Origin of the sequence: Bacillus sp. FJAT-49711 (assembly GCF_018343715.1) — a bacterium.
Taxonomy (GTDB): Bacteria; Bacillota; Bacilli; order Bacillales; family Bacillaceae_C; genus Lederbergia.
The window spans coordinates 81970-197312 of record NZ_JAGYPL010000005.1 but is presented as its reverse complement, the minus strand read 5'-3'; the positions used below and the strand labels follow the sequence as shown (position 1 = coordinate 197312).

The following is a 115343-nucleotide window of genomic DNA, read 5'->3' as shown; positions in this document are numbered from 1 at the left end:
TGAAACAAGCTGTGATGAAACTGCAGCTTCCATTATAAAAAATGGTACGGAAACCTTGTCAAATGTTGTCGCTTCGCAAATTGAAAGTCATAAAAGATTTGGCGGCGTCGTACCGGAGCTTGCATCCAGGCATCACGTAGAGCAAATCACCATCGTATTGGAAGAAGCATTTCAACAAGCAAATCTTACGATAAAAGATATTGATGCTATTGCCGTTACGGAAGGCCCGGGGCTAGTAGGAGCATTACTTGTAGGTGTAAATACAGCAAAGGCACTTGCATTTTCTCATAAAATTCCACTCGTGCCTGTTCATCATATTGCGGGTCATATTTACGCAAATCGTTTAATAACAGATTTGAAATTTCCATTAATATCTCTTGTCGTTTCAGGTGGACATACGGAGATTGTATATATGGAAAAGCATGGTTCATTCCAAGTAATTGGAGAAACTCTTGATGATGCGGCAGGGGAAGCATACGATAAAGTTGCACGAACTTTGCAGCTTCCGTATCCAGGAGGCCCTCATATTGACCGGCTTGCGCATGAGGGGAAGCCTTCTATTGACTTGCCTAGAGCATGGCTTGAAGAAGGGTCTTTTGATTTTAGCTTTAGCGGTCTAAAATCAGCAGTTATTAACACTCTTCACAACGCTGAACAAAGAGGCGAGACGATACATCCTGAAGATTTGGCGGCAAGCTTTCAAGCGAGCGTTGTGGAAGTTTTGACGAAAAAAACTGTTCGAGCAGCAAAAGAATATAATGTACACCAAGTTCTTTTAGCAGGAGGAGTTGCAGCGAATAAAGGACTGCGACATTCATTAACATCCGCATTTGAACAATATCCGGAAATCGACTTAGTCATTCCGCCACTTTCATTATGTACCGATAACGCGGCAATGATCGCAGCGGCGGGAAGTGTATTATTTGAGATGGGAAAAAGGGGGGCGATGGATATGAACGCCCACCCAGGTTTGGATATTGAAAAATAGATGTTTGAACCCAATGGGAGTAAGAGCCATTGGGTTTTGGTTTTGCTTATAAATTTTAGAATTTCTCGGAAATAGTCTACAGCAAACTTTCTGTATTTTCATACATAAATCAACCTCGCTTCTCCTTTAATATCCAGATACAGGACTAACCCTCAAGGCCATAAACTATCAGCAATAAAAGTCAAAGATCGACATTTTTCAATATTTTGCTTGTCAGAGACGCAGGGGATGGACAGGAGTCATAGCAACGATGGCAAAGTGAGGCAGGCTGAGCCGTACTTCCCCTCGACGATCTCTAGCCCTCCCTCGCTCACCGTGTATCTTTTATCTCGTCAGATCACAAAATATTGTACATTGCTGAACACATACTCCGTCTTTGTTATTGTGGATAAGCTGTGAGTAAATGTATAGAAGAAATGAGTATTCCCAACGATTAACCTTTATTTGTGGATAAAGAATTCTTATCCTGTGGATAATGTGGAAAAGTCTTAGGATAACTATTATATCAGCACTGTTTCTGTGAATAAGTTTGTGGAAAATAAAATAGCACCTAAAAAAAGGTGCTATTCCTGAAGAAGCTCTGATACTTCCTCCCACTCTTCTAAAAGTTGATCCATTTCTAATTTAATTTCTTCTATCTGTTTATTTATACTCATTACTTTTTCATGATCTTCGAAAATTTCTGGTTTGCAAAGAAGTTCTTCTAGTTCGCTCATTTTTTCTTCTAAGATTCCGAGGCGTTCCTCTATTTCTTCGACTCGCCGCTTTCTTTGTCTTTCAAGCTTTTTCGCTTCCTTGTCTTGTTGGAAAGTTGTTTTAGACGCACGGTTTTCTATCTGCACTTTTGACTGTGATTTTTCCGCATTGAGTCTAGCGATCTCTAGCATCTCTGCTTTTTTCTCTACATAATAACCATAATCACCAAGATATTCTATCGTCCCGTTAGGAGAAAGCTCGACCACTTTGGAGGCGATTCTGTTAATAAAATATCGATCGTGTGAAACAAAAAGAATCGTGCCTGGATAATCAACAAGCGCATTCTCAAGAACTTCCTTACTATCCAAATCTAAATGGTTCGTTGGTTCATCGAGAATAAGGAAATTAGCTTGTTCCAGCATTAAGATGGCAAGAGCAAGGCGAGCTTTTTCACCGCCACTCAGCGTAGAGACGGTTTTTTGTACATCGTCCCCACTAAACAAGAAATTGCCGAGCATCGTTCGGATTTCCTTTTCATCCTTCAAAGGGTAATGGTCCCAAAGCTCCTGCAAAACGGTTTTATTGGATGATAACTCTGCTTGTTCCTGATCATAATAGCCAATTGTGACATTGGTTCCGTAATCGATATTGCCCGAAAGTAATTTTAACTTTTTAATGATTGTTTTTAAAAGCGTGGACTTACCTACTCCATTTGGTCCTACTAATGCAATACTATCCCTGCGAAAGATGGAAAAACGTATATTTCTCGACAGAGGTGTATTTCCGTAGCCTATTGCAGCATCTCTTATTTTCAACACATCATTACCGCTTTGCTTTTCAATACCAAAGGATATAGAAGCGGATTTATCTCCACCGGCAGGTCTGTCCATCAGCTGCATTTTTTCTAGCTGCTTTCTCCTGCTTTGTGCCCTTTTCGTGGTAGAGGCTCGAGCTAGATTACGCTGAATAAAGTCTTGCAATTTCGACACTTCGTCTTGTTGCTTTTCATATAGCTTCATTTCACGCTCATAATTTTCTGCTTTTTGCACTAAATATTTGCTGTAGTTGCCATAGAATTTCTTTAATTCATGCATGGAAAGCTCATAAACTTGTGTTACTATTTTATCTAGGAAATATCGATCATGTGAGACGATTAAAATGGCTCCTGGATAGCCTACTAAATATTGCTCAAGCCAAGTAAGAGTTTCTATATCTAAATGATTAGTAGGTTCATCAAGAATCAATATATCTGGTTTTGTTAATAATAATTTGGCAAGGGCAAGGCGCGTTTTTTGCCCGCCGCTTAATGTTGCGATGAGAGTAGAGTAATCTTGCTCATAAAACCTAAGACCATGCAAGACAGAACGAATATCGGATTCATATTGATAGCCACCAATTTCTTCAAACTTTATTTGAAGCTGATCGTATTCTTTTAAAAGCTTTTCAGCATGTCCATCATGCGAACTATTCGCAAGTTCCAGCTCGATATTCCGAAGATTTTGTTCCATTTTTTTTATATAATCAAATACGGAAAGCATTTCATCCCAGATGGATAGTGAAGATTCGAGTCCAGTATTTTGCGCTAAGTAACCAATAGACACATCTTTTGGTTTTACAATTTGACCGGAATCATAGGATAAATGCCCCGCAATCATCTTCAGCAATGTCGATTTGCCGGCACCATTGCGTCCGACGAGGGCGATTCGATCTTTCGATTGTATTTCTAATTTTATATTTGACAGTATTAATTCCGCACCGAAGTATTTTGTCAGTTGCTGTATTTGTAGCAGCATCATTGCTTTTCACCTCTAGTTTCATAGTCAGTTTACCGTATAATCAATACTTTCGGCAATATCTCATTCATAAGTCCCTGAGAAAAAAGACAGCTTGAATGAAATAGTGTATGATAATAGAGAGGTGTTGGCATTGAATCAATTAACTCATTTTAATGAGCAGGGACGCGCAAAAATGGTTGATGTGAGTGAAAAACCTGAAACTGTGCGAACTGCAATGGCTCAATCAAGTATAGAAGTTAATGAGACTATATATGAACATATAACGACAAATAAAATAAAAAAGGGTGATGTGCTTGCCGTGGCGCAGGTTGCTGGCATCATGGCTGCAAAAAAAACATGGGAAATCATACCTATGTGCCACCCAATACCATTAAAGGGAATTGATATCTCATTTGGATGGAGTAAAAATACAAATGGGAACTGGCAGCTTGATATACAAGCTTTAGTTAAAACAATTGGAAATACGGGAGTAGAAATGGAAGCTCTCACTGCAGTATCTACAGCGGCATTAACGGTTTATGATATGTGTAAAGCAATTGACAAAGGAATGATCATCGGGCCAACCCTTCTAATAGAGAAAACGGGTGGAACGAAGGGAAAAGATTATAAACGACAATCTCACGATAATGAGTGAAGATCTGGAGGTTTAAGTATGGGCGACGAAACAACAAAAATACCACATGCAACGGCAAAGAGACTGCCTCTTTATTACCGTTTTATTAAAAATCTACATGCATCAGGAAAGCAGCGTGTATCTTCTGCACAGTTAAGTGAAGCGGTAAAAGTGGATTCAGCTACTATTCGCCGTGACTTTTCCTATTTTGGTGCATTAGGAAAAAAAGGATATGGGTATAATGTAAATTATCTCTTATCTTTTTTTAGCAAAACACTTGATCAAGATGAACTGACGAAAGTAGCACTAATAGGCGTTGGTAACCTTGGGACAGCATTTTTAAATTACAATTTCCTGAAAAATAATAATACGAAAATTTCCATGGCTTTTGAGGTCGATCCAAAAAAGATAGGAACGTCCATCAGCGGTGTGCCAATTTATGATATGGCTGAGCTTGAAAAAAGACTAAAAGATGAGCAAATATCGGCCGTCATTTTAACGGTGCCTGCCAATGCTGCACAGCAAATTACTGATCGACTAGAAGATACAGTTGTAAAAGGAATATTGAATTTTACACCGGCAAGACTTGCCGTGCCGCCGTCTGTAAGGGTCCATCATATTGACCTGGCTGTAGAACTTCAATCACTCATTTATTTCTTAAAAAATTATCCGAACGAAGACACGGAAAATTCACAAGAATAACGGTTTAGGAATAGCCAAACGGAATATCATCCTTTACAATAAATGAATAAGGAGGTGGGCGCAAATGGTATTAGGTATGATCGGACCAACTAGTGCAGTCCTAATCGGGCTTGTTGCGATTTTAATATTTGGCCCCAAAAAATTGCCTGAGTTAGGGAAGGCAGCTGGAAAAACACTTCGAGAATTTAAAAATGCTACAGCAGGCTTGGCGGATGATGATGAGAAAGATAAAGAGAAGGATCAGAAAAAAGACGCCGACCAATGATAGGATGAACGTGCAATGAATCAGAATCATATGACGATTTTAGAACATATAGACGAATTAAGAAAACGACTGATGATCATAGTCGTTTTCTTTGTATTGGCCATTATCGGCAGTTTTTTTCTAGTGGAACCATTAATCAACCTTCTCCAAAATGCTGCTTCAGCAAAGGAATTGACGATGAATGCGTTTCGTGTCACAGATCCTTTTAAAGTGTATATGAATATGGTATTTGTTCTGGCGTTAATCTTCACATCTCCCGTGATTTTATATCAAATATGGTCATTTGTGAGCCCAGGACTTCTTGAAAGGGAACGAAGAGTGACATTGGGATACATTCCTGCCTCTGTGTTTTTATTTTTGGCGGGACTAGCTTTTTCATATTTTATTCTTTTTCCCTTTGTTATGAAGTTTATGCTGGGCTTGTCCGGCAATATGGGAATTCAATCGACAATTGGAATCAATGAATACTTTCAATTTTTATTTCAAATTACACTGCCTTTCGGACTGTTATTTCAGTTACCAGTCGTCCTTCTATTTTTAACTAGACTCGGTATTGTAACACCGATGTTTCTGAAAAAGATTAGAAAGTATGCCTACTTTGTACTATTTGTCATCGCAGCTCTTATTACACCGCCAGACATTGTCTCTCATTTAATGGTCACCGTTCCGCTTTTACTACTCTATGAAATTAGTGTATGGATTGCGGGTATAGGTTATAAAAAAGCTCTGGCTGCAGAAGCGGAGCAAAGAGAAAAAGAGGAAGCCTAAGGCATCCTCTTTTTACTGTTTACTTTTTTTCTTTTTAATTTTAAAATGCAGTGCAATCAATCTAAATCCCGCGCCAAAATCAAATGTAGCTAAAATGAGCAATACATAAACGAAGAAATTCCAATCATTCATAATTACTTGCTGGAAAGCAAAAAATGTGAAAATACCTCCAAGAAATAAATATATCACTCCTGAAAAAAACGGAGATCTCATCTGAAAAACCCTCCAATCCAACCGTGAACCCACTCAAAAAGCCCAGCTTGATTATTCATATATTTAAATTGTGCGACCGTTACAATTGTATTCATCATCATATGAGAAATAATCGGAACGATAATCCTCTTTGTTTTCACATACAAAAAGGCAAAGGTAAAACCCATCGTTGCGTATAAAATGATATGCATTGGATCAAAATGGGCAAGTGAGAATACGAGCGAACTTAACAAGGCTGCGACCCAAAAAGGAAAACGATTATATAACATTCCAAAAATAACTTTTCGAAAGACGATTTCTTCTAAAATAGGACCAAAAATAGAACTTGATAATACAACTAGCGGAAATAACTTAATTAAGTTCATAATTTGTTCGGTATTTTCGGAGCCAGGCTTGATTCCAAGGGCGGTTTCAATATAGACACCGATTAATTGAGCGATAAAAGCAATAAAAATTCCTCCAATAGCCCACATGATCGCTTGATTTATCGGCATTGGCTCTCCTTGTTCTACTTTCGTATATGGTTTCACCTTTCTTAAAAGAAGAAGGACAATGATTAATCCAACAAAAAAGCTAAAAACAACCCAAATGCCTGTTGCCAATATTTCCATTTTTGCAGGTTCTATATGGAACAAGAAAATCCCGGCAAAACCTATTAAAGGCATACCGATAAATACGGAAAGCTGCATGGCAATGTAAGTAATCAATATATATAGATATTTTTTTTTCATCAATTAAATTTCCCTTCATCAATTTAAAACGACACAACCTTCATTTTACTAATAAACTTGGATGGCTTCAAATGTGAAAGCTTTTAAAAATAATGTAGAGCTTTGCTGAAAAAGTTTTATTGATAAATAGAGCTTAGGGCTTGCAAATCAATAATGAATTTATTATTATAATAACTGTGTTAGCACTCGTTGAGTAAGAGTGCTAATAAAATTAAAATACATATTCATTTAAGGAGGTTGTTTCACTTGTTAAAACCATTGGGTGATCGCGTCATTATTGAGCTAGTAGAATCGGAAGAAAAAACAGCTAGTGGTATTGTACTCCCGGATACAGCAAAGGAAAAACCGCAGGAAGGCAAAGTAGTTGCTGTAGGGACAGGCCGTGTTCTAGACAACGGTGAACGTGTGGCTCTAGATGTATCTGAAGGAGATACAATCATCTTCTCAAAATACGCTGGCACAGAAGTGAAATACCAAGGGACTGAATATTTGATTCTACGTGAATCAGACATTTTAGCTATTGTTGGAAAGTAAGTCTGATTCTTAATTTTAATTATAAAAACGTATGAGGAGGTCATTATTCAATGGCAAAAGATATTAAATTCTCAGAAGATGCTCGTCGCGCGTTACTACGCGGTGTAGACCAATTAGCAGATGCTGTGAAAGTTACATTGGGACCAAAAGGACGCAACGTAGTTCTTGAGAAAAAATTCGGTTCTCCACTAATTACAAATGACGGCGTTACAATCGCTAAAGAAATTGAATTTGAAGATGCATTTGAAAATATGGGTGCGAAGCTTGTTTCTGAAGTTGCAAGCAAAACAAATGATGTAGCAGGTGACGGAACAACAACTGCAACAGTTCTTGCACAAGCGATGATTCGTGAAGGCTTGAAAAATGTTACAGCTGGAGCAAATCCTGTCGGCGTTAAAAAAGGTATTGAAAAAGCAGTTGTAACAGCAGTAGAAGAACTAAAATCTATTTCTAGACAAATTGAAGATAAAGAGTCAATCGCACAAGTTGCATCTATTTCTTCTGGTGACGAAGAAGTAGGTCAATTGATTGCTGAAGCAATGGAACGAGTTGGTAACGACGGTGTTATTACTATCGAAGAATCTAAAGGTTTTACAACAGACCTTGAAGTTGTAGAAGGTATGCAATTTGACCGTGGATATGCGTCTGCCTACATGGTAACGAATACAGATAAAATGGAAGCTGAGCTAGAAAATCCATATATCTTAATTACAGATAAGAAAATCTCAAACATTCAAGAAATTCTTCCTGTATTGGAACAAGTTGTTCAACAAGGCAAACCACTATTATTGATTGCTGAGGACGTAGAAGGCGAAGCTTTATCTACACTTGTTCTTAATAAACTTCGTGGTACATTCAATGCTGTAGCGGTTAAAGCACCTGGTTTTGGTGATCGCCGTAAAGCAATGCTTGAAGACATCGCTATTTTAACAGGCGGTCAAGTTATCACTGAAGAACTTGGACTTGAATTAAAATCAGCAACAATCGATTCTCTTGGACGCGCAGCAAAAGTAGTTGTTTCTAAAGAGAACACAACAATTGTTGAAGGTGCTGGAAATTCAGCAGATATTAGTGCACGCGTTAACCAAATCCGTGTACAAGCGGAAGAAACTACTTCCGAGTTTGACAAAGAAAAATTACAAGAGCGCTTAGCTAAGCTTGCTGGCGGCGTAGCTGTCATCAAAGTAGGTGCAGCAACTGAAACAGAATTAAAAGAGCGCAAACTTCGCATCGAAGACGCATTAAACGCAACTCGTGCAGCTGTTGAAGAGGGTATTGTTTCCGGTGGTGGAACAGCACTTGTAAATGTATACAACAAAGTAGCTGCTATTGAAGCAGAAGGCGACGTTGCAACTGGAATTCGCATCGTACTTCGTTCACTAGAAGAGCCTGTGCGCCAAATCGCACACAACGCTGGTCTTGAAGGATCTGTTGTTGTTGAGCGTCTGAAAAAAGAAGAAATCGGCGTAGGATTCAACGCTGCTACAAACGATTGGGTTAACATGATCGACGCTGGTATCGTCGACCCAACTAAAGTAACTCGTTCAGCTCTACAAAACGCTGCATCTGTAGCTTCTATGCTATTAACTACAGAAGCTGTTGTAGCTGACAAGCCAGAACCAGCTGCTCCTGCAATGCCTGATATGGGCGGCATGGGTGGTATGGGAGGAATGATGTAACTTTCTGCACCGAAACGTTGGTGTAAGGCGGTTTTTATCACTAAAAAGTGATATATCCGCAAAAATATCACATTATATTTTGATATGCATTTTTATAGGATTGCTTTTCGTAAGATGTCTCCATAAAGTCCTTCGACTTTATCGGAGGCATCTTTTTTCATTGTGGTAAAATGTGTATAAATACCGACTGTAGTCTCTATATCTTCATGCCCCACTCGTTGCATTATTGTAGGGAGATCTACTCCGCTTTTGTCACCATACTGATATGTGTATGTCTAAATATGTGTGGGGTAGCATGCTTTTTATGGATGTACCATTATCATTGTTATGGCGTACAACGGACTAAGAAATATCATATTATAAACGAAGGTACCCCCAACTTGATTCCATTTTCATAAAAAGGTACTGTTTTGCTTTTTCTCCTAATAAGTCAAAACTCCAAGCACATTGAAATTCACTGATTTGCAATCTAGCATAAGCCAAGACCGTGATAATGACGTAATTTTTCTGAGGGCTTTTGCCAATACAAGTTGACGAAAACTTCTGCCGCCATATTATATTCAACACAGTTGTTCTTATATTGAATTATTGTAGAAATCGTAAATTACCCCTTTTCAACCAGGCTTTGCCTTACAGGATTGTGAAAGTTAGATACCTTTTGCTATAAGGCTATCCATGTTAAAATGAAGGAACTATAGTTGAATTTTTTTCTTAGAATATTAATTTCGTTTAATGATAGGTGGTATCAACATGAAGCGACAAAAAAAGGTCATGATACTTGCTTGTATGCTTATTGTGAGCCTCCTTCCTTTTTTGTATTATTCACATTTCACTCAAACGAGGCAAGTGAGTGAGACGGAAAAACGGCAGGATTTTAAGGATCAGACCGAGGAAAATAAGGAAGCTATAGGGAAAGAATTACCTAATGAAACTAGTACTGAACGAGTGGCTGAGATCGTTCCTACAACAGAAGAAGAGATACAGCAATCAGCAGATGGGGAAAGTAATAGTCAAACCATTACGGAAAAATTAACAGAAAAGGTAAGGGAAGCTATTAAAGGAACCATAAGTTTGTTTAAAAAGGATCTCAGGATTGTCTCCATCGGTGATTCATTAACGGAAGGGATAGGGGATCAAACCGAAAGCAGCGGGTATGTCGGTATTCTCAATCATACTTTTGAAGATAATCAATTAAATATAAGTATTGAAAACTATGGTAAAAAAGGAAATCGTACAGATCAGTTACTTAAACGGCTGGACAAAGATGACGTTGCCTCTTCTATTAAGAAGGCGGACATTATGTTAATTACTATTGGCGGCAACGATGTCATGAAGGTAGTAAAGGACAACTTTTTGAACCTTACAACGGAACCTTTCGATAGGGAAAGAGAAGAGTTTAAAGAGAGATTGAGAGCTATTTTTCATAAAACGAAGGAACTAAACCCGGATGTCCATATTTATTTAATTGGGTTTTATAACCCATTTGAACAATATTTTGGTAACATCGGGGAGTTAGGAATGATTATGACAAATTGGAACGAGGCTGGAAAGGCAGTTACAGAAGAATTTGAACATGTCAGCTATATTCCAACAGCAGACCTTTTTGTTTCTTCCGATACCGAACTACTAGCTAATGATCACTTTCATCCTAACACAACCGGTTACAAACGAATGGCCCAGCGTATCCTTGAAGAAATAGATGAAATCGAGATCGACACAGAAATATCGATTGCAAATAATTAGGATCAACAAAATTTGTTTACAAGAAAAACACTTTACTGCGAATGCAGTTTGTTCATAGGCTAAGCTCAGTAACCAAAAATGTGGCTACAGAAGCTTAGTCTTTTTATTTACTAATTTTATTAGAATGGGCAAGAGTAAAAGAGGGGAAGGCTTACGGGAACTTTTTCCTTATTCGGCTGTATTTAACTTATGTTCACCAAATTAAGCAAGCGATGTCACATTAATGAGACTAGGTGAAATATATCTGGATGCATTAAAAAGATTTGCTCAAGAATTATAACTCAAAAAGGGTTAAATAATTGCAACTGGGATAATATGGTCTATCGTTGGGGATAAATCCGAATAGGCTGAATGACAATCATTGTATTTTCAATTTGGATGAAACGGAAATTCTTCAGAATATATTTCGAATAATAATCTTAATACCGGTTGAAAAAATAACTTCACTGAGTGGAAACCGTATTTGGCATGGGAATAGGGAAACATTGAGAAGAAGAGCTAAAGAGGAATTCGTTGAACGAATTGGTATGCAAGAGGTAAAAGCTATAAAAAAATGGGGAAAAGAAGTGTGTGTTCACTCTGTGTCTATTTAATATCAAAGGCTAAATTTATATTTTATTTAACTAATGGGTGCGTAAATCTAGAAGGATTAACGCTTTTTTTATTAAGGTTATTAAGCTAAAAGCTAGGTTGGAAAAAGAAGATTTGCATCAACTGCCATAAAAGTGGATGCCGAGCAAGTAGCGAATACGGGAACGTTATAGTAAATATTAACTGAGGAGGGATACTTTGATTATTTTAATAAGCGGTAACGGTCAGTCTGGTAAAACATTTATGGCTCAAAATTTACTTGATAAATATAAAGTGCCCTATCTTTCCATTGATCATCTGAAAATGGGGATATACAGAAGTGATAAGAATTGTGGATTCACCCCGCTGGATAGCAGTGAATTAATAGGAGATAAATTATGGCCAATAATTAGGGAGATTATTAAAACAAACATTGAGAATAATCAAAACCTAATTATTGAAGGGTGCTATATATTACCTCACTATATAAAAGAGTTTGAGAAATCATACACTGAAAAAATTATATCTGTATTCTTAGTTTTTTCACCTCAATATATTAAAGCAAACTTTGAATCAAAAATCTTAAAACATAGAAATGTAATTGAAGATCGCGGAGAACTAGATGAGTCAGATTATAATATTACAGAAAATATCAAAGAACATATCAAAGAACATAATGAATATAGAAGCAGATGTATTGAAGCTGGTTTTAAGTATTTTGAAATTGATAAAAATTATGAAGAGGAAATTACTAAAGTTTATGACTATATAGAGACTCAAAAACGTATAATTGAATCAAAATCAAAGTAGGAAGATACACTCACTTAACTGTTTTAAAACTTTCAATAGTTAAAGTGATACTATATAAAGTAACTAAATTATTTAATTACTTCGACAGTCGTGCGCTTTACTTAATAAGAAGGCGTCGTATGGGCAATACATTGAAGGGGTTGAGTTTATTGAGGTGTTTTAGCCTTCTTCGGTTCTTTTACTGATGAAGGCAAAGGTATCGGCAACTCTAAGTAGAGTATGAATGGAGAATGCAAGTATAGCCGTTTAAAAGAAAAATTCCCCACCGATGATGTCACTATTTTAATTGTAGCTGAAAAATATCAAACAAAAGTGATAAAAATAATGCTCATAATTTTGCTCATAACATTTTTCATTACTGTTTGATTGTATTTGACCTAAAAGCGGAAAACCCTATAATTTACCATCACCAAAAGCGCTTATGAATGGGCGATATGTTATGGTATTCCCGAAAATCCAGGGTAATAATAGGATTGGAGGGTTATAAAATTAAGAGTTCATAATTTACTCATATTAGTAAGTTATTACAGAGATATTGAAAGTTTTCCATCAGGATAGAAAACTGTTGGAAGACTTTTTCATTTTTTTCAAACCAACGAAAGTTTAAAAATATAAGGTACTAATTTTGATTGTGAAGTTATGCAGCTAACTAAGCGAAAGGAAACGTTGCTACAATAAATGTAAAAGCATTTTTTTTATTATATCAAAGGAATTTAGCTCTTAATAAGGATTAAATGGTACACCCCTAAATTGCGATTTAACATTCAATTAAAGGGAGTTTTATAGGATGGACAATTAATATGAATTCCATTGCTATTTTTTTGTTTTTGAGATTGTAACAAATAGTTCATAAACGGAAAATTGTCTGTGATCTGCATCACACTAAGGTCTTTAGGCCTTATACATCTATAATTTCCTTTTTACAAATTATTCCTTTCGCATTCTGTAACAACTTTTTCCGTTTGTTGGTGTTACTATCATTTACACAGTGTTAAATAAATTTACGCGATCATTTTAGCGTCTTTTTTTCAGATGGCGAAAAAATGAAGCAGCTAAAAAAATTTTTGACAACTTTGTGAAGTTATACACAAGTACTGTGTAACTTTAATAATTGTGGAAAAAGAGCATCCATTCGGAAAGGAGTACATTTATGAAAATCAAATGGTTTTTCTTAATGATGGTTTTCACCATTGCAACTGTGCTGTCAGGATGTGAACCATTGCTTGTTTTTGATCCAAAAGGACCGCAAGCAGAGAGGCAAGCACGTGATATCCTGCTGTCAATTGGAATCATGTCTTTTGTGATTATTATCGTATTCGCCTTATTAGTATATATGCTTGTAAAATTCAGAGCTTCAAAAATGCCAGAGGATTATGAGCCCCCGCATATTGAAGGACATCCATGGGTTGAAGCTATATGTATCGGGATTCCAATCATAATTGTTGCGTATCTTTCATTTGTATCTGTTCAAAGTAACTACATTGTCGAGTCAACACCACAAGGCTATGAGGATCAAGAGCCATTGGTTATCTATGCATCCTCCTCAGATTGGAAATGGCATTTTAGTTACCCAGAAGAAAATATTGAAACAATTAATTATTTATACATTCCAACTGATCGACCACTTGAGTTCAAGCTTTACTCATATGGACCAATTACGAGCTTTTGGATTCCACAGCTTGGTGGCCAAAAGTATGCGATGGCAGATATGATTACAACCCTGCATCTTGCGGCTGAGGAACAAGGAGAATTTATGGGGCGTAATGCAAACTTCAGTGGTAAAGGATTTGCTGAAAATACATTTAGTGTAAAAGCTGTTTCTCAAAAAGACTTTGATGAATGGGTAGATGAGGTTAAGCAGACAGCGAAACCTCTTACTGAAGAAAGCTTTGACGAGCTTTTAGAGCCAGGACATCTTGGTCAAATGACTTTTACGGGAACGCACTTAGGGTTCGCACCTCCACCAGAGCATAATCACGGATCTTCAGATGCGGATACGGACGACCTGGCGCATGATGAGCATTCAGGACACGATGTTCATTCAGGACACGATGTTCATTCAGAGCATGAAGGTCATTCTGAACACGAAGGTCATTAATTCTTAAATAGAACTCGAACGCTGAATTCAAACTTTATGTGTGAGTTTTGAAACGAAGAAATTCGATGTATCCTTTTTACCGGACTTTTTGAACATCATCCTCATTTGAAAGGAGTAACAAACGGATGGAATTCTTTGATCGTTTTGCCATACCACATGCAAGTCCAGCCATTTATGCATCGATGGTGGCAATTGGACTTACCCTAATCGGAATTATCGCCGGGTTAACCTATTTTAAGAAATGGGGTTATCTTTGGCGTGAATGGTTAACAACTGTTGACCACAAACGAATTGGTATCATGTATTTAATTTCTGCTTTACTTATGTTATTCCGCGGTGGTGTCGACGCTATAATGATGCGTGCACAGCTAGCTGCACCAGAAGCAAAATTATTAGACGCACAGCACTATAATGAAATTTTTACAACACATGGTGTTGTTATGATCATGTTCATGGCGATGCCGTTCATCTTCGCATTTATGAACTATGTTGTTCCATTACAAATTGGAGCACGTGACGTTGCATTTCCACGTCTAAATGCGATTAGCTTCTGGCTATTCTTTATGGGAGCAATGTTATTTAATATCTCTTTCGTTATTGGTGGATCACCTGATTCAGGATGGACTTCGTACTTCCCGCTTGCAGGCAATGATTTCAGTACATCAGTTGGAACGAACTATTACATGATAGCCTTGCAAATTTCGGGTCTTGGTACGTTAATGACAGGTATCAATATGATTACAACGATTATAAAAATGAGAGCACCTGGTATGACTCTAATGAAAATGCCGATGTTCACTTGGACTACTTTAGTTGCAAACTTAATCGTTGTTACAGTATTTCCCGTCTTAACCGTTGCATTAGCAATGGGAACAATGGATCGACTTTTTGGAACCCACTTTTTTGCAAGTACAAATGGCGGTATGGATATGCTTTGGGCAAATCTATTCTGGGTTTGGGGACATCCAGAGGTTTATATTTTAATCCTGCCTGCGTTTGGTCTTTACAGTGAGATTATTTCAACCTTCTCAGGAAGAAACTTGTATGGCTATAAATCAATGGTTGCATCAATCGTTATTATCTCGGTTCTTTCATGTCTAGTATGGGCGCACCATTTCTTTACAATGGGGCAAGGGGCTGCATCAAACAGTTTTTTCTCAATCACTACAATGGCTATTGCTGTACCAACGGGTGTGAAAATCTTTAACTGGCTGTTTACTTTATGGAAAGGTAAAATCCGTATGACCGTTCCAATGCTTTATTCAATCGGATTTATTCCATTGTTCACAATTGGCGGGGTAACTGGGGTAATGCTTGCAATGTCAGCAGCAGATTATCAGTATCACAATACGATGTTCCTAGTAGCACACTTCCATAATACTATTATTCCTGGAGTAGTATTTGCGATGCTTGCTGGTCTCACTTACTACTGGCCAAAAATGTTTGGCTTTATGTTAAATGAACGAATCGGAAAATGGACATTCTGGTCACTTGCAGTCGGATTTGTCTTAGCATTCTTCCCAATGTATATCACTGGATTAGATGGTCAAGCTCGTCGTATGTACACATACTCAGAAAGCACTGGTTTCGGTCCATTGAACATGATTTCATTCGTCGGTGCCGGAATTATGGCGATTGGCTTTATTTTAATCGTATATAACGTATACTACAGTATCCGTTATGCTTCAAGAGATATCGGAAGTGACCCATGGGATGCACGTACACTAGAATGGGCAACACATACACCGGTTCCTGAGTACAACTTTGCGCTGACACCAAGTGTGAATTCAACCGAACCATTCTGGGATGACAAAAAGAATAAGCACAAACTGTTCCTAGGTAAAATTGAAAAAATTCACATGCCAAACAATAGTGGACTTCCATTTATTATGTGCAGCATATTCTTTGTATGGGGCTTCTCATTCGTATTTGCGATTTGGCCATTGTTGATTATTTCAACAATTGCAATCTTTGTATGTATGGCATATCGTTCATTTGAAAAAGATCCTGGACATTATATTCCAGCTGAAAAGGTAAAAGAAACAGAAGAAAAATTGGGAGGTGCAAAGTTATGAAACTAGATCACTCGCAACCTCTAGAATATAGCACGCACCAAAACCAATTAAATATTTTTGGTTTCTGGATTTTCCTTGGTGCGGAAATTATGCTTTTCGCAACCTTGTTTACATCCTATTTCACATTAGAAAACCGCGTTGGAGGCGGTCCATCAGGTGCCGAGATTTTTGAAATCACCCCTGTGCTAATTGAAACATTTTTACTTTTAACAAGTAGTTTTACAATTGGTCTTGCAGTTCATGCGATGCGTATAGGCAGACAAAAGGCAATGATAGGCTTCTTTGCCGTGACACTGCTCCTAGGGTTATCTTTCTTAGGTGTTGAAATCTATGAGTTTGTTCACTATGTCCACATCGGAGCGGGTATTCAAACAAGTGCATTTACAGCTATTTTATTAACAACTTTAGGAACACACGGAATTCATGTGACATTTGGATTAATTTGGGGAACGATGATTATCCTCCAAATTAGAAAAAGAGGCTTAACTGCAGAAAACGCAGGTAAATCATTTATCTTTTCCTTGTATTGGCATTTCCTAGATGTAGTCTGGATTTTCATTTTCAGCTTCATCTATTTGAAAGGAATGATGTAAGATGAGAGAACTATTCCCAGCCAAACAAGTCATGGGCTTCGTCTTTTCATTAGTTTTAACAGCTGTCGCACTCGCGGTGTATTTCCTAAACCTTAGCTTTGCAGCTGGTTTAACAATTCTTGTTATTACAGCATTTGTCCAGGCTCTGCTTCAACTAATCGTCTTCATGCATGCAGGTGAAACAAAGGACAAATGGTCAATTTACGGAAATGTAGCGTTCATGATTTTTATCGCATTAGTAACGATCTTCTGTACACTATTCTTATTTCTTTGGGATATGTAATCAATCGAAGAGTGTCTCACGAGGCACTCTTTTTACTGTGCGCCCAGCATGGGCGTAGTCTATAGGGTGCAAGTCCCGAACTGCGAAGGCAGAAGTAGCAGTTAGCTTAACGCAAGGGTGTCCACGGTGACGTGGAATCTGAAGGAAGCGAGCGGCAAACCTCCGGTCTGAGGAACACGAACTTCATATTAGGCTATTTACGATTGGGTGAGTTTGCAGTACAGAACAAAGCCCTTTCTGCCGAAGGTTGTATGTAGTAAATGAAGCAGATAGGTGGAGGGAAAGACTACGTTCTTACCTGGGGAGGTCTGATTGGAACGCCAAGTTCACTTGGTAACCTATCCAGTGATGGATAGCTGAACAATCAGAAGTCAGCAGAGGCCATAGTACCATTCGAACTCGAGAAGAATGGGAAGGGCTGAACAATTAAGAGAGAGCAACATCTTGGCATTCAGTAACCTGCGATGAACACAGATAACCGATAAGGCATGCTTGAAGGAGGATATGGTGAATCCCATGGGGGACTTCAAGATGGTGGAGCAGAACTGGCATAAGTGGAATCGTTGTTCACGGAAAGAGGCGTAACCAATGTTAATGGAACGAATACTGTCACGGGAAAACCTCCTTTCCGCCCTGAAAAGGGTGGAACGAAATAAAGGAAGTCATGGTGTGGATGGGATGTCCGTACAAAACCTACGAGAGCATATCAAGAAACACTGGGAATCCATGAAAATGGAACTTCTTGAGGGTACCTATACACCGCAACCCGTCCGCAGGGTCGAAATCCCGAAACCTGACGGTGGGGTGCGATTATTAGGTATCCCTACCGTAACAGACCGTCTCATTCAACAAGCAATTGCCCAAGTTTTAACGACTATATATGACCCGATGTTCTCAGACCATAGTTATGGATTTCGACCAGGTCGAAGCGCCCATGATGCGGTTAGGAAAGCAAAAGGTTATATACAGGAAGGTTATCGTTGGGTGGTTGATATCGACTTGGAGAAGTTCTTCGACAGAGTAAACCATGACAAATTAATGGGGACACTAGCGAAACGAATCGAAGATAAACGCCTGCTTAAGTTAATCCGTAAATATCTAGAATCGGGAATCATGATAAATGGCATTGTGACAACCAGTGAGGAAGGAACTCCACAAGGAGGACCTCTCAGTCCTTTACTCTCTAACATTGTCCTTGACGAATTTGACAAGAAGTTAGAGGAAAGAGGTCACAAATTTGTACGATACGCCGATGATGCTAATATCTATGTGAAAACAATGAAAGCAGGAAACCGGGTGATGGATTCCATCACCTTGTTTATAGAAGGAAAGCTTAAGCTGAAAGTTAATTTGAAAAAGTCAGCTGTAGACCGTCCTTGGAAGAGGAAATTTCTTGGATTCAGTTTTACCTTTCATAAAGAACCCAAAGTTCGGATTGCCAAAGAAAGCGTGAAACGGATGAAGAATAAAATCCGAGAAATTACCTCAAGAAAGAAACCTTATCCCATGGAATATCGAATAGAGAAACTAAACCAATATCTAATGGGATGGTGCGGATACTTCGCCCTGGCAGATACGCCAAGTGTATTCAGGGAGTTTGATTCATGGATTAGAAGAAGACTTCGGATGTGTATGTGGAAGAATTGGAAGAAACCAAGCACGAAGGTGAGGAACCTCATTAGACTTGGCGTTCCGAAAGGAAAGGCTTATGAATGGGGAAACTCACGTAGAAGTTATTGGAGAATCTCCAAAAGTCCGATACTACACAGAACCCTTGGAAACTCCTACTGGAATTCCCAAGGGCTCAAAAGTCTATTATCTCGTTACGAAACTTTGCGTCACCAATCTTAGTTGAACCGCCGTATACCGAACGGTATGTACGGTGGTGTGAGAGGTCGGGGGTTAATCACTCCCTCCTACTCGATTGCATAAAATAAAAAGCTTAGCCATTTGTTTTCGGCTAAGCTCAATTTATATATGAACTTTTATTAATCCTGACTTAGACCCTTTGCTTTAAGCAACATTTCTTCGGATACAATTAAAAATAATCCCATCAAAAAGACAAAAATGGCTCCCATAATGGTACCGATTCCAATTGGCGTTAATATACTGGAACCATTTGCAAAAAAACCAAGACAGAAAATAATGATACCAGCAATAAGTACTGTTCCTCCAAAATACTTAACAGCCTTAAGCATATTCGTTTTCATTTTTCATCATCCTCCTACTATAAATTATTCACATTGTTCATAAAACTGTCAAATGTTTTTCACTAAATGTTCAAAAAGTATATCTTTGACGGAGAACAGAAAGTGATCTTAATGGAGCTCGGAGAATAAAAATATTCATATGAAATAACCTTCCGTTAGGTTAAAAATCTACTTCAATCCTTCATCTTTAGTCAGTCCATGCTTATAGTCCTTAATCAATTTCTTTCAGTAAAAAGTTTTTTTAAGAAGGTTAAACCCTGCTAAATGTCAAATATAATAAATTTGGTCAACACTAGGAACATTGGGGGAAACAAACTTGGAACATTCAGTAGAAAAACAATTCACTTCTGAAATTATGAACAAAGTCTTGCGTACTTATCATTTAGATACTGAATTTAAAAAGCTCGGCGATTTTGAGAATTATGCTTTTGAAGTTTACCATGAGGGAGAAGCGAAAATATTAAGAGTTACGCATAGTTCGCATCGTACGCAAAAGGAATTAGAATCGGAATTGGATTGGATTCAATACTTGCATAATTGTGGAATCAGTATTCCAGCGGTGTTTCTATCTTCGAACGGGAATACAGTGGAGGAATTTCAGGCAGAGGATTCCGTTTTCTATGCCTCTTTGTTTGAAAAAGCACCGGGAAATCCTGTGAAGCTAGTTGATTTTGATGAGAAGCTTTTCCATATTTGGGGAAAGGCGATTGGAGAAATGCATCATCTTACAAAAAACTATCAACGAGGAGAGAACATTCAACCACGTTATCAATGGAATGAGAATGATTTATTGCGTTTAGAATATTACTATCCTGAATCTGATCAGGAAGCTTTGAAAGCAGCTCGTCATGTTATGGAAGAAATCAAGAAATTAGCAAAAACGAAAGATTCTTTTGGACTTATCCATACAGATATCCATGCTGGAAACTTTTTCTATGATGGGGATTCCATCCATATTTTCGATTTTGATGATGCAAGCTATCACTTTTTTGCTTCTGATATTGCCATTCCGCTTTATTATTCTCTCATTAGTAAGCATTTATATGGAACTAGGGAGGAGCGCAATGAATTTGCACGAGAGTTCATGCAAGCTTTTCTGAAAGGATATAGCGAGGAAAATGAACTTTCGCAACAATGTATCGCAACGATTCCATTGTTTTTGAAGTTAAGGGATGTTGAATTATATTCTGTTTTTAGTAAAAAAGTGCCGGCTGAGGAACGAACAGAACGAACTCAGCATTGGATTGCCGAAATCAAGGAACGTATTGAAAAAAATGAGGCGATTGTGGATCATGATTTGATTAGTAACCTGTTATAGGATCACCAAGTCGACACGGTTGTTCAACCGGCCTTAGAAATATCATTTAATAATAAAACTCTACTTTTCCATGATAAAAAGAAGAGTTTTTTTGCTTTCTTCCAGCTCTCATAATAATAAATATAGATGTGTTAGAGTAAGGTATTATTTATTATATAGTAACTATAAATTTTGAAGTATCTATTATTTACGTAATTATCGCAAGAAAATTTCAGTAATTGAAATAAAATAATGGACGTCATATACTTTCTTTGTAGGAATCTTCACAATGGAAAGCGGATTAAAAATGAAAAATATATGAAGGGATAATTACACAAATTCTTGGAGGTACTATGTCTAAGAAATATAGATGATTAGTTTAGGCAGCTAGTACTTAGCTACATAATGATCATTGTTCAGTCACTCTATGAAATGAAAATACGTTTAAAAAGGAAGGTTTCGTATGATAGATGTTAAGGGGAAATGGGCACTAATTACTGGTGCAAGTAGAGGTGTCGGTTATCAAACAGCTCTTTTTATGGCAAAACAAGGTTGTAACCTCATTTTACATAGCAGAAGTATAGAACATACAAAAAAAGTGTTGGAAGAGGTAAAGGCACTTGGTATTGAAGCTTATACCGTTCAAGCAGAGCTTGCTAATCATGATGAAGTAGTTGCAATGCTTGATGAAATTGAAGCGAAAGGGCTAGCTGTCGATATTGTTTTCAATAATGCGGCTGTACAAATAGCCTACCGAAAAGAGTATTGGAAAACGCCTATTGAAGATTTTGAAATGAGCTTCCGAATTAATTTTATTTCTATTGTGACGATTTGTAATCGATTAATTCCAAAAATGATTGAACGAGGCTTTGGCCGTGTGATCAACACAACAAGTGGAATAAAAAATGAACCGGAGCAATCAGCTTATGCAGCAAGTAAGGCAGCACTTGATAAATTCACAAAAGATTTAGCATCAAGACTTGAAGGAACAAATGTGATGATTAATATTACGGATCCGAATTGGTGTAGAACAGATTTAGGAGGCTCCCAAGCACCTAATTCAGTAGAAAGCGCTGTTCCTGGAGTTGCAGTAGGTGCATTCGTAGATGATAAAAAGAGTGGGAGGTTTTTCCACGCTTCGAATTTTTATGGTTTGTCACTAGAAGAAGCCGTTAAAAAAGCAGAAAAGATAGAAGCAACTCCTTATACAATATAACTTGATAATTAAGATAATATGGGACTATAAATAATTCACTTTTTTATGGTCTCAGACTGTAGATTGGTGAGCCGCTAGCATGATGGTAAACCTATATCACGCTATCTAAAAATAAAAGTAGTTTTTTGAGTAGAGTTTTCTACTCTTTTTTTTATAAATAAAAGCTTTCACTCTCTATGCCATAATTTTTTGTACGTAATTTTTCTCGTATTCTCTATATAATGATGGCTTCTTGCTCGGAGTAGGTTCAGAGAATAATACGATAACGAAGATTGGGGTTATAGTGCTTTTTTACTAGATTTTTATGATATAATTGTAAACAGAATGACATAAAGGAGACATCTTAGAAATGACAAACCAGGAAAAACCAAAAAATTCAAAAAAACCATTTTATAAAAAATGGTGGGTATGGGTGATTGCGATTATTATTATTGCGGCGGCCGTCAATGGCAATGATGATGGTGCAGACGCAAGTAAAAAGGAAAGTAAGCCGGCTGTCACTGAACCAGTGAAGGAGAACCCGAAAGAGAAAAAGGATGAACCTGCAAAAGAGGAGCCTAAAAAGAATGAACCTAAAAAAGAAGAACCTAAAAAAGAAGAACCGAAGGAAGAGGAAGACGTTCCTACTGAATATAAATCTGCTTTGAAAAAAGCTGAATCATATGCAAAAACAATGAACATGTCCAAGAGTGCTATTTTTGAACAATTAACTTCAGAATATGGTGAAAAGTTTTCTGCAGAATCTGCAGAGTATGCAATGAGCAAACTTGAATATGACTGGAAAGCCAATGCTTTGAAAAAAGCTGAATCCTATTCAGAAACTATGTACATGTCAAAACAAGGAATCTATGAACAACTTATTTCTGAGCATGGCGAAAATTTTACTGAAGACGAAGCACAGTATGCAATTGACAATGTGGAAGCCGATTTCAATGAAAATGCCTTGGCCAAAGCAAAAAGTTATCAAGAAACTATGAGCATGTCACCTGAAGCGATAAGAGATCAACTGACTTCTGAACATGGTGAACATTTTACACAAGAAGAAGCCGATTATGCTATTAAGAATTTAGATAAATAAAATCTAAAAAACGCCCTCACCATTTCTTTGGTTGAGGGCTTTATATTAGTCTTTTGTTAGTTTATTTGCAGCATCGCAGATAAAGCTTAATCCTTCATGTACATACGAATAAAGAATAGAGACAAAACTTTTATTTCTTCTAAATTTTTGAGCCTCTATATGGGTAAGTATTCCAAGGAATACTATACAAACATGCCACATTTTCATCCTCTTATGTATAATTCATTTAATTTGAATACTACCTCCACCCCATTATTACAAAGATATAATGTCATCTCAATTGATCTCTATTTTTATTAAATCATCTCTACATTTCTAACAGCAAAATTCCTCTAAAACTTGTAATTGTTAATATAAGTATTGTTCCTTATAGTAGTCTGCTGAATTAACATTCCTTCACTCATTCAATCCCCCCTATAATTGCCATAGTAAAAATCTAGTTGAAAAATATAAAATAAAAAATTACAAATACCCTTGACTTAGAGTTCACTCCAATTGATATGGGACTCCGACCTGGATTTGGTCCGTCGTGGTTGATGAAGCACTCTATGTGCGCGCTTACTACGGACAGAACTCTCGTTGGTACCGGGCTGCAGTAAAACAAAAGGCAGGAAGGATCACTGTCGTGGGCATGACGAAGGAAGTAAATTTCGAGCCGATCAATAGTCCAATCAACGACCTCATTGACAATGCCTACTGTAAGAAGTACAACAGCAATCCATATCTTAGTTCGATGATCAGTGCACGTGCCCGCTCAGCGACAGTAGGTTATCCAGTGTGAAGGCAACACATAATAGAAAAGTTGTTGACTAATTTTCCATAATCGGATACTTCAATGAAGTAATCTCAAAAGCCCAATTTATTTTTTATAAAATAAATTGGACTTTTTAGTATCGTAATTTCTTACATGCCAAATTTGTATATTGTTCATGAATTTAAATGTATATGTTGAATGATTTGTTTATTACAAATTGAAAAAAAATAAAAAAGTTTATAGTTGACTTCGAGTGAACTCTAGGTGTTACAGTAGCGTAAATACAAGAAAAGGAGAGGGAAAATTCGTTCATGATCAATTAATAATAAATAAATCAACACAAGTTGAGTATTCAAAAGGTTAGCTTAAAAATTTTTTAGAGGTGGTATGTATGATAAAAACGATACAACCGAAGATAGAAACTTTTGAGCAATTTGAATCTCAAGTAAGAAGTTATAGTAGGAGTTTTCCAACAGTCTTTGAAAAAGCTAAAGGATATTACCTTTGGGATACAACAGGAAAAGAATATATTGATTTTTTCTCTGGGGCTGGAGCATTAAATTACGGACATAACAATGAAATGATGCAAGATGCCATAATAGATTACATTAAAAAAGATGGCATTATCCATAGTTTAGATATGGGGACAGTTGCTCGTGGGGAATTTCTAGAAAGATTTAATGAGATTATTCTCGAACCTAGGGATTTAACTTATAAAGTGATGTTTCCTGGACCAACTGGAACAAATGCAGTAGAAAGTGCTTTGAAAATTGCACGTAAAGTAACTGGCAGACAGAATATTATTAGTTTCACAAATGCGTTCCATGGTATGACGATTGGTTCTTTATCATTATCCGGGAATGCAATGAAACGAAAAGGTGCAGGAATTCCTTTAAATAATGTCACAACAATGCCTTATGATGATTATGTAAAAGGGCAAGATTCTATTGATTATATATTAAGGTTTTTATCAGATATAGGTAGTGGAGTAGACTTACCTGCTGCAATTATTTTAGAGACGATTCAAGGTGAGGGTGGATTAAATGCAGCGAGTTTTACATGGTTAAAGGAAATTGAAACCATTTGCAGGGAGAAGGATATCCTTCTAATCGTCGACGATATACAGGCGGGATGTGGTCGAGCCGGTACCTTTTTTAGTTTTGAGTCAGCAGGTATTAATCCAGATATCGTTTGTCTATCTAAATCCATTGGAGGAATAGGTCTGCCGATGGCCCTTACATTAATAAAACCTGAATATGACAAGTGGCTTCCAGGAGAGCATAATGGAACGTTTAGAGGGAATAATCTTGCGTTTAAAGCAGCAGCGGTTGCCTTAGATTATTGGAAGGATCCTCAGTTTAGCCAAGAAATTCAGGAGAAATCTAAAATGATCACGCAACAATTATATCGATTAACTCGTACATATCCGTCCATAGAAGGTGAAATAAGAGGTAGAGGATTTATGCAGGGAATTGCCTGCAATATACCTAGTATTGCAAAAAATATCACCAAAATAGCATTTGAAAAAGGGTTAATTATTGAGACGTCAGGACCAAATGATGAGGTTATTAAGTTATTACCTCCGTTAACCATTGATGAAGGCGGAATACAAAAGGGCATATCTATTTTAGAGGAAAGTATTCAAATGGTGTTAGATAATCCAATTAAATAAAGGATATTAACATGAATGAAAAGCATTACTAACAAATACAAATTTCGTTCTTTTAACCATTGATAGGAGACCGGAATTAATTTTAAAAATATAAAGTATTGAACAGTCACTCAATACTTTATTTTTTAAAGGCAACTAGATTTAGGAAGTTGATCAAATTACCGCAAAAATGAGGAATATAATATGGAATTATCATTTAAAGACAAAGTTGTATTAGTTACAGGAGGCGGGACTGGTATTGGTTTAGCAACGGCTAAAGCGTTTGCGGAAAATGGTGCTTCAGTTGTCTTGAATGGCCGGCGTGAAGACATTATTCAGGCAGCGGCTAATGAGATTATTGCAGATGGCGGCGGCACTGCTGTTGCCATACAAGGTGATGTATCTGACGAGCAGCAAGTAGCTAAACTTTTTGAAAAGATAGTCGAGAGGTTTGGTCGACTTGATATAGCATTCAATAACGCTGGTGGTGGACAAAAAGGGGGTAACCTCGCTGACATCTCGATTGATGAATTCGATAGAATCATTAATACTCACCTTCGTGGTGTATTCCTATGTATGAAGCATGAAATTCCTATAATGATGAAAAATGGCGGCGGCGCCATAGTGAACACTTCTTCTGGTGCTGGCATTATTGGCATCCCGGGTGCAGCGTCCTATGTCGCTGCTAAACACGGTATTATTGGGCTGAGTAAGTCAGCGGCACTTGATTATGCTGCTTCAAATATTCGTGTCAATGTTATTGCTCCGGGGTATGTTGAAACGCCTATGTATGATCCTTCGATGGAATGGGATAAAGTTCTTGAACAAATACCGGTTCGTAGAATTGGAAAACCGGAAGAAATTGCTGCCGCAGTCTTATATCTTTGCTCTGATGTTGCGGCATATACGACTGGATCCGTAATGGTTGTCGATGGTGCTCAAACTGTATAATAGTATGGGAGAGTGCAAGTATTTAAGCTAAATCGGATTTTGTCTGCAGATCTTTTTCACATAGAATTTAAAGACAATTTTTTATTCCACCTATATGCATGCTAAGTTAACGTGGATCATCTTTTCAGGAGCAGTTTGTGCTGCTCTTATTTGTTTTACAGAATCTCAAAGACACCTGACAAAATAAATATAGATTTTAATAAAGGAACTATTCAATACATCGAATTTAACAAAAGGCAATTATTGATAAATGTACCGTAAGGAGTTTTATTTAAAAAATATATCTCCTACTTGACCTAGAGTTAGCTATAGGAGCTAACATTGCTTGCAAGGAAGCGAATCATTTTGAAAATATATATTTCGTCGAAGGCTTTATTTATGATAACTACTGAAGAGAGCGCTATTGACAGTCCAGACGAACCATTTCAAAAGCCGTGGTTATCAATATAATAAGATATTGCTTTTTTTTCCATTTGATTAGGTTTAAAAATTATGTCAAGAAACTATATGATACGTTATACTTTTTACTTCTTTTGCATTGTACTAGAGGGAGGATTTCCGGATGGATAAAACGAAAAAGAATTTAACTTTATTTGCTCTTACATGGCCAATTTTTATAGAACTGGCGCTCCATATGTTAATGGGAAATGCAGATACACTGATGTTAAGTCAGTATTCTGACTCGTCCGTTGCCGCTGTAGGTGTATCTAACCAAATTATTTCCTTTGTCATTATGCTGTTTGGTTTTGTAGCAACAGGTGCATCGATTCTAATTGCGCAAAACCTTGGAGCAAATCGCGATCAAGTTGCGGGAACGATCGGTGTTACATCGATTAGTATGAATTTGATTTTTTCAATCGTACTAAGTCTAGCTTTATATTTATCTAGTACATCCATTTTAAGATTAATGGGTCTTCCTGCAGTGCTTATGGATGAAGCATCCAACTATATTGAAATCGTTGGTGGTTTCATCTTTGTACAAGCGGTAATCATGACGATTTCAGCAATACTTCGTAGTTATGGTTTTACAAAAGATACAATGCTTGTCACCATTGGGATGAATATTCTCAATGTCATTGGAAACTATTTTGTTATTTTTGGTCCATTTGGTTTCCCGATCCTTGGCGTGGAGGGTGTCGCCTATTCGACAGTCATTAGTCGTTTTCTTGGTTTTGTAACTTTGTTTATCATTTTAGTAAAGCGCAGTAAACAGTCGTTACCATGGCAGTCATTTATAAAATACAACAAAAAACATGTCAAAAATTTACTTGGTATTGGGATTCCAGCAGCAGGGGAATCGCTATCACACACTGCGAGTCAGATGGTTATCACATTACTTGTTACACAATTAGGTGTTGTCGCTATTACGACCAAAGTTTATGTACAAAACCTTATGATGTTCATCTATTTGTTCTCGATTGCAATTAGTCAAGGATCACAGATATTAATCGGCCATATGATTGGTGCGGGAGAAATTGATAAAGCCTATAAAAGGGCAATTAAAAGTCTGCAAGTATCAGTCGTAATTACATTCATGGCAGGTATTATTATATATTTCTCCAGCGATCTCCTACTGGGCATTTTTACTAATAATATGACAATAATTGAAATGGGTACAATCCTTTTACTGCTTACGATAATTTTAGAACCTGGTCGTGCCTTTAACTTAAATTTAGTTTTTGCCTTGCGTGCTGCCGGTGATGTTCGCTTTCCAGTTTATATCGGTATTGCATCGATGTGGGGGATCAGTGTGGCGTTTTCTTGGTTTTTCGGGATTTACCTAGAGTTTGGCCTGATCGGTGTATGGATTGGATTTATAGCTGATGAGTGGTTGCGAGGGATCTTTATGCTGAGAAGATGGAGATCGCGAGTTTGGGTTCAAAAAACGTTTGTTAAAAAGGAAGAGGCTGTTAGCTAAATCCTTACATGAGGTTGAAAAGGAATGCCAGTGTATGAAAGCCATGAAGATGGTTAATTCGATTAAGGATAATTTGATTTCTACTAACTTCATTTGTATTTGAATTGACCGATACTTATGATAGTTTGCGTTCATAAATTCAGTGTGTAACGGATGGTGAAAATGGGATGAAACTTCCTAATGGAATAACTGGCTTTTATGGTTCAAAAGCCAATACCCCTCCACAAGTAGATGGGAAGCAATTTAAACAATTATGCTTCGACTTTGCCTCTCGTAATCGCGGGAAAGTAATTGATTTCGTTACTCCGCGATATCCATCAAATTTTTATTATGCTTATGTTGATATTTTAGGTAATCGATTTTACATATTGTTGAATGAACATTATCCTTATATCGCATTCGCTTCGATAGTTGAATTCGGAAATATTAAATTCATCGACAGACCTGTTCTTAATGAACAATTTTCTTCTTTCTATCAAATAATGGGCAACGATGAACTAAATGTTCCTTTTAATAAAAATCTTATAAAGAAAACAGAATTAAATGGTGCTGAGTTAGAACAAATTAACTATTGGAAACCTGAAACGGTAGGGCAAGTAGTCTTTAACTATTGGGATTGAACAATAAGAACGCCAAACATTGGAGTTCTAATATTTGTTTAAAAAATCAACATTAACGTATAAAAGAGTCTTTAAAATAAAAATAAAGCCATCTGTCTATCGAATCAACATTTTTGAAAGACAGATGGCTTTTTTGTTAGTTTAAACTTCTATTTTTTCGTTTTTATGAATATCTTCCGTTCCAGCTTCTAGTGCAATCTTGTAATATTCACATTTATAATTTATAAGTTCCATTGTTTTACTTAATTCTTCCAACTGTGCCTCTACAGCAGCTTTTCGTTCCGTAAACATGTCAAATCTTTGATGCAATGTGGAATCCCCTTCAGAGCACCAATCTATAAAGTTTTTTATCTCTTTAATAGGCATCCCAGTCGCCTTTAAACATTCAATTACTTTTAAAGCGTCGATATCCGAATCTGTAAACACTCTTGATCCACTAGATGTACGTTCTAAAAAAGGCATAAGTCCCTCTTTATCGTAGTATCGCAAGGTATATACTGTTAAATTCAATTCCTTTGCAACTTCGCTAATAGAATATGTTTTCAATATTCATCTTCCTTTCTTAATAATGTAGACCTCGAGTTAACTCAATCTTTATGGTGGGATATTATCACGAAATTTAGAGTATGTCAAAGCCTTCTTAAAGAAAAAGGCTAAATATATGAAAAAGAGATTCTACAAAACTATTCATTAATTACTTGACCTCGAGTTAACTATAAGGATTAACATAGATATTGCAAGAGAGTAGAAGGGGAAGGAAATAAATGAAGGGCAAATTATTAGCTAATTCCCCTAATATCTCTTGAAAAGTATTAATATTGGAGGTTTTATTCATGATAACAGCTAAAGCACGAGCAGTAGACGGTCCGGACAAATCGTTTCGAGCTGCCGAAATTAAAAGACGTGATCTTGATTCATATGATGTTCTGATTGAAATTAAATATGCAGGCATTTGTCATTCTGATATCCATACTGCTCATGGCGAATGGGGTCCTGTTAACTATCCACTTGTACCTGGACACGAAATTGCAGGTATTATTACAGATGTCGGACCTAAAGTGACAAAGTACAAAGCTTTATGGATTCGCTATTCTGTAAAAAAGCAGTAAAACGGTAATGGAGAAAACTTTTATTAACAAGTCAGGAATTCCCGTGACTTCAGTCGTGGGATTGAATTGGCTTTTTCTTTTTAATAGCGTGGTGTATTCTTAATGGGGAAACCATTGCTATCCCACAATCTAGTAATACTGATCATGTTATTAATAATATAAAAGCTGCATACATTCAGCTTACAGAAGAGGATCTAGCTAAAATAGATTCTGCCTATCCAGAACCGTATGTTAGTGAGCCACTAGCTTTGTGGTAGGTAAACTTAAATTATGAAAGAAATTGTTCAGATTCGATGTGTAAATAAAAGTAGTAATAAGAATAGATTATTGAGAGTAGGATGCTATTATTAAGGAAAATTAATAGAAGTTTCTCATGAATTATCATACTAATGAGAGGCTTCTTTTTTTTCGTTCTTGAATTGCACCGGAACTCCAGTCCATCTATAAATGATTTCTTGAAAAATATGTTTCAAGTTCTAATATTTATAAAATTCTAATTGATATTAATTATCATTATCATTTATAATAGGAGTGATTAAGAATTATGAAATGTATGTAACGAGGTTGTTAGCTAAGGGGGATAATATGGATTTATTTGATGTGACGATTATTGGCGGCGGGCCTGCTGGCTTATATAGTGCTTTTTATAGTGGCTTGCGAAATTTGAAAACTAAAATTATTGAAGTGCAATCTGTCCTAGGTGGTAAGGTCAATACTTATCCTGAGAAGGTTTTATGGGATGTTGGTGGGCTTCCGCCAATGCGAGCACAACAATTTGCTCAAAATTTAATCAATCAAGCTAATACTTTTTTACCGACTTTATGTTTAAACACTAAAGTGGAACAAATAAAGAAACAGGGCGATATCTTTGTCATATCAACAGATTCGGGAGAAGTACATTACTCTAAAACAATTATCGTTGCTGTAGGTGGAGGAATATTAAATCCAATTAAACTTGAAATAGAAGATGCTGAAAAGTTTGAAAGAACGAACTTACATTATACAATTTTAGAACTGCAACGCTTTTGCAATAAAAAAGTTCTTGTGTCAGGCGGTGGAAATGGAGCAATTGACTGGGCGGTAGAACTTTTATCCGTCGCAAAAGAAGTAGTTGTTATTTATCGCAACGAACAATTAACGGCTCATGAGTCTCAAGTTCAAAAGCTAAAAGAACATGGCGTAAGCATTATGCTTAATGCAGAAATTCAATCCTTCATTTCGGCTGAAAATAAAACAGTTATTGAGCAAGCTATCGTTTCACAAAAAGGAGCGACATATCAGTTGCCGGTTGATGATGTTTTAATTAGTCATGGCTATCACCGAGAAGTGTCATTACAATTCGATGATGATATAAGCCCATTGCGAAAAAATGATTATTATTTAGTTAGTCAAGGCCAATGTAAGACATCTGTTCCAGGGATTTTTGGTGCTGGTGATATTATTGCTTATGATGACAAAGTAGGTTTAATCGTTGGCACTTTCCAAGATGCAGTACTTGCGATTAATAACGCTAAATTGTATCTTGACCCACAGGCCGATGAATATGCAATGGTTTCTTCACATAATGAAAAATTTAGAGATAAAAATAACGAGCTTTTAAAAGAAGTATATTACCAGGCTTAATCTAGTAATCATAAATAATAATTGACAGCTTATGATAAATGATATACATTGATTGATAATGAGAATCATTATCAATCACATATGAAAATTAAAAAATCATTTTTACTAATGTTAACGCTTGTAATGATGGCAGTTTTTGCATTAGCTGGCTGTTCTAGTGAGTCTTCACAAAATAAGGAAGAACCGAAAACGACAGATACCGAAACGGAAACCGATACCGATTCACAATACCCCATTACGATTAAACACGCATTAGGTGAGGATGTTATTAAAAGTAAGCCAAAACGGGTTGTAACCATTCAATGGGCGAACCATGATGTTGCTTTAGCACTTGGTGTAGTACCAGTAGGATTTTCGGCTGCAAACTTTGGGGTTCAAGATGATAGTGGTTTATTACCATGGACAAAAGAAAAGCTAGATGAACTTGGAGAAACGGATCCGAATGTTTTTCAAGATACAGATGGTTTAGATTTTGAAGCCATTGCAGATGCAAATCCAGATGTAATTCTTGCGGCATATTCTGGTATTACTGCTGAAGATTATGAAACATTAACCCAAATTGCCCCAGTAGTGGCCTATCCAACTGCACCATGGGCAACTACATGGCGTGAACAAGTTGAATTCAATGCTAAAGGTATGGGTATGGAAAATGAAGGTAAACAATTAATTAAAGATACAGAGAACTTAATTGCTGAAAAACTAAGTACTTATCCACAGATCCAAGGTAAAAAAGTAGTGTGGGTTAACTTCTCAGCAAAGGATTTATCCCAATTACACATTTATACTCCGATTGATTCACGAGGAGCGTTTTTAGAAGAGCTAGGGATGACTTATCCTGAAAGTGTTAAGGCATTAATTAAAGATCCAAAAAGCTATTCTTTAAGTTTGAGTGCTGAAAATGTGGAAGCTTTATATGATGCAGATTTAATTGTTGGTTATGGTGATGATGCACTATACGAAACTATTAAAGCAGACCCGCTACTAGGGAAAATTCCAGCTATAGAAAGAGGCTCTGTGGCGTTTATAACGAGCGATTCTCCAATAGTAGCAGCTGGAACTCCAAACCCACTTTCAATTGCTTATACAATTGATGAATATTTGAAACTAATCGGTGGAGCGATTGATAAAATTGAAGAATAATCCCCCTCCTTCTAAAAAAGAACAATTGGATATACGAGTACAGAAGCATTTTTTACTGATTCTTGTATTGAGTTTTATTTTATTAATCATCACAATCATTGCTTCGCTTGTATTAGGAGCTAGGGTAGTCAGTTTTCCAGAATTAATAGATGGATTATATTATCATAATGAAGATTCCTATGGAGCCATTGTAGTGCAAAAGCGGGTTTCACGTACGATATTTAGCTTGTGCTGTGGTGTCGCCTTAGGAATCGCGGGTGTGCTTATGCAATCTGTGACACGGAATCCATTAGCTGATCCAAGTATTTTAGGTGTTAATACAGGTGCATCATTGTTTGTAGTATGTGGAATTACTTTTTTCAATATTACTACTGCAGGCCACTATATTTGGTTAGCCTTAATTGGAGCAGCTGTTACGGCCATTTTCGTATTCGGAATCGGTTCTTTAGGCCGTGGAGGTGCAACACCAATCAAATTAGTTCTATCTGGAGCTGCCACAAGTGCAGCTCTTTCTTCACTTGTAACGGCTATTATGATTCCTAGTGCATATGCGATGGATCAATTTAGATTTTGGCAAGTAGGAAGTGTTGGCTCTGGATCATGGAATTCCATTTCCTTTTTTATTCCTTTTTTACTAGTTGGAGCGATCATAGCATTTATATTAGCCCCAGCACTAAATGCGTTAGCGTTAGGTGATGATACTGCTACTGGTCTTGGCGTACGGCCAGGTTTGCTCAGAATTATTGCGGTTTGTTCAGGCGTTATTTTATGTGGAGTAACGACTGCTTTAGCAGGTCCGATCGGTTTTATTGGCCTTTTAGCAACACATGCTATGCGTTTAGTTGTCGGACCAGATTTACGCTTTTTAATTCCTATGTCCGCATTAGCAGGGGCAATTATTTTAACATTTTCCGATGTGGCTGGCAGACTAATAGGAAGTCCTGGAGAGCTTGAGGTCGGGATTGTAACAGCGTTTATTGGTGCACCCATCCTCATCTTAATAGCTAAGAAAACGAAGGTACGGTCATTATGAAAAAGCAATCTGGTGAAATGAGTCTTATTATGGAAGGGATGCGTCAAAGAAGGAGACGCATGTTCCTCGTTACCTCTATATTAATAGTTTTAGCAGTCGTACTTTGTTGTGCCATGTTATTATTAGGAAACACTATTTATCCTGTGGATGTGGTCATTCGTTCCTTATTAGGTGAAGAAATAGCAGGAGCTAATTTTGCTGTTAATACAATTAGACTTCCTCGAATGCTCTCTGGCTTATTTGCAGGATTTTCTTTTGGAGTAGCAGGGTATATTTTTCAAACGATATTACGCAACCCATTAGCCAATCCAAACATTTTAGGTATTACTTCTGGCTCTAGTGTTGCTGCAGTCTTTTGTATTACCGTACTACATTCAAGTAAATCGATAATATCAATTGCAGCTGTCGTTGGGGGATTAATTACAGTTATCATCATGTATATATTATCTCGTGGCAGATTGTTTTCTATTGGCCGTTTAATAATAGTGGGGATTGGTATACAAGCGATGTTAGATGCGGCTATTTCGTATTTGATACTTAAAAGCGGCCAACAAGAAATTGCAGGTGCATTGAGATGGTTAAGTGGTAGTTTAAATGGTGCGAAAATGAGTGAAGTACTTCTATTAATGATGATGGTTATTGTATTTACTCCTATCATGCTCTTACTTAGCAAACATTTAAGCATGCTAGAATTAGGCGATCAAACGGCAACATCACTTGGTGTAGCAACTGATAAAATACGAATTACTTTAATCGTAAGTTCTGTATTTTTGATTGCCATTGCTACAGCAACAACTGGACCCATTGCCTTTATATCTTTTTTAGCTGGGCCAATTGCGAATCGAATAGTTGGTGTAAGTGCTTCAAATATTCTCCCAGCAGGTTTAGTCGGTGCTAATCTAGTATTATTTGCAGATTTAATTGGACAATTTGCATTTGAATATAGGTTTCCAGTCGGGGTGATTACGGGTTTACTCGGTGCACCATATTTAATTTATTTACTAATCCGAATGAACCGAAAAGGAGAATTATAATGGGCAATACACATAATTTTCGTGTCGAACGTCTCGTTTCTGGATATGAACATAAAACGATCATTCACGGAATTGACCTTGAAATTCCAAAAAACAAAATTAGTGTCATTATTGGTGCAAATGGTTGTGGGAAGTCAACATTGTTAAAAACGATGGCCAAACTAATTAAGCCTACGGAAGGGAATGTCACGTTGAATGGCAAAGCAATCCATAAATACCCTCCAAAGCAATTGGCTCGAATTTTGGGGCTCCTCCCGCAGTCTCCTGTCGTTCCTGATGGGATTACGGTTGCGGATTTAGTCGGCAGAGGGAGGTTTCCACATCAATCATTATTCGGTGGATGGTCAAAAAAGGATTATGAAGCTGTTGAAGAAGCGATGGAATTTATGAACATTACTGAGTTTGCGAATCATGATATTGATGAGCTTTCAGGTGGTCAAAGACAGCGTGTATGGATTGCAATGGCACTTGCACAACAAACAGATATTTTATTTCTTGATGAACCTACTACCTTTTTAGATATTACGTATCAGGTAGAGATACTGGACCTACTAACAAATTTAAATCATAAATACGGAACAACGATTGTAATGGTATTGCACGATATTAATTTATCAGCTCGCTATGCAGACCATATTTTTGCGGTGAAAAAAGGAAAGCTTGTTGCAGAAGGAAAACCAACTGAAGTCCTAACAAGTGATCTAGTCAAATCTGTTTTTGATTTAAATTGTGTTGTCATCCCAGATCCAGTTTCTAATACGCCATTAATTATTCCAAAAGGGCGTTATCATGTAAATGAGTAGCATATTTATTTTGATCAAATAAACTATAATAGTAATAAAAATGATTAAAATAGGGATAAATAATCTGAAGCTAGAAAAATTAATATAAAAGGAATTGCCACTATTCATAAGTAGTTCCGATAACGTGAAGAAAACCTATAATCGCGGCCCAGATAACATACGTTTTCGTAGCAAAAATATCAAACGAATTTACAATACAATTAACACACAAAAAATCTTGGGAATATCCCCAAGATTTTTGTATTTAATTTGTTTTTCTTATACAATTAAAGCACCTAGCTAGTTGAAGTTCCTATATTCTTTGCTACTCAAATCGGAACTATCCAACTGTCGCTTCATAGATAGCATTCTAAATCCAATAATGATTTTTATGATACTGTCAATCATTGCAAACAATAGAAAAGGAACACTTGATAAGAATATCCCTATTAGGGAGTTTAGTGTTGTTAAAACGCCTAACAAGGGCATTAGTTTCCCTTGAGAAAAATAAAACCCAAAGAAATGTATACCAATGACGATAAAAATACATAGCCATAGTAATCTTAAATCATCAAAGCCAATAATCAATCCACAAAGTGTGCATAGAATGATAGTAACCACAACAGAAATATTATCCATTCTATCTTGAAACTTAGAATTCTTACCATATGCTAGTTTATTATTTACAAAGGGCAATCCAAGTATTAGCAAATATCCAATAAAAAAACCGAATCCCATAAAAAAAGGCTGGATCAACAAGTCACGACCCAAAATAGCAGAAAGAATAATAATAACGCCAATAAAAACTAACCATACCCCTACTGTTCTTTGGGTATTATATTCTCTTTTAACTTTTTTCATATCCATTTTCTTCTCTCCTTTAAAATTCTTCCTTTTATATACTTTTTTGCTAATAAAATTTTCCGCTAACCTACTTCGTTAGGTGGGGAACTGAATTTCCATAATACTCAAGCATACATTACCACATAATGCCGTAAATCCTTGAGTTTTTTCGCAACAGACTGAGAATTACACATCAATTAACAACATAAATAGCACCCTTTTTCATACGATGACAATAGCCATTGTCAAGATGTTATTCATAGGTGCTATTTGATATGCTATTTTGTTGTTGTTTTCTTATACGACGCTGATATTTAAACAAAAACAGCTCTGTTATTTACTATACTAAAAGGTATCCTATTTCGTATTCTATTTACAATGTTTCTCCACGAAATCTGAACTACTTACACTATTCAGCAATTCCTTTTATATAGTTTACTTCCATCTTACGTGCAAAATATATATTTATCCAAAAACTCGTTGCGAAACTTACCATTCGGATCATATTTCATAAGCAGTTGTTGAAAAGCAGGCATCTTTTCATATAGTGATTGTATTTTTGCAGGAGAGGTAGTAAACAGTTTTCCCCAATGCGGCTTTGCTTGAAAAGGTTCAAGCTGAGCTTCGATGAGTGGCAGCAATTGCTTAACTTCCGTCCATTTATCCTGCCATGTAAAGTGAATGGCTACCGAATCCTGTTTATAGGATGGACTCATCCAAAGCTCGTCTTGTGCAATAGTCCGCACTTCTGATATAAACAAATGAGGTGCGATTTGGTCACGGATTTCACTAAGGGCGCAAAGAGCGTCATAAGCGTGCTCGCGAGCCAAAATATATTCACTTTGCAGCTCTTGACCTTTACTTGGGGTAAAATCCATTCGGAAGTGCGGCAAGCGATCAAGCCAATCTCCTGGCACACCTAGCTGGGCTGTACAATTCTCTGCTCCTACTCCTTTTAAGGGATGGAGATTTTCTTTGGCTGCATCAGCTCCATAAAAGTTCTTTCCTAATGAAAAAGTTTGATCAACCTTCAGTTTGCTCTTTATCCATACTTGATTAAATATTTCGTCCTGCCAATCCGTAAACAAGCTCACACTATAAGCACTGGAAAAAATGGCGTCAAAATCGTGAGCTAGCTGAGCTAACGGAAGATTTTCATAAACATCCTGCCGTATTTGATAACTAGGAAGGATATCTAGTGTTAGTTTTGTGACGACGCCGATTCCTCCTAGCCCAATAACCGCGCCATGTAATTCATCTTCCGATTTTTCTCTTGAAAAAGTTACAATGCTTCCATCGCCGATGACAACTTCTAAAGCACGTACAGCTGCCGCTAAATTTTGAATTCTATTACCTGATCCATGTGTTGCTGTTGCACAAGCTCCAGCAACCGAAATATGCGGAAGGGAGGCAAGGTTATGTAACGCATATCCTTGTTGCTGAAGTGTATGGCAAAGACTGCCATACGTAGTTCCCGCCTGTACCGTTACGGTTTCTTTTTCAGGATCAATGGATGGAGCTGTATTAATTTTTTGCAAGGATACTATATTCTCATTCGAATCTGCAATACTATTAAATGAATGACGCGTACCTATCACACGCAGCTTTCTTAATCTTGAGACTAATTGTTGAACTTCTTCAACAGATTTGGGTTCATGCCAGTTAGTCGTGCTATATTGAAAATTCCCCGCCCAATTTCTTACTTTAACCATGAATTCAGCTCCCTTTTTACTGTTTCTTTATCTTAACTATACATATAAGAAATAAAAATTTTCAATCAATTATATGAGAAAGCACCAAACATATTTAGAAAAGGTCCCTTATCTTCTTCTTTAAATCCATATGTTAGAATGGACATAACATTTTTATTAAAGGGGGCGAAAAAAATGTACATTTTTCTTACATATTTTGTGACCCTATTTGTCATAGTGATATCAGTCTTTATTTCGCTTTTATTTAAATATGAATTAGAGAAAATGTTTCGAGAAAAAAGTGGTGTGCTCCCTTTTCATATATGTAATGTGCTAATTATATTAATGGTTTCTTTTGGAGTACACACGGTCATGAACATTTATATCGCTGGAATAGAATTTAATTTCCTCCTACAATTCATCATTCTCCTGTTCATGTGTTTGCCCATTTATATAGTAGGTCACTTAGCATTTGAAAAATACAAATTAACATACTGGCCATACGAAACTACAGAAAACAAGACGATAATTATCCTTAATGAAAAATACTTAAAAAAGAAAAAACTGCCTACAAGATTGAGAAATTATAATGTTGCTTCCAAGGAAAATAAAGCAAAAAAGAATGAGCTCAAAAAAGGATGACTTGGATGTTTTCTAAGTACTGATCTTTTTAAAAGTCGTATCCGTATTATCAAGAAGGAGAAAATACGTTTTTGTCGAATCTCTAGATAGTAGAAGCGGATAGAAAGGATGAAGAAGTATGTATGAACATATGGTGTTTTTTAAATTTAATGATAATATTACTCCGGAAAAAGAACAGGAGCTATTAAATAAGCTGCAAAATTTTAAAGAGAAAATTCCTGGGATTGTTGAACTTTCCGCGGGATTTAACGTAACGGAAGAGGAAGAACGAAAACAAGGTTATAGCTTAGGTTTGCGTGTGACATTTGAAAATAAAGAATATCTTAATCTATACGGCCCACATCCTGTTCACCAAGATTTTGTAAAATCTTTGGACACTGTAATTGAGAATGTAGTGGTCGTAGATTACCCAATAGAATAAATAGTTTCCAATAGAGTATTATGTCATTTACTTTTATCCTCCGTAGGTCATTCGGAGGATTTATTTTATGATTGAAAGCCTTTAAGCTAAATAGGGTACTATTTTAGGCTTAGGGGGTTTATATTTATGGGTGATTATAGAATAATGTCAAAAATGAAAAGAATGGTTATGCTAACAATTTTCTCTCTAATTTTTGTGATTTTAGGGATTTTTATTTTAGCAGGTGGACTAGTTGAAAGTTCGATTGGCCTGATGATTATTGGTATTCTAACAATAATCGTTTTTGGTCTTTGTATTATATATTATATCATTGTACTTATTAAACGAGAGCCGGCCATTATTATTTCTAATGATGGGATTATCGACAAATCTAGTTATATCGGAGCAGGACTTGTGAGATGGACGGAGATTGAAGCATTTGAGTTCATTAATTTTTCAGGTCAAGTATACCTTGGTATTTTTACAATTGACCGTGATTTAATCATCAACCGGATGAGCGGAATGAAAAAAGTGTTCACACGAATAAATAAAGGCTTATTAGAAACACAAGTTAACATCCCAGTAAAAAATCTAAATTGCTCTATGGATGAACTGGTTGATGTAATTAATGAACGATGGGAACAGGCGCTTGAGAAAAAAGAATCGCAAATTTGAGTGAAAAGCAGAAAAATTGGAGGGAGCGGTTTTGAAAAAAGTTTATGTGATTCCTATTTTTATAGTCATTATTTCTTTATTGGCTGCATCACCAGCTGCTGCCCGCTCCTTTTCTATCGATAAGGTTCATATTAAGGGATGGATTCAATCGAACGGGGATTTACTAGTCAATGAGGTTTTTACCTATACATTTGATGGCGAATACAGCAGGGTGAGAAGATCTATACATTTGGATGGCCATGACGGTATTGGAAAATTCGAGGCATATGAGCTGTTAAATAAGGAAGGGACCCCGGGATTCATTGACATGAATGAGCTTCGTCCACTTGAACTGGAGCAGAAAGGCAATGACTTTTTTGCAAGTCTTCCCGCGAGCGATGAAACAAAAACCGTTTTCTTTTTATATGAATTAAAAAATGCAGTACGTTCATATGATACATACAGTGATTTGACTGTTCCATTTTTCAGTAAAGGTCAAAACCATGATTCCGATTTGCACAATGTAACGATCGATTTCGTTTTTCCTGAACTAGTCCGACTGGAAGATTATCATGGATTCATTCATGAGCCTGACGGTGAACTTGTGGAAAGAAACGAAGAAGTCGTTAGATTTCACACACCAGTTTCTAATAAAGGTGAATTAACTGAAGTAAGACTGTTGTTTCCATCCTCAATTATGAAGGACCAAAGCAAAAGCTCTGCTCCCGTCAGTCTTGAAAAGGTGCTTGAAGAAGAGAATAAGCTCTTACATGCTGAATCAGAAAAAAAGGAATCACAATCAGGATTCGCATCGTTTTTATATGTAGTCGCAATCATTTTTGCTTTGGCGGCATTTGGACTAATGTTTTTGCCACAACGTATTTGGAGAAGAAATGATCATCATATTGACTTGAATACGTACGATCCGCTTTTTCTATATACGATCGACCGTGCAGGGAAAAAGGATGATTTTGCATTTTTTGCCGGTGTTCTATCTCTAGTTGAAAGAGGGCTTGTCACGATCAGCGATACGAATACCTTGACACGTTTTGCACGAGACGAGGAAGCACCGTCCCAAACCTTAAGTTTTACATACCGGACGGGTATTAGCAATTTGTCAGAATGTGAGAATATGTTCCTCGACTGGTTATTTACGCGAAGAGTTAGAGGCGGGACCAGGATTTTTTCTATGAATAATATATTTGGAGCCACAAAAGCAGAAAAACAAGACGGAAAATCAATGCATGGCCACTATTTGCGGCGGTTCCGCTTTATGCAAATGGAAAAGCGCTGGTTTGACTGCTTCATTCAGAACATGAAAGACTCAGGATTATTTTATGATAGATTTGTACGTATCCTAGGTAGAGTTTTAATGATCACCGTTATGGTAATGGTTGTTCTCTCGTACTTTGTAGATTCAGCTCCGGGCTTTGGTATATTTTTATATTTAATAATATCGGGCTACTTGCTGAAAAAGGGATGGGCAGCAGAAGGGCGTTCTCAAACGCTTGGGCTTTTGGGTGTTTCTATGTTCGCCGCAATAATTTTAATAGAATCTATTATGCTACTGCCCTATATACTTTTAATAGTATCAGCGGTGTTGCTTTTTATGGCAATACCGAAATATATTCTTTCAAATGAGGCAGCTCATATCCGAGCGAATATCCGCACATTTAGAAAACAGCTGCAACAAGAAGGCATATCTTCCACTGAAGACGGCACACAGCTTGATCGGTTGATGGGAAGGGCTCTTATTTTACGGGCTAAAAAATTCACGATAGAAATAAACGAATCTGAGGAATTTATGAAGGCTGCTCCGCTTTCCGCCTTTATTCTTTCCGAAGGCAGCCCGATGGACTATTTATTGAAAACATGGAAATTAAGCAAACCGCCGCGTGAATTTTATAAAACAAAAAAGCAGCAGAGCAAAGATGGAGGCACCTATTTTGATAGTGGCGGTGGAGGAGGAAGTTCAGGCGGCGGTGACTCCGGCGGTGGAGCAGGAGCAGATTGATATGAAAAAGTGAGGTTGCAATAGATGCTCCTCACTTTTTAAATTTATTTAGCAACTAATTAGGAAATCAAAATGTAGGCGTATCCCTTATTAACTTACATGTATATTCTTACCTAGCAGGATTCGACCTGTCCAAAGTGAAAAAAGCTATTCTATGAGCAGGGTACATTAAAAGAACCGATAAAGTTCAAGAATAAGACTTTACTAGGTATATAAATGAAAATATATGGAACCTTTTTCAAACTTTAAAGTCTAATGGTGAAAGGGGGGAGATCGATTTGGAGACGGATGTACTTTTAGCGCAAAAAGGAGATAAAAAAGCATTTACTCGTTTGATTGAGGAATGCCAACTCACTTTGTATCGTGTTTCAAAAGGCATCTTAAAAGATGATATAGATTGTGCAGATGCTATACAGGAGACAATACTAAAATGTTATCATTCTATTTCTAATTTAAAACAACCAAAATATTTTAAAACATGGCTTACTAAAATACTTATCAACGAATGTAATGACATATTAAGAAAACGAAAAAAAGTAATTTTGTTAGAATCAGTGGAGGATTTTGGAAATGGCAGGAGAAATACAGAAGAACTTTTCGAACTTAACGAAGCTTTATCAAAGCTTGAATATAAATACAGTTCCGTCCTTATCCTTTTTTATTATGAAGAATTTTCAATTAAAGAAATTTCACAAATACTGAAGATAAAAGAAGGAACAGTCAAATCCAGATGGAGTTGTGCTCGTCATAAACTCTCATCACTACTGAATTTAAATAAGGATGAAAGGGGTGGGGAAAATGAATAGTCATAAAATGGATTATGAGTTGAAAAAGCAATTTGAAAAGGAATCAATTGAAATTCCTGAGTTAATAAAACAAAGAATACATTTTACACTAGAAAACTTACCAGAAAAAAACAAAACAAAATCGTTTATTTCCTCGGCTAGTTTTAAATATGTTTTAGGAAGTATCGCTTGTTTAATACTAGCATTTGTAACGATTTTTCCTTTTATCTCTAATTCATTTCGATCTGGGCATAATTATACAATTCCTGACGATATGACAACTATTCAAAATTCATTAGAAACGTTTACTACTGTTATGCCTAAGAAATGGGAAACAGTTGAACTAGGGGATGACCCGAACCGTATAATTAATATGGGACCAACTGATCAAAGTGTACATCTAACAGTTTCAGAAGGTGTTTACTATATAACAACTGGCGATGAAGTAGCAAGGAACATTTTGATGGAAAAGTATGAAGCAAGTGATTCTTATCAGGATTTTGTTGATAAAATGATTAATCATTATTCTTCTCGTGGAATGTCTATTGTAGAAATTGACAAGGTGGACGATATCCCTATTTTTATGGAGAAAATAGATCACCATATTACGCTAATGGCTTATCCTGTCGTCGATAAAAAACCATTCGTCATTGTATTAGAAAGCAGTGGGCTTAGCACTGTGAAGGAGCTAAAAGAAAAAGGTTACTATCAGCATTTTAAACAGGCAATTCAGCTAACTCATCCTAATTAATTGTTCAAAAACATTCGAACATACAAGTTGTGAGAAAAGCCCCTCAGTTCTGTCCTCTAGCACTATAATGCTATATCGTGCTGGGGGAGAGACCCCGAATATATTAACGCTACCTAGAGCACACTAAGCATACAAGTCGCGATGTTTCTTGCATGTTTATTTGTTTTTTCCTTTTTTTTACCTTTCGAATAAAATCGTTAAAAACGAAAAGGATAGCTCCGATAAAACGTTGTTTCAATTCAATTCTATTATCAAATAAAAAACCCTCCACCATGAGTGGAAGGTCAATTCATGTTATTGTTTTTCAATGACTGTTTTCTTGTCTTTTTCCAATAATACAATTAATCCCGGCAATAGGATTCCTCGTATAAGGAAGGTATCCATCAATATTCCCACGGCTACGATAAAACCGAAAACAAATAGCAGTTCTATGGGCTGTGTTGTTAAGACGGCAAATGTTGCGGCAAGGATAAGGCCTGCTGAAGAAATTACACCGCCCGTATGGGAAACTGCGATTTCGACAGCTTTACGAATGGGACGATGCTTTCTTTCCTCCATAAACCGTGATACAAGCATGATATTATAATCAACACCTAGTGCAACCAAGAATACAAAGGCATACATCGGAACTCTGTTATTGATGGTATCAATTCCAAACAATAATTTGGTTAGGAACATACCAAGACCAAGCGCCGCTACATAAGAAATCAATATTGTCCCCATCATGTAAATAGGCATTTTGATTGATTTAGTTAAGAAAATAAGCAGGGAAAAAATTAATAGTGTTTCAAGTGTAATCACCACTTTTAAGTCGCGATTATTAACAGAGCGGTCGTCTACTGATGTAGCTGTTTCTCCTGTGAAATATAGTTTTCCTTCCACATTTGCATCTCTCAAAATCGTACTAGATTGATTCATCATAACTTCAAGTGCATCCATTGCTTCAACCGAATATGGGCTTGCATCAAATGTCAAACTGTAGGACACAGCTTTTTCGTCATCTGAAATATTTTGAAGCCGGACATTTGCGACATGCTTTTGATTTGCAAGAAGGTTAGATAGCTGCTTTTGCTCGTTCTCACCAATGATACTCTTTGCTTCAACTAAAACCGTGGTCGGTGCAAGATCGCCTGGTTCAAACTTTTCTTCCAGAATTTCATATCCAACACGTGAGGGCATATCCTTAGGAAATGATTTTAATGTATCAAATTCATAATGTGTATTGATGATGTTGCTAGCACTTAACAAAAGAAATACACCAATAACAGTTACGGATATGACTGGTTTTCTTACAATAAAATGACCAACTTTACTCCAAATCGAATTGACTTTCACATGGGAGTCGCCAACCTTCGGAATGAGTGGCCAAAATGCCTTTCTTCCAAAAATCGCAAATAAAGCAGGCACAAGTGTCACGGATGCTATCATGACTACAACCATCGTTGTTGAAAATAACGGAGCGAAATTATGGGAATCGCCGTAGTTAGTAAAGAACAATACGAGCATGGCTGCAAGAACTGTTCCACCTGAAAATAAGACTGGGAGGCCGACTCCGCGCATTGCGTGCTGCATCGCTTCATACTTGCTTTCATATGATTTTAGTTCCTCACGGTACCTAGAAAAAACAAAAAGCGAATAATCAATAAGTGCTGCAAAAAGCAAAATGGACATAATCGACAAAGATTGTGAACCCATAGGGATACCTGCTTTGCCGATCAAACCAAGAATTTGGTTTACAACTTCATAGACAATTCCTGCTGCGAGCAGCGGAATTAATGCAAGTGCAGGTGAACGATAAATCACTACAAGTAATAACAAAATAATCCCAACGGTTGCAAGGATAAGAACGATATCTGCCCTTGAAAATAGATTTTTAGTATCAACTGATATTCCCGCTGGTCCCGTGACTTCCATTTCCAAATCTGTATTGGCTTTAATTACTTTATACATTTGGTCAATAGAGTCCCGTATATCTCCAGTGTCGAGTGAGGCATCAAAATTCATTGGCAACAGTGCAGTCGTCCCATCTTTAGATAAAAATGATTGCAGTGCCTGTGGCGGTAGCTTATCGATTGGGATGACTTGTTCCAGTCCTTGTATATTTTTTTCGGTAATTTCAGTGACTGCACGAGCAAAGTCCTCGATTTGAAGTTTCCCTTCTTTAGCTTGAAAGACAAGAATAGCTGGAATCCCGTCATTATTCTTGAAATAGTGATCTAGTTTTTGCTGGGCAACTACCGATTGAGTGTCGTCGGGAAAAGACTTTAGACGGGAAACCTCATAATCCCTTGCACTTGGCGCCAAGGCTGCAAGAATAATAGTGAAGGCAAGCCAAACCCCAACTGTTATCCACATGCCTTTTTTGCTGCTTACAAAATCGGTTAAGGTATGGATTATGTTCAGCATAATAATGTATCCTTTCATATAAAGTGAAAACAAAAGTGACACATATGTTACTTTATTATTATTTTCCAAAGTAACATATGTGTCAATTATTTTTCTATGACGATTCCATGACAAATGATTTCTTTAATATATTGAATCCATTCAGAATAGGGAATGTTTCGGTGATTAGGTAAATCAATAGTGTTGAAAAGAAATCCTATAATCAAGTCATCAGGCAGCTGCTGTTTTAATTTAGCTTCGTTTTTGCCTTTATTGATGAAATCTTGCATGGATTGGTACATGTTTTGATGTAAAGCTGCTATCCTTTTCTTATTCTCTCCGATTTTTTTATGCTCTATTTTAGGCATCTTTATGGCCATTTCTCTGATTTGATGAATTTCTGTATCCTTTAAAATGGTATGCAGGACAAAATCAAATTGGCCTTCAAAATCCTCGATTGTATTAATCTTTTTAAGCTTTTCGATGAATTGTTCCGTTTCGTATACCATGTAGTCAGTGATCAATACATCCTTATTGTCAAAATACTTGTATAATGCCCCTCTCGAGATGCCTAGCTTTGATGCAAGGATTCCAAATGTAAATCCTTCATACCCATATTGTAAAAGTATATGTTTCGTTTCTCTGAACAAGTCATCCATTGAAAATTTTCGTTCTCGTGCCATGTACTCACCTCTAACCCAATTATAAGGATATCAGCCGAGAAATTGAATCATTATCCTCGAATCGATGCCTAGCACTCTTGTTCTCACCTATGATAAGCTTAGTATAAAGTCAGTGAAAAAATAAAAGGAGAAAACCGTGGAATCAATTTACAACCTTCTTATTGAATATGGAATGAATCCTGAAATAGCCAGCTATCTTTCTGTTTTTATTCAAATTCTTATTATCGCGATTCTCTGTATCGCGGCGAATTTTATTACGAAAAAGGTAGTAATCAGGATCATTACACATTATTTTACGAAAACGAATTTCAAATGGGGCAGTATCATTCTAGAAAGGAAAATATTTCGTAAGCTATCCCATATCGTTCCTGCCATCATTATTTTAAACTTTTCAAAGACCTTTCCAGGTTATGAAGGCTGGATCGAAAAGGGAGCTATTATATATATCATTATTGTAGGACTTTTTATACTGGATAGCTTTTTAAATGCAATTGATGATGTTTATAGAACATATGAAATATCGAAAGTTAGACCCATAAAAGGATATATTCAGGTAGTGAAAATTGTTGTTGCTATTATCGCAGGAATCATTATTATTGCCAACTTAATTGGGAAGAGTCCTACTATTCTTTTAAGTGGTATTGGGGCATTATCAGCTGTAATCATGTTGATTTTTAAGGATTCTTTATTAGGTCTTGTAGCCGGCATCCAGCTGACTTCGAATGATATGGTTCGAGTGGGTGATTGGATTGAGATGCCTAAATATGGGGCAGATGGGGACATAATTGAAATCTCTTTAAACACTGTAAAAGTTCAAAATTGGGATAAAACGATAACGACAGTGCCGAGCTATGCGCTTATATCTGATTCCTTTAAAAACTGGAGAGGCATGCAAACATCTGGTGGACGGCGGATAAAGCGCCCCATTTATATAGATACGAGCAGTATCAGTTTTTGCACCAACGATATGATTGGAAAATTTAAAAGCATTCACTATCTGAAAGATTATATCATTAACAAGGAAAGTGAAATTGAAGAGTATAATTCTAATAATGAAGTAGATGGAATGAATAAAGTGAATGGACGGTCCATGACGAATATCGGTGTCTTTAGGGCTTATATCGCTAATTACTTAAAAAATCATCCTGGAATCAATCAAGAAATGACACAAATGGTAAGACAATTAGAACCAACTGAACATGGTTTGCCATTAGAAATTTATGCCTTTTCGAATGATGTTAGGTGGGCAGTTTATGAATCTGTACAATCTGATATTTTTGACCATCTCTTTGCTGTAGCACCTGAGTTTGGACTAAGGGTGTTCCAGAATCCTACAGGGCATGATTTAAGAAATGTTTTGGATGGGAAAATAAATAGTAAAGATCATGGAACTTCATAAATGATACTATCCCCTGCCGTTCTTTAATTGATTTAATGAATGTTCAAGAAATCATCAGTAAAATAGTGAAAAATAGACATAATCATGAATACGATAATGACTCTAAAAGAAATGAATAAGTAACTGCCCCCACCAACTATGGTGGGGGCAATTTCGATTGTTACTGATTGTATACATCAAAGCTTCTATTTTAGTGATCTAATATTTACGCAACTCCAGTTTTACTGTATTTTCCGTCTTAATTAAATATTTTCATTGAAGCAATTTTATTAAGGTTGGCCGTCGATAGGGTTCTTATGAGCGTGAAAGAAATCATATCCGATTTAAAGAGATGTAATCATGTATTCTAATCATCATAAAATCCCCTCATTCTACAAAAAGTCTGAGGGGATACTCTATTTGTTTTTTTCACGTCCAATAAATAAATAGCCTGCTATCTTTATTATTCTTTCCCAAATTAAATCGCATTTCGGACACGGTCAAATAATACATTATTTTCAAGGTGAACATGATTAAACGTATCCTTTTCAAGCTGTTCTAGCCGAGCATAAACTAAGCTGTATGTTGCGCATGCTCCCTCAGGTAGAGTAAAGTTATTTGTTATATCGCGTAGTTCGAATAGTAATTTACCAGCATTCTCATGCTCTTCCTCAAGTTCAAATACATGTGGCCTAACTGTTTCCTTTATTTCTTCTTGTGGATTTCCTAAGAATTCAAGGATAAGAGGGAATACATTTTTGTCTTCATCTTCTGTATGTTCGAGCAGTTCTTTACTTAATTCATCAAAAATTTCTTGTATTCGATATAGATGTGGCTGCCAATCTCCATGTACGTTTACAATCGTTGAAACATATTGTGATAAAGTTGGCAATTCCTCGCGTAAACATTCATGATATTTTTCTTGGATATAGGCTACGAGGGTTTTATTTCCAAATGTAGCAGGATCGACAGCACTCTGATTTCCTTGATTTATTTCAATTGCTTTAATTTCGTTTAAAACCTCAATTGGATTAAGATCTCTTGCCTCTGCAGCTTCTTTAAGGGCAATCTTACCCCCACAGCAAAAGTCAATTCGTAAATTTCTAAATAGATCTGCACTTTGCGGTAGTGCTGTAACGATATCGGCTACATGTGTATCAATGGTTAGCTGAGTCATGGTTCATGCTCCTCCTTTTTCATATTACTATTCTTATCATAATGAAAAGCTGATCGAGATATTGTGATGAAAGTCACACTTGTAGAAATTAATGATTAATCTTTCTTTTGTCTTTTTCGATTCCAAGAGGAGTGCTATAATCCTAGTAAATGTGAGGTGTTGTGTATGGACAAAAAAGTTAGAATTGCAATGGGGCAAATGCTTGTTGAAGCTGGCCAGTTGGAGGCTAATCTTAAACGAGCATGTAAAATGATACATACAGCAGCTGACAAAGGGTGTGATATTATTGTTCTGCCGGAAAGTATGGATTTAGGGTGGACTCATCCCTGCGCGAAGAACCTTGCTGAACCCATCCCAGGCTATAGCAGTGCAAAGCTTTGCCAAGCCGCAAAAGAATCTAATATTTATGTGGTTGCAGGTTTAACTGAACGTTCTGGTGATCGAATTTTTAACGCAGCAGTTGTAATTTCGAATGTTGGTGAAATTCTTATTACTCATCGGAAAATTAATGAATTATCTTTTGCACTTGATCTTTATACAGTGGGGGACAAATTAAATACAACTGAAACTGAATTTGGCAAGATAGGATTAGCCATTTGTGCCGATCTTAGACCCGAGGGGGATCCAATTGGTAATACATTAGGATTAATGGGAACCCGCCTTCTATTAACTCCTTGTGCGTGGGCAGTGAAACCTGATCATAATAATAACTTGAACCCGTATGGTCAAGAATGGATTGATCCGTACTCAAAAATTGCCAAAACCTATCATATGACGGTGGTAGGTGTAAGCAATGTAGGAATGGTTGAGGGTGGAGAATGGGATGGTTGGAAGTGTATTGGTTGTTCCATAGCAATCGGACCTAATGGAGAACTACTGGCACATGGAACTTATGGTGAATATGCAGAGGAATTAATTGTAATTGAAGTGTAAATACCGTGTGAGTATTCTGATGATTCAATAATTTCAAGTGATAAACAAAAAATTGAAGGGGAGGATGCAATTATATGACTTTAAAAGTAGGTATTCAACTTTATTCAGTACGACAAGCTCTAAAAGCTGAACCATTTAGCACATTAGAAAAAGTAGCCCAGGCAGGTTATAAATATGTAGAAGCTGCAAACCATGATGCAATGACAGACGATGGTGTAGGCTTTGGATTATCTGCGAAAAAAATGAAAGAAGCACTTGATAACTTAGGCTTATCAATAGTTGGCTGCCACGTCAACCCATTGAAATTGGAACGGCTTCCAGCTGTTTTGGATTATCACCAAGAGTTAGGAAACAAACAAATCGGTTGTGACATAGAATTTTATCCGTATGAAGATATGGATTACTTGCTGCGTCGCTGTGAACTATTTAATAAAGTGGGAGAAATGTGTAAATTACGAGGCATGCGCTATTATTATCATAACCATTTTCAAGAGTTTCAAAAATTTGGCGATAAAACAGTGTATGAGATTATTATGGAAAATACTGATCCAAATTTAGTTTTCATCGAAATGGATACATATTGGATCACGCGTGCTGGTCAAGATCCTTTAAGATTAATAGAAAAGTACAAAGACAGACTTGTTCTTCTTCATCAGAAAGACTTTCCAAAAGAAGCTCCACAGCCTATTGTGATGTATGACGGGGTCATAGAACGAAATCTAGAAATCACGTATCCGATGTTTGAAGATACGAAAGACCCAAGATGTTTCACCGAAATTGGTACAGGTGTGTTGCCAATACAAGAAATCATCAATACTGCCTTAAAAGCACCTAATTTAGACTATATCATTTTGGAACAAGATCATACGAATCTTGATGAGATAGATTCAATCAACACGAGCATGAAAGCTTTTCAAAAGTATTCTGGAATAGAATGGATCTGATCACAATGGACGTGGCCACATAAAAGGTGTAGCCACGTCCATTGTGGTGTTATCGTAAATAGAAATGACTATACTATTTGGCAGGCAAAGTCGTATAAAATCTGCATATTTGCATTGTTTATGGGTATTAATATCTTTATATCAATTCACATGGAGGAAAAGATATGAACAACAATGGTAAAGAAATTGAAAACGATATGACGCTGACGAATCGCCAAGGTCATCCTATTTCAGATAACCAAAATATTAGAACAGTTGGAAATAGAGGCCCCTCTACATTAGAAAATTATCATTTCATTGAAAAAATGTCACATTTTGATCGTGAGAAAATTCCTGAACGTATTGTTCACGCACGTGGGGCGGGTGCACATGGATATTTTGAAGCTTATGGTAAGATCGGAGATGAGTCAATTTCCAAATATACAAGGGCAAAGGTATTGCAAGAAACAGGAAAACAAACACCTGTCTTAGTTCGCTTTTCTACTGTGGCAGGGAGTGCTCATTCTCCCGAAACATTGCGTGATCCCCGTGGGTTTGCTGTGAAATTTTACACAGATGAAGGCAATTGGGATTTAGTAGGGAATAATTTAAAAATATTCTTTATTCGTGATGCTATGAAATTCCCTGATATGATCCACGCTTTTAAACATTCACCTGTCAACAATCTACCTAATCCTGAAAGAATGTTTGATTTTGTTTCACAAACACCAGAAGCTACTCATATGATTACCTTTTTATTTTCTCCATGGGGAATACCGGCTAATTATCGTCAAATGCAGGGATCAGGTGTAAATACGTATAAATGGGTAAATAGTGAGGGGGAAGCAGTACTTGTTAAATATCATTGGGAGCCAAAACAAGGGATAAAAAACTTGACTCAAAAGGAAGCAGATGAAATCCAAGGGAAAAACTTTAATCATGCAACGCAAGATTTATATGAAGCCATTGAACGTGGTGATTATCCAGAATGGGAGTTATTTGTTCAAATAATGAGCGATGATGAGCATCCCGAACTAGATTTTGACCCACTAGATGATACGAAGCTATGGCCGAATGATCAATTTCCATGGCATCCTATCGGTAAAATGGTCTTAAATAAGAATCCGGAAGATTATTTTACAGAAATAGAGCAAGCAGCATTTGGCACAGGTGTTCTTGTTGATGGACTTGACTTTTCAGATGACAAAATGCTTCAAGGCCGGACGTTTTCTTATTCAGATACACAGCGTTACCGAGTCGGAACAAATTATTTGCAACTTCCTACTAACGCTCCGAAAAAACGAGTAGCGACGAATCAAGGCGGGGGGCAAATGCAATATAAAGTTGATCGGGCTCCTGATCAAAATCCTCACGTTAATTACGAGCCTTCAGTACTAGGCGGGTTGGAAGAAGCAACCAATAATAGTAAGGAGCATCAACCACATTACGATGCAAGACTAGTACGACAAAAAATTGACCGTACTAATGACTTCAAACAAGCTGGTGAAACCTATCGTGCTTTTGACGATGTAGAAAGAGATGAATTAATTGCGAATTTGGTAGATGCTTTAAAAATTTGTAATCCAATTATTCAAGAAAAAATGATTGAATACTTTACTAATGCTGACCCGGATTATGGAAAACGAGTTGCAGATGGAATTGCAAATGCAAAACAAAATAGCGATGGGCATACAAGCTCTTCTTCGGCAGATAAGGCCATGGAGGACGCTGAAAAGATGGGACATGAGACAGACGGTTATTAGTATTAGGACATATAAGCTATTTTTTTAAAAAAAAGTAGGAAGTCAAGAAAAACAAGATTTTCTATTCGAGACGTTCGTAAATGTAAAAAGGTATAACCACCTCATATAAATTGAGGTAGTTATACCTTTTTTGTTATTACAAAAAGAATTCATATAAGCCTGTTAAGTACATTTTAAGAAACAATATTAAGTGTCTCAGCTGTTAAAGTAACATCAAGGATATTCTCATTTTGTCCAGGTGAGGTTGAACGTACGATATTTCCAAATAAAGTATAGGTAAATGTCCCTGTACCAGGCATATCGATGGCTGTAAAAGTGGTAGTCATCTCATCAAAATCAGTATTTTGTACATCTCTGACCATGAAATTATCAGAAGTTCGGGTAATGTTAAATCTTATAACATTAGCTTGAAGTGGAGTACCTACTACCGTTGATGAAGAAGTATCCGACCATATTGAGACGATCAATCCAACTGCATCCGAAGGCTCATTCACCGTTACGGTTACTGTTGAAATAAGCATACCTGTCCCATCCGATGGCAAAGTGGGTAAGGGACTACTATTATTGCCTAGCGAAATTCCGCAGCACATTGGTCTTAAACCCATAGAATATCTCCCCCTTTCTTATTGAACTAGTAAATCATATGATTAAAATTAAAAGATTGATTGGATATGAGAGAAAATGTGCTATTAAATAGTAGGAGATCTCTTAATATGAACCATTGAAAGGGAGGGAATGAATGGATAGCTAGAATGGAAGGGGTTAATCAGGGCACCAGATTGTCTCGGCTAAAATGATTATCCAATTTCGTGTTCTATAATGATTCTTGCGATTATAAGATTCGTCACTTAACTACTATTACCTTCCAAAAATCAAAAAAGACATCGAGAGAGCTACGCTCGATGCCCTTTGTCGTCAATCTGAAAGGCTGTCAGTGAACAGCCTTTTTTACAATAACATAATTAACGCATATGCATTTCATTAGGATCTGCATTATGACGCTCGCCGCGGTCTATAGCTGCAATCTTGTCCATATCCGCATCACTTAATTCAAAATCAAAAATATCAATATTTTCTTCCATGCGTGAAGGTGTTACTGTTTTTGGAATCACGATGACATCCGTCTGTAGCTGCCAGCGTAGAATGACTTGGGCCGGTGTTTTTCCGTATTGCTCAGCTAATTCTTTAATGACCGGATCTTCTAATACCTTTGTTCCGTTCATTAACGGACTATATGCCTCCAAATAAATGCCGTGTTTTTTACAAAATTCCTTTAATTCTTTTTGTTGTAAATATGGGTGACACTCTACTTGGTTCACTGCCGGTACAACTTCACATTCATTCATGATTCTCTCGAGATGTTCTATCTCAAAGTTGCAAACACCAATAGCTTTTGCACGTCCATCTTTATAGATTTTTTCCAGCGCTTTGTATGTGTCCACATATTGATCAAATTTAGGCGTTGGCCAGTGGATTAAATAGAGGTCCACATAATCAAGTCCAAGTTTTTCAAGACTTTCATCAAAAGCCTTTAATGTATTTTCATAACCTTGGTCCGCATTCCAAACTTTTGTTGTTATGAATAAATCCTCACGCGGCAAGATATTTTTGGCAAGTGTCTCTCCAACCCCAACTTCATTTCGATAAATCATCGCTGTATCAATTAAACGATAGCCAGCATAGATTGCTTGTTCCACTGCATTTGCGGCTTCTTCATTAGGCACCTTCCATACCCCGTAGCCTAATTGCGGAACACGAACCTCATTGTTTAATGTTATGTATTGCATGAAATCGCTTCCCTTCTTTTAGTATAATAAAAGTCTTTCATAGAAATTTTTAAAATTAAAATAATGATACAGGCAGAAACCACCTATGAAAGGTGGAAAGAAATTATTGCATTTCCTTTGTTGGTCCCATTACAGGCGGTACAGTTAATCCTGCTTGGCGAAGCAAAACGGTCATTTGTCCGCGGTGGTGGGTTTGGTGATCAATTAATGCACGTAAAAGTGCTCCACGAAGTGTAGGACTACCGAATCCTGTAACCTCTTCAAGTAAAGATTCATCAGATAGCTTAGATATTTCTTTCTTAAACGCGTCGATGACCTTTTCATAAGCATCCACTATTTCTGATGCATTTGTAGGGATTGGTTGATCTCGGGTAGGACCAGGAATGTTAAGGCCGGCAAAATGGCCGAATGCACCAGCGGCGCCAACTAAGTGCCAAGCTAACCACCCAAGGCTACTATGACCAGGTACGATGGCTTGATCCATCTTATCATTCGTCATCGCTTTAAATACATTTAATGTTCCAGCAGAAGCAACATTCCAATCGTTTACAAAATCCTCGACTTTTCTGTACACTGTGAACAACTCCCCTTTTTCATTCTTTTCAATTTGATTATAGCCAATAAGGGATATGGTGTCCAAAGGGGTGTCTTGTAGTATTTGCTTGCATTAGTGTCATAAATCAAAAAACTAAGCAAAAGGAAGGCAGTATAGTACGGCTGCCCTTCTCACAAAAAACAATGGAATTCGTTACCATCCCATTGTTCCATAAACTTCTAGAATCGACCAGGAAACTGCTTTACAATTGCTTCCGCTATCATATCAGACATTCCGAGTGCTTGCGCTTCAATTTCATCAAATACTGCTACATCAGCTCTATAATCCCTTTGAATCATTTTTACAGCTTCATCTTTCGTTAAATTTAAATGCATATAGAACATGTTTCTTACATCTTCTTCTCCCAAATACGGATTAATATTACTTAAAAAAGCAGCTATATCATCTGCATTCCGGTACCATTGTTTATTTTTTTCAGCAGCTGTTTTAGTATCTCCTCTAACAGATGCTGTTACTAATTCTGCTGCTAGTACTAAGTGTTCCTTTATGAGCATGGCGTATTGATCTGCAATGTGATTACCATAGAAAGGTCTTATACAATTTCCTAAATCAGTTGCATTTCGTAAAAGGCGCTCTTGTACAAATTGTAAATCAGGTAGATTAAACACAATAGAAATGATCGTCATTCTCGTCCAATTAACATGTTCTTCCCAGAGTAGGCGGTTCATACTAAGAAAATCAACTTCATTTTTTCTTATTAATTGTTTGCTCGGTTCTGTGGCTGATTTTGATAACACGTATCTTACGGGTGCTGTATATTGTGAAATTGGACCCCAATAAATGGGCTGAGTATACGTAGGCAACATATTTCGAAAATAGAACATTTTATCTTCTCTCCTTGAATCTAAATAAAGTTTTTTAAGTTAATATACTCCATTCCATCATTTAGGTGATTGTCCCTGAACCGTTATCCAAATATAAAAAACCCGCTCATCTAGAGCGGGTTTACTTGGCCAACATTTTTATGAACTTTTGATTTTCTTCTAGCTAATCCAAAATAAGAAAGAAGAGCCAGTGAACTAGCGATAAAAATAATGATTCCCATTGGCAATGCCGTATTTTCGCCTGCAATTCCAACAAGAGGCGCGGATATGGAGCCCAAAATATAAGGTAGTAAACCTAATAATGCTGCTGCGCTGCCAGCTACATGGCCTTGAGAATCCATTGCAAGTGAAAAAGATGAAGTAGAAATAATGCCAATGGATGAAACAAAGAAGAAAAGCGATATCACTACAGCAACTAGCGGACCTTTTAGTAATAAAACGATTAATAAAGAGATGCTGGCAGCACTTGACATAAATAAGCCTGCTTTTAAAAATTTCTTTTCTGAAATGTAATCTGATAATCTACCAACTACCTGCGTTCCTATCATAATTCCTAAACCGTTCATACCAAACAAAATACTAAATAATTGTGGAGAAACTCCATAAATATTTTGATAAACAAATGGTGTGCCTGATACGTAGGCAAAGATTCCTGCAACAGTAAATCCTTGAGCCAAAGCATAGCCTGCGAATTGTCGATCTAAAATAAGGGATCGGAAATTTTTAAACGTTTGTCCAATATTGCTGGGCACCCGGTTTTTTGCTGGCAATGTTTCTTCTAGTTTCATAGACACTAAACTTACTAGGAGAACACCAATTACACCTAAAACAATGAAAACACCTTTCCACTCTGTGAATTTAAGAATGAGTCCGCCGGCAATAGGAGCTAATATGGGAGCCAGATTATTTATCAGCATCAGCAATGAAAAGAATTTCGTAAGCTCTCTTCCACTATAAAGATCGCGGACAATTGCCCGTGAAATTACGATTCCTGATGCAGCAGCAAATCCTTGTGTAAACCGTGCTGCTAAAAATACATAAATATTGGGAGCGAAGGCACAGGCGACGGAAGCGATAAAATATAATGATAGAAAAGTGATCAATGGTTTTCGTCTACCTCGAATATCGCTCATCGGTCCAATAATGATTTGCCCGGTTCCTAGCCCAAGTAAGCAAGCTGTTAAACTAAACTGAACAAGTGAGGCATTTGTTTCATAAAAAGCTGCGATTGTTGGAAATGAAGGTAAATACATATCGATTGTAAGTGGGCCCATGGCTGCCAATGTGCCGAGCAGCACAACTAAGCCAAATCGTTTATTCTTTTTTATATTCAAATATATACACCGTACCTTAACATGAGTGTTTGTCTATAAAAACATCTGACAGTTCCTTATTTCATCAATGTTTTTAATTATACAATAGTATGAAGTGATTTAACATGAAAGAATACTTCAAGAGTAGTTTATTATGGAGGAAAATGATATGCAATTTAGAAAAATAAAAGAGAGAGACATTGTAGAGCTGGATGATTTATTTCAAAGTTGTTTAAAGGACTTGGTCACAAGAGAAAAGAAGAGCTCTGAACTTATTGAAACTGAAGTTGAGCGACTAAATCGTATAGTACAAGATAATTTGCTTAATGGTAAAACGTTATTTTTCGTGACAGAAATTCATAATCAAATTGTTGGTACAATCGCACTTACAAAACCAAATGAATTCATAACCGATCACGTTGGTATAGTTGAAAATAGATATGAAGTTGGTTGCGTGTATATACTTCCAAGTTTTCAACGGAAAGGAATAGGTAAATTTATGTTCCAGCAAATTAAAAAGGAATTAGTTCGTTTAGGCCAAGAACAATATTATTTAGATGCAGGCTTTTCAAGTTCCCAACAATATTGGAAACATGTATTAGGAGAGCCCTCAATCATTCTTCATGATTATTGGGGAAAGGGAGAGCATCATCTCATATGGGCTCGAACATTTAATTAACCCATTTCATATAAATTCTTTTTCGATGAGTTGATGAATTATATTTGTCATTTTTGGATATGCGGCCTATACAAAATGGCAAACGCCTTCGTAAGATATGAGCAAGAGCCTGTTTTTTCTTTATGGAGGTGACAAATAAAAGATGAATAAAGTTTTAAAAAGAACCAACGATGAAATTGGGAGAGCAGGAACAAAAAACTACTCGAATGATTATATTTTCGAAATCCAAGGTGATTTAAATTGTAGATTGGAGCAAGTAGACGTAGGTCATAGCAAGCTGCATCCCAATATTACAATGGCAATATGTGGGAGCATTGAAATATTTATAAAGAATAATGAAGGATGTTATAAATCTAAAAAACTTAAAATCCATCAGGTAAAAAATACTTCGATTATTGTACCTCCAAATTCGAAGTTAAGGTGTGAGCTTAGCGATTTTAACATCGTACTACTCAAACATCCTTGTAAAAAAACACCGATAAAAATGCTTATCTGCTGTAATATCTTTATTATTAACAATAATAACAGTATTTCGAAATGTTCAGTTTTGGTAACTAATTTTGACATTACTCTAAATAATGTTCAATTAGAAAAAGTTCCTAATATGAATATCGAGACTCATGAATATATGATTGTATCTAATACATTAAAACCAGAACATTGGATCCAATGTGAAATTGATAATCATGAAGAACCGCAAAATGGAGAAAAGAAACGAAAATGTAATTGTAAAACAATTTGCTACTGCAGTCCATTAGGTGAGATTGAGCCAACAAGTGATCACGAACCCACAAGAGATTGTGAGCCGACCCGTGATTGTGAACCAACTGAAGAATGCGAGCCAACCCGCGATCACGAACCCACAAGAGACTGTGAGCCAACTCGCGATTGTGAACCAACTGAAGAATGCGAGCCGACCCGCGATCACGAACCCACAAGAGATTGCGATCCAACTCATGATTGTGAACCCACAAGAGACTGTGAGCCGACCCGTGATTGTGAACCCAAAAGAGACTGTGAGCCGACCCGTGATTGTGAACCCACAAGAGACTGCGAGCCGACCCGTGATTGTGAACCCACAAGAGACTGTGAGCCGACCCGTGATTGTGAACCAACGAGAGATTGCGAGCCAACTCGCGATCACGAACCAACTCGCGATCACGAACCAACAAGAGATTGCGATCCAACCCACGATTGTGAACCAACACGAGACAGTAATCCAACTTATGAAATAGATACAGTAGATGAAGTGGAAGAAGACGCTTTTAATAACCATACGGATTTGCAGCACATAAAGCTAAATCATTTAGTTAGTAAAAACTATCCTCAAATCATCGGGCATCTCGCGAGTGCAGATGCGGTTTTAGTATCAACTGGGGATATTGGCCAGCTAGTAGATGATTTGGACTCGGTCCATTTTGATAAGGTTTGGATTAAAGAAGAAAATCAAAACGATTATTATTATGATTATGCCGGTAAGCTAACTTTGTATGAACCTGGAGACTATCGAATCATCTATTATGTACTATCAGATGAAGTTTCTCATTTTTCAATTAATATGGATGACCGAATTAACTCACCAGCAACTTATTATAAAGGGGCAGATGAAAACTACTATATTGATTCGGCTGAAACGATTATAAGTATAGAGAAAGCCCCAAGTATATTGCAGCTGCAAAACATCACTGGCAATGCCATTATCCTGTCACCGATTGATGAAAGTATCGCTTTTATCGCAATCAAGAAAATTTACTAAGGAAGAAAACTTCTATTATTTATATAGAAGTTTTTTCTTTTAATATGGAGTTGATCAACTTGGTTTCTATCAGTTTATGCATGATCGTGAAGAATGAAGAAAATACGCTAGGGAGATGCCTAGAAACGATAAAGGATCTTGTAGAGGAAATTATTATAGTAGATACTGGTTCAACAGATAAAACAAAAGAAGTAGCCATGCAATTTACTGACAAGATTTTTGATTTTGATTGGATAGACGATTTTGCAGCAGCGAGAAATTATTCATTTCAGTTTGCTTCTCAAGAATATACAATGTGGCTAGATGCTGATGATATTCTTTATGAAAAAGACAGACAGCTTTTTAAGGAATTAAAGGAAACCTTAAATCCTTTCTTTAATACGGTGACAATGGATTATATTGTCGGTCGTGGAACTGGCGGAGAAACTTATCAAATGGTACGAAGAAACCGACTTGTTAAAACGAATAAATATTTTCAATGGAAATCGCCGGTCCATGAATATCTTGAAATTTCCGGGCCGGTATATCATAGCGATATTGCCATAACCCATTTAAGTAAACCAGGGCGGGCAAGCCGGAATTTATTAATATATGAAAAGCGGTTGAAAGAAGGCAAAGATTTTTCCGTTCGAGATCTTTTATACTATGCCAATGAGCTGCGCCGCCATAAAAGCTATGAGGAAGCGATAAACATATATGAACGTTTTCTTGCTGAACCTGAAGGATTGAATGAAGATAAAATTATAGCCTGTGGTAGATTGGCAGATTGTTATTTTAGGTTAGGTGAACATGAAAAAGAACTTGAAACTGCATTTAAATCTTTTAAATATGCAAAACCTCGGGCAGATTTTTGTTGCAGAATTGGTTATAAGTTTCTTAGTGAAGAAAAGATACAAGAGGCCACTTTTTGGTATAATCTTGCAACTGAATTGGAATGGGATAAAGATTGTTTAGGCATCTATAATGTAGCTTGTTGGACGTGGCTTCCGCACTTGCAGCTTTGTTCTTGCTACTATAAGCTAGGCGATTATCAGAAGTCATATGAACATAATCAAATAGCCCTTTCTTATCGACCGAACGATGAAAGAATGATTGGAAATAAAAGATTATTAGAGGGAAAATTGGCGGAATGGCCAACAAAAAAATAAATGGCCATTTTTTATATCATTTTTGCTTTTTTTAAACATTCAATGATGTAGGAAGCCCGGTTTTTGTAAGAGTGAGGCTGTACAGCCAATTGTCCTTGCTTGCGAATTTTTTCTCGCTCTGTTTGATTTTTAAGAAAGTACTTAGTTAATTCTAATGTTTCTTCAGGGGATGAAGATACAATAATCTCCTCACCAGGTTTAAATAATTCCCTGATCGCCGGAGTATCAGACGTAATAAGAAAACCGCCTGATGCTAGGATTTCATATGTCCTTTGAGTTACTTGTGTTTTATAGTTTTGCGGTCCAAGAATAATATTAGAGGAACTATATACTTTATTTGCATCTAAATATCCTATATGCCCTTTTATAGAACGCTTAGGTATAGAATATCCTAAGATTGGCTTCATTTGATCCCAATGTCTGCCCCAAATATTTACTTTTACGTTATTTTTCAAAAGTGGTTTTAATAGTATTCGCAATGATTCATTTCTGAAATGATTTGGTGACTCTTGAAGGACTAAAGGATATCCGTTTGCTACAATTGAAATATCACTTTTAAAATCCGCAATAGGTTCGACCTTTCGATGAATGGCCGGATGGAAGCCAAAATCTAAATGTTCTGATGGAATGCCTCTATTTTTATAAAAATGAACTAAGTCCTTCGCCAATGTAAATACAAAATCTGGCCGCATGCGCTTTATTAATGGAAGTGTGTAAACGGAGGTGAAATGTGGATCTTCTACTGCCCAATAAATTAGTTTTGCTTTTTTTGTGCTTTCCCGAATCCAATTCTGTTTAGTGATGGACTGTTCAGGCCCCCAGCCAACTGTAAAAATAAAATCGGGAGAAAATTGTTCTATGATTCTAGGAGTATTTTCTTTTGTCAGCGGTCCAGATGCCATTACTTCATGTCCGAGATCGTGAAACCCATGCGGGAGTCCGTTTAACCAAATGGGGCTGCTCTCTAAAAATAATATTTTCACACCGCCTCACAACTCCTTCAATCGATATACCACGGTAGGATGTTCCGGTTATATAAAATATCAAGAATATACTTTGCGCGTGCTTGATAAGAATGCTTCTTTACAGCTTTCAAAGCATTTTCCCTAATTTTATTTAGCTCCTCTGGATTGGAAAAATAATAGTCAAGCTGCTGCCTCGTTTCATCCAATGATGAAGAAACGATTAAATCCTTTCCGGGTGTAAAGAGTTTTCTCACTGCTGGTGTATCCGTTGTAAGCAGAAAGCCCCCGGATGCTAAAATTTCATATGTTCTCTGGGTGAGCTGTGTTTGTTTATTTTGAACACCTATATTAATTTTTGCGGAACTGTAAACTTTATTTGCCTCAGTGTAGGGCAAATAACCTTTAATCCAGCTTTGTGGCACATTTTCTTTGAATATTTTTTTCATTTCATTCCAACGACGACCATAAAAGTATGTTGTTTTTCCTAATTCTAAAAAAGGCTCGACTAATACTTTTAACGAAGTAAATCGTTGATGGGTAGGGTCTTCTTGAAAAAGTAGTGGATACCCATTAGCAACTAATGCGGCCTCACTCTCATGATGTGAATCTTTTATTTTAGGGTGGTGGACACTTGAATGGTATCCAAAATCCAAATGGGCGGAATCAATATTATGATTTGCATAAAACTCTATCCTTTCAGGACAAATGGTGAATACGAAATCGGGCTTTGTCCTCTGGATATATGGTAATGAAAAACGTTGTGTATGTCCTGGATCCTCCGTTGCCCAATAAATATGCGGAAGACCCGACGCCTCAGTAACTTCGCCAATTTTTTTCTGAAGTTCGGGAGTGTTGTTGATTGGTGTCCATCCTATTGTAAAAAGTAAATGTGGCTGAAATTCATTTAAGGTTCTTAAAATTTCTTCTACCTCGTGTGGATTTGCAAGTTTCACATGGTGACCTAAATCCTTAAATCCATTCGGAAGTCCATGAATCCACATAGGGTGGGTTTCTAGGAACAAGATTCTCATTATGTTCTTCCTTTTTTACTTTTTTTGTTAGTATATGTTTCTCTTAGGAAATGGATAAAAGTTACCATTTGCAAGCCAGAGTGTTAGGAAGGCTTTCAGTTTAGTAGTTATTATGTTAATATTCAAAATATAATACACATTTTTTCAGACATCACTTGCGAAAAAAATATTTTTTTACAAGGGAGGAAGAGGAATGTTACATGTTACAGAGGTAAGCAAGTTTGCCAATTATCCACAGCAGCCTCATGGCGGTAAATTGGTAAACAAGGTGGTGACTGGTCAGGAGTTGGAGGATGAATTGAGCAAGGCGAGGCAGCTTCCAACAATTATGGTAGATTTAGAAGCGGTTATCACACTTGAAATGATAGCGACAGGTGTTTTATCCCCTAATGAAGGGTTTATGAATAAAGCTGACTATCATTCCGTACTGACGACAGGCCGATTGAAAAATGGCTTAATTTGGCCAGCTCCGTTAAGCTTTGCTCCAATTGGTAATCGAAACAAGGAAGTAATATTATCCCTTTCAATTGGGGATGAAGTCACGCTTGCCGACGAAAATAATGAGCCTGTCGCCATTCTTCAAATAGAGGATATATTCGATTATGATAAAGATTTTCGTGCTTCTCATCTTTTCGGGACGACAGATCGAAATCACCCTGGAGTTGATGCAATATTTAGAAGAATGGGAGATACTGCCTTAGGTGGACCGATTAAGTTATTAAGACGAGTAAATTGGGGGCCATTCGAGAAACTTCGCCTAGAGCCTAAGGATACATGGCGTATATTTTATGAAGAGAAGAAGTTTCGTTCTACAGCAGGTTTTATTACAGGAGCCAATCCTTTACATAGAGGGCATGAATACATTCATAAAAATGCTTTAGAAGAAGTAGACGGTTTGTTTCTTCAGCCTTTAGTTGAAATGGCAAAAAGGGAGTATACACGCCACGAATTTCGTATGTTGTCATATAAAAGTGTTCTAGAAACGTATTATCCAAAAGGTAGATCTATTCTTGCTCCACTGCGGGTAACATACATTTTTGCTGGGCCAAGGGAGACCGTTTTACATGCTTTAATCATGAAAAACTACGGTTGCACTCATGCACTTATAGGTCGAGATCATGCCGGAATTGGCGATTATTATGATAAGTATGCAAGTCATCGAATATTTGATCAGTTTAAGCCGTCTGAGCTCGGGATCGATGTACGTTTGTATTACGAGGTCTTTTATTGTACACGCTGTGATACTCCAGCTACTATCCAGTCATGTCCACATGATGAGCGATATCGGATTAGCATTTCTGGTACAGGAATTCGCGAAATGCTCCGTCATGGAATTATGCCGCCAAAAGAAATTGTACGGCCGGAATCGGCTCGAATCGCTATGCAAGGAGTTCAGCCTAAAGGTCTTGATGAAAATGGAAACGCTATCTCACCTGTAGGAAAGACCATTAAAAGTATGTTCCCATACTACTTAGAAAGAACAAGGATCGGTGGACCGAAACGAACAATCCCTTTAACCATCGAAGATTTGACGAATCACGATTTAGAAATGGCTAATCTTGATGTCCGCTCAAATGCTGATAGAATTTATCGAGATATTTTTGATGAGTATAGTAGTGTAGGAGATACGAATCGTCATTTGCAGCCAGAATGGGTCGCTGATACTAGAGAAGCTCTTAGACACCAACAAGAAATGGTCATTGAGGATTTAGAAGAAAAGGTAAAACGAGCTCCTGTTTCAGCTTCTGACGAATTTATGTATCAAGACAAGGAAGAAGCAGAAAGGGAACTGGAAGTAGCCAAAAAGATTTTGGCAGATATTCCAAAGATCCTACGTGAGGATGATATTAAATATCGATCTTGGAACACATTGCCGTACCAGCGTTATCGTGGTAGTGATGAACTAAGCGAGAATAAAAAATAAGAATACAAATTAGATCCGCTAATGGTTAGATCCTTGTAGCGGATCTTTGTATTTACAACTAATGGGGGATCTGTTGTATAATACTTACGAAGTTTGCTGGAGGTGATATCACATGGCGAATTTACAAGCGTCAGGGGTTGGAACGTCTCATGCAAAGCCTACTATGGAAAGGCGATTCTTTGCATGAGGTAGAAGATGAATAAACATCGCCTAATATCATAATGGCTTTGCCCCTTATTTCAGTAAAAACTATAAAATAAGGAGCTGTCTTAAATGAATAGCCATATGAATATAAAACCTTTTATCAGAAGTGACCAATATAACTTTATTAAATTTCAAGTGAAACACTTAGTACAATCATTTTCAACTATAAAAGATCAAGATGTTCTTAAAGCAATAGCTTACAGTTCTCTAGATAAGGTCATTAATTTGTTCCCAGAATATGATCATTACAGAGAGAGCTTCGAAAAAATTCTAGAAATCAAAAGTGATATTCAAGCAACTCATTTTCTTGATGAGTTAGGGCCTTACAGGATTCCGTTTAGAACAGTATCAGATAAGACGATAGAGAAATTATTTCCTAAAGCAAAGAAATTGAAACTGCCGCCAATGGAATTAGATTTAAAGGAAGTTTCATATTTGGGATGGTATGATATGCGTTCAGAAAGGAAATATCTCGTTTTTGATTATAATGGAAAACTTTTAGGGATAAATGGAACATTTAGGAATACTACTAAAGGAATTTGTTCTTTATGCAATGGTCATGAGGAAGTAGGGTTATTCATGGCTAATGTAAAAAGTGGGAAAGAAACGTATACCAATCGGGGTAATTATATTTGTAATGATAGTCAAAAATGCAACGAGAACATTAAAACACTTGATAAACTCTATCAATTTATTGAAATTGTAAAAAGCTAACATAAAAAATAGCTCCACAACCTATTTAAGGTGTGGGGCTATATATCATGCTGCAATCCGATCAGCCAACCGTTTCCATTTTCCACTATGGTATTGAATCAAGGATGGAACTAATCCAAGCGCCCAGCCAATTGGGCCTGCATACCAAACACCGATATGACCAAACATCATTCCCAAAATAAAGGAAAGTCCTACTTTTGCTATTAACTCGACAATACCTGAAAAGAGTGGTATTGCCACTTCACCCATTCCGCGCAACGTATTGTTGTAAAACCAGATTAGTCCTAAGAATGGGAAAAAGCATGCACTAATATATAAATATTCCTTTGACATTTTAACGATCGCTTCAAGGTGAGTATCTTCATTAGAGATAAACATTCTAACAATCACGTCACCAAAAATAAAAATCAACACCGAGGAGACAAGCGTAATAGCTAATAAAATAAGTACGACTTTTTTAAAGCTATCTTGGATTCTTGTAAATTTCTTCGCCCCTAAATTTTGAGCTGCAAAGGTGGAGTAAGCTTGAGCCATGTTAAAAAAGGCAAGTGTAGCAAACTGTTGAACTCTCATGCCGGTAGTATAAGCGGCTACAGCGTTAGTGCCAAAGGAATTTATCACACCTGTCACTGTCATTTCTCCTACAGAGAGCAGTAAGGTTTGCAATCCCATTGGAATTCCGATTTTAGAAATTAATCCAATATTGCTAAAGTGAGGACTCCAGTCAGTTCGTCTCACCCGGAAAATCGGAAACTTTTTATACGTATAAATGATACAAAGTAAAGCGGATACAACTTGGGATATGACTGTAGCGATAGCCACTCCGGCCACTTCCATACCAAAACTGAGAACAAACAGTAAATCAAGCAAGACGTTAAGTAAAGATGATAAAATTAAAAAATATAAAGGTGTTTTGCTGTCGCCAACTGCCCGTAGGACCGCTGATGCAGCATTATAAAAAAGCAATCCTATACTTCCGCCAAAACAAATTTGAATATAAAGAGTTGCATCATCAATTATATCGGGTGGAGCATTCAATAAAAGCATTAAAGGTCTAGCTCCAAAAATTCCTATAAAGGCTAATATAATGGTGCAAACAATCGTGATATAAATAGAGCTTACTAATGTTTTTCTTACCATTTCTTCATTTTTTGCACCAAAATACTGCGACATTACAATCGAAAAAGCATTTGTCAGCCCGAGAGTTAAGGAAAGTAAGAAAAAAAACGTCGAACCTGTCACACCTACCGATGCAAGGGCACGTGATCCTACAAATTTCCCTACAATTAATGTGTCTGCCACATTATATAACTGCTGAAATAATCCCCCTATAATCATCGGCCCCATAAACGCAAAAATAAGCTTTAGTGGCCGCCCTTCTGTCATATCTTTTATCAATACCCCATTACCCTCTCTAAGATGTTATCTTTTTATTTTTATCTTTCAATATTACATCTAATATAATAGTTATAACATAAGTATGATATATAAAATCAAGAGTAAATTTAGTTATTTGGTAATGGGGTAGAACCTATTAAACGACAAAATTTCCAGAAAAAGTATCGAATCTATTAAATGAATGATAAAATAGTACTGGAATGAATATCCAATTTTATGCAAGCGTATTCTTTGCCAAAGGTCATCTATCTTAAAATAGAGAGAAGTGGGGGGTATCATGAATAAGGAGACCATTCTAATTGTTGATGACGATGATGATATTCGTAAAGTGCTGGAATTATATTTATGTGATGCAGGTTACCGTATAGTCGAAGCGGACCATGGGTATAAGGTTATGGATATCTTCGAACAGGAAAAGCCAGATCTGATCATTTTAGATGTGATGTTGCCGGGATTAGATGGTTTGGAGGTATGTCAAATGATCAGACGGAGAAGTGATGTTCCAATTTTGTTTTTAAGTGCAAAGGAAGATGATGTCGATAAAATTGTTGGACTTGGAGTAGGAGGCGACGATTATATTTCTAAGCCATTTAGTCCGTCGGTTTTAACTGCTAAAGTGAAAGCGCATTTACGCAGAAATCGTCTTTTAGATAAAACTTCTCATTCAAAAGAAAATGATTTTAATAGAATGCCAATCATTTCATATCCAGGACTATCAATCGACCAAGAGTCTTATTCAGTGAAGGCTAATGGTAATGATATACACTTATCTACAAAGGAATATCAAATTTTATGTTTGCTGGCAGCCAATCCTGATCGGGTATATTCATTTGAACAACTTTTCCGAATGGTTTGGGGTGAAAGCAGCTTTGGAGATCATCGGACTGTTATGGTGCATATTAGTAATTTAAGAAAAAAAATTGAAACCGATCCAGCTTCACCTGAGTTTATTACGACGGTAAGGGGAATTGGCTATAAGTTTAATTCGGATTTGTATTGATTGCCGTGATTTTTTTCTTTGAAAAAATCACGTACATGCTCAATGCTTAACCCTTGACCTTTGGCTAATTTGATTAATGAAACCCATTCTTTATCCAATTGAATTTCATGTCCCAGTTTCTTTAAAGAGTGCTGATCAGTAAGCTGCACCATAATATCACCTCTAACATCATTTGAGTCCTATCATACAGATTGTAGTATAAATTTCATTCAAATTATTCTAAAGATTTGTTAAAGTTTTTCGTATTTGTATTGTCTGAGTGGTTAGATGTGGGTAAAGATTATGTTAGAAACAAATATCCCATCACGATTTAATGGAGGATTTTCATGAATGCAGCAGTAGACCTACAAATAAATTTGCCTGGTTATGAAAGAATTGTTGAGCTCGAAACAAATCAAACTTGTACATATTTTAAAGCTGTGGATCGAACATCAAAGCGTCCTGTTCTTATTAAGAAACTGATTATGGAAACATCTGATTCTCAGGAATTAGCTACAGCGATTCATGAATATAATATGACAAAAAGTTTAGAAGTAAACGGGCTGTTAAAACCGATTAAGTTAGAAAACTATTGGAATAAACCATATTTAATTACAGAGCGATTCAATGGAATTACTTTAAGCACATATATAAAGAAATATGTGATTGATATAAAGCTTTTCTTACAGATTGCTGTTAATCTCACATCGATTATCGAAGAACTTCATCTAAGTCATATTATCCATAAAAATATTCAACCAGATAATATTTTAATAAATGATGGGACAAGTGAATTAAAAATTACCGGTTTTCATCATGCTGCCATGCTCAAGCGTGAAAATTATCGAGCCCATATGAATCCTTATATGCTAGGCAAGCAGCTTTATTATATTTCACCTGAGCAGACAGGTCGGATTAATCGTTTTCTTGATTCTCGTACAGATCTGTATTCATTAGGTGTAGTATTTTATGAGCTGCTAACAGGTCGTCTGCCTTTTGAAGTAGAAGACCAAATTGAGCTTGTTCATGCCCATATTGCTAAAAGACCTATTCCTCCGCATAAGATTAATCCAACAATTCCTCATAAACTATCGGAAATCATCATGAAACTACTAGCAAAAATGCCGGAATCGCGATATCAAAGTGCTGCTGGGTTAAAGCATGACTTGAAGAAACTTGAAGTAACAATAGATTTTCCATTAGCTGAGAATGATCCACATCAAATATTTGATATCGAGGATAAGCTTTATGGAAGGGATGAAGAATTACAGATTTTCACAGCAGCCTTCGACCATGTTTGTAAAGGTCATTGCTCATTTGTACTTCTTCCAGGTGCATCAGGAATTGGAAAAACAGCACTTGTAAATGAAGTGCAGAAACCACTCGTTCGAAATAAGGGATATTTTATTTCAGGAAAATTTGATCAATTAAAACGAGATGCTCCATATCATCCACTTATTCATGCCCTTCAAGATTTACTAAAACAAGTAATGGCAGAAGGGGAAAAAAGTATCCAGCACTTGAAGGGTCGTTTAGAAACAGAGCTGGGGCCATATTTATCTGCAATAACAAAAATGATTCCCGCTATTAAGTGGGTTGTTGGTGATATAGATGAACCAGAAGTTTTGCCGGCAATTGAAAGCCATAACCGTTTACGTTTTGCTTTTTTAAGATTAATCAATGTATTTTCAAGTGAACGCCATCCGCTCATATTATTTTTAGATGATTTACAATGGGCAGACCATGCTACTTTAGATTTATTGCAATATATTCTATCTCAGAAAAAAGTGCAATATTTACTTGTAATAGGCGCATATCGTGATAATGAAGTAGATGTGACCCATCCTTTTCACCTTATGGCGAAAGAGCTTAAAGCTATCAAAGGTCTTGTGAAAACAATCCGTCTAAATCCGCTTCGCATTGAAGATATAGAAGAATGGGTGAAGGATGCATTATATAGCAATAAGAATGATTCGGCAGAAATTGCAGCATTTATTGAAAAAATTACAAAAGGGAATGCCTTTTTTATTAAGCAATTATTTCAATCCTTCTATGACCAACAATTAATTACATATGATGAAGAACAAAGAAAATGGACAAGTGATTTACAACAATTAACGAAGCTTGAAATTCAAGACGATATTATTGCGCTCATTGTGGAGAGATTTAATAAGCTCCCTGATGAAACGAAAAAGCTAATGAAACTGGCCTCTTGCATTGGAAATGAGTTTGAGATCAATGTGTTGAGTGCGGTTTATGAAGAAAATACCATTATAACGGTCAATACTCTATGGGAGGCATTGCGGGAAGGGATGCTCTTACCACTTAGTCCTAGTTATAAATGGATATATGAAGGTATGGATAATGATCTTGAGGAAATGCAGCATCTTCCCTATAAATTTTTACATGACCGCATCCAACAAGCAGTATATTCAACAATGACATTAACCGAACAGGAACAGTATCATTTATCTATTGGTAGACTCCTATTATCGTATTACACGAGTAAAAATAATTTTGAGGAGAAAATCTTTGAGATTATCAATCATTTGAATCAATGCCGTAATTATTTAAATAGCCATGAAAAGCTTCAGCTTGCAGAGTGGAACTGTATTGCTGGGGAAAAAGCGAAGCAAGGAGCAGCATTTAATGCTTCACTTTCATTTTTTAAAATAGGTAAAGAATTACTTGGTGCAGACGGCTGGGAACAATATAATAAGCTATCTGCTCGTTTGACAATTGGACTCGGAGAGGCGGAGTACTTAGATAATCAATTTGAGCTTGCTGAGCAAAGATTTGATGAGGCATTAAGCAAGGTCCAAACAAAGCAAGAGCAGCTTCGGATTTATCAATTGAAAATTTCATTATATACGCACTTGCATCGGGTAGAAGAAGCAATTGACTGTGGATTGAAAGGACTCCAACTATTTGGATGGCATATAAATAAAACACCTGGAAAACTTGCAGTTGCGAAGGAAGTTTTAAAAGCAAAGATATATTTAAGCAGAAGAAAAGCAAATGATTTGAAGTCGTTGCCTATATTAACGGGAGAAGACAAGCGTCTTATTTTGCAGACGTTTATTAATATGAATGGTCCTTCCTATCATGTAGACCAAAATCTAGCTGCATTATTAATGCTAAAAGCTTTTAACTTTACAATAAAGTATGGAACGACAGATGTATCTGCACTCGTCTATAATAATTTTGCACTTATTTTAAGTTCTGGTTTCCACCAATATAATGAGAGCTATGAATTTAGTCGTCTTGCTCTTGATGAAGCAGAGAATAGCCAGAACGCCCATTTATTAGGCAGAGTTTATTTTGTGTACGGATCTTTTGTGAATCATTGGAAAAATCATATTATTTATAGTCAACAATATTTGGAGCATTCACAAAAACATTGTATTGAATCAGGAAATGCCCATCTCGCGGGAGCATGCAGCTCATTTATTTGTATGACTAGTTTTTTAAAAGGTCATCAGCTGGAAGAAACACTAAATACAATAGATGCTCAGCTCCACTTTTCCAATCAAATTCAATATGATTTATCAAAAAACTATTTGAACGAATTAAAATATTGGATTCATATTTTAAATGAAACGAATGTTAAACCAGATTGGGGTTTTCCGAAAATAACTGATGATGAATCTGCAGAAGTTGTACACTACACTGTTCGTTTGCAGTTGGCTTATTTATTGGATGAACTCGATATTGCAAAAGAGTTAATGGAAAAGTTAAATAAGCTTGTCGATGGTTCTTTAACTCTTGTCATTGCACCTGAGTATAATTTTTATAAAGGTTTATGGTTGGCTAAGCTGTATAAAGATGCAACGATTAAAAATAAAATGGTTATACGTAAGCAATTAAAAAAACAACTCTCTCTTTGGCGGAGATGGTCAAAACATTCTCCTGTTAATTATGAGCATAAATACTATTTAATTAAAGCAGAAGAAGCAAGAATCAAAAAAGACTTCACAAAAGCTGCTGAATATTATGACCAATCCATTTTACTGGCACAGAAAAATGGTTTTATTCAAGATACTGCCATTGCAAATGAATGTGCAGGGAGTTTTTACTTTTCTCGTAGCTTGCCTTTTGTAGCTAAAGCGTATTTAACTCAAGCTGTTTTGGCATATGAAAATTGGGGAGCGGTAAGAAGGTCGAATTTATTAAGAAATGAATATCAGAATCTATTAAAAGAAGGTTATGCAGATAAGGTAGAAAATACGGTGAACCTTTCCGTTGATCTAGCAACAATGATGAAAGCTGCTCAAGCACTTTCGGGGGAAATTGTATTAGAGAAGCTGCTTGCTCGACTTATGAATATTGTATTAGAAAATAGTGGTGCACAAAAAATGATTATGTTTTTGAAAATGGAGGAACGATTAAAGCCTGTAGCTTCTGGAACTGTAGATAAGATTATGACGTTCGTAGAAGAAGAAATTATTGAATATCCGATTAATATGATCTACTACGTAGAAAAAAGTCTCGAACCTGTTGTTCTGTCAAATGGTGATGTGGGCGGGATGTTTAAGCACGATCCTTATATGAAGAAATATCAACCGAAGTCCGTTCTATGTTTTCCAATATTACACCAAGGCAAATTAATTGGCACCTTGTTTTTGGAAAACAATATAATGACTCACGCTTTTACAAAAGAAAGAATTGAGATATTGAATATACTTTCCACCCAAGCAGCCATTTCATTGGAAAATGCTTTATTATACAGAAATTTAGAGGGGAAGGTTAAGGAGCGAACGGCTCAATTAGAATTTGCATACAAAGATTTAGAAAAGGCAAATCTTGACTTAGCTCAATCGGAAGAAATGAGGAGGAAATTTTTATCTAATATATCTCATGACCTTAGGTCCCCCATTACTTCTGTCCAAGGTTATATCGAAGCCATTATAGAAGGAGTCATTACAAAAGAAGAAGACAAGGAACTTTATTTGGAAAGAAGTCATCAACGATTATTAATGCTTAATCGGATGATTGAAGATTTATTTGAACTGACAAAGCTAGAATCACGTGGAATGTCGCTTCATTTTGAGTACGTCCCTTCTGATCAGTTATTTAAACATTTATGGAGGCAATTTGAGCATGATGTAGTCAATGCAAATCTAGCTTTTTCCGTCCAAATCGAACCACCTTCTATAAATGGTGAATATCCACTTCTAGAGGTTGATATTAGAAGAATGGAGCAAGTCATTCAAAACCTTATATCTAATGCTATAAAAAATACGAAAGTTGGCGAAATCACCTTTCAACATAAAGTCGAATTAAATAAAAATGAGGCTGTTTTTATCCTATCTGACACTGGAAATGGTATTTCTGCCGACGATCTGCCACATATTTTTGAACGTTTTTATACGAAATCGATTGAACGAAATGATGGACATGGTTTGGGACTCTCCATTTGTAAGGAAATCATTCATTACCATCGAGGAGACATTTCAGTTGATAGTATAGAAGGGAGCGGGACAAGCTTTATGATACGGCTTCCAATATTTGAACTTGAGGAGAAAGATATTTAACAGAAATTTAAGAGGTTTTTTAAAGTGATTCCCGAATATAAATAATGATTGATGATATTAGGGGAGGGATAGATGGTGGCAGTTGAAGGTGGAAGATATATTAAGGTAGAACATGGCGTAGAGATGTTTGTCAAGGATGCGGGAAGCGGGGACCCTATTGTTTTTATTCCAGGATGGACTTTTACTTCAGAAGTTTTTTCTAAGCAGATAGAGTATTTTCAGAAGACAAACCGCGTAATAGTAATGGATCCCCGAAGTCATGGAAAATCATCGATTACAATGCATGGAAATGATTATGTTACGCATGGATCAGATTTAGTGAAGATAATCGAGGCACTAGAACTGAAGAATGTAACGTTAGTAGGTTGGTCATTTGGATGTTTGACAATATGGGAGTATATAAGGCAGCAGGGGACGAAGAATATCAAGTCATTAATTTTTGTAGACTTATCACCAAAACCATTATCAATCAATCACGAACAAGACTGGGTAGAGGGGCCGCTTGATGAAATAGCTGCAGCTTATACTCATTATCTACAAGATCGAGATAAACAACGAGAGTTCATCTCAGGTTACGCCACTGGAGTGATGGTGCAAAGAGAGTTAGCAGAAACCGAGTTAAACTGGTTAGTAGAGCAATCTTTAAAAACTCCACATTATATAGCAGCTAGCTTATTTGCTTCAGGAATGTTTTCTGATTACCGCGAAGAGGCAAAACTTGCTAGTGAGTCAGTACCCGTTCTTACTGTTATCGCGGAACACTGGGCTCCTATAGCTAAAGCATTTACTGAAAAACTTACTCCTCAATCCTCGATCGAAGTGCTTGGAGGACATTTAATGTTTTGGGAGCATAGTGAAAAGTTTAATGAGATTGTTGAGAGCTTTTTGGGTGGAAATCGTTAAGTGATTTTTCTAACATATAAGTATTTGCAATCGGAATTAAGCTAATTCGCAATTATTAAAACCTTACGTAAAATAAAGTAAATTTATGTAAGGTTTTTTGTCATTCATTTTTTGAGGAAAAAGCTATTAAAATCAATGAAATATACCTATCAAAAAATGAGTAAAGTATTTCCTAGTTTTTTGTCGCATTTTTACTGTAAACGAGATACATGTCCAATCATGAATACATTTAAAACATACGTTGTAGCATATTTGTCACGATGAAAGAAAGGAGGATTAATGTGGAAGAAAAGGAAGAAAGAAAAGGTGGATTTAACTTTGCTTTAATCGTAGTGCTATTTATTTTGTTAATTATTGTTGGTGTCTCATATGTAGGCGGTGCTAATGGAGGTGGGGGCGACCCGGTATTCGTAGGGGTCGGGTTCTTTCCGTTCTTTCCATTCTTTTGGTAGTATTTATTGGTGTGATGGTATTAGAATTAAAATAGAGGCTGGGACATAACTAAAACAATCAAACCTAAAGACGAACAATGATATAACTTAGCGAAGTATATTTCCGGAGCGGTTATATACACTAAACAACCTATTGTTCGGATTTATCTTTGTCTGAAATAGTTATGTCCTGGTCTCCTTCAGCTCTTATCTTTTTTTCTCTATATATTCAAATAGGAATGATTGCCCATTTCGATAAAAACGCGGATCATACAGGCCGAGTCGATCTTCGTCATCTACGACCACTACGAATGGCGACCACTCATGAAGAGTTTTTGCTTCCGGCAACTCGGTAAAAAGAGCGTCCAAATCTGCATTTTCATTCGATTGTAAAACATACAATTCTTTCTTTTTTTGGAAAAGATTATCCTGATAAATTGTCACTTTATCATCTTTTTTCGTGATAACGGAAAATGACCATGGGATAAAATTAGCAGAAAGAGCTACTTGGTCAACATTTTTCTCATATTGTTTATAAATCAAAAAACCTTGAGTGCTTTGAACCATAATATGAAGGGCAATAAAAGCCCACGCTAATTTAAAATAGTAAGGTGATTTTAGCTTATTTCTTTTTGAAAATAGGAAGGAAGCCCCTATAATGATCCAAATAACAAAATCAACAATAGGAATTGTGCCAAAGCTTAAGCGAATATTTGAAAAAGGTTCTAAATATCCCGTTCCCCATGCATTGAAAAGGTCGCTCGTATCATGTATGAAAACCGCCAGCCAAGCGAGCATAAACAATTTTATATCCTTTATTTTAAATAATAAAAGACATAGTATGAAAAATAACAATGCCCAAACCGGAGTTAAAAACAGAGAATGAGTAATTCCACGGTGCCACATTTGATAAAGCCCTGCATTATCCCACCATTGGGATATCACATCAATATCAGGTATCTGACTGGCTCCGACAGCCGTTAAAAGATAAGCTCCTTTATACTTTTTGTCCATATTTTTCTTATCAACAGTTCCGTATAATGCCAACCCAAATAAAGTATGGGTAATCGTATCCAATCCACTACCCCCAATGCAATAATTTCCAACTTTAATTATAACCTATGTATGGATACTGATGGTGATAGTTTTTAAATACAATAGATAATACATAAGATGGGTGTACAAAAAAGGATGCCTTTTTTTTGCCATGAACGAGTCTGTTGGTTTCTACTCTAGTTGCTTCGCTTTCCGCGGACAAATGGCCATCCTTCACAGGCTCGTCTTGCCTATCTCCTATTTCTAGCAGAGTCTACGTTTATTCGGGCTGCTCAGCGTCTATCAGTTTTTTCTTTTTTCAAATTCCAACAATCCCGAGAAACCAGATTACGAAACGGTATCTATTATAAAAGTGGAAAGCCCTTATCAATCGTATAGGCCAAGGCATCATTATAGAAAAAGACTGACCCTAAAGAGTCGTATTTAACGACCTTTTGAGTCAGCCTTTCGTTAACATAATTTATCTGCAAACAATTATTAGCTGTTTCGGCCGCCGCCGTGACTATTTTCTCCGCCTTTTTTTCCGATCTCTTCATAGAAATCTCGATCATGATTATCGGAAGTGGCTTCTCCACCCTTTTTTCCAATTTTTTCATAGAAATCACGGTCGTGATTTTCGGAGGTTGCTTCTCCGCCTTTTCTTCCTATTTCTTCATAGAAATCCCGATCGTGGTTCCTCGCTGTTGCCTCTCCACCTTTTTGACCTGCTTCTTCGCGGGACATTCCATCACGGTTGTCATTATTGTTAGCCATCAGAATCTCTCCTTTGAAAAGTATTGGTCTTACATCCATATGTTTATCCACTTGGATTTCTACTAAACTTTCTTTTTGATTAGTACTCAAGTACCTGAAAATATATAAAGTGCCAAGAAAGCGATCGGAATAATACCTTGAATTCTTAAATCATTTAATTATAATGATAAAATAGTTAGAAACAGCTAAATTTAAATTTAGTCATATTTTCTTGTTTTTTTTCTACTATTTGAGAGCTAGGGGTATGTATGAATAAACGAAATATAAATAAGCGTATTAAACAATGGATTCTTTTAACGATGAGAGCTGTCCATATGAATGTTAAATTAAAATTACAGGGTACAGGCGTTAATATGAGTTATGACTTTATCCATCATTTTCTTTGTTGTGATATGAATCGTGTGCAGAAGGCCAGAAAAAGCATGATAAAATCTATTCCACTAGAGACTTATATAAAAACTCTAACTATGCATGAACTGGGGCATGCGATGGATCGAGAAGCATTGTTAAAATCATTGCCAATAACGATTGAGATATACAAGATGAAAAGAAATCACTCTCCATCCGAATACCGAAACAATAGCAAGCTGTTTCGAATGATCGTTGAAGAGCATGAAATGAATATTGAATTTGAAGAAACTGCATGGAGAAATGCTGAGGCATTAAACCGTTTATATGAAATAGTTGATGAGATAGACTTTAATATTGTAAAAGAACATAGCTTGGACACATATAAAAGAAGATATGAAGCAGATTTATATCATTACAATATGATGATAATAGAAGAGAACCGGCAAGACGCTGGTTAATATTTGCTAAATATGACGAATATCCTCCTAAATGTGGGAGAAGAAACAAGTATTACAAGAAAACCATATATCAGCTGGCTCGGTGAAAGCCGAGTGTCTATGAACGTGAAAGGAGGGTTGACTAGTGAATAAACAGGAGCGTTGTAAAGTTTTGATTGTTGATGATGAAGTGTTGATTCGCCAAGGGATCAAGCATTATATAAATTGGGAGCAGGAAGGTTTTACGATTGTTGGTGAAGCTTCAAATGGAACTGAAGCACTTCAATTAATTGAGCGGGAGCGGCCACATATAGTCATTACAGATATGGTTATGCCTGTTATGGATGGTGAAAAGTTGACAAAGGAGATCAAGGAAAACTATCCAGGTACTGAAGTGATCATTTTAAGCAGTTTTAGTGATTTCGAATATGTACGCTCAACCTTTCAAAGCGGAGTAGCAGATTATATCCTAAAACCTAAATTAGATGGACCGGAACTATTAAAAGCATTACAGAATGCGGTTAAAAAAATACCAAATTTTACTCTTAATCGCACCGAAAGCAAATTAAACACAATAGAAGAAATCATTCATTATTTGATGGAGGGCTACGACATCCATTATGATCAGCAATTAGTGAAAGAGGCATTTCCTAAAAAATATTATTGTTTGCTTGGCGGAGATATAGACACGGAAGGTGTAGAAGTTTCACAAATAGTCCAAGCAGTAAGCATGTTTACAGGGATCAAGCATTATCAAATATTTAAAGAAGATACGAGCTTTACATATTTACTTAATATCGATAAGGATGAATTATCAATCATTCACAAAAAATTGGGAGATATCGAACAATCTGGGGACATTCCATTTAAGATTAAGTGGACTTTAAGTGAACCATTTACATTATTAAAAGACTTAAAAAATCAATTTCAAAATGATTTGCAGAAGCTTAGACAATATCACTTTTACTTCCCTCATTATACTTTGTTATCTCATGAACAATTACCTGAAATAATTAAAGAAGAAAATGATACATTTGATTTAAATCATTTTATTGATGTTTTTAAACGAAGAAATTTTGCAGAAGCCTTTATATATTTAAACGATTATGTTGAATATTTGTCTCACCAATATACAAATGATGAAAATGAATTTAAATCCTTTCTCGGAAATATTATTTTCAATACGACTATTTTGTTGGAAAACTTAAAGTTTAAAAGTGAAACATTACAACAAGAAAAATATCATCACTTTTCTATGATCAATCATGCAAAGGATGTTCTCGAGACAACTAATTATTTCCACTCCTATTTAAATCAAGTAAAAGAAGTGATTGATGATGAACTTCAAGATCCTAGTCAATCCAATATGAAAAAATTACTTGCTTATATTGAAGAGCATTATGCCGAGCCGATTAGCTTAACTAGCTTAGCTGATCATTTTCATTTTAATCCATCTTATTTATCATCATATTTTAGCAACCATCATGGGATAGGATTCAATGAGTATTTAACACAATTCAGAATTGGGAAGGCAAAAGACTTTTTACAAAATAATAAGATTTCAATTTCAGAAGTTAGCGGCATTGTGGGGTATTCAGATCATAGTTATTTTTGTAAGGTTTTTAAAAAAACGACGGGAATGTCTCCTAGTAAGTATAGGAAAAGCTTTTCTGGAGCGGACTTGAGAAAATGATAAGAAATTTTTTAAACAGTATAAAAAATAATAGCCTATTTTTTAAGATGTTTCTTGTAATGGTTGTGAGTATTGTAGCTGTCTCCGTCTTAATTACGTATACGATGATTCGTATGTCAGAAAGGTTATTTATTGATACCTTTAGTATTGCAAATGCGAAGGTAATGGATCAGGTGACAACTGATTTTGAAGCCTTTAGTTATTCATTAGTATCTGTCGCTAACCAAGTCCAGCAAAGTGGATATGTGCAAAATTACTTAACAAGTGAACAATCAGAGCCAATAGAATTGGCAAAGGCAACACATCGAATTAAATTACAAATGGATCGTTATTTAACGATGATCAATCAAGAAGGAATTAATATTGTTTTATTGGGCGAGAATGGTCGCTTATATTCAACCAACTATGTGAATTGGCCTGTTTCTGCAGACAAATTAAAGAAGGATCGTATTACGTTGAATTCCTATAAAGACCCAAATAGAATTTTATATCAATATGATCCAAAAAAAATTGATCATGATATAAACCGGGAAGAAACGATCGTCGTTTCAAAAGCGCTAGTTGATAAATCTACTGACCATATTTATGGTGTGATCTATATTGCAATCCGTGAACAGGATTTCAAGCAGTTATATGCAAGATATACTGGTAATGGAAATAATGTATTGCTGTTAAATCAATCTGGAATGGTTGTATCAAGTAGTGACGAGTCCATCGCTGGACAAAAATTTCATGATTTGCTGCAAGATGTTGAAAAAATGGATGAATACAAAGATCATTATAAACAAGTTGAAGTATTGGGAGAAAACCGTTTATTATTTTCCACATATTTACCAACTTTAGATATGTTTCTCGTCAATTTAATCGATCGTGAAACGGTTACAAGCAACTTGCTTAATTCAAAAATGATTGCCTTGATTAGTGCTATCATTGTTTTTTTAGCTTTATGTATCGTATTTATCATTTCACGAAGGTTGACTAAATCGTTATCTTCATTAGTAAGACAAATATCTAATATGAGTCAAAAGAACTTTGATTCATATGTCAACGAATCGGGAAGCTATGAAACAAGGCAGCTTGCCAAGGCGTTTAATGATATGTTGGATGAGCTTCATGAATATGTAGAAAAGCTGATAGATACACAAAAAAAGCAGAGAAATGCTGAATTGGAAGCTCTTCAACAGCAGATCAATCCCCACTTTTTATATAATACACTGGCATCTGTCAAATTCATGGTGCAAAACGGTGATAGAGAAAAATCCGCACAAACGATTAATGCGTTAATCTCTTTATTACAGAACACGATTGGTAATATTAGTGAAACAAACACTGTAGAACAAGAATTGGATAATGTAAAAAGCTATGTATATATCAATCAAATTCGTTATGGTGATTTGATTAAAGTTCATTATTTCGTTTCTCCTGAATGTTTACAACTCGAACTTCCGAAATTAATATTGCAGCCTTTTATCGAGAATGCATTTTTTCATGGATTTAACCGCAAAAAAGAAGGGATCATTCAGCTAATGATATTACAAAGAGACGACTTGCTTATTTGTGAAATAAACGATAATGGGGATGGAATGGAGGATAAAACTCTAGACCGTAAAAGCAAGCGCCAGCTCTTTAGCGGGATTGGCATCCGAAATGTACAAGAGCGGATTCAGTTAATATATGGGGAACAATACGGTGTAGATGTATCAAGCCAATTAGGGGAAGGAACAAGAATCACAATTAGGTTGCCCGTTATTAAATCTAAAGAAAATACAAATTTATAAAAATAGTGCCAATAGGAAAACGTTTCCAAAAGATTATCAAAATATATTCAAAGTTTAATCCAAAGATCGTCCTAACGGTCTTTTTTTTTATTTTGTTATCATTTTTATAGGGAGCAAGCGTTTCCAACAATAAGGAGGTATATAGAATGAAAAAGCTATTATTGTTAGTCGTTGCGAGTATAATGATGCTTGCTGCATGTGGTTCAGGTTCAAAAGAAGGAAGTGGTTCTGACAAAAGTGGTGATTCAAATACAATAACTGCTTGGGCATGGGACCCTAATTTCAATATAGCAGCTTTAAAGCTAGCTGATGAAGCTTATAACGGAAAAGAAGATGTTAATCTCAAAATTATTGAAAACGGTCAACCAGATATCGTTTCTAAATTAAATACAGGATTAAGCTCCGGAACAATGAAAGGGATGCCAAATCTTGTCCTAATTGAGGACTACCGTGCGCAAAGCTTCTTAAAGGCATATCCGGATGCGTTTTTTGATCTATCTGAGTATATCAATAAAGACGATTTTGCAGCTTATAAAATTGATTCTGCTAGTTTAGATGGGAAAATCTATGGTTTGCCTTTCGATACAGGTGTAGCTGGCTTATATGTTCGTACAGATATGATTAAAGAAGCCGGTTATACAGTGGAAGATTTTACAAACATCACGTGGGATCAATTCATCGAGATGGGTAAAAAAGTGAAAGAAAAGACAGGAAAGCCAATGATTACGGTTGATCCTAACGATTTAGGAACAATTCGCATGATGATTCAAACAGCAGGAAAATGGTACTTAAAAGAAGATGGTGTTACTCCTGATATTAGTGGCAACAAAGCATTGGCTGAGGCATTTCGTGTATATAAAACAATGCTAGATGAAGGAGTTGCCGGTATTCATTCAGACTGGAGCCAATTACTTGCAGGGTTTAACAATGGTGATGTTGCTGCTGTTGCACAAGGAAACTGGATTACACCTAGTATTAAAGCGGAGGAATCACAATCCGGAAAATGGAGTGTCGTTCCAATTCCAAGATTAGACTTGCCGAATGCTGTAAATGCTTCTAACTTGGGTGGAAGCTCATTCTATGTTCTAAATGTTGATGGAAAAGAAAAAGCAGCTGAGTTTTTAGCTAATACATTCGGAGCCAATAAAGATTTCTATCAAAATTTAGTAACAGATGTAGGCGCGCTTGGCACTTATAAACCTGCTGCAGATGGGGATGCGTATAAAGCGGAAGATGAATACTTTGGCGGTCAAACGACAGTAGCTGATTTCTCAAAATGGATGGAAGAAATCCCTGCTGTAAACTATGGTATGCACACATATGCGGTTGAAGATATTTTAGTAGCAGAAATGCAAAATTATATAGGCGGCCAGGATATTAAGGAAGTTCTTAAAAATGCTCAAAAACAAGCAGATGCACAATTAAAATAAATCTACTCACAGCCTTGGACAAGTTCCTACAATAAAGGTGCTTGCGCTGAACGTAGAATTGTTCAAGGCTTATTCTAAAATCGGTTCTGAAATGTTCTTGTAAGGAGATGATAGCCATCATGAGTAACAAACTAAGAAATAATGCAATCGGTTGGTCATTTGTCCTATTGGCCACTATTTTAATCGTTTTGTTTTTTTTCTATCCAATGATCCAAGCTCTCATTTTATCGTTTAAATCTGGGATGGGAAATAACTTAGAATTTGTTGGGTTAGATAACTATACTCGATTATTTAGTGACCCTACCTTTATTGCAGCGATTAAAAACACTTTCATTTATTTAATTATCCAAGTTCCAATAATGATCATATTGGCATTAATTTTATCTGTATTATTAAATAATCCAAAATTGAAATTTAAAGGCTTTTTTCGTACAGCCATCTTTTTGCCGGCTGTCACTTCACTTGTAGCATATTCAATTATTTTTAAATATTTATTTGGTATGGATGGGATCATTAATCAGTTTTTAATGAATATTTCACTTATCTCTAATCCCATTCCTTGGTTAACGGACCCTGTACTTGCAAAAATAACAATTATCATTGCGATTACATGGCGTTGGACTGGCTATAACATGATCTTTTACTTATCTGGCCTTCAAAATGTAGACCAATCCATATATGAAGCTGCAAAAATAGACGGGGCCAATGCATTTCAAGTGTTCACGAAAATCACCATTCCTATTCTAAAACCAATCATATTATTCACCTCTATCACTTCAACCATAGGAACGCTCCAAATATTCGACGAAATCATGAATATTACAAAAGGTGGCCCGGGTAATTCTACCGTCTCGATCTCTCAATATATTTATAATTTATCCTTTAAATATTCACCTGATTTTGGATATGCGGCGGCTGTTTCATTTGTGATTGTTATATTGATCGTAATCTTTTCATCTCTACAATTTAAAGCGGCAGGTGATCGAAATTGACTATGTTTAAAAAAATATTCACGTATGTCTTCTTATCGATAGCTGCATTCATATCCATTTTTCCGTTTTTTTGGATGATCATTAGTTCTACGAATGTATCGAAAGATGTTACGAAAGGTCGGCTCCTTCCAGGGAATCATTTTTTTGAAAATGTTAAAAACTTATTTGAAAATGTCAATATGGGCACAGCATTGATAAATTCTGCAATAGTAGCGATTGCAACAACTGTTCTAGCCTTAATCATCGCATCTTTAGCTGGATATGGATTTGAGGTATTCCGCAGTAAAAAGAAAGATATCGTGTTTAATATTTTGTTATTATCCATGATGATTCCTTTTGCAGCATTAATGGTTCCGCTATATCGAATGTTTGGGAGCATTTCACAAGTATTGCCTTTTATTGGGATTGATACTTTGGCAGCTGTCTCTTTACCGACTATTACAACTGCATTTTTAATCTTTTTCTTTAGACAAAATACAAAAATGTTTGCTAAAGAATTAGTAGAAGCTGGTCGCATCGATGGGTTATCAGAACTAGGTATTTTCTTTAAAATTTTTATACCATCAATGAAAACGACATATGCTGCAGCAGCGATTATTACCTTCATGGGAAGCTGGAATAACTACTTATGGCCATTAGTTGTGATTCAGTCACCTGAAAAGCAAACGATTCCACTGCTTATTTCTAATTTAGGATCAGGATATACACCTGATTATGGCGTTATTATGATGGCGATCGTGATTGCTACTTTACCAACGGCATTAGTCTTTTTCCTAATGCAAAAACATTTTGTTGCAGGAATGATGGGTTCAGTAAAATAAACTAGAGGGGGATCTATGATGTTAAAGCAACTGAGAAAATTTGAGTACACTCCACCGAAGAATGGTTATCCAGAGTGGAACAATAATCCTGAGATATTTCAATTGAACAGGCTTGAAGCACATGCAACTTTAATGCCTTATCATACAGTTGAGGACGCATTGAAAGGAAATCGACAAGCATCCAAATATTATAAGCTATTAAACGGTGAGTGGAAGTTTTCTTTCTCTGAAACTCCTGATAAGAGAAATCGTGATTTTTATAAAGCTGATTTCAATTCTAGTAATTGGGATCATATTCAAGTGCCGGCTCATTGGCAATTACAAGGATATGATTATCCTCAATACACGAATGTGCGTTATCCATGGGAAGACACCGAAGAGCTTAAAGCTCCTTTCGCGCCTACTAAATACAATCCAGTTGGTCAATATATTCGAACGTTCTCCGTTCCTAAAATCTGGGAAAATCAACCTGTATATATAAGCTTCCAAGGGGTTGAATCGGCATTTTACATTTGGGTAAATGGGGATTTAGTTGGTTATAGTGAAGATACGTTTACGCCAGCCGAATTTGATATTACTCCATATTTAGCTGAAGGAGAAAATACATTAGCAGTTGAAGTGTATCGTTGGTGCGATGCCAGCTGGCTTGAGGACCAAGATTTTTGGAGATTGAGTGGTATTTTTAGAGATGTTTACTTATACTCAACGCCGCGTTTACACATTCAAGACTTCTTTGTTAATACAGAGCTTGATGATGAACACCGTCATGCAGAGTTGAAAATGAATGCAAACATTACAAATTATGTAAAAGAAACTTGTGAAAATGTCACTTTTGAAGCGATGCTCTATGATGATAAGGGGAATAAGGTTTTGGCAACGCCTAATTCAGTAGATGTTAATATTTCGGGCGAAGCAAAATGTGAAATCAGTACTTCGGCATTCGTTGAAAATCCATTGAAATGGAGTGCTGAGCATCCAAATCTTTATACATTAGTTCTTAGTTTAAAAGATGAAAACGGGGAGCTTATAGAAACAGAAAGCTGTAAAGTTGGATTCCGTAAATTTGAACTGAAAGATGGATTAATGAAGATCAATGGCAAACGCATCATCTTTAAAGGTGTAAACAGACATGAATTCAATGCCGACAAAGGACGCGCAATTGATTTTGAGGATATGGTCCATGATATTACCCTCATGAAACGGCATAATATTAATGCAGTTCGAACTTCCCATTATCCAAATAATCCATATTTGTATGAGTTGTGTGATCAATATGGCTTATATGTCATTGATGAAAACAACTTAGAAACACACGGTTCTTGGGTTTACGGACAGAAGGAACTTGAAGATACGGTTCCAGGAAGCAAGCCGGAATGGACCGAGAACGTGCTAGACCGTTGCAACTCAATGTTCCAGCGCGATAAGAATCATCCTTCGATCGTGATCTGGTCACTGGGAAATGAATCATTCGGAGGTGATAACTTCCTTAAAATGCATCAATTTTTTAAAGAGAAAGATCCAAGCAGACTCGTTCATTATGAGGGAGTATTTCATTACCGGCCTTCTGAAGCAGCGTCAGATATAGAAAGTACGATGTATATTACGCCAGCGAAAGTTGAGGAATATGCAACCCGTGCGGAAAAATCTGGTGGGAAAATGAAGCCGTATATCATTTGTGAATATAGTCATGCGATGGGAAATTCCGTCGGAAATCTATTTAAATACACAGAGCTATTTGATCAGTATCCAATTATTCAAGGCGGTTTTATTTGGGACTGGCGTGATCAGGCTTTACGTACAAAGACAGAAGATGGCGTTGAGTTTTTAGCATATGGCGGAGATTTTGGTGAATCACCACACGATGGAAACTTTTCTGGTGATGGATTGATCTTTGCGGACGGTACCGTTTCTCCAAAGCTTTTTGAAGTGAAAAAATGCTACCAAAATATTGAGTTTACAGCAATTGATCTTGCTAACGGTATTGTCGAAGTTCGAAATAAAAATTTATTTGCGAACGTAAATGAATTTGAACTTTGCTTTGAAATTACTAGCAATGGCAAACTTGTAATAACAGACAAGGTTGAATTGGACATTGAGCCATTATCAACAGGTAAAGTTCAATTAGGCTATTTGCTTGAGGGACTTGATCAAGACGGAGAAATCATCCTAACAGTCAGTCTGCGTTTAAAAGACTCTACTCTTTGGGCAGAAGTTGGATATGAAATTGCTTTTGAACAATTTGTATTACGTGAAAGTGTTAGTGAGAGAGCAGAAAGTGTACATGGCATACTTGATCTAGTTGATGAAGCAGAAGAACTAACGGTTTCGGGAGAAGAATTCTCGATGCGCTTTAATAAACAGACGGGTGATCTTGTTTCCTACCTTTTTGCAGGAGAAGAATTAATCAATCGTCCACTTGTTCCTAACTATTGGCGGGCCATGACGGACAATGATAAAGGAAATAAGCTTGATGAACGAAGTGCTACATGGCGCGAAGCTGGAGTAAATCGCAAGCTCGAAAGCTTTCATGTAGAAAAATCTGTTGGTCAAATAGTCATTCTTGTAAAATATAGTCTGCCTACTACATCCATATCTAGCACAGAAATCCGTTACGTTTTGAAAACCAATGGAGAAATTGTAGTGGAATCAACAACGACACCGGGCGATGATTTACCAGAAATACCAGAGGTTGGATTGCTCTTTACGATGGGTCAAAGCTTTGAAAACCTAGAATGGTATGGAAAAGGTCCCCACGAGAATTACATCGACAAAGAAAAAGGCGCAAAAATCGGTCTTTATGAAGGAAAAGTAAGAGACCAGTATATCCCATATTTAAAACCACAAGAATGTGGAAATAAAACAGAAGTAAGATGGGCTTCTATCACTAACGACAAAGGTATAGGCTTTAAAATTGTAGGACTGCCAATCGTAGAACTAAACGTACTTCCGTTTACACCTTTCGAATTAGAAGAAGCGAGCCACTCATATAAATTACCGGAAAGCACGGAATCCGTCATTCGGGTTAACTATAAACAAATGGGTGTAGGTGGAGATGATAGCTGGGGACAAAAAACGCATCCAGAATTCACTCTATATGCTGACAGACCATATAGTTATACATTTTCATTAATACCGATAAAAAAGTAATTCTATGAGAAAAGGATAGATGGGCAGATCATATTGCTCTACTATCCTTTTTTTTTATGGTAGCTTGATATTGCGAGATCTAAAACTACGCTGATTAATCGTTCGATGCAGTTGATAGCAACTCTATTTTTTGAAATGAACTCTAAAACGCATTCCCTGTATAGTCGCGACAATTTACGAAAGTTGTGTCGCGAATCCATCCGATGCTGATCACAATCGGTGATGTTATTGAGCGTAAGGAACCGATGCGCATCGCAAAGGTGACAAATCACGAAGTTATGATGCGAATAGAATATTAATGATAAGTCAAAAAATTGACTGCCCCAAATTTAAGAAGAGTAATCAAAGTATTAAACTACTTTAGTAGTAAACTTTAGGAAATCATCGTATGATGATAATAGAGTGGAAAATTGAATTATTCGGAGGGATAAAATGAAAGCGCTATTTATTGGCGGTACTGGTACGATCAGTTCAGCTATTACTGAACAATTGGCTCAAAGCGGTTGTGAACTCTATCTTCTAAATAGAGGTACGAGAAATGACATCTTGCCTGCAGGTGTAAATGTAATTACGGCTGATATTCACGATGAAGAAAAGGTTGCAGAACTTATAAAAGATCATGAATTTGACGTCGTTGCCGATTTTATCGCCTTTGTACCAGAACATGCGGAAAGGGATTATCGATTATTTAACGGTAAAACAAAGCAATATATTTTTATCAGCTCCGCATCTGCCTATCAAAAACCACTTTCTGATTATCGAATCACTGAAGGAACACCATTATCCAACCCATATTGGAATTATTCCCGCAACAAAATTGCTTGTGAAGAATATTTGATGAGGCAATATCGAGACAATGGTTTTCCAGTGACAATCGTTAGGCCAAGCCACACATATAGTGAACGATCTATTCCTCTCGGTGTCCACGGGAATAAAGGCAGCTGGCAAGTAGCAAAGCGGATGCTTGAAAATAAGCCAGTCATTATTCATGGGGACGGTACTTCGTTATGGACTTTGACCCATAATCGTGATTTTGCGAAAGGCTTTATTGGATTGATGGGGAATATTCATGCGATTGGAGAATCCGTACATATTACATCCGATGAATCGGTCACTTGGAATCAAATATACGAAATTATAGCGGATGCTTTAGGCGTGAAACTAAATGCTGTTCACGTTCCATCTGAATTTTTAGCTGCTTGCAGCACGTATGACTATGAGGGTGGGCTTATTGGGGATAAAGCAAATACTGTTGTTTTTGATAACTCCAAGCTAAAAAGACTTGTTCCTGATTTTTTAGCAACAACTAGAGTCGACCAAGGGATAAAACAAGTCGTACAACATATTTTAAAACTTCCTGAATTGCAAAGAGAAGATCCTGAATTTGACGCTTGGTGTGATAGAGTAATAGAAGCATTAGACGAAGCTATTATGAAAATAAAAGAATAGAGTATTTAATAAGCTATTGGGTAACTTTGCCTGGTAGCTTATTTCTTTTGTGGAAATTAAATGAAATATTAGTAATGTAATTGTAATAATAGTAAACATATAGTAACTTAAAAGATAGAGATTTATCGTTCAGGCAAAAGGGGTTTTGTATGTATGAAAAAGGGGATTTATAAAGTTTTAGCATGGATTGCAGCAATTATTGTTGTCGTTTTGGGAATTAATAAGTTGGTATATGCCACATATCCTTTAATGTCTAGTCCAGAACTTATTGAAGAGACAAGTTCAAAGTATCCAAATATTAATCTTACAACTTTTACGAAAGAAACGAAGGGATACACATATTCTCTTAGTAAACCGAGTACGAGCAGTGAAAAGATTAATAGTAAAATAGAAGAGTGGATTCAAAAAAAACAAGATACTTTTATAAAAGAAGCCGAAGGTAACAAGAAATTATTTAGAAAAACTCCACAAGCAGACCTCAATATACAAATGGAAACATACAGGATTTCTAAAAATATATATAGTTTAGTTTTCCACTCATATGAATACACTGGTGGGGCAAATGGAATAAACACCACAAAGGTATTCAATATCGATATTCAACGAGACCGTTTATTAAATATTGATGATTTACTTAATATAAATAAAGAAAATATGAAAGAATTCCAGAAAATCATATTGGAAGAGTTACAAAAAAATAAGGACATTGAACCTTATATTTTTCCAGAGGAATTGCAGATTTTAACTCAGCTAGAAAAATGGCAATGGTCCATTAATCAAAAAAACTTTACATTATATTTTGATGAGTATGAGATTGCAGCAGGAGCGGCGGGCGCGATAAAATTAAAGATTCCTATTGAAAAAATACAAGATTATTTTCAAGAAAACTTTAAAACCTTTTTGAAAATACCTAAAATAGAAGAACCAAAAAAAGAACCGGTCGCCCAAGAAGAACAAAAGAAGTTCAATAAAGAAGGAAAGTATGTAGCTCTTACGTTTGATGATGGTCCAAGTAAAAAAGTAACGCCACAAGTACTTAAAGTATTAAAAGAGAATAACGCAAAAGCAACCTTTTTTATGCTAGGAGTACAAGTAGACTATTATCCAGAACTTGCTAGAGAAATTGCGAAAGAAGGACATGAAATCGGTAATCATTCAAAAAGTCATCCTAATTTAAGGAATATGAGCAAAGAGCAAATTAGGAAAGAGTTAGATTACACGAACAATAAAATTAAAGAAGCTACGGGCATTGTCCCAAAACTAATTCGTCCACCTTACGGATCATATAATGATTTCGTCATCAAATATGCAAAAGACCATGACGATTCTATTATTCTCTGGTCCGTTGATTCATTGGATTGGAAAAGTCGAAATGCAAAGGCTGTTAATGATGTAGTACAAAAAGAGATTTCGAACGGGGCAATCGTTTTAATGCATGATATTCATCAAGAAACGGCGAATGCACTGCCACAGCTTTTAACAGCATTAGAATTGGAAGGATATCAATTTGTAACGGTATCGCAATTACTTGATTGGGAAGAAAAAAATGGAGTTGGACCGCATTTTGGAAGTATTAAATAAATATATTGTTGTTCTTCTAAGAGCAACTTAAAACTCCCTTAAGTTATTTGAGGGAGTTTTTTAATATGATCTATCATCGATCGAACTTTTGTCCTGTTTTGTCGCTTTTTAGCAGCTGTTTTTTCATAACTTTTCTGTTCGATACTTAGAATTATATTTCTCATTCTCCTTTATAAAATTCTCAATCCAACTACGCAAGAGTATTGATGGGTTTTGATCCACTTCTTTACAATGAGCAACAAACCTATCCTTTAAATCTTTTGAAATCCGGATGTTTAATTGGTACCTTTTCATGATAGCCTCCTTAATTAACTCTTTTTTATTATTTATAACAAAGACGTCTATACATTTTCTGAAAGTGTACGTTTTAGGATACAACGTTAATTTTGTATTTAAAAAATGCTCATATATTTAGTTGAAAAGGTTGGAGAAAATACAAAATAGGTAAAAAGAACTATTCGAAAAGTGTTCTTGTTTGTAACTTTTAATCTATTTTTATTTTAAAAAATAATTGTTATGAAATTTATATATTAAAATTAACCGTTTTCATTCTTGGAGAAAAAAGAGTCTAGGTATTTTTCATTATAAAAACCTAGACTTTTTTATTTTTTCTACTATTATTTTAGTTTTTATTCACTTTCAGAAATTGTTTAGAATGGTTGGTTAAAATTTTAATTTGGAATAAGTAGTAGTCAATAAAGTACATATTTATTTCGAGTATATTATTGGGTTTAAAACGAATTAAAAGGAGGGGAACTTTTAAATGAGAAAGAAATTAAGTATGATTGCCTTTATTATTGTTTTAGTTTCTAACACAATTCTCAGTGGAGCAGCACCACTAGTCGCAACAGCTGAGACCGTAAAGAAAAGTATATTTCAAAATGTAACTTTAACAGACGAAAAAGGCAATGTGATTGATTCTAATCAAAATCCAGCATTTCTTCCAAATATTGATACAACAGTGAATATACATTTTGATTGGTCATTAGCTGATTTAGAAGTAAGTGAAGGGGAGACATATTCCTATAAACTTCCAGTGCAAATGATTTCAAAAGAAGAAAACGGAAAGTTACTTACATCCGGGAATTTAGATATCGGTACTTACAATGTTGCTAATGATGGACTTGTGACAATTGTTTTCAATGAGGAAGCAGATATGAATGCCAATGGAATGCTGGCAATTAAAGCAAATTTTAATAAGGATGTTATTGGGGACAAAGAAACGGTTTCAATTCCTTTTACTTTTAATAATCAAGAAAAGGAAATTCCTGTTTCTTTCCAAGTAGATTCAAAACCGGAATCGGAAGCAGATCAGCAAGAAGATGAGACAAAACAAACTGAAGCAGCTGATGAAATAGACAAAGAGAAAGCTGAAGTTGCTACAGGGGCAACAGAAGAAGAGGCAGAAGATAAAGAAGAGGCTAAATCAAACTCAGATAAAAAAGTGTTAAACGCTGAAGTGAAACGTAACCCAAAACCAATCGCAGAAAATATCATTATAGATGGATCGCTCGTTTTAAAAAAGGTTGATGGATCATCCATTGAAGAAGGGGAAATGCTTGATCCTGCAGAAGGGTTGAGAATTGAATTTGATTGGGCATTATCTAACACTCATGATTATATTGCAGGTGATACATACGAATTACAATTACCTGAACAATTGGCAATTTATAATGAGATTAATGATGTACTAACAGACGGCAATACGGTTTTTGGAACGTATAAAGTAACTATAGATGGTAAGGTGCTATTTACTTTTAATGAACATATAGAAAAGGTCCCTAATGTTCACGGTCATTTCTATGTTCAAACTGAACTGAGCGAACAGAAAATCATAACGACAGAAAACATTCTAGAATTTAAAGTAAATGATAAAGTGATTAAAGAAATCCCCATAAATGTAAAACCGAAATACGGTCAAGCGATTGCTAAATCAGGGCAACCAGTTGGTGGTTCATTTAATGCAGCCGAAATTGCATGGACTGTAATTGTTAACACTTCAAGGGAATCGTTAGAAAATGCAATTATTCAAGATCCGATATTATCCGGTCAAGAATTAATTGTTGAATCCATTGTATTAAAGGAAGTTGAAGTAGATATAAATGGCAATGTGCTAAGAGAAAAAGACGGGACAGTTGCGCTTAATAATAATTCAACTAAAGAAAAATTAGAGTTGGAATTGGGCAATACAAATAAAGCATATAAACTTACATTTAGAACAAAAATTAAAGAAGACGAAAAAGATAAAGAAGGCGCAACTACGTATTATAATACAGCAAAGTTAGTTTCGGATAACAAGAAAAATGCAGAAAGTGGTTCATCCGTCTCCATTTCCCGCCCGAAATCACTTGAAAAAACATCTAGTGCCTTTAATAAAGGTGACCGTTCTATTGAATGGACAGTAAACGCGAATTTTACTGAAAAAGAGTTAAAAGCAGGAGAAACGATTACAGATGAATTTACTTTTAAGGTTGGTAACGATACCTTAAATAATATATTTGAAGTAGTAGACATTAAGATATTTCAAGTAGATTCTTTTGAGAATGGTAAGGTAAAAGATCAATCTCAAGCAAATGATTTATTTAACATCCATTTTGATGGGAATAAAGTAACGTTCACATTAAAAGAAGATACCAACAAAGCTTTTATTTTCAAATACAAAACAAAAGTTAAAGATGGAGCTTATATTACTGACGATGGTAATATAACAAACGAAGTTTTATTAAAAGGGAAGACAGCAAAAAGCAGCCAAGGTGTTTACCAGCAAGTCGGTAAAAAAAACCACGGTGAAATTAACTATAAAGATAAAACAATCGATTGGACCATTACTGTAAATGCAGATAATCAAGATTTACGCAACTTCGTTTTAACAGATAAGTTTCCTGGATCCGGTCAGAAACTAGTTCCAGGTACGATCAAAATTAGTCCAGAAGCAAGTGCACATATTACCGAAAACGAAGAAGGCTTTGTCATAAACTTTGGCAATATTACTAAAGCATATACCATCACATATCAAACTCAGTTTACGTATGATTTCGGTAGTGCAGAAACGAAGCCTATTTTTACTAATGGTTTACATTTATCCTATGAAACAAGTGATGAGGGTAAATACGAACTTGAAATTGAAGACAAAGTGGATCCTAATCATCAAACGAAGAATAATGGTGTCAAAAATGGTTCAGTAAATAATGAAACAAAAGAAATTACCTGGACTGTTGACATTAACTACAACCAACTAAGCCTAGAAGGTGCAAAATTCGTTGATAAAATTGCTAATAACCAAACATTGGTGAAAGGTTCGGTTCAAGTTTTTAAAACGACTATCGGAGAAAAAGGCGGAATAGCAGTAGGGGACGATGTAACAGAAAATTTTGCAGTAACTACTGATAACGATGAAATTAAGATTAATTTAGATGAAATTGTTCAAAGCTATCGTATTGTGTTTAAAACAGTCGATAAAGACGGCATCTACAACAGCAACGAAAAATATGAAAACACAGCACAGTTTATTCCGCGTGAAGGGGAAGAACATAATTTAAAAGCACATGTTACATTACCTCATCAAGGAGAGTTTTTAGGTAAAAAAGGTGTGCACAATATAGAGGATTGGACGATAGATTGGACAATCGAAGTGAATAAATCAAAATCTACGTTAACAGATATAATCGTAATAGATGACTTAGGTGATAAGAGTTCACAAGTATTACTAGAAGATTCGATCGAAGTTACAAAAGTAGGGTCCGATAAGCCTCTAGTTTTTGGTGAAGATTATGACCTAGTAGTAGATGATAACAAATTTACATTGAAAATTAAAGGTGAGACATCGGACACATACGTTGTTAAGTATTCCTCATATATTCTTGCTAAAGAAACTACTAACATAAAAAATAATGCTGAAGTAAAGTCAAATAATGAAGTAGTTGGGACGACTAAGAAGGAAGAATCTGTCCAAGTAAGAATCAGCTCTGGGGGTGGCCCTACTCAAGGTGGCACGGGTGAGTTAATCATTGAAAAAGTTGAAGACGGTTCTAACAAACCGCTTGCAGACGTTGCTTTCGTATTAAAAACAACAGTTGGCAATAAAGAAATTATCGTTCGCGAAGGAACTACGAATGCTAATGGAAAACTTCACTGGACTGGCCTAAAATATGGTACTTATACTTTAGAAGAGACCGTACCGGCTGGATATTTAGCCGAAACACCATTAACCATTGAGCTAAAATATGATGAGATGCCTGAAGGGATCAAAACGAAAAAAATTGTAAACAAGCGTCAAACAGGCTCGGCGAAAATAGTTAAGAAGGATGCTGTAACAGATGAGACTTTAGCAAATGCAACATTCAAAATAACTAATTTGGAAACAACTCAAGCCTATACATTTACAACAAATAATCAAGGTATTGCAGAAGCAAATGTTCCTTATGGTGAGTATTCTGTAAAAGAAATTATGGCTCCTCAAGGATATAAAATTGCATCAGAATTAAACAATATCAAGATTGAAATAGGTAAAACAACAGAAATTACTATTGATAACCATGCGATTGTCAATGTTTCCGGAGAGAAAAAATGGATCGATGGAGATGGAGAAAATCGTCCGGAATCTATCAAAGTTCAATTGTTAGATGGTGACACGGTTGTCGCAGAAAAAGCAGTAACAGCACGTGATAACTGGAAATACACATTTAATGCTTTACCGAAGTATGATAAAAATGGTAATGAAATCAACTATATAATCAAAGAAGTTCCAATAGATGGATACATTTCAGAAGTTGATGGTAATAATATCACCAATATTGAATTGATGGATATTTCTGGTGCGAAGACATGGAAAGATGGAAATTCAGCAAATCGACCAGAATCTATCAAAGTTAACTTACTTCGAAATGCAATAGTAGTTAATACTATTGAAGTAACAGCAAATGATGAATGGAAATACAGTTTCACAGATTTAGAGAAATATAATAATGAAGGTAAAGCATACGAATACGCTGTAAAAGAACAAAGTGTTCCAGGTTACAAATCAGAAGTTAATGGATTTGATATTAAAAATACTCGTTCTGAAAAGACATTTGTTGAAGTAACGAAAAGTTGGTTAGATGGTGAATCAAAAGACCGTCCAGATTCCATCACAGTTATTCTCTTTCAAAATGAAAAAGAAATTGACAGTGCAGAAGTAAGAGCTTCTGCTGACTGGAAGTATGTATTTACAGACCTTGAAGCCTACGATGAAAACGGAGTGGCATATGAGTACACTATTAAAGAAGAGCGTGTAGAAGGTTATGAATCAACAGTCGAAGGTTATGACATCATAAACCTCCGTGTTGGAAAAACCTTTGTGTCTGGAACGAAGACATGGAAAGATGATAACGCTGAAGGGGACCGTCCAGAGTCTATAACGGTAGAGTTACTTCAAAATGGAAAGGTAATAGACTCCAAGGAAGTAACAGCAACGGATTACTGGAAGTATAGCTTTACAGATTTAGAAGAATTTGACGAAAATGGAATAGCCTATAAATACACTGTACAAGAACAACCTGTAGATGGTTATCAATCAACAGTAAAAGGCTACGACATCACAAACGTCCGAGTTGGTATAACATCCGTAGAAGGTACAAAGACATGGAAAGACGATAATTCCAAAGATCGTCCGGAAATGATCAAAGTAAACCTCCTGCAAAACGGTGTAGTGGTGGATACACATGAGGTAACTGCAGATGCCGATTGGAAATACAGCTTCAAAGATTTGGACAAGTATGATGGGGAAGGCAAGGCATATGAATATGCTGTAAAAGAGCAAGGCGTTCTAGGTTATAAATCAGAGGTAGATGGCTTTGACATTACAAACACTAGATCTGATAAAACATCTGTTGTTGTCACAAAAGGTTGGAAAGATGATAACACCAAAGATCGCCCAAGCTCCATTACAGTAAACTTACTGCAAAATGGTGAAGTGATTAATACAGTGGAAGTAACTGCAGCTGCCGATTGGACTTATGAGTTCTCAGGTTTAGAGGCGTATGATGAAGATGGAGTTGCTTATGAGTACAATGTTGAAGAGGAAGCTATTGAAGGTTATGAAACGACGATAAACGGTTTTGACATCACAAACCTACGTGTTGGTAAAACATCCGTAGAAGGTACAAAGATATGGAAAGATGATAACTCCAAAGATCGTCCGGAAATGATCAAAGTAAATATCTTTCAAAATGGTGTTGTAGTTGATACACAAGAAGTGACAGCTGATTCTGACTGGAAATATAGCTTTACAGACTTAGCTAAGTATGATGAAGAAGGTAAAGAGTACGATTACTCAGTAAAAGAGCAAGGTGTTCCAGGTTATAAATCAGAGGTGGATGGCTTTGACATTACAAACACTAGATCTGATAAAACATCTGTTGCTATCACAAAAGGTTGGAAAGATGATGACTCCGAAGAACGCCCAGACTCCATTACAGTAAACTTGCTTCAAAATAGTGAAGTGATTGATACAGTGAAAGTAACTGCTGTTGACAATTGGACTTATGAGTTTTCTGATTTAGAAGCTTATGATGAAAATGGAGTTGCTTATGAGTACACTGTTGAAGAGGAAGCTATTGAAGGTTATGAAACGACAGTAGATGGTTACGACATTACTAACTTGCGTGTTGGAAAAGCTTCCGTAGAGGGTACAAAGACATGGAAAGACGATAACTCAAAAGATCGTCCAGAAGTGATTAAAGTTGACTTGCTACAAAACGGTAAAGTCATTTTCACTAAAGAAGTGAAGTTTGACACTGACTGGAAGTACAGCTTTACAGATTTAGACAAGTATGATGAAAACGGTAAAGCATACGAATATAGTGTAAAAGAGCAATCTGTAGAAGGTTATCAATCAACAGTAAATGGCTACGACATCACAAACTTACGTGTTGGTAAAACATCTGTAGAAGGTACAAAGAGATGGAAAGATGATAATTTCAAAGACCGTCCAGAAATGATCAAAGTTGACCTCCTGCAAAATGATAAAGTAATCGACACGAAGGAAGTAACAGCTGACACTGGTTGGAAATACAGCTTTACTGATTTAGAGAAGTATGACGAAGAAGGAAAGGCATACACTTATTCAGTGAAGGAACATGTTGTCGAAGGATATGAATCAATTGTTTCCGGGTTTGACATTACGAACGAGTTGATACTAGGCGATGTTAAATTGATTAAAGTCGATAGTAACAACAAAGAGATTACTTTAGAAGGTGCAGAATTCGAACTTCAGGATGGAGACGGTAATGTACTCATAAAGGGATTATCAACTGATAAAGCTGGTAAACTAGTTGTTGGAGACTTAAAACCGGGCAACTATCAGTTCGTTGAAACGCAAGCACCGTCAGGTTACGATCTAGATCCAACTCCAATCACATTTACGATTGAAAAAGGTCAAGAAGATATCTTAGTTATTGAGTTTGCTAATAAAGCGACGATTCCAGTAGTGCCGGAGCAACCAGAAAAGCCTAGTAAACCAGAACAACCTAGCAAGCCGGAAAAACCATCTAAAGATATTAACAAGCTCCCACAAACAGGGGAACAAACCTTGTTGTATATGATGATAATAGGCTTCCTATTCCTATCAATTGGTGGAGTACTTCTTTTACGCAGAAATAGAAAAGCAGAATAAAGATGAAAGGGGATGTCCTAATGAAAAATGCAAAATTAATAGTAGGCCTTGTATTTTTGGCAGCAGGACTAACCTTCATCTCCATTCCGCTTTATTACGAATGGCAACAAGGGAAAGAGTTGAGGGCTTTGGAGGAAGCCCTCTCTCTTATTTCAGAAGGTAATGGTGAATCTGTTGATCTTTCAAGTATTGATAATCTTTCTTTTACTGAAGATCAACTTAAGGATGTGATGGAATTAGAAATTCCGTCAATTAATCTAAAACAGAAAATCTTAGTAGAAACAACAGAAGAAAACTTACGAGTAGCATTAACACAATTAAAAAAAAACCAGAGTCCAGGAATTGGGAACTTTACCGTTGCAGGACATAGAGGTTATCGGGGTGAGCGCCATTTCAGTCGATTACCACAAGTATCTATTGGGGATAAAGTATTTTTACATACAGAAAAGCAGACATTTGTGTACCAAGTTACAAACAGAGAAGTTATTGATCCATCTTATGTAGAAATCCTAGATAATCATCAAGGAAAAAAAGAGATTACGATGATTACTTGTACTAAATCAGGATTTGATCGTATTGCTGTCGTGGGAGAGCTAATTGATAAAAATGACTAGCCTTAATAAACATCTTGTCAGAAGGAGTATTTAGTTTGGATGTTTCTTTGTCTTTGTAGAGTATTAAACATTGTTTTTATTGTGTCTACTTTTGTAACATTTACCACATCCTGGTGGAAGATGATGTTTATATACTTAGTCGCATGATCTATAATAAAGGTATATAGATATAGCACGAGTAGTAAAGGTGGGAAGTTTTGGTGAAAGTGATCCTTATTGATGATGAACCATTGGCCCTTGCTTACTTAGAGAAACTACTAGGTGAAATTGAAAATCTTACTATTATCGGAATGTATGGAGATCCAAGAAGAGCATTAGAGAGAATAAAGCATAAACGACCGGAAATTGTTTTTCTTGATATTGAAATGCCAGAGCTAAATGGAATGGAATTAGCGGAACAAATCCAAAATGAAATTCCGGAAATAAAAATTGTCTTCATTACTGCATATGATACGTATGCTGTAAGAGCATTTGATCTAAACGCAGTGGATTATATTGTAAAACCTGTGAAGCGCGATCGATTGCTACAAACAATTCGACGTTTTCCCGGAGTAGTTGATGCAAACACAGTCGAAGCGACTAAACCAATGATGGTTCGTTGTTTCCAAACGTTAAGCTTTTGTATATATGGCGACGAGTCACAAACTGTTAACGTTCATTGGCGAACATTTAAAGCCCGTGAACTATTTGCATTTCTGATTCAACATCGTAATCAGCCTGTCCGTAAAGATGTAATCTTAGATATGTTTTGGCCTGAAACGGATTGGAAGAAAGGCTTTCCCCAACTATATGCGACCATTTATCAAATTCGTAAAACATTACAATCTATCAATGTCAAAATAAGTATTACTAGTTCAGAAAATAGTTATAAACTTGTTTTTAATGATGTTTTATTAGATATAGATGTATGGGAAAAAAGAATGAATGAGTTACCTATTGTAACAAATGAAACGCTTCCGGAATATCAAAAGCTATTAAACTTTTATATTGGGGACTACTTAGCATCAGATGATTACTTATGGGCTGAAGGGGAGCGGGAACGATTTAGAGGCCTTTGGCTGCAACTTGTAAAAAAAGTAACTGATTACTTAGTCTTTAGAGGTAATTATTCAGAGGCTATTGTTCTTTATCATCGTGTCCAAACGATTCATCCTTATTTTGATGATAGCTATTTTATGCTTATGAAGCTATATGATGATTTAGGGGATCGGCCTTCAGTCGAGCAGCAATATGCGGAATATACTAAAATGTTACTGGACGAATTTGGATTAAAGCCTACGGATATAATTAAAACTTGGTATGATCGATGGAAATTAAAAAACCATAAATAAAAACAAAGGATGCGATTCATAAAAACAACATCCTTTGTTTCATTTTGTTAGTGAATAATCGGAACTTTGATTGTAATGTTGGTTCCATAATTAGGGGTACTAATAATTTCAAGCCCTTTGCCGAATATTTGTACTAAACGCTTATTTGTATTGCGCAAACCTACACCTGTTCCACTACGATCACTAAAAAGTATCTGCTCCAGCTTTTCTTCACTCATGCCAATACCGTTGTCCTTTATATTGATTATGGCTACTTCACCATGAGTTTTTATTCCAATGAAAATGGTACCGCCTTCCATACGTGATAACAGTCCATGTCTAACCGAATTCTCCACAAGAGTTTGTATTGAAAGCGGTGGAATTTGAATATTTATGGCATTATCTACATCCCAGATAACGTTTATTCTTTCTTTAAAACGTTCTTTTTCTATATATAAATAGGATTTTACTAATTCAAGCTCTTGTTCTATCGGAATAAGGCGCTCTAGATTTATCGGATCGAAGCTTTTTCGCAAGTAATGTCCAAATTCTTCAAGAAGTGCGGACATTCTTTTCGTATCTAATTCGCTTAAGGAAGTAATAGAATTAATTGTATTGTATAAAAAATGAGGTTGAATTTGTGCTTGCAGCCATGCCGCCTCCATGTAGAGCCTTTCTGAAATAGAATCGGTTAAATTAAGGAGTGCCTTAACTCTTGCGACTAGTTCCTGCTTTATAATTGGTTTCGTTACATAGTCATTGGCCCCAGATTCAAATCCTGCATATATATCCCTTGGTTGGCTTTTTGCCGTTAAAAATAAAATTGGCAATTCGGAGATAGAGAATTGTGTTCGAATAGAGCGCGTAAGTTCATAACCTGACATATTAGGCATCATGATGTCCGTGATAATCAAGCTCCATTCATCTTTATGGAGAAGTGACAAAGCTTGACTCCCACTAGTAACAGCTGTCACATGATAATGCTCCGAGAGTATGGACGATAGAATATGCAAATTAATCGGATCGTCGTCTACAACCAAAATTTTATTGTTGTGGTATATTTCTTTGTCGTTATGATTGTTTACGCTATATTCATCAGCAACTGCCACCTCATCCATAAATACAGCAAAGTTTGTCTGTTCCTGATCGTTTATCGTCACATCATTTATCACTATAGGTAAGGAAAAAGTAAAAATGGATCCTTTATTACGAATAGATTCGACATGAATGAACCCGCCATGTAATTCAACAAGCTGTTTGGAAATGGATAATCCTAGTCCAATACCACCTTCGACGCCAGACTCTCCTTGAATATATGGTTCGAATATAGCCTCTTTAGTAGCTTCGTCCATACCTATACCAGTATCTTCAATATGAATTAAAACCATGTCGTTTTTAATATCGGCTCGAACGATTATATTTCCTTCATTCGTATTTTTCAATGCATTGTGCAAAAGATTGACTAATATTTGACTTAGTCGGTTTTCATCTGCTTTCACTGTAGGAAATGATGTGGGAATCTTGTTTACTATTCGTATGTCTCTATTTCCAATCATATATTTCATCATATCTATTACAATTGAAGTGGCGATATGCAAGTCAACATCTTTCTTATTTAGCCTTATAACCCGTTCCTTTAAACGTGAAACATCGATTAAGTCATTTAATAATAACGATAGTCGTTGTCCAGTGGTGGTGAGCAATTCTAAATTATATTTATTTTTACTAGATAGCTTATTTCCTTCACTATCTGAAATAGCCTGAGCCATGTTGACGATTACATGCAGTGGAGTACGTAATTCATGTGAAGTTTTCGTTAAAAATTCATCTTTTTTCTTATCTTCTTCTTGTAGATGAATAACTATTTTTTCATTCTCATCACTTATTCGAAAAAATCCCTTGAACCAAAAAATAGACAGAGCAAGAAAGGTGAAGACTAAATCTATTGGATAAAACGTAAATATTTGAGTACTTTCGCTTTTTATTGATCCCCATATTGCACTTGAGGCAACAGATATTGCCGCCAACAGGAGAAAAACACTATCCTTCTTATCTTTTTTTAGAAACTTTATAAAGTAATAGACGATTACAGCATAGTTTAAAACACCAGTTAATAGGTAAATGGGCTGGGTAAGTTTTACATAAACAAACGGGATTAATAAGCAATAGGAAATCCGGAAGTAATTAAATATAATTAAAGCAGTCATTATCTTACTTTTCTTCTCCGATATAAGAGACTTTGTAATTAGAAGTAATAATAAACTTAAAAACGAATAAAACAATAACAGAAGTCTAATTGACCATTCATAACTAATTGGAATCCATTGGAGGAGTAATTTATCGTCATCCATCGAAGTTGCAAATGCCATAAGAAAAACAGCAATGGCAAAATAAAGAATTTCTTTATTTTTTCTTCTAAGTAAATAAAAAATACATGCGTATAATCCATGTAAAATCATGATAATACAAACCATATATTGTAAAGCTATAGACATATTGTATAATTTCTTAATTGCAAAGTTGCTACCGAATAAAATGGATTTATGGATTCCCCCTTTGAAATCTGATACTTGGTTTTGGGATGAAATCAAGATTTCAATATTGTTTCCGTTATTGATCGAAAATGTTTTGGAAAAAGGAATGAATTGGGCCTGCTTTAATGTAAGGTCTTCCGTAGGGCGGCCATTTTGACTAACTAGTTTTCCATTTACGAATATTTTTGATGCAGTTTTGATTACTGGAAAACGAATTCCATATAACTGATCGACATCCTCATTTACTAATATTTTTAGTCGATACGTACCTCGGCCATTTGTTGGGCCTAAGTTTTTATGGCTAGTCCCTGGTACGGTGATTAAGTTGCTAGTTTCTCTTTTTGAAGATTGAACAATGTCATTTGGTGAGAGAAATAAATCAGGATAGAACTCCCACTCTCCGTCTAAGGCAATTGGCTTATTGTTAGCAATATCCCAATTCCGTAAATCCAAAACACCATTTGTGATCTTTAGGGGTCCAGGATTTATATGAGCGGTATACCAGATAACTCTAAAAGTAGTGATTAGGAAAATAAAACTACATACTATAAGAAATGTTTTATTATAAAATAATTTCTTTATCATCTTTGTAAAATGATCCTCTCAAAGTAATTCAGTATATAAATAATTATACAATACAAATATTTCCTATTAAGGTAATAAATTTTTCAAATTTCATAAAAGAAGCTTGCACTCTTCACTTTCATTTGATATAATTTTAAAAATATTTAAATGCGACGAAGAGGAATAGTAGGACTTTTGAAACGACAAGAGAGCTGTTGGTTGGTGCGAAACAGCCGTTGATTAATCCGAACTCGCCTTGAAGCAGCCCACTGAAATGGAATAAGTAGGTGGGGACGGAGCCTAACCGTTAAAGTAGGGGGATATAAGGTTTTTTAAAAAACCCGTATCTACCTGAGTGCATATCATCGATGATATGAATTAGAGTGGTACCGCGAAAAGATAACAAAGTCTTTCGTCTCTATATAAATAGAGGTGAAGGGCTTTTTTTATGGTGAAAATGCATATATTCAGATATAGCGAAAGGGCGGTTGTCAAAATGAAAAATGTGGATAAGTATGCGAGAGGTTACTTTATGCCTCCAGAGGCAAGTATGAATTGGGCGAAAAAGGAATACATTACGGAAGCACCTACATGGTGCAGCGTCGATCTACGAGATGGAAATCAGGCGCTTGTTGTTCCGATGAATCTTGAGGAAAAACTTGAGTATTTTCAATTGCTTGTCCAAATTGGTTTTAAAGAAATTGAAGTCGGTTTTCCAGCAGCGTCAGAAACTGAATATACTTTTTTGCGTACTTTAATTGAAGATAACTTGATTCCTGATGATGTCACGATTCAAGTATTGACCCAATCAAGAGATCATATTATTAAAAAGACATTTGAATCGCTGCAAGGTGCGAAAAGTGCGGTTGTTCACCTGTATAATTCCACTTCGGTGGCCCAGCGTGAGCAAGTTTTTAGAAAGTCAAAAGAAGAAATTGCTGAAATTGCGGTATCAGGTGCAAAGTTATTGCAAAAATATGCGGCTGAAACAGAAGGAAACTTTAAGTTTCAATACTCTCCTGAGAGCTTTACTGGAACGGAAATAGATTTTGCGCTTGAGGTGTGCAACCAAGTACTTGATGTATGGCAGCCAACTTCTGATAATCAAGTAATTATTAATTTACCTGCGACTGTTGAGATGTCAATGCCTCACGTTTATGCGAGTCAAATTGAATACATGAGCAATAACTTAAACTACAGAGACAATGTAATATTGTCACTTCATCCTCATAATGACAGGGGAAGCGGGGTTGCCGACGCAGAGCTGGGACTTCTTGCTGGCGGGGAGAGAATTGAAGGAACTCTGTTTGGAAATGGCGAACGAACTGGGAATGTGGACATCGTAACACTTGCTTTGAACTTATATTCCCATGGAGTGGATCCTAAACTTAACTTTGAAAACATTCTTGAGATCAAAGAAGTATATGAGCGCATGACGAAAATGAAGGTGAATGAAAGACAGCCATATGCAGGTAAACTTGTATTTGCAGCTTTTTCTGGTTCACACCAAGATGCAATCGCCAAAGGAATAAAATGGCGAGAAGAAAACGAATGCGATACATGGACAGTTCCATATTTGCTCATCGATCCTATGGATATTGGAAGAGAGTATGAAGGAGACGTTATCCGCATTAACAGCCAGTCCGGAAAAGGCGGAATTGGTTATGTCCTTGAGCAGCAGTATGGATTTGATTTGCCTCCAAAAATGCGTGAAAGCTTTGGATATGTTGTGAAAAATGAATCAGACCAAATGCAAAAAGAGCTTCTGCCAAATGAAATATATAGTATCTTTACGAAAGAATATGTAAATATTTCTGCACCTGTCGAGTTTGTTCGCTATCGTTATACTCAATCAGATGATTTTGAAACACTCGTTACCGTAAAGATTAATGACGAAATGGAAGTATTGACGGGCGAAGGAAACGGTAGACTAGATGCAATAAGCAATGCCCTACAAAAGAGACTTGGAATTCAATATACTGATTTAGTTTATAAGGAGCATGCTCAAGAAATTGGATCAAGATCGAATGCTGTATCATACGTAGGGATTGCTGCTTCTGATGGTACAGTGTATTGGGGTAGTGGAATTGATGCGGATATAATGACCTCGTCTGTTAAGGCGCTTTGCAGTGCGGTTAATAACTTATTAAAAGAGTTGGCGGTTAGTAAGGTGTCAGTGGATATATAGAAATTAAGATTCGATAAAACATTCGTAGGTTTTTATCCAGAGCAAACTTAAAAAAAAGCAGATAAAATAAAGAGTTCTACATATTGTACATGACTAATATGTGGAGCTCTTTTTGTTTAACTATCGTGTCCCGTTAGCGAAATTCTGAAATCCCTCAGGAAGACCGGGGGGGGCGATTTGATTATGGTGTTATCTAATGGATATGCCATCTAGGAAACACTAACATTTCTTTTACTTAATTCCTTAAATACCGAGTAATCCTTATCGGACTTTATAAAACTTAATATTTTTTCGGCACATTCTATTGGATTCAAATCTTCAGTATTTACTTCAAGATCATATTCATTAAAGCAATATACTTTGCTGAACTGTGAAGCTGCTAGTCCAATCTTTCTATCGCCTCTTATTTGCTCTCTTCTTATGAGTTCTTCTTTCGAGCATATTACACCTATAAATAATGTGGGCTGATCAGAAAATACATCAAGACATTCATTAAACCACTTGTCATTCTCGATTACGGTATCTACTATTACATTCAAACCCATTTCTGAAAACAATTTAACTGTCGAATAGAACATTGATACTATGGGATCAAAAATTATTTGTGCGACAACGTGGTCATCAACTTCTCTTGTAGGTTCAATATCCGGAAATTTTTTATCAATAAATTCATTGAAATTATAAAAAAAATCATCTATTGATAAATGATGAAAAAGAATTTCTTTCTGATTTACCAGTTCAATAGAAATACTGGTCTTTCCTGAACTTGAAGTTCCATTCAATAATACAATCATTCCTTGCTTCAAACTAATCACCCTTACATATAAGATTTGCGTATCTTTCAGATAACGTTATAATCACATATTTAATAAAATGATCCAACTCATAAAATATTCGAGAAACGATCGAATTATCCTGCCCTGTTCGTATTATCAAATAGTCACGAGCAACAGCAAGAATATTTGCTAACTCATCATCAACCGGAATACGGTGTCCTTTCACATACGTTTTTTCAATATCAATTTGAATCAATTATTGACCATTGAGTTTGACTAAACAATCCCGTAGTTAAGCATAATATCAGATATTCCAAGACATGTTTTAAATGCTATCCAAACTACATATATCATGATGATTCGTTCCAGATGAGTGCCATTAATGTATTTTGATTTTTCAGAACACTTAATGTTTCTTTCCTAAGTCTATGGTATAGTAAATAAGGAATTAATAATGAATATCAGGGAGGGAATGAAATGAAAAAACTTGGAATGATAGGTGGACTAGGACCGGAGTCAACAATAGATTACTACCAAACGATTATTACTAAATATCAGGAAAGAGTTGGTAGTAAAGAAGTACTGCCTGAACTTTTTATTAACAGCATTAATATGTACCGCGTTTTCGAGTTAATCGATCAAAGCAATCTGGAAGGGTTAGCGGATTATTTGGTGGAAGCAGTTCAGAAGCTGGAACAAGTTGGGTCAGATTTTGCGATTATCTCTGCCAACACACCGCATATTGTGTTTGAGCAAGTTCAAAATCGTGTGCAAATTCCTCTGTACAGTATTGTTGAAGAAACGTATGAGAAAGCTCGAGAATTGGGATTGGCTAAAATTGGGCTAATCGGGACTAAGTTTACTATGGAACATGATTTTTTCAAGACGCCATTTACCTCTCAGGGAATAGAAATAGTAGTGCCAACAACATCAGAACAACAGTATATTCATCAGAAAATAGTTGAAGAGCTGGAGAATGGAATTGTCAATCAAGCAACGAAACAACAGTACTTACATATTATTAAGAAAATGATACAACGAGAGCAAATACAAGGAATTATATTAGGCTGCACGGAATTGCCAATGATTATTAAAGAAGAAGACTTAAATATACCACAATTAAATACAACTGAGATTCATATTAATAGAATCATGAATTTGATGTTTAGTTGATGATTAAAAGCTAGTTGTGTGTTTGACACTATTAAGAAAAAATTGAAGGTACTGAGTCCTTTCATATAATTCAATCTTTCACTTTTTTTGAGTATGGATATCCATTAGACTTGTTTGGAAAAGATATAGAAAGAATTATGGATGAAAAAAGTAGTTGAGGCTTAAAATGGATTTATTCGAACTAATAGTGATTTTCATATAACTGCAGTGAGAAAGGGATATTGAAGGAGAAGATAAAAAATGAATCAGGAGTTTATTGAAGTTATTAATGGAAGAGAAAATAATTTGAAAGATATTTATGTGCAGATTCCTAAGGGGAAAATTACTATTTTTACTGGGGTATCCGGGTCAGGGAAGTCATCCATAGTTTTTGATACGATTGCTCAAGAGGCAGGACGCCAGCTAAATGAAACGTTTAGTAGTTTTGCGCGTCAGTTTTTGCCAAAATATAGACGACCTGAAGCTGATGAGATTAATAATCTTTCTACTGCAATCATAGTTGACCAAAAGCGGCTTGGTGGAAACGCAAGATCTACGCTTGGGACTGCAACCGATATTAATCCTTTATTAAGACTACTTTTTTCACGGTTTGCCGAACCACAAATTGGTTATAGCAATGCTTATTCCTTCAATGATCCAATTGGGATGTGCCCAAATTGTGAAGGAATTGGTAGAACGATAACGTTAAACCTCGATGCAGCACTAGATAAGGAAAAATCCTTAAATGAAGGGGCCATATTACTTCCTGGGTTTGGACCCGGGACATGGCAATGGAAAGCATATGCTAATTCTGGTTTCTTCGACAATGATAAAAAGATCAGGGATTATACAATAGAAGAATTCGAAAAGCTTGTGTATGCTGAGGAGGAAAAAACTGTTGTCAGTTATATGAATGAAGAATTTAATACAACTTATGAAGGCTTAGCTGTAAAATTTACGCGACAAAATATCAATAGAGATAAAGACACCTCAAAAGCAGCCGAGAAAAAGCTAAAAGAATTTACAACAACAGGTACATGCCTTAGCTGCCAAGGAACACGTTACAATGAAAAAGTCTTGTCATCTAAATTTAAGGGCCATTCGATTTATGACCTAACTGCCATGCAGCTAGATGAGTTAAGTGATGTTCTTCAACAATTCGATGATCCAAATGTAAAACCAATTGTAGACGGGATTCTAAATCGAGTGGAAAATCTTTGCGCTATTGGTTTGAGTTATTTGACATTGACAAGAGAAACTCCGACTTTATCTGGCGGTGAGTCTCAAAGGGTTAAAATGGTGAAGTATTTGTCCAGCAACTTAATTGGATTAATGTACATATTTGATGAACCAAGCACTGGACTTCACCCACGTGATGTTTACCGCTTAAATGAATTACTTGCTAAATTACGTGATAAGGGAAATACGGTTTTAGTAGTAGAACATGATCCAGATGTCATACATATAGCCGATCATATCATCGATGTTGGCCCAAAAGCGGGTGCTGCCGGAGGGCATATAATGTTTAGTGGAAGTTATCAGAGGTTATTGTCTTCTGGTACACTAACTGCTCAATTTTTAAACAAGAGACTGGAGCTGAATACAAATCCAAGACGAGCTATTGAGTTTTTAGAAAGTAAAAAAAGTAGTCTCCACAATTTGAAAAATGTCAGTATACGCGTACCAGTCGGTGTTTTTACCGTTGTTACCGGTGTAGCAGGTTCTGGTAAAAGTACACTTGTTAACGAAGTGTTTGCGAAAAATTTTCCAGAAGCTATTCGAATTGATCAAAGTCAAGTACATGGTAATATTCGTTCTAATCCGGCAACCTATACTGGAATAATGAATTCGATTCGAAAAGCTTTTTCTGATGCGAATAATGTGGAGAGTGGGTTATTTAGCTATAACTCAAAAGGGGCCTGCGAAACATGTGGTGGAACGGGAACGGTGGAGCTTAATTTGTCTTTTATGGATAAAACGGAAATGGAATGCAGTGAATGCAACGGCAATCGTTATAAACAAGAAGTGCTCCAATACGTGTATAAAGGGAAAAATATTGTAGAGATTATGGAGATGTCAGTGGCGGATGCTGCGGAATTTTTTGAAACAGCAGATATTAAGCGACAGCTGAAAAGCATGGCAACCGTTGGACTTGGGTATTTGGCTTTGGGTCAACCACTAAATACTTTATCTGGTGGGGAAAGTCAAAGACTGAAACTGGCAAAAGAACTAAATAAGAAGGGCAATATATATATTTTAGATGAACCGACAACAGGATTGCATCTTTCAGATGTCACTAATATTCTACTAATTATTGAAACATTAGTTGAAAAGGGTAATACAGTGATTGTTATCGAGCATAATCTGGATGTTATTCGAAACAGTGATTGGATCATTGATTTAGGTCCTGATGGTGGTTCTGGAGGTGGAGAAATTTTATATGAAGGACTGCCAGCAGACCTTATTAATTGTGAACGCTCTGTAACTGCGAAATATATATAAGTGAATCAACAAGCAGCAACTTATATAAAACACTTAAAAATATGATTACTAATTAAAGTAACGAGACAAGTCTAATATCTTGTCTCGTTCTTTTTAATTATATTAATAATGGCTTAAATTCTGTAGGAAACAGTCCGACGTTATCATATTAACTGTCAACTTGCCCTTAATCGTCAAAAATAATTCCTTGTCTATTGGATTCGATTGTTTCAATAAATTTTTCGATTGTAGGTGTCAAGTAGGCATCGGCTCTTCTTATAAAAACAGTTTTTATCTTACTATATTGCTCTGGGAGCTTGTGAAATTGAATAAGTCCATCTCTTTCCAATTGCTCAACTTCTGACTTTGGGACGAATGCAATGCCAAGTCCCATAACAGCGCTGCGCAAAATCGTTTCTAACGTTCCGAATTCCATAATCTTTTTAGGGGCAAGGTTTTGATCTTTATACCATTCTGCGAGACGTGCGCGGTATCCGCAGCCTTTGCTAAAACATAAAATAGATTGTTCTTTTAGCTCTTCTAGAGTGGAAACGCGAGTATCAGATATTAATACGAGCTCCTCTTGGAATACTTCATGTGACACAAGGTCGGGATCAGAATCTAATTCTGTAATGAAAGCACCATCCAACTTATGATTCAATACATCCTTTACTAAGTTTCTAGTAACTCCAGTAAATACGGATAAGTCGACATCTTTATATTTTTTAATATAGCTAGACAAAATAATTGGTAAATGGCTGACCGTTTCTACTGTACCAATTTCTAATTTTCCAGATGGTTCATTAATAGTTTGAACAGCCATTTTCATTTCTTCTTTTAATAATAATATTTTTTTACTATAGGTTAATAGTTTTTTCCCTTCTGGTGTTAAGCTCATACCTCGTCTATGTCGATTAAATAACGGAGTATTCATTTCTGATTCTAACTTGCGAATTCTAGATGTAATATTTGATTGCACATAATTTAACTCTTTTGCTGCTTCCGTAATGGTGCCTTTTTGTGCAATCAATTGAAAAATCTCTAAGTCTTTAAATTCCACTATTAATCCTCCTGATTATTCCGTATTCATATGATATCACGAAAAATGATAGTAAATCATCTATAACATTCATTTTACAAGATATCAAAAAGATCAGATAATGGAATCTGTTATTATTTGGGGAGGAAGAAAGACTTGAGAAAAAGTGTATTATGGGGAGCTGTTTTGTGCTTTATTGCTGCAGTTTCATGGGGAGCAATGTTCCCTGTCGCACATGCAGCATTCAAACATATTGATCCTTTTTATTTTACCATCATTCGATACGGTGCTGTTACGATCATTTTGGCAGCGATGCTTTTCTGGAAAGAAGGAAAACAAGCTTTTCGGTTTGAAGGGAAAGGTCTGCAATTATGGTTTTTTGGTACAATGGCATTTACGGTCTATAATCTATTTATCTTTTGGGGAGAAGACTTAATGGGTGAATCAGGAGTAATGGTTGCATCCATTATGGAGTCACTAATGCCGATGATTTCCATTGTAATATTATGGATGATTTTTAAAAAACGTCCTCATTTTTTTACATTAATTTGTGTCATCGTATCATTGATCGGTGCGATATTAGTCGTTACAAAAGGTGATATTAAAGCATTTTTAGGTGCCACAGAAGACTTTATCCCATCCATACTCATATTGATTGCAGTTATTGGATGGGTACTTTATACAATGGGTGGAAGTGAGTTTACTAGTTGGTCCGTTTTGCGGTATTCAACGTTAAGCTGTTTACTTGGAACGATAACAGCTGTTGTGATTGTATTTGGAGCAACACTATTTGGATACATATCTTTTCCAACAGAAGAAGTGATCATAGCGACTACTCCGCATTTATTGTTCATGATCATCTTTCCTGGCTTCATTGCATTGCTCGGTTGGAATATTGGAGTTAGTATTTTATCACCAATAAATGCACTTTTATTCATTAACTTTGTTCCCGTAACTACACTCTTAGTTTCAATTTTTCAAGGGAATAATGTAACTATGTTTGATATTGTAGGCACTGTTTTCATTATCATTTCACTGCTGGCTAATAATATTTTTGTTAGGTTGCAAAAGAAAGAATATAAGCGGCCTATTCGGACAAATTTACGTGAGCGGGTATCTTAGCCAACTAAAAGTCTTGTTCTTACAACTAGAAATTGTAGAAACAAGACTTTTTTGCTTTTAGGTTTATGAACCGATGACATTTCATATTTCGCTATAATAGAAGGAAACTATATAAATAGGTAGAATATAAAATAAAAGTTAGGAAATAAATATTCTCACAAAAATTAGGATGCACATGCTGCTTAATGGAGGTGAACAAAAGATGCAAGATTACAAGCAATATGATGGCATAGGATTAGCCGAATTAATTCGAAAAAAAGAAGTTAAGCAAGAAGAAGTACGCGACATGGCAATACAGGAAATTGAGCAGAAAAATGGGAAGCTTAATGCGGTCATTCATAAAATATATGATCTTCAGGAAGACGGTCTCATTCAGAATAAGGGGATTTTTGCGGGTGTACCAGTATTGACGAAGGATATTTCACAGGAATTAAAAGGGCATCCCATTTCAAGTGGTTCAAAGGCTTTAGCCGATTTTATCGCAGATCACGATAGTGAGTTCGTACGACAAATAAAGGAGGCGGGTGTCGTCATTATTGGTCAAACGAACGTTCCGGAATTTGCGTTAATGGGAATAACGGAACCTGCCTTTTATGGTCCTTCCAGAAACCCTTGGAATACTGATTATACTCCGGGAGGCTCAAGTGGAGGGGCAGCAGCTGCAGTGGCATCAGGGATGGTTCCGATTGCTGGTGCAAATGATGGCGGTGGCTCCATTCGGATTCCTGCTGCTTTTTGTGGATTATTTGGATTAAAACCAACTCGTGGCCGCACGCCAATTGGTCCTAATCGGGGGCGGGTGTGGCAAGGGGCCTCAGTCGATCATATTTTAAGTCGATCGGTAAGAGATAGCGCCGCAATGCTCGATCAATATCGATACGACCGAGCATCTGCCTTCATTGCACCGCCATTTAATGGGTCTTATCTATCTGTATCAGAGACTCCTATTTCTAAATCATTAAAAATTGCCTTTACAACAAAGTCACCTATTGCCTCCTCTGTTGATGATGAATGTAAGGAGGCAGTAGAAAAAACTGTAAAGCTTCTTGAAAATATGGGGCATATAGTGTTAGAAGAAGAAGCACCTGTAGATGGAAAAAAGCTTGCTAGTAACTATATGATGTTATATTTTGCAGAGGTTTCTGCAACTTTGAGAGCCCTTGAGGATGTCATTGGTAGAAAAGTAAGCTTTAAGGATGTAGAACCTGCAACATGGATTCTTGGTTTACTAGGCAAAGCTGTTTCTGCGGAAGAATTTTTAACAAGTTTAACATTTTGGGATAAGGCGGCAATCCAAATGGAAAGCTTTCACGATGACTATGATCTCTACATTACTCCGACTACTGCTTATCCACCTTCAAAGATTGGTGAGCTCGATCAAACCCAATTTGAAAAAATGCTCATTCGAACGATTGGTGGTCTCGGATTGGGAGGAATTTTGAAAAAGTCAGGTTTTGTTGATCAACTAGCATATAAAAGTCTTGAGCGAACTCCTTTTACACAACTTGCAAATCTAACCGGTCAACCAGCAATGACTCTTCCTATGCATATAACGAAGGATGGACTTCCGTGCGGAGTTCAAGTGATGGCAAGACGTGGTCGTGAAGACCTTCTGTTACAATTGGCTGCTGAATTGGAAAAGGCGGATTCATGGATTAATATAAAAGAAAATCCAACTTATTAATCTATTATTTCTCATTTAATAAAGCGTACGCGAAAACAATCGCGTACGTTTTATTAAATTTAAATAGGTATTTATTTCCATATATAATTCAATTAGTATGCTTCATTCAATATACTCTTGCTATAATAGAACAAGGCATTTTTAATGAGAATGAAATGAGGTTTGTGTATGTCGCTGCAGTTTTTATCCACTGAAAGATTCATTAATGATACACTTATCTTCCCCTCGTTTGATCTAACTATTGATACAGGCAAGGTTATTGCCATCAATTCAAGCGTAAATGTCAGGGAAGAACTTATAAAATTACTACTCGGAAAAACAAAGCTTTCAAAAGGTGAAATTCTACTTGAACAACATTATCTTTCTGAAAGTCGCCAAAAAATCGGTCTTCTTTTTCTTAATATTGAATTATATGAGCGTCTCTCTATCGAAGAAATACTTACCTTCACAAAACGCCTTTATGGTACTAGCATGTTTATTGAAGAGATCCTCCATATTGTTCAGTTAGAAAGTAGACGTAATGTACGAATTCACAAGCTATCTTATTCAGAGAAGAAGCGGGTGCAGCTTGCGTGTTTACTCATTCAGAACCCAGCTGTTTATATTATGGAGGAGCCCGATCAAAACCTTGATATTGAATCAAAACGAATATTGTTAAATGTTCTTCAACATTTACGTCAACTAGAAAAGTGCATACTTGTATTAACTGGAAATATGGAAAGTGCTATAACACTAGCGAGTGAGGCATATAGATTAGACGAAAATGGACTCCATTCTATTCAAATACAAAATGAAGATGATACAGAGACAGTTCACGATGAAGAATCTACTATCGACCATATCCAGCCAGTTCGCTTTGAAAAAATCCCTACTAAAGTGAATGAAAAAATAGTCCTTTTTAATCCACCAGAGATTGATTACATAGAAAGCAATGAAGGACAATCTTTTTTACATATAAAGGGAGAGACTTTCCCATGCGTGTTCACATTGACAGAATTGGAACAACGCTTAAATCACTTCGGTTTTTTCCGTTGCCATCGTTCGTACATCGTTAATTTACAGAAAGTGCGTGAAGTAATCACTTGGACAAGGAATAGTTATAGCTTAGTACTGGATGATAGTAGTAAATCTACCGTTCCTTTATCTAAGTCGAAAATGGCAGAGCTTAAAGAGATGTTAGGTTTCTAATTTTGTAGAATAATGGATTATTTCCTCGGAAATATCAAAATCCATTTGCCCTATGAAATACTCCTGTCAGTTTTACTTGAACTTAAAGACATGGAACTAGTTTTCATTTGCCCTTCATAATACTCCATTCATCTCTTCCTATACTCTTTTCATTGAAAAACGAATGCATACATGTTTCATCACTTGTAACATGAAAGTACAAATTCGAAATGAATGGCAACTTGCACAGGAGGATGGAAATGGAAAACATCATTGAAGTGAAAGGATTGGCGAAAATCTTTGCCAATCAAACGGCAATTGAAAGTGTTGATTTTCAAGTTAAAAAAGGAGAAATTTTTGGATTTCTAGGTCCTAGCGGATCTGGAAAAACAACTACCATTAAAATATTGACAGGACAGCTTAGTCCAACAAATGGAACAGCTACTATTTTTAGTGAACCAGTTTCTATGTTGAAAAAATCAGAATACCGTAAACGATTTGGTGTTATTACTGATAATAGCAGCTTATATGGAAGACTTTCAATCAATGATAATTTAAAACTATATTGCGACCTATACGATGTGCCACATAAAAAAATGGATGAAGTTTTAGAGATGGTTAATTTAAAAGAAGAAAAATCGAAAAAGGTATCTTCCTTATCTAAAGGAATGGCCCAAAGAGTCTTACTAGCAAGAGCACTTCTACATGAACCAGAACTATTATTTTTAGATGAACCGACTTCTGCACTTGATCCTACAAATACACTTCATAT

At 36.2% G+C, this 115343-nt stretch carries 88 protein-coding genes, 4 pseudogenes and 1 other annotated feature (2 of these 93 only partly in view); of the genes and pseudogenes, 66 read left to right on the top strand and 26 right to left on the bottom strand.

The annotated features are described in order from the left end of the window. Positions 1 to 988: the 3' portion of a tRNA (adenosine(37)-N6)-threonylcarbamoyltransferase complex transferase subunit TsaD gene (tsaD, locus tag KHA96_RS20960; RefSeq protein WP_213131290.1), read on the top strand. Its footprint begins 29 nt before the window's first position; 988 of the gene's 1017 nt are visible here — the last part of the coding sequence; its start codon lies beyond the left edge, outside the window; it ends in the stop codon at positions 986 to 988. 563 nt (positions 989 to 1551) lie between these two features. Here tsaD and KHA96_RS20955 read toward each other — a convergent pair. Further along, complete coding sequence (locus KHA96_RS20955; RefSeq protein ID WP_213131289.1) at positions 1552 to 3480, bottom strand: ABC-F family ATP-binding cassette domain-containing protein; 1929 nt, start codon at positions 3478 to 3480, stop codon at positions 1552 to 1554. 130 nt (positions 3481 to 3610) lie between these two features. On the opposite strand from KHA96_RS20955, the gene moaC reads away from it, so the two are divergent. The 4 genes from moaC (at position 3611) to tatC (ending at position 5828) form a co-directional block, all read left to right on the top strand. Next, on the top strand, positions 3611 to 4114 hold the full coding sequence (gene moaC / locus KHA96_RS20950; protein ID WP_213131304.1) for a cyclic pyranopterin monophosphate synthase MoaC: 504 nt from the start codon (positions 3611 to 3613) through the stop codon (positions 4112 to 4114). An 18-nt stretch (positions 4115 to 4132) separates the two neighbouring features. Then, positions 4133 to 4795, top strand: a complete 663-nt coding sequence (locus KHA96_RS20945; protein WP_213131288.1) for a redox-sensing transcriptional repressor Rex — start codon at positions 4133 to 4135, stop codon at positions 4793 to 4795. Between the two features lie 76 nt (positions 4796 to 4871). Continuing rightward, positions 4872 to 5060 carry a twin-arginine translocase TatA/TatE family subunit gene (locus KHA96_RS20940; protein ID WP_213131303.1) on the top strand — a complete coding sequence of 63 codons (189 nt, stop codon included), beginning with the start codon at positions 4872 to 4874 and terminating at the stop codon, positions 5058 to 5060. A 15-nt stretch (positions 5061 to 5075) separates the two neighbouring features. Then, a complete protein-coding gene (gene tatC, locus KHA96_RS20935; RefSeq protein ID WP_213131287.1) occupies positions 5076 to 5828 on the top strand; it encodes a twin-arginine translocase subunit TatC in 753 nt (250 codons plus the stop codon). Positions 5829 to 5840: 12 nt separating this feature from the next. On the opposite strand, the gene KHA96_RS20930 is transcribed toward tatC, so the two are convergent. Then, positions 5841 to 6041, bottom strand: coding sequence for a DUF4305 domain-containing protein (locus KHA96_RS20930; RefSeq protein ID WP_213131286.1), 201 nt, complete (start codon positions 6039 to 6041; stop codon positions 5841 to 5843). After that, entirely contained in the window at positions 6038 to 6772 is a 735-nt protein-coding gene (locus KHA96_RS20925; RefSeq protein ID WP_213131302.1) for a CPBP family intramembrane glutamic endopeptidase, read from the bottom strand. The genes KHA96_RS20930 and KHA96_RS20925 overlap by 4 nt, the downstream gene beginning before the upstream one ends. A 246-nt stretch (positions 6773 to 7018) precedes the next feature. Here KHA96_RS20925 and groES point away from each other — a divergent pair, with 246 nt between their 5' ends. From groES to ltrA, 9 genes are all read left to right on the top strand, one after another. Further along, positions 7019 to 7306 (top strand): co-chaperone GroES, encoded by a 288-nt coding sequence (groES, locus tag KHA96_RS20920; RefSeq protein WP_213131285.1) that lies wholly within the window; start codon positions 7019 to 7021, stop codon positions 7304 to 7306. A 50-nt stretch (positions 7307 to 7356) separates the two neighbouring features. Beyond that, complete coding sequence (gene groL / locus KHA96_RS20915) at positions 7357 to 8985, top strand: chaperonin GroEL (RefSeq protein WP_213131284.1); 1629 nt, start codon at positions 7357 to 7359, stop codon at positions 8983 to 8985. A gap of 750 nt (positions 8986 to 9735) precedes the next feature. After that, positions 9736 to 10728 (top strand): SGNH/GDSL hydrolase family protein, encoded by a 993-nt coding sequence (locus tag KHA96_RS20910; protein WP_249315823.1) that lies wholly within the window; start codon positions 9736 to 9738, stop codon positions 10726 to 10728. Positions 10729 to 11517: 789 nt separating this feature from the next. Continuing rightward, a complete protein-coding gene (locus KHA96_RS20905) occupies positions 11518 to 12108 on the top strand; it encodes a zeta toxin family protein (RefSeq protein WP_213131283.1) in 591 nt (196 codons plus the stop codon). 1150 nt (positions 12109 to 13258) lie between these two features. Further along, entirely contained in the window at positions 13259 to 14206 is a 948-nt protein-coding gene (gene qoxA / locus KHA96_RS20900; RefSeq protein WP_213131282.1) for a cytochrome aa3 quinol oxidase subunit II, read from the top strand. A gap of 125 nt (positions 14207 to 14331) precedes the next feature. Then, entirely contained in the window at positions 14332 to 16281 is a 1950-nt protein-coding gene (gene qoxB / locus KHA96_RS20895; RefSeq protein WP_213131281.1) for a cytochrome aa3 quinol oxidase subunit I, read from the top strand. Further along, positions 16278 to 16874: a cytochrome aa3 quinol oxidase subunit III gene (qoxC, locus tag KHA96_RS20890; protein ID WP_213131280.1), complete on the top strand. Its 597-nt coding sequence runs from the start codon at positions 16278 to 16280 to the stop codon at positions 16872 to 16874. Before qoxB ends, qoxC begins: the two co-directional genes overlap by 4 nt. 1 nt (position 16875) lies before the next feature. After that, positions 16876 to 17157, top strand: coding sequence for a cytochrome aa3 quinol oxidase subunit IV (gene qoxD / locus KHA96_RS20885; RefSeq protein WP_213131279.1), 282 nt, complete (start codon positions 16876 to 16878; stop codon positions 17155 to 17157). A gap of 588 nt (positions 17158 to 17745) precedes the next feature. Next, on the top strand, positions 17746 to 19008 hold the full coding sequence (gene ltrA / locus KHA96_RS20880) for a group II intron reverse transcriptase/maturase (protein ID WP_213127439.1): 1263 nt from the start codon (positions 17746 to 17748) through the stop codon (positions 19006 to 19008). A 137-nt stretch (positions 19009 to 19145) separates the two neighbouring features. On the opposite strand, the gene KHA96_RS20875 is transcribed toward ltrA, so the two are convergent. After that, positions 19146 to 19367, bottom strand: coding sequence for a hypothetical protein (locus KHA96_RS20875; protein ID WP_213131278.1), 222 nt, complete (start codon positions 19365 to 19367; stop codon positions 19146 to 19148). A gap of 316 nt (positions 19368 to 19683) precedes the next feature. Between KHA96_RS20875 and KHA96_RS20870 the strand changes: the two genes are divergently transcribed. The 8 genes and pseudogenes from KHA96_RS20870 to KHA96_RS20835 all read left to right on the top strand — a co-directional run bounded on the left by KHA96_RS20870 (position 19684) and on the right by KHA96_RS20835 (position 28852). Then, a complete protein-coding gene (locus KHA96_RS20870) occupies positions 19684 to 20685 on the top strand; it encodes a phosphotransferase enzyme family protein (protein WP_213131277.1) in 1002 nt (333 codons plus the stop codon). Positions 20686 to 21127: 442 nt separating this feature from the next. Further along, positions 21128 to 21880 (top strand): SDR family NAD(P)-dependent oxidoreductase, encoded by a 753-nt coding sequence (locus tag KHA96_RS20865; RefSeq protein WP_213131276.1) that lies wholly within the window; start codon positions 21128 to 21130, stop codon positions 21878 to 21880. A 349-nt stretch (positions 21881 to 22229) separates the two neighbouring features. Then, the gene (locus KHA96_RS20860; protein ID WP_213131275.1) at positions 22230 to 22958 is read left to right on the top strand and encodes an Ltp family lipoprotein; all 729 of its coding nucleotides are present in this window, start codon (positions 22230 to 22232) and stop codon (positions 22956 to 22958) included. A gap of 514 nt (positions 22959 to 23472) precedes the next feature. Beyond that, positions 23473 to 23739 (top strand): annotated as a pseudogene (locus KHA96_RS20855) (DUF2255 family protein); the annotation flags it as partial. Positions 23740 to 24103: 364 nt separating this feature from the next. Then, positions 24104 to 25384 (top strand): diaminobutyrate--2-oxoglutarate transaminase, encoded by a 1281-nt coding sequence (gene ectB / locus KHA96_RS20850; protein ID WP_213131274.1) that lies wholly within the window; start codon positions 24104 to 24106, stop codon positions 25382 to 25384. 183 nt (positions 25385 to 25567) lie between these two features. Then, positions 25568 to 26314 (top strand): SDR family NAD(P)-dependent oxidoreductase, encoded by a 747-nt coding sequence (locus KHA96_RS20845; protein ID WP_213131273.1) that lies wholly within the window; start codon positions 25568 to 25570, stop codon positions 26312 to 26314. 562 nt (positions 26315 to 26876) lie between these two features. Continuing rightward, positions 26877 to 28232: an MATE family efflux transporter gene (locus KHA96_RS20840; protein WP_213131272.1), complete on the top strand. Its 1356-nt coding sequence runs from the start codon at positions 26877 to 26879 to the stop codon at positions 28230 to 28232. 167 nt (positions 28233 to 28399) lie between these two features. Next, complete coding sequence (locus KHA96_RS20835; RefSeq protein ID WP_213131271.1) at positions 28400 to 28852, top strand: hypothetical protein; 453 nt, start codon at positions 28400 to 28402, stop codon at positions 28850 to 28852. 141 nt (positions 28853 to 28993) lie between these two features. On the opposite strand, the gene KHA96_RS20830 is transcribed toward KHA96_RS20835, so the two are convergent. After that, complete coding sequence (locus tag KHA96_RS20830; RefSeq protein ID WP_213131270.1) at positions 28994 to 29398, bottom strand: MerR family transcriptional regulator; 405 nt, start codon at positions 29396 to 29398, stop codon at positions 28994 to 28996. 287 nt (positions 29399 to 29685) lie between these two features. Between KHA96_RS20830 and KHA96_RS20825 the strand changes: the two are divergent. The 6 genes and pseudogenes from KHA96_RS20825 to KHA96_RS20800 all read left to right on the top strand — a co-directional run. Further along, positions 29686 to 29925: pseudogene (locus tag KHA96_RS20825) on the top strand (alcohol dehydrogenase catalytic domain-containing protein); the annotation flags it as partial. A 621-nt stretch (positions 29926 to 30546) separates the two neighbouring features. Continuing rightward, positions 30547 to 31584, top strand: coding sequence for an NAD(P)/FAD-dependent oxidoreductase (locus KHA96_RS20820; RefSeq protein ID WP_213131269.1), 1038 nt, complete (start codon positions 30547 to 30549; stop codon positions 31582 to 31584). 81 nt (positions 31585 to 31665) lie between these two features. Continuing rightward, on the top strand, positions 31666 to 32724 hold the full coding sequence (locus KHA96_RS20815; protein ID WP_213131268.1) for an iron-siderophore ABC transporter substrate-binding protein: 1059 nt from the start codon (positions 31666 to 31668) through the stop codon (positions 32722 to 32724). Then, a complete protein-coding gene (locus KHA96_RS20810; protein ID WP_213131299.1) occupies positions 32714 to 33757 on the top strand; it encodes a FecCD family ABC transporter permease in 1044 nt (347 codons plus the stop codon). The genes KHA96_RS20815 and KHA96_RS20810 overlap by 11 nt, the downstream gene beginning before the upstream one ends. Next, positions 33754 to 34791, top strand: coding sequence for a FecCD family ABC transporter permease (locus KHA96_RS20805; protein ID WP_213131267.1), 1038 nt, complete (start codon positions 33754 to 33756; stop codon positions 34789 to 34791). Before KHA96_RS20810 ends, KHA96_RS20805 begins: the two co-directional genes overlap by 4 nt. After that, complete coding sequence (locus KHA96_RS20800) at positions 34791 to 35594, top strand: ABC transporter ATP-binding protein (RefSeq protein ID WP_213131266.1); 804 nt, start codon at positions 34791 to 34793, stop codon at positions 35592 to 35594. Before KHA96_RS20805 ends, KHA96_RS20800 begins: the two co-directional genes overlap by 1 nt. A gap of 279 nt (positions 35595 to 35873) precedes the next feature. Here KHA96_RS20800 and KHA96_RS20795 read toward each other — a convergent pair whose 3' ends face one another. Together KHA96_RS20795 and KHA96_RS20790 are read right to left on the bottom strand one after the other, a co-directional pair. Then, positions 35874 to 36440, bottom strand: a complete 567-nt coding sequence (locus tag KHA96_RS20795) for a DUF6609 family protein (protein ID WP_213131265.1) — start codon at positions 36438 to 36440, stop codon at positions 35874 to 35876. A 422-nt stretch (positions 36441 to 36862) separates the two neighbouring features. Beyond that, positions 36863 to 38128 (bottom strand): FAD-binding protein, encoded by a 1266-nt coding sequence (locus tag KHA96_RS20790; RefSeq protein WP_213131264.1) that lies wholly within the window; start codon positions 38126 to 38128, stop codon positions 36863 to 36865. A 174-nt stretch (positions 38129 to 38302) separates the two neighbouring features. Here KHA96_RS20790 and KHA96_RS20785 point away from each other — a divergent pair, with 174 nt between their 5' ends. The 6 genes from KHA96_RS20785 (at position 38303) to KHA96_RS20760 (ending at position 43353) form a co-directional block, all read left to right on the top strand. Further along, a complete protein-coding gene (locus KHA96_RS20785) occupies positions 38303 to 38749 on the top strand; it encodes a hypothetical protein (RefSeq protein ID WP_213131263.1) in 447 nt (148 codons plus the stop codon). Between the two features lie 118 nt (positions 38750 to 38867). Further along, on the top strand, positions 38868 to 39170 hold the full coding sequence (locus tag KHA96_RS20780; protein WP_213131262.1) for a Dabb family protein: 303 nt from the start codon (positions 38868 to 38870) through the stop codon (positions 39168 to 39170). Positions 39171 to 39296: 126 nt separating this feature from the next. Continuing rightward, on the top strand, positions 39297 to 39824 hold the full coding sequence (locus KHA96_RS20775; RefSeq protein ID WP_213131261.1) for an STM3941 family protein: 528 nt from the start codon (positions 39297 to 39299) through the stop codon (positions 39822 to 39824). Positions 39825 to 39855: 31 nt separating this feature from the next. Further along, positions 39856 to 41817 (top strand): DUF2207 domain-containing protein, encoded by a 1962-nt coding sequence (locus tag KHA96_RS20770; protein WP_213131260.1) that lies wholly within the window; start codon positions 39856 to 39858, stop codon positions 41815 to 41817. A gap of 278 nt (positions 41818 to 42095) precedes the next feature. Continuing rightward, positions 42096 to 42623, top strand: coding sequence for a sigma-70 family RNA polymerase sigma factor (locus KHA96_RS20765; RefSeq protein WP_213131259.1), 528 nt, complete (start codon positions 42096 to 42098; stop codon positions 42621 to 42623). Beyond that, positions 42616 to 43353, top strand: coding sequence for a hypothetical protein (locus KHA96_RS20760; protein ID WP_213131258.1), 738 nt, complete (start codon positions 42616 to 42618; stop codon positions 43351 to 43353). The genes KHA96_RS20765 and KHA96_RS20760 overlap by 8 nt, the downstream gene beginning before the upstream one ends. Positions 43354 to 43647: 294 nt before the next feature. Here KHA96_RS20760 and KHA96_RS20755 read toward each other — a convergent pair whose 3' ends face one another. Both KHA96_RS20755 and KHA96_RS20750 read right to left on the bottom strand, forming a co-directional pair. Next, the gene (locus KHA96_RS20755) at positions 43648 to 45759 is read right to left on the bottom strand and encodes an MMPL family transporter (RefSeq protein ID WP_213131257.1); all 2112 of its coding nucleotides are present in this window, start codon (positions 45757 to 45759) and stop codon (positions 43648 to 43650) included. A gap of 86 nt (positions 45760 to 45845) precedes the next feature. Then, positions 45846 to 46421 (bottom strand): TetR/AcrR family transcriptional regulator, encoded by a 576-nt coding sequence (locus KHA96_RS20750; RefSeq protein WP_213131256.1) that lies wholly within the window; start codon positions 46419 to 46421, stop codon positions 45846 to 45848. Positions 46422 to 46557: 136 nt separating this feature from the next. Between KHA96_RS20750 and KHA96_RS20745 the strand changes: the two genes are divergently transcribed. Next, positions 46558 to 47820, top strand: a complete 1263-nt coding sequence (locus KHA96_RS20745; RefSeq protein ID WP_213131255.1) for a mechanosensitive ion channel family protein — start codon at positions 46558 to 46560, stop codon at positions 47818 to 47820. Between the two features lie 457 nt (positions 47821 to 48277). On the opposite strand, the gene ric is transcribed toward KHA96_RS20745, so the two are convergent. Next, the gene (gene ric, locus KHA96_RS20740) at positions 48278 to 48976 is read right to left on the bottom strand and encodes an iron-sulfur cluster repair di-iron protein (protein WP_213131254.1); all 699 of its coding nucleotides are present in this window, start codon (positions 48974 to 48976) and stop codon (positions 48278 to 48280) included. 165 nt (positions 48977 to 49141) lie between these two features. Between ric and KHA96_RS20735 the strand changes: the two genes are divergently transcribed. The 3 genes from KHA96_RS20735 to KHA96_RS20725 all read left to right on the top strand — a co-directional run bounded on the left by KHA96_RS20735 (position 49142) and on the right by KHA96_RS20725 (position 52595). Next, positions 49142 to 49909 carry a carbon-nitrogen hydrolase family protein gene (locus KHA96_RS20735; protein WP_213131253.1) on the top strand — a complete coding sequence of 256 codons (768 nt, stop codon included), beginning with the start codon at positions 49142 to 49144 and terminating at the stop codon, positions 49907 to 49909. Between the two features lie 74 nt (positions 49910 to 49983). Then, on the top strand, positions 49984 to 50853 hold the full coding sequence (locus tag KHA96_RS20730) for a sugar phosphate isomerase/epimerase family protein (RefSeq protein ID WP_213131252.1): 870 nt from the start codon (positions 49984 to 49986) through the stop codon (positions 50851 to 50853). Positions 50854 to 51017: 164 nt separating this feature from the next. Continuing rightward, the gene (locus KHA96_RS20725) at positions 51018 to 52595 is read left to right on the top strand and encodes a catalase (RefSeq protein ID WP_213131251.1); all 1578 of its coding nucleotides are present in this window, start codon (positions 51018 to 51020) and stop codon (positions 52593 to 52595) included. Positions 52596 to 52768: 173 nt separating this feature from the next. On the opposite strand, the gene KHA96_RS20720 is transcribed toward KHA96_RS20725, so the two are convergent. The 5 genes from KHA96_RS20720 to KHA96_RS20700 all read right to left on the bottom strand — a co-directional run bounded on the left by KHA96_RS20720 (position 52769) and on the right by KHA96_RS20700 (position 57156). Further along, entirely contained in the window at positions 52769 to 53200 is a 432-nt protein-coding gene (locus KHA96_RS20720) for a hypothetical protein (protein ID WP_213131250.1), read from the bottom strand. 357 nt (positions 53201 to 53557) lie between these two features. Then, a complete protein-coding gene (locus tag KHA96_RS20715; protein WP_213131249.1) occupies positions 53558 to 54382 on the bottom strand; it encodes an aldo/keto reductase in 825 nt (274 codons plus the stop codon). A 103-nt stretch (positions 54383 to 54485) separates the two neighbouring features. Next, positions 54486 to 54956 carry a DinB family protein gene (locus KHA96_RS20710; RefSeq protein WP_213131248.1) on the bottom strand — a complete coding sequence of 157 codons (471 nt, stop codon included), beginning with the start codon at positions 54954 to 54956 and terminating at the stop codon, positions 54486 to 54488. Between the two features lie 200 nt (positions 54957 to 55156). Next, positions 55157 to 55822, bottom strand: coding sequence for a hypothetical protein (locus KHA96_RS20705; protein ID WP_249315822.1), 666 nt, complete (start codon positions 55820 to 55822; stop codon positions 55157 to 55159). Between the two features lie 110 nt (positions 55823 to 55932). Next, positions 55933 to 57156, bottom strand: coding sequence for a Bcr/CflA family multidrug efflux MFS transporter (locus tag KHA96_RS20700; RefSeq protein WP_213131247.1), 1224 nt, complete (start codon positions 57154 to 57156; stop codon positions 55933 to 55935). Between the two features lie 148 nt (positions 57157 to 57304). Between KHA96_RS20700 and KHA96_RS20695 the strand changes: the two genes are divergently transcribed. The 3 genes from KHA96_RS20695 to KHA96_RS20685 all read left to right on the top strand — a co-directional run bounded on the left by KHA96_RS20695 (position 57305) and on the right by KHA96_RS20685 (position 60718). After that, positions 57305 to 57814 (top strand): GNAT family N-acetyltransferase, encoded by a 510-nt coding sequence (locus tag KHA96_RS20695; RefSeq protein WP_213131246.1) that lies wholly within the window; start codon positions 57305 to 57307, stop codon positions 57812 to 57814. 604 nt (positions 57815 to 58418) lie between these two features. After that, positions 58419 to 59570 (top strand): hypothetical protein, encoded by a 1152-nt coding sequence (locus KHA96_RS20690; RefSeq protein WP_213131245.1) that lies wholly within the window; start codon positions 58419 to 58421, stop codon positions 59568 to 59570. Positions 59571 to 59614: 44 nt separating this feature from the next. After that, positions 59615 to 60718 carry a tetratricopeptide repeat-containing glycosyltransferase family 2 protein gene (locus KHA96_RS20685; RefSeq protein WP_349305819.1) on the top strand — a complete coding sequence of 368 codons (1104 nt, stop codon included), beginning with the start codon at positions 59615 to 59617 and terminating at the stop codon, positions 60716 to 60718. 11 nt (positions 60719 to 60729) lie between these two features. Here KHA96_RS20685 and KHA96_RS23430 read toward each other — a convergent pair whose 3' ends face one another. Both KHA96_RS23430 and KHA96_RS20675 read right to left on the bottom strand, forming a co-directional pair. Then, positions 60730 to 61701: a CgeB family protein gene (locus KHA96_RS23430; RefSeq protein WP_213131243.1), complete on the bottom strand. Its 972-nt coding sequence runs from the start codon at positions 61699 to 61701 to the stop codon at positions 60730 to 60732. Positions 61702 to 61718: 17 nt separating this feature from the next. Continuing rightward, complete coding sequence (locus KHA96_RS20675) at positions 61719 to 62714, bottom strand: CgeB family protein (protein ID WP_213131242.1); 996 nt, start codon at positions 62712 to 62714, stop codon at positions 61719 to 61721. 193 nt (positions 62715 to 62907) lie between these two features. On the opposite strand from KHA96_RS20675, the gene KHA96_RS20670 reads away from it, so the two are divergent. Further along, positions 62908 to 64638: a sulfate adenylyltransferase gene (locus KHA96_RS20670; protein ID WP_213131241.1), complete on the top strand. Its 1731-nt coding sequence runs from the start codon at positions 62908 to 62910 to the stop codon at positions 64636 to 64638. 273 nt (positions 64639 to 64911) lie between these two features. Then, positions 64912 to 65556: a FusB/FusC family EF-G-binding protein gene (locus KHA96_RS20665; protein ID WP_249315821.1), complete on the top strand. Its 645-nt coding sequence runs from the start codon at positions 64912 to 64914 to the stop codon at positions 65554 to 65556. A 45-nt stretch (positions 65557 to 65601) separates the two neighbouring features. On the opposite strand, the gene KHA96_RS20660 is transcribed toward KHA96_RS20665, so the two are convergent. Continuing rightward, the gene (locus KHA96_RS20660) at positions 65602 to 66954 is read right to left on the bottom strand and encodes an MATE family efflux transporter (RefSeq protein ID WP_213131240.1); all 1353 of its coding nucleotides are present in this window, start codon (positions 66952 to 66954) and stop codon (positions 65602 to 65604) included. 277 nt (positions 66955 to 67231) lie between these two features. On the opposite strand from KHA96_RS20660, the gene KHA96_RS20655 reads away from it, so the two are divergent. After that, positions 67232 to 67954, top strand: coding sequence for a response regulator transcription factor (locus KHA96_RS20655; protein WP_213131239.1), 723 nt, complete (start codon positions 67232 to 67234; stop codon positions 67952 to 67954). Here KHA96_RS20655 and KHA96_RS20650 read toward each other — a convergent pair. Then, positions 67927 to 68106 (bottom strand): anti-repressor SinI family protein, encoded by a 180-nt coding sequence (locus KHA96_RS20650; protein ID WP_213131238.1) that lies wholly within the window; start codon positions 68104 to 68106, stop codon positions 67927 to 67929. The two genes, KHA96_RS20655 and KHA96_RS20650, sit on opposite strands and share 28 nt — an antisense overlap. A 174-nt stretch (positions 68107 to 68280) precedes the next feature. Between KHA96_RS20650 and KHA96_RS20645 the strand changes: the two genes are divergently transcribed. The 3 genes and pseudogenes from KHA96_RS20645 to KHA96_RS23570 form a co-directional block, all read left to right on the top strand. Further along, positions 68281 to 73467 (top strand): ATP-binding sensor histidine kinase, encoded by a 5187-nt coding sequence (locus KHA96_RS20645; RefSeq protein ID WP_213131237.1) that lies wholly within the window; start codon positions 68281 to 68283, stop codon positions 73465 to 73467. Between the two features lie 72 nt (positions 73468 to 73539). Then, positions 73540 to 74370, top strand: a complete 831-nt coding sequence (locus KHA96_RS20640) for an alpha/beta fold hydrolase (RefSeq protein WP_213131236.1) — start codon at positions 73540 to 73542, stop codon at positions 74368 to 74370. Positions 74371 to 74651: 281 nt separating this feature from the next. Further along, positions 74652 to 74750: pseudogene (locus tag KHA96_RS23570) on the top strand (YjcZ family sporulation protein); the annotation flags it as partial. Positions 74751 to 75008: 258 nt separating this feature from the next. Here KHA96_RS23570 and KHA96_RS20630 read toward each other — a convergent pair. Beyond that, a complete protein-coding gene (locus tag KHA96_RS20630; protein ID WP_213131234.1) occupies positions 75009 to 75878 on the bottom strand; it encodes a metal-dependent hydrolase in 870 nt (289 codons plus the stop codon). Between the two features lie 474 nt (positions 75879 to 76352). Then, positions 76353 to 76610: pseudogene (locus KHA96_RS20625) on the bottom strand (KGG domain-containing protein); the annotation flags it as partial. Positions 76611 to 76858: 248 nt separating this feature from the next. Between KHA96_RS20625 and KHA96_RS20620 the strand changes: the two are divergent. The 9 genes from KHA96_RS20620 (at position 76859) to KHA96_RS20580 (ending at position 90289) form a co-directional block, all read left to right on the top strand. After that, positions 76859 to 77419, top strand: coding sequence for an integrase (locus KHA96_RS20620; protein ID WP_213131232.1), 561 nt, complete (start codon positions 76859 to 76861; stop codon positions 77417 to 77419). A gap of 124 nt (positions 77420 to 77543) precedes the next feature. Next, the gene (locus KHA96_RS20615; protein ID WP_213131231.1) at positions 77544 to 79091 is read left to right on the top strand and encodes a response regulator transcription factor; all 1548 of its coding nucleotides are present in this window, start codon (positions 77544 to 77546) and stop codon (positions 79089 to 79091) included. Continuing rightward, on the top strand, positions 79088 to 80869 hold the full coding sequence (locus KHA96_RS20610) for a sensor histidine kinase (protein ID WP_213131230.1): 1782 nt from the start codon (positions 79088 to 79090) through the stop codon (positions 80867 to 80869). The genes KHA96_RS20615 and KHA96_RS20610 overlap by 4 nt, the downstream gene beginning before the upstream one ends. A 146-nt stretch (positions 80870 to 81015) precedes the next feature. Beyond that, on the top strand, positions 81016 to 82299 hold the full coding sequence (locus KHA96_RS20605; protein ID WP_213131229.1) for an ABC transporter substrate-binding protein: 1284 nt from the start codon (positions 81016 to 81018) through the stop codon (positions 82297 to 82299). Between the two features lie 119 nt (positions 82300 to 82418). Further along, a complete protein-coding gene (locus KHA96_RS20600) occupies positions 82419 to 83291 on the top strand; it encodes a carbohydrate ABC transporter permease (protein WP_249315819.1) in 873 nt (290 codons plus the stop codon). 2 nt (positions 83292 to 83293) lie between these two features. Continuing rightward, positions 83294 to 84112 carry a carbohydrate ABC transporter permease gene (locus KHA96_RS20595; protein ID WP_481748260.1) on the top strand — a complete coding sequence of 273 codons (819 nt, stop codon included), beginning with the start codon at positions 83294 to 83296 and terminating at the stop codon, positions 84110 to 84112. An 18-nt stretch (positions 84113 to 84130) separates the two neighbouring features. Further along, positions 84131 to 87259 carry a beta-galactosidase, LacZ type gene (gene lacZ / locus KHA96_RS20590; RefSeq protein ID WP_213131226.1) on the top strand — a complete coding sequence of 1043 codons (3129 nt, stop codon included), beginning with the start codon at positions 84131 to 84133 and terminating at the stop codon, positions 87257 to 87259. Positions 87260 to 87691: 432 nt separating this feature from the next. Continuing rightward, positions 87692 to 88708 carry an SDR family oxidoreductase gene (locus KHA96_RS20585; protein WP_213131225.1) on the top strand — a complete coding sequence of 339 codons (1017 nt, stop codon included), beginning with the start codon at positions 87692 to 87694 and terminating at the stop codon, positions 88706 to 88708. 153 nt (positions 88709 to 88861) lie between these two features. Next, complete coding sequence (locus tag KHA96_RS20580) at positions 88862 to 90289, top strand: polysaccharide deacetylase family protein (RefSeq protein WP_213131224.1); 1428 nt, start codon at positions 88862 to 88864, stop codon at positions 90287 to 90289. A gap of 123 nt (positions 90290 to 90412) precedes the next feature. Here KHA96_RS20580 and KHA96_RS20575 read toward each other — a convergent pair whose 3' ends face one another. Continuing rightward, the gene (locus KHA96_RS20575; RefSeq protein WP_213131223.1) at positions 90413 to 90583 is read right to left on the bottom strand and encodes a hypothetical protein; all 171 of its coding nucleotides are present in this window, start codon (positions 90581 to 90583) and stop codon (positions 90413 to 90415) included. 469 nt (positions 90584 to 91052) lie between these two features. On the opposite strand from KHA96_RS20575, the gene KHA96_RS20570 reads away from it, so the two are divergent. From KHA96_RS20570 to KHA96_RS20560, 3 genes are all read left to right on the top strand, one after another. Continuing rightward, positions 91053 to 97940 (top strand): Cna B-type domain-containing protein, encoded by a 6888-nt coding sequence (locus KHA96_RS20570; RefSeq protein WP_213131222.1) that lies wholly within the window; start codon positions 91053 to 91055, stop codon positions 97938 to 97940. Positions 97941 to 97960: 20 nt separating this feature from the next. Beyond that, positions 97961 to 98554, top strand: a complete 594-nt coding sequence (locus KHA96_RS20565; protein ID WP_213131221.1) for a class D sortase — start codon at positions 97961 to 97963, stop codon at positions 98552 to 98554. Between the two features lie 200 nt (positions 98555 to 98754). Next, positions 98755 to 99885 carry a response regulator gene (locus KHA96_RS20560; protein WP_349305821.1) on the top strand — a complete coding sequence of 377 codons (1131 nt, stop codon included), beginning with the start codon at positions 98755 to 98757 and terminating at the stop codon, positions 99883 to 99885. 47 nt (positions 99886 to 99932) lie between these two features. On the opposite strand, the gene KHA96_RS20555 is transcribed toward KHA96_RS20560, so the two are convergent. Further along, entirely contained in the window at positions 99933 to 102851 is a 2919-nt protein-coding gene (locus KHA96_RS20555; RefSeq protein WP_213131219.1) for a hybrid sensor histidine kinase/response regulator, read from the bottom strand. 275 nt (positions 102852 to 103126) lie between these two features. Then, positions 103127 to 103385: a binding site (T-box leader), on the top strand. 73 nt (positions 103386 to 103458) lie between these two features. Here KHA96_RS20555 and KHA96_RS20550 point away from each other — a divergent pair. Continuing rightward, positions 103459 to 105150 (top strand): 2-isopropylmalate synthase, encoded by a 1692-nt coding sequence (locus tag KHA96_RS20550; protein ID WP_213131218.1) that lies wholly within the window; start codon positions 103459 to 103461, stop codon positions 105148 to 105150. A gap of 209 nt (positions 105151 to 105359) precedes the next feature. On the opposite strand, the gene KHA96_RS20545 is transcribed toward KHA96_RS20550, so the two are convergent. Both KHA96_RS20545 and KHA96_RS23425 read right to left on the bottom strand, forming a co-directional pair. Beyond that, positions 105360 to 105956: a chloramphenicol phosphotransferase CPT family protein gene (locus tag KHA96_RS20545; protein WP_213131217.1), complete on the bottom strand. Its 597-nt coding sequence runs from the start codon at positions 105954 to 105956 to the stop codon at positions 105360 to 105362. Between the two features lies 1 nt (position 105957). Further along, positions 105958 to 106182, bottom strand: a complete 225-nt coding sequence (locus tag KHA96_RS23425) for a hypothetical protein (protein WP_213131216.1) — start codon at positions 106180 to 106182, stop codon at positions 105958 to 105960. Positions 106183 to 106403: 221 nt separating this feature from the next. Between KHA96_RS23425 and KHA96_RS20535 the strand changes: the two genes are divergently transcribed. Together KHA96_RS20535 and KHA96_RS20530 are read left to right on the top strand one after the other, a co-directional pair. After that, the gene (locus tag KHA96_RS20535; protein ID WP_213131215.1) at positions 106404 to 107099 is read left to right on the top strand and encodes an aspartate/glutamate racemase family protein; all 696 of its coding nucleotides are present in this window, start codon (positions 106404 to 106406) and stop codon (positions 107097 to 107099) included. Positions 107100 to 107339: 240 nt separating this feature from the next. Further along, the gene (locus KHA96_RS20530) at positions 107340 to 109580 is read left to right on the top strand and encodes an ATP-binding cassette domain-containing protein (RefSeq protein WP_213131214.1); all 2241 of its coding nucleotides are present in this window, start codon (positions 107340 to 107342) and stop codon (positions 109578 to 109580) included. 166 nt (positions 109581 to 109746) lie between these two features. Here the strand turns inward: KHA96_RS20530 and KHA96_RS20525 are convergent, their stop codons facing one another. Beyond that, on the bottom strand, positions 109747 to 110619 hold the full coding sequence (locus KHA96_RS20525) for a LysR family transcriptional regulator (protein ID WP_213131213.1): 873 nt from the start codon (positions 110617 to 110619) through the stop codon (positions 109747 to 109749). Between the two features lie 135 nt (positions 110620 to 110754). Here KHA96_RS20525 and KHA96_RS20520 point away from each other — a divergent pair, with 135 nt between their 5' ends. From KHA96_RS20520 to KHA96_RS20505, 4 genes are all read left to right on the top strand, one after another. After that, entirely contained in the window at positions 110755 to 111720 is a 966-nt protein-coding gene (locus tag KHA96_RS20520) for a DMT family transporter (protein WP_213131212.1), read from the top strand. Between the two features lie 202 nt (positions 111721 to 111922). Continuing rightward, positions 111923 to 113404 (top strand): amidase, encoded by a 1482-nt coding sequence (locus tag KHA96_RS20515; RefSeq protein ID WP_213131211.1) that lies wholly within the window; start codon positions 111923 to 111925, stop codon positions 113402 to 113404. A 168-nt stretch (positions 113405 to 113572) separates the two neighbouring features. Then, the gene (locus KHA96_RS20510; protein WP_213131210.1) at positions 113573 to 114592 is read left to right on the top strand and encodes a response regulator transcription factor; all 1020 of its coding nucleotides are present in this window, start codon (positions 113573 to 113575) and stop codon (positions 114590 to 114592) included. A 239-nt stretch (positions 114593 to 114831) separates the two neighbouring features. Beyond that, positions 114832 to 115343, top strand: partial view of an ABC transporter ATP-binding protein gene (locus KHA96_RS20505; protein WP_213131209.1) — the 5' portion only. Its footprint extends 337 nt past the window's final position; the window shows 512 of its 849 coding nt (coding positions 1–512); it begins with the start codon at positions 114832 to 114834; its stop codon lies off the right edge, out of view.

Bases quoted from the DNA above. Each gene is read 5' to 3' on its own strand.
- KHA96_RS20580 (WP_213131224.1), top strand. From the start codon at position 88,862: ATGAAAAAGGGGATTTATAAAGTTTTAGCATGGATTGCAGCAATTATT.
- KHA96_RS20655 (WP_213131239.1), top strand. From the start codon at position 67,232: ATGAATAAGGAGACCATTCTAATTGTTGATGACGATGATGATATTCGT.
- qoxD (WP_213131279.1), top strand. From the start codon at position 16,876: ATGAGAGAACTATTCCCAGCCAAACAAGTCATGGGCTTCGTCTTTTCA.
- KHA96_RS20925 (WP_213131302.1), bottom strand. From the start codon at position 6,772: ATGAAAAAAAAATATCTATATATATTGATTACTTACATTGCCATGCAG.
- KHA96_RS20675 (WP_213131242.1), bottom strand. From the start codon at position 62,714: ATGAGAATCTTGTTCCTAGAAACCCACCCTATGTGGATTCATGGACTT.
- KHA96_RS20940 (WP_213131303.1), top strand. From the start codon at position 4,872: ATGATCGGACCAACTAGTGCAGTCCTAATCGGGCTTGTTGCGATTTTA.
- KHA96_RS20785 (WP_213131263.1), top strand. From the start codon at position 38,303: ATGTACATTTTTCTTACATATTTTGTGACCCTATTTGTCATAGTGATA.
- groL (WP_213131284.1), top strand. From the start codon at position 7,357: ATGGCAAAAGATATTAAATTCTCAGAAGATGCTCGTCGCGCGTTACTA.
- KHA96_RS20705 (WP_249315822.1), bottom strand. From the start codon at position 55,822: ATGTTCTATTTTCGAAATATGTTGCCTACGTATACTCAGCCCATTTAT.
- KHA96_RS20605 (WP_213131229.1), top strand. From the start codon at position 81,016: ATGAAAAAGCTATTATTGTTAGTCGTTGCGAGTATAATGATGCTTGCT.
- KHA96_RS20795 (WP_213131265.1), bottom strand. From the start codon at position 36,440: ATGGATATGAAAAAAGTTAAAAGAGAATATAATACCCAAAGAACAGTA.
- KHA96_RS20640 (WP_213131236.1), top strand. From the start codon at position 73,540: ATGGTGGCAGTTGAAGGTGGAAGATATATTAAGGTAGAACATGGCGTA.
- KHA96_RS20945 (WP_213131288.1), top strand. From the start codon at position 4,133: ATGGGCGACGAAACAACAAAAATACCACATGCAACGGCAAAGAGACTG.
- KHA96_RS20800 (WP_213131266.1), top strand. From the start codon at position 34,791: ATGGGCAATACACATAATTTTCGTGTCGAACGTCTCGTTTCTGGATAT.
- KHA96_RS20665 (WP_249315821.1), top strand. From the start codon at position 64,912: ATGAATAGCCATATGAATATAAAACCTTTTATCAGAAGTGACCAATAT.
- ltrA (WP_213127439.1), top strand. From the start codon at position 17,746: ATGTTAATGGAACGAATACTGTCACGGGAAAACCTCCTTTCCGCCCTG.
- KHA96_RS20820 (WP_213131269.1), top strand. From the start codon at position 30,547: ATGGATTTATTTGATGTGACGATTATTGGCGGCGGGCCTGCTGGCTTA.
- KHA96_RS20860 (WP_213131275.1), top strand. From the start codon at position 22,230: ATGACAAACCAGGAAAAACCAAAAAATTCAAAAAAACCATTTTATAAA.
- KHA96_RS20735 (WP_213131253.1), top strand. From the start codon at position 49,142: ATGGACAAAAAAGTTAGAATTGCAATGGGGCAAATGCTTGTTGAAGCT.
- KHA96_RS20645 (WP_213131237.1), top strand. From the start codon at position 68,281: ATGAATGCAGCAGTAGACCTACAAATAAATTTGCCTGGTTATGAAAGA.
- qoxB (WP_213131281.1), top strand. From the start codon at position 14,332: ATGGAATTCTTTGATCGTTTTGCCATACCACATGCAAGTCCAGCCATT.
- ric (WP_213131254.1), bottom strand. From the start codon at position 48,976: ATGACTCAGCTAACCATTGATACACATGTAGCCGATATCGTTACAGCA.
- tatC (WP_213131287.1), top strand. From the start codon at position 5,076: ATGAATCAGAATCATATGACGATTTTAGAACATATAGACGAATTAAGA.
- KHA96_RS20565 (WP_213131221.1), top strand. From the start codon at position 97,961: ATGAAAAATGCAAAATTAATAGTAGGCCTTGTATTTTTGGCAGCAGGA.
- KHA96_RS20835 (WP_213131271.1), top strand. From the start codon at position 28,400: ATGAAACTTCCTAATGGAATAACTGGCTTTTATGGTTCAAAAGCCAAT.
- KHA96_RS20930 (WP_213131286.1), bottom strand. From the start codon at position 6,041: ATGAGATCTCCGTTTTTTTCAGGAGTGATATATTTATTTCTTGGAGGT.
- KHA96_RS20695 (WP_213131246.1), top strand. From the start codon at position 57,305: ATGCAATTTAGAAAAATAAAAGAGAGAGACATTGTAGAGCTGGATGAT.
- KHA96_RS20790 (WP_213131264.1), bottom strand. From the start codon at position 38,128: ATGGTTAAAGTAAGAAATTGGGCGGGGAATTTTCAATATAGCACGACT.
- KHA96_RS20730 (WP_213131252.1), top strand. From the start codon at position 49,984: ATGACTTTAAAAGTAGGTATTCAACTTTATTCAGTACGACAAGCTCTA.
- KHA96_RS20620 (WP_213131232.1), top strand. From the start codon at position 76,859: ATGAATAAACGAAATATAAATAAGCGTATTAAACAATGGATTCTTTTA.
- KHA96_RS20570 (WP_213131222.1), top strand. From the start codon at position 91,053: ATGAGAAAGAAATTAAGTATGATTGCCTTTATTATTGTTTTAGTTTCT.
- KHA96_RS20955 (WP_213131289.1), bottom strand. From the start codon at position 3,480: ATGATGCTGCTACAAATACAGCAACTGACAAAATACTTCGGTGCGGAA.
- KHA96_RS20775 (WP_213131261.1), top strand. From the start codon at position 39,297: ATGGGTGATTATAGAATAATGTCAAAAATGAAAAGAATGGTTATGCTA.
- KHA96_RS20585 (WP_213131225.1), top strand. From the start codon at position 87,692: ATGAAAGCGCTATTTATTGGCGGTACTGGTACGATCAGTTCAGCTATT.
- KHA96_RS20815 (WP_213131268.1), top strand. From the start codon at position 31,666: ATGAAAATTAAAAAATCATTTTTACTAATGTTAACGCTTGTAATGATG.
- KHA96_RS20510 (WP_213131210.1), top strand. From the start codon at position 113,573: ATGTCGCTGCAGTTTTTATCCACTGAAAGATTCATTAATGATACACTT.
- KHA96_RS20670 (WP_213131241.1), top strand. From the start codon at position 62,908: ATGTTACATGTTACAGAGGTAAGCAAGTTTGCCAATTATCCACAGCAG.
- KHA96_RS20805 (WP_213131267.1), top strand. From the start codon at position 33,754: ATGAAAAAGCAATCTGGTGAAATGAGTCTTATTATGGAAGGGATGCGT.
- KHA96_RS20535 (WP_213131215.1), top strand. From the start codon at position 106,404: ATGAAAAAACTTGGAATGATAGGTGGACTAGGACCGGAGTCAACAATA.
- qoxC (WP_213131280.1), top strand. From the start codon at position 16,278: ATGAAACTAGATCACTCGCAACCTCTAGAATATAGCACGCACCAAAAC.
- KHA96_RS20910 (WP_249315823.1), top strand. From the start codon at position 9,736: ATGAAGCGACAAAAAAAGGTCATGATACTTGCTTGTATGCTTATTGTG.
- KHA96_RS20550 (WP_213131218.1), top strand. From the start codon at position 103,459: ATGAAAAATGTGGATAAGTATGCGAGAGGTTACTTTATGCCTCCAGAG.
- KHA96_RS20575 (WP_213131223.1), bottom strand. From the start codon at position 90,583: ATGAAAAGGTACCAATTAAACATCCGGATTTCAAAAGATTTAAAGGAT.
- KHA96_RS20845 (WP_213131273.1), top strand. From the start codon at position 25,568: ATGGAATTATCATTTAAAGACAAAGTTGTATTAGTTACAGGAGGCGGG.
- KHA96_RS20755 (WP_213131257.1), bottom strand. From the start codon at position 45,759: ATGCTGAACATAATCCATACCTTAACCGATTTTGTAAGCAGCAAAAAA.
- KHA96_RS20600 (WP_249315819.1), top strand. From the start codon at position 82,419: ATGAGTAACAAACTAAGAAATAATGCAATCGGTTGGTCATTTGTCCTA.
- KHA96_RS20720 (WP_213131250.1), bottom strand. From the start codon at position 53,200: ATGGGTTTAAGACCAATGTGCTGCGGAATTTCGCTAGGCAATAATAGT.
- KHA96_RS20875 (WP_213131278.1), bottom strand. From the start codon at position 19,367: ATGAAAACGAATATGCTTAAGGCTGTTAAGTATTTTGGAGGAACAGTA.
- KHA96_RS20715 (WP_213131249.1), bottom strand. From the start codon at position 54,382: ATGCAATACATAACATTAAACAATGAGGTTCGTGTTCCGCAATTAGGC.
- KHA96_RS20760 (WP_213131258.1), top strand. From the start codon at position 42,616: ATGAATAGTCATAAAATGGATTATGAGTTGAAAAAGCAATTTGAAAAG.
- KHA96_RS20515 (WP_213131211.1), top strand. From the start codon at position 111,923: ATGCAAGATTACAAGCAATATGATGGCATAGGATTAGCCGAATTAATT.
- qoxA (WP_213131282.1), top strand. From the start codon at position 13,259: ATGAAAATCAAATGGTTTTTCTTAATGATGGTTTTCACCATTGCAACT.
- KHA96_RS20685 (WP_349305819.1), top strand. From the start codon at position 59,615: ATGGAGTTGATCAACTTGGTTTCTATCAGTTTATGCATGATCGTGAAG.
- KHA96_RS20750 (WP_213131256.1), bottom strand. From the start codon at position 46,421: ATGGCACGAGAACGAAAATTTTCAATGGATGACTTGTTCAGAGAAACG.
- KHA96_RS20530 (WP_213131214.1), top strand. From the start codon at position 107,340: ATGAATCAGGAGTTTATTGAAGTTATTAATGGAAGAGAAAATAATTTG.
- KHA96_RS20840 (WP_213131272.1), top strand. From the start codon at position 26,877: ATGGATAAAACGAAAAAGAATTTAACTTTATTTGCTCTTACATGGCCA.
- ectB (WP_213131274.1), top strand. From the start codon at position 24,104: ATGATAAAAACGATACAACCGAAGATAGAAACTTTTGAGCAATTTGAA.
- KHA96_RS20780 (WP_213131262.1), top strand. From the start codon at position 38,868: ATGTATGAACATATGGTGTTTTTTAAATTTAATGATAATATTACTCCG.
- lacZ (WP_213131226.1), top strand. From the start codon at position 84,131: ATGTTAAAGCAACTGAGAAAATTTGAGTACACTCCACCGAAGAATGGT.
- KHA96_RS20690 (WP_213131245.1), top strand. From the start codon at position 58,419: ATGAATATCGAGACTCATGAATATATGATTGTATCTAATACATTAAAA.
- KHA96_RS20865 (WP_213131276.1), top strand. From the start codon at position 21,128: ATGATAGATGTTAAGGGGAAATGGGCACTAATTACTGGTGCAAGTAGA.
- KHA96_RS20610 (WP_213131230.1), top strand. From the start codon at position 79,088: ATGATAAGAAATTTTTTAAACAGTATAAAAAATAATAGCCTATTTTTT.
- KHA96_RS20650 (WP_213131238.1), bottom strand. From the start codon at position 68,106: ATGGTGCAGCTTACTGATCAGCACTCTTTAAAGAAACTGGGACATGAA.
- KHA96_RS20595 (WP_481748260.1), top strand. From the start codon at position 83,294: ATGTTTAAAAAAATATTCACGTATGTCTTCTTATCGATAGCTGCATTC.
- KHA96_RS20725 (WP_213131251.1), top strand. From the start codon at position 51,018: ATGAACAACAATGGTAAAGAAATTGAAAACGATATGACGCTGACGAAT.